Source organism: Knoellia sp. p5-6-4, assembly GCF_029222705.1.
Taxonomy (GTDB): Bacteria; Actinomycetota; Actinomycetes; order Actinomycetales; family Dermatophilaceae; genus Pedococcus_A.
The window spans coordinates 284,412-394,519 of sequence record NZ_JARGZF010000001.1; the positions used below are offsets into that span (position 1 = coordinate 284,412).

113 protein-coding genes and 1 riboswitch (2 of these 114 cut by a window edge) are annotated in these 110,108 nt (G+C 72.0%); of the genes, 55 read left to right on the forward strand and 58 right to left on the reverse strand.

The annotated features are described in order from the left end of the window. Positions 1 to 686, forward strand: the 3' portion of a protein-coding gene (locus tag P2F65_RS01370; RefSeq protein ID WP_275803402.1) for an HAD-IIA family hydrolase. It extends 115 nt beyond the left edge of the window; the window shows 686 of its 801 coding nt (coding positions 116–801); its start codon lies off the left edge, out of view; it ends in the stop codon at positions 684 to 686. Between the two features lie 48 nt (positions 687 to 734). Here the strand turns inward: P2F65_RS01370 and metF are convergent, their stop codons facing one another. Beyond that, positions 735 to 1,673, reverse strand: coding sequence for a methylenetetrahydrofolate reductase [NAD(P)H] (gene metF, locus P2F65_RS01375; protein ID WP_275803404.1), 939 nt, complete (start codon positions 1,671 to 1,673; stop codon positions 735 to 737). A 111-nt stretch (positions 1,674 to 1,784) separates the two neighbouring features. On the opposite strand from metF, the gene P2F65_RS01380 reads away from it, so the two are divergent. Further along, positions 1,785 to 2,870 (forward strand): polyprenyl synthetase family protein, encoded by a 1,086-nt coding sequence (locus P2F65_RS01380; RefSeq protein ID WP_275803406.1) that lies wholly within the window; start codon positions 1,785 to 1,787, stop codon positions 2,868 to 2,870. A gap of 88 nt (positions 2,871 to 2,958) precedes the next feature. On the opposite strand, the gene P2F65_RS01385 is transcribed toward P2F65_RS01380, so the two are convergent. Next, the gene (locus tag P2F65_RS01385) at positions 2,959 to 3,336 is read right to left on the reverse strand and encodes an Rv2175c family DNA-binding protein (RefSeq protein ID WP_275807198.1); all 378 of its coding nucleotides are present in this window, start codon (positions 3,334 to 3,336) and stop codon (positions 2,959 to 2,961) included. Positions 3,337 to 3,550: 214 nt separating this feature from the next. Here P2F65_RS01385 and P2F65_RS01390 point away from each other — a divergent pair, with 214 nt between their 5' ends. The 3 genes from P2F65_RS01390 to P2F65_RS01400 all read left to right on the forward strand — a co-directional run bounded on the left by P2F65_RS01390 (position 3,551) and on the right by P2F65_RS01400 (position 7,916). Next, entirely contained in the window at positions 3,551 to 4,906 is a 1,356-nt protein-coding gene (locus P2F65_RS01390; RefSeq protein WP_275803408.1) for a LysM peptidoglycan-binding domain-containing protein, read from the forward strand. A gap of 111 nt (positions 4,907 to 5,017) precedes the next feature. Beyond that, positions 5,018 to 6,943 (forward strand): Stk1 family PASTA domain-containing Ser/Thr kinase, encoded by a 1,926-nt coding sequence (gene pknB, locus P2F65_RS01395; protein WP_275803411.1) that lies wholly within the window; start codon positions 5,018 to 5,020, stop codon positions 6,941 to 6,943. 28 nt (positions 6,944 to 6,971) lie between these two features. Further along, positions 6,972 to 7,916, forward strand: a complete 945-nt coding sequence (locus tag P2F65_RS01400) for a DMT family transporter (protein ID WP_275803413.1) — start codon at positions 6,972 to 6,974, stop codon at positions 7,914 to 7,916. An 18-nt stretch (positions 7,917 to 7,934) separates the two neighbouring features. Here the strand turns inward: P2F65_RS01400 and P2F65_RS01405 are convergent, their stop codons facing one another. From P2F65_RS01405 to P2F65_RS01415, 3 genes are all read right to left on the reverse strand, one after another. Then, positions 7,935 to 8,939, reverse strand: a complete 1,005-nt coding sequence (locus tag P2F65_RS01405; RefSeq protein WP_275803415.1) for a serine hydrolase domain-containing protein — start codon at positions 8,937 to 8,939, stop codon at positions 7,935 to 7,937. 79 nt (positions 8,940 to 9,018) lie between these two features. Continuing rightward, positions 9,019 to 10,083, reverse strand: a complete 1,065-nt coding sequence (locus tag P2F65_RS01410; protein ID WP_345803688.1) for a GntG family PLP-dependent aldolase — start codon at positions 10,081 to 10,083, stop codon at positions 9,019 to 9,021. A gap of 21 nt (positions 10,084 to 10,104) precedes the next feature. Continuing rightward, the gene (locus P2F65_RS01415; RefSeq protein ID WP_275803417.1) at positions 10,105 to 11,457 is read right to left on the reverse strand and encodes a 3-deoxy-7-phosphoheptulonate synthase class II; all 1,353 of its coding nucleotides are present in this window, start codon (positions 11,455 to 11,457) and stop codon (positions 10,105 to 10,107) included. A gap of 100 nt (positions 11,458 to 11,557) precedes the next feature. On the opposite strand from P2F65_RS01415, the gene P2F65_RS01420 reads away from it, so the two are divergent. Continuing rightward, positions 11,558 to 11,953, forward strand: coding sequence for a hypothetical protein (locus P2F65_RS01420; protein WP_275803419.1), 396 nt, complete (start codon positions 11,558 to 11,560; stop codon positions 11,951 to 11,953). Then, entirely contained in the window at positions 11,950 to 12,288 is a 339-nt protein-coding gene (locus tag P2F65_RS01425) for a hypothetical protein (RefSeq protein WP_275803421.1), read from the forward strand. Before P2F65_RS01420 ends, P2F65_RS01425 begins: the two co-directional genes overlap by 4 nt. Before the next feature lie 27 nt (positions 12,289 to 12,315). Here P2F65_RS01425 and P2F65_RS01430 read toward each other — a convergent pair whose 3' ends face one another. From P2F65_RS01430 to P2F65_RS01440, 3 genes are read right to left on the reverse strand one after another with little or no spacing between them, the layout of a single operon-like run. Next, complete coding sequence (locus P2F65_RS01430; RefSeq protein WP_275803423.1) at positions 12,316 to 13,020, reverse strand: response regulator transcription factor; 705 nt, start codon at positions 13,018 to 13,020, stop codon at positions 12,316 to 12,318. Further along, entirely contained in the window at positions 13,017 to 14,216 is a 1,200-nt protein-coding gene (locus P2F65_RS01435; RefSeq protein ID WP_275803424.1) for a DUF5931 domain-containing protein, read from the reverse strand. The genes P2F65_RS01430 and P2F65_RS01435 overlap by 4 nt, the downstream gene beginning before the upstream one ends. 6 nt (positions 14,217 to 14,222) lie before the next feature. Next, positions 14,223 to 15,122: a lysophospholipid acyltransferase family protein gene (locus P2F65_RS01440; RefSeq protein ID WP_275803426.1), complete on the reverse strand. Its 900-nt coding sequence runs from the start codon at positions 15,120 to 15,122 to the stop codon at positions 14,223 to 14,225. Positions 15,123 to 15,258: 136 nt separating this feature from the next. Here P2F65_RS01440 and P2F65_RS01445 point away from each other — a divergent pair, with 136 nt between their 5' ends. Both P2F65_RS01445 and P2F65_RS01450 read left to right on the forward strand, forming a co-directional pair. Continuing rightward, complete coding sequence (locus tag P2F65_RS01445; RefSeq protein ID WP_275807204.1) at positions 15,259 to 15,996, forward strand: alpha/beta fold hydrolase; 738 nt, start codon at positions 15,259 to 15,261, stop codon at positions 15,994 to 15,996. A gap of 29 nt (positions 15,997 to 16,025) precedes the next feature. Further along, positions 16,026 to 16,679, forward strand: coding sequence for a hypothetical protein (locus tag P2F65_RS01450; protein ID WP_275803428.1), 654 nt, complete (start codon positions 16,026 to 16,028; stop codon positions 16,677 to 16,679). Between the two features lie 5 nt (positions 16,680 to 16,684). Here the strand turns inward: P2F65_RS01450 and P2F65_RS01455 are convergent, their stop codons facing one another. Genes P2F65_RS01455 through P2F65_RS01485 form a run of 7 tightly spaced genes read right to left on the reverse strand, consistent with a single transcriptional unit; the run spans position 16,685 to position 22,124 of the window. Then, positions 16,685 to 17,464: an endonuclease/exonuclease/phosphatase family protein gene (locus P2F65_RS01455; protein ID WP_275803429.1), complete on the reverse strand. Its 780-nt coding sequence runs from the start codon at positions 17,462 to 17,464 to the stop codon at positions 16,685 to 16,687. Between the two features lie 7 nt (positions 17,465 to 17,471). Further along, the gene (locus P2F65_RS01460) at positions 17,472 to 18,491 is read right to left on the reverse strand and encodes an ROK family glucokinase (RefSeq protein WP_275803431.1); all 1,020 of its coding nucleotides are present in this window, start codon (positions 18,489 to 18,491) and stop codon (positions 17,472 to 17,474) included. Beyond that, complete coding sequence (locus P2F65_RS01465) at positions 18,488 to 19,447, reverse strand: ROK family glucokinase (protein ID WP_275803433.1); 960 nt, start codon at positions 19,445 to 19,447, stop codon at positions 18,488 to 18,490. The genes P2F65_RS01460 and P2F65_RS01465 overlap by 4 nt, the downstream gene beginning before the upstream one ends. Next, positions 19,444 to 20,025 (reverse strand): hypothetical protein, encoded by a 582-nt coding sequence (locus P2F65_RS01470; protein ID WP_275803435.1) that lies wholly within the window; start codon positions 20,023 to 20,025, stop codon positions 19,444 to 19,446. Before P2F65_RS01470 ends, P2F65_RS01465 begins: the two co-directional genes overlap by 4 nt. Beyond that, positions 20,018 to 21,271 (reverse strand): ArsA family ATPase, encoded by a 1,254-nt coding sequence (locus tag P2F65_RS01475; RefSeq protein WP_275803437.1) that lies wholly within the window; start codon positions 21,269 to 21,271, stop codon positions 20,018 to 20,020. Before P2F65_RS01475 ends, P2F65_RS01470 begins: the two co-directional genes overlap by 8 nt. Before the next feature lie 39 nt (positions 21,272 to 21,310). Further along, positions 21,311 to 21,757 (reverse strand): SRPBCC family protein, encoded by a 447-nt coding sequence (locus P2F65_RS01480; RefSeq protein ID WP_275803439.1) that lies wholly within the window; start codon positions 21,755 to 21,757, stop codon positions 21,311 to 21,313. A gap of 10 nt (positions 21,758 to 21,767) precedes the next feature. Further along, positions 21,768 to 22,124, reverse strand: a complete 357-nt coding sequence (locus P2F65_RS01485; protein WP_275803441.1) for a hypothetical protein — start codon at positions 22,122 to 22,124, stop codon at positions 21,768 to 21,770. A gap of 132 nt (positions 22,125 to 22,256) precedes the next feature. Between P2F65_RS01485 and P2F65_RS01490 the strand changes: the two genes are divergently transcribed. Beyond that, entirely contained in the window at positions 22,257 to 24,044 is a 1,788-nt protein-coding gene (locus P2F65_RS01490) for an AMP-dependent synthetase/ligase (protein WP_275803444.1), read from the forward strand. A 48-nt stretch (positions 24,045 to 24,092) separates the two neighbouring features. Continuing rightward, positions 24,093 to 25,418 (forward strand): hypothetical protein, encoded by a 1,326-nt coding sequence (locus P2F65_RS01495; protein WP_275803446.1) that lies wholly within the window; start codon positions 24,093 to 24,095, stop codon positions 25,416 to 25,418. Here P2F65_RS01495 and P2F65_RS01500 read toward each other — a convergent pair. Together P2F65_RS01500 and P2F65_RS01505 are read right to left on the reverse strand one after the other, a co-directional pair. Continuing rightward, positions 25,372 to 26,772, reverse strand: coding sequence for a hypothetical protein (locus P2F65_RS01500; RefSeq protein WP_275803448.1), 1,401 nt, complete (start codon positions 26,770 to 26,772; stop codon positions 25,372 to 25,374). The two genes, P2F65_RS01495 and P2F65_RS01500, sit on opposite strands and share 47 nt — an antisense overlap. 43 nt (positions 26,773 to 26,815) lie before the next feature. Further along, entirely contained in the window at positions 26,816 to 27,043 is a 228-nt protein-coding gene (locus P2F65_RS01505) for a hypothetical protein (RefSeq protein ID WP_275803450.1), read from the reverse strand. Positions 27,044 to 27,224: 181 nt separating this feature from the next. Between P2F65_RS01505 and P2F65_RS01510 the strand changes: the two genes are divergently transcribed. Genes P2F65_RS01510 through P2F65_RS01520 form a run of 3 tightly spaced genes read left to right on the forward strand, consistent with a single transcriptional unit; the run spans position 27,225 to position 29,449 of the window. Next, positions 27,225 to 28,943, forward strand: a complete 1,719-nt coding sequence (locus P2F65_RS01510) for a DEDD exonuclease domain-containing protein (protein ID WP_275803452.1) — start codon at positions 27,225 to 27,227, stop codon at positions 28,941 to 28,943. 22 nt (positions 28,944 to 28,965) lie between these two features. Then, positions 28,966 to 29,250, forward strand: coding sequence for an Lrp/AsnC ligand binding domain-containing protein (locus P2F65_RS01515; RefSeq protein WP_275803454.1), 285 nt, complete (start codon positions 28,966 to 28,968; stop codon positions 29,248 to 29,250). A 34-nt stretch (positions 29,251 to 29,284) separates the two neighbouring features. Next, positions 29,285 to 29,449 (forward strand): hypothetical protein, encoded by a 165-nt coding sequence (locus tag P2F65_RS01520; protein ID WP_275803456.1) that lies wholly within the window; start codon positions 29,285 to 29,287, stop codon positions 29,447 to 29,449. A 14-nt stretch (positions 29,450 to 29,463) separates the two neighbouring features. On the opposite strand, the gene trpD is transcribed toward P2F65_RS01520, so the two are convergent. Together trpD and P2F65_RS01530 are read right to left on the reverse strand one after the other, a co-directional pair. Continuing rightward, entirely contained in the window at positions 29,464 to 30,531 is a 1,068-nt protein-coding gene (gene trpD / locus P2F65_RS01525; protein WP_275803458.1) for an anthranilate phosphoribosyltransferase, read from the reverse strand. A 5-nt stretch (positions 30,532 to 30,536) separates the two neighbouring features. After that, positions 30,537 to 30,989 carry a hypothetical protein gene (locus P2F65_RS01530; protein WP_275803460.1) on the reverse strand — a complete coding sequence of 151 codons (453 nt, stop codon included), beginning with the start codon at positions 30,987 to 30,989 and terminating at the stop codon, positions 30,537 to 30,539. 281 nt (positions 30,990 to 31,270) lie between these two features. On the opposite strand from P2F65_RS01530, the gene P2F65_RS01535 reads away from it, so the two are divergent. The 4 genes from P2F65_RS01535 (at position 31,271) to P2F65_RS01550 (ending at position 35,618) form a co-directional block, all read left to right on the forward strand. Continuing rightward, on the forward strand, positions 31,271 to 31,852 hold the full coding sequence (locus P2F65_RS01535; RefSeq protein ID WP_275807206.1) for a heme-copper oxidase subunit III: 582 nt from the start codon (positions 31,271 to 31,273) through the stop codon (positions 31,850 to 31,852). A gap of 64 nt (positions 31,853 to 31,916) precedes the next feature. After that, complete coding sequence (locus P2F65_RS01540) at positions 31,917 to 32,699, forward strand: cytochrome c (RefSeq protein WP_275803462.1); 783 nt, start codon at positions 31,917 to 31,919, stop codon at positions 32,697 to 32,699. Positions 32,700 to 32,745: 46 nt separating this feature from the next. Beyond that, positions 32,746 to 33,837, forward strand: a complete 1,092-nt coding sequence (locus P2F65_RS01545; protein WP_275803464.1) for a Rieske 2Fe-2S domain-containing protein — start codon at positions 32,746 to 32,748, stop codon at positions 33,835 to 33,837. Next, a complete protein-coding gene (locus P2F65_RS01550) occupies positions 33,834 to 35,618 on the forward strand; it encodes a ubiquinol-cytochrome c reductase cytochrome b subunit (protein WP_275803466.1) in 1,785 nt (594 codons plus the stop codon). Before P2F65_RS01545 ends, P2F65_RS01550 begins: the two co-directional genes overlap by 4 nt. A gap of 88 nt (positions 35,619 to 35,706) precedes the next feature. Here the strand turns inward: P2F65_RS01550 and P2F65_RS01555 are convergent, their stop codons facing one another. Then, complete coding sequence (locus P2F65_RS01555; RefSeq protein WP_275803468.1) at positions 35,707 to 35,997, reverse strand: DUF167 domain-containing protein; 291 nt, start codon at positions 35,995 to 35,997, stop codon at positions 35,707 to 35,709. A 35-nt stretch (positions 35,998 to 36,032) separates the two neighbouring features. Here P2F65_RS01555 and P2F65_RS01560 point away from each other — a divergent pair, with 35 nt between their 5' ends. Beyond that, a complete protein-coding gene (locus P2F65_RS01560; protein ID WP_275807208.1) occupies positions 36,033 to 36,377 on the forward strand; it encodes a metallopeptidase family protein in 345 nt (114 codons plus the stop codon). Between the two features lie 99 nt (positions 36,378 to 36,476). Here the strand turns inward: P2F65_RS01560 and P2F65_RS01565 are convergent, their stop codons facing one another. From P2F65_RS01565 to coxB, 3 genes are all read right to left on the reverse strand, one after another. Further along, positions 36,477 to 36,878: a cytochrome c oxidase subunit 4 gene (locus P2F65_RS01565; RefSeq protein WP_275803471.1), complete on the reverse strand. Its 402-nt coding sequence runs from the start codon at positions 36,876 to 36,878 to the stop codon at positions 36,477 to 36,479. Positions 36,879 to 36,883: 5 nt separating this feature from the next. Next, positions 36,884 to 38,587 (reverse strand): cytochrome c oxidase subunit I, encoded by a 1,704-nt coding sequence (ctaD, locus tag P2F65_RS01570; RefSeq protein ID WP_275807210.1) that lies wholly within the window; start codon positions 38,585 to 38,587, stop codon positions 36,884 to 36,886. Positions 38,588 to 38,679: 92 nt separating this feature from the next. After that, positions 38,680 to 39,546 carry a cytochrome c oxidase subunit II gene (gene coxB, locus P2F65_RS01575; protein ID WP_275803473.1) on the reverse strand — a complete coding sequence of 289 codons (867 nt, stop codon included), beginning with the start codon at positions 39,544 to 39,546 and terminating at the stop codon, positions 38,680 to 38,682. Between the two features lie 115 nt (positions 39,547 to 39,661). On the opposite strand from coxB, the gene P2F65_RS01580 reads away from it, so the two are divergent. Further along, positions 39,662 to 40,837 carry an aminotransferase class V-fold PLP-dependent enzyme gene (locus tag P2F65_RS01580; protein WP_275803475.1) on the forward strand — a complete coding sequence of 392 codons (1,176 nt, stop codon included), beginning with the start codon at positions 39,662 to 39,664 and terminating at the stop codon, positions 40,835 to 40,837. Between the two features lie 11 nt (positions 40,838 to 40,848). After that, on the forward strand, positions 40,849 to 41,139 hold the full coding sequence (locus P2F65_RS01585; protein ID WP_275803477.1) for a sulfurtransferase TusA family protein: 291 nt from the start codon (positions 40,849 to 40,851) through the stop codon (positions 41,137 to 41,139). On the opposite strand, the gene aat is transcribed toward P2F65_RS01585, so the two are convergent. Both aat and P2F65_RS01595 read right to left on the reverse strand, forming a co-directional pair. Continuing rightward, on the reverse strand, positions 41,136 to 41,828 hold the full coding sequence (aat, locus tag P2F65_RS01590; protein ID WP_275803479.1) for a leucyl/phenylalanyl-tRNA--protein transferase: 693 nt from the start codon (positions 41,826 to 41,828) through the stop codon (positions 41,136 to 41,138). The two genes, P2F65_RS01585 and aat, sit on opposite strands and share 4 nt — an antisense overlap. 10 nt (positions 41,829 to 41,838) lie before the next feature. After that, a complete protein-coding gene (locus P2F65_RS01595) occupies positions 41,839 to 42,825 on the reverse strand; it encodes a carbohydrate kinase family protein (protein WP_275803481.1) in 987 nt (328 codons plus the stop codon). 149 nt (positions 42,826 to 42,974) lie between these two features. Here P2F65_RS01595 and P2F65_RS01600 point away from each other — a divergent pair, with 149 nt between their 5' ends. Next, the gene (locus tag P2F65_RS01600; RefSeq protein WP_275803483.1) at positions 42,975 to 43,169 is read left to right on the forward strand and encodes a hypothetical protein; all 195 of its coding nucleotides are present in this window, start codon (positions 42,975 to 42,977) and stop codon (positions 43,167 to 43,169) included. A gap of 80 nt (positions 43,170 to 43,249) precedes the next feature. Here the strand turns inward: P2F65_RS01600 and P2F65_RS01605 are convergent, their stop codons facing one another. The 3 genes from P2F65_RS01605 to P2F65_RS01615 form a co-directional block, all read right to left on the reverse strand. Beyond that, the gene (locus tag P2F65_RS01605; RefSeq protein WP_275803485.1) at positions 43,250 to 43,630 is read right to left on the reverse strand and encodes an iron-sulfur cluster assembly accessory protein; all 381 of its coding nucleotides are present in this window, start codon (positions 43,628 to 43,630) and stop codon (positions 43,250 to 43,252) included. A gap of 97 nt (positions 43,631 to 43,727) precedes the next feature. After that, positions 43,728 to 44,897 (reverse strand): glycerate kinase, encoded by a 1,170-nt coding sequence (locus tag P2F65_RS01610; protein WP_275803487.1) that lies wholly within the window; start codon positions 44,895 to 44,897, stop codon positions 43,728 to 43,730. A 30-nt stretch (positions 44,898 to 44,927) separates the two neighbouring features. Further along, positions 44,928 to 46,481, reverse strand: coding sequence for a DEAD/DEAH box helicase (locus tag P2F65_RS01615; RefSeq protein ID WP_275803489.1), 1,554 nt, complete (start codon positions 46,479 to 46,481; stop codon positions 44,928 to 44,930). A gap of 234 nt (positions 46,482 to 46,715) precedes the next feature. Here P2F65_RS01615 and P2F65_RS01620 point away from each other — a divergent pair, with 234 nt between their 5' ends. Both P2F65_RS01620 and nadA read left to right on the forward strand, forming a co-directional pair. After that, entirely contained in the window at positions 46,716 to 46,940 is a 225-nt protein-coding gene (locus P2F65_RS01620) for a hypothetical protein (RefSeq protein WP_275803491.1), read from the forward strand. 73 nt (positions 46,941 to 47,013) lie between these two features. Continuing rightward, on the forward strand, positions 47,014 to 48,234 hold the full coding sequence (gene nadA / locus P2F65_RS01625; RefSeq protein WP_275803493.1) for a quinolinate synthase NadA: 1,221 nt from the start codon (positions 47,014 to 47,016) through the stop codon (positions 48,232 to 48,234). Here nadA and P2F65_RS01630 read toward each other — a convergent pair. From P2F65_RS01630 to P2F65_RS01640, 3 genes are read right to left on the reverse strand one after another with little or no spacing between them, the layout of a single operon-like run. Then, a complete protein-coding gene (locus P2F65_RS01630) occupies positions 48,231 to 49,496 on the reverse strand; it encodes a saccharopine dehydrogenase NADP-binding domain-containing protein (protein ID WP_275803495.1) in 1,266 nt (421 codons plus the stop codon). The two genes, nadA and P2F65_RS01630, sit on opposite strands and share 4 nt — an antisense overlap. Then, positions 49,493 to 50,539 carry a glutathione S-transferase C-terminal domain-containing protein gene (locus P2F65_RS01635; RefSeq protein WP_275803497.1) on the reverse strand — a complete coding sequence of 349 codons (1,047 nt, stop codon included), beginning with the start codon at positions 50,537 to 50,539 and terminating at the stop codon, positions 49,493 to 49,495. Before P2F65_RS01635 ends, P2F65_RS01630 begins: the two co-directional genes overlap by 4 nt. A 44-nt stretch (positions 50,540 to 50,583) precedes the next feature. Next, entirely contained in the window at positions 50,584 to 51,948 is a 1,365-nt protein-coding gene (locus P2F65_RS01640) for a dipeptidase (protein WP_275803499.1), read from the reverse strand. A gap of 70 nt (positions 51,949 to 52,018) precedes the next feature. Here P2F65_RS01640 and P2F65_RS01645 point away from each other — a divergent pair, with 70 nt between their 5' ends. After that, positions 52,019 to 52,600 carry a DUF3043 domain-containing protein gene (locus P2F65_RS01645; RefSeq protein ID WP_275803501.1) on the forward strand — a complete coding sequence of 194 codons (582 nt, stop codon included), beginning with the start codon at positions 52,019 to 52,021 and terminating at the stop codon, positions 52,598 to 52,600. Positions 52,601 to 52,653: 53 nt separating this feature from the next. On the opposite strand, the gene P2F65_RS01650 is transcribed toward P2F65_RS01645, so the two are convergent. Together P2F65_RS01650 and cobT are read right to left on the reverse strand one after the other, a co-directional pair. Further along, positions 52,654 to 52,869: a hypothetical protein gene (locus tag P2F65_RS01650; protein ID WP_275803503.1), complete on the reverse strand. Its 216-nt coding sequence runs from the start codon at positions 52,867 to 52,869 to the stop codon at positions 52,654 to 52,656. A gap of 35 nt (positions 52,870 to 52,904) precedes the next feature. Continuing rightward, entirely contained in the window at positions 52,905 to 53,954 is a 1,050-nt protein-coding gene (gene cobT / locus P2F65_RS01655) for a nicotinate-nucleotide--dimethylbenzimidazole phosphoribosyltransferase (protein ID WP_275803505.1), read from the reverse strand. Between the two features lie 82 nt (positions 53,955 to 54,036). Then, a riboswitch (cobalamin riboswitch) is annotated at positions 54,037 to 54,199 on the forward strand. Positions 54,200 to 54,286: 87 nt separating this feature from the next. Here cobT and P2F65_RS01660 point away from each other — a divergent pair. Genes P2F65_RS01660 through P2F65_RS01685 form a run of 6 tightly spaced genes read left to right on the forward strand, consistent with a single transcriptional unit; the run spans position 54,287 to position 59,930 of the window. Continuing rightward, entirely contained in the window at positions 54,287 to 55,006 is a 720-nt protein-coding gene (locus tag P2F65_RS01660; RefSeq protein ID WP_275803507.1) for an SCO2322 family protein, read from the forward strand. Between the two features lie 18 nt (positions 55,007 to 55,024). Continuing rightward, a complete protein-coding gene (locus P2F65_RS01665; protein ID WP_275803509.1) occupies positions 55,025 to 56,140 on the forward strand; it encodes an energy-coupling factor transporter transmembrane component T in 1,116 nt (371 codons plus the stop codon). Then, complete coding sequence (locus P2F65_RS01670) at positions 56,137 to 57,780, forward strand: ABC transporter ATP-binding protein (protein WP_275803511.1); 1,644 nt, start codon at positions 56,137 to 56,139, stop codon at positions 57,778 to 57,780. The genes P2F65_RS01665 and P2F65_RS01670 overlap by 4 nt, the downstream gene beginning before the upstream one ends. Beyond that, positions 57,777 to 58,574, forward strand: a complete 798-nt coding sequence (locus P2F65_RS01675) for an ECF transporter S component (RefSeq protein ID WP_275803513.1) — start codon at positions 57,777 to 57,779, stop codon at positions 58,572 to 58,574. Before P2F65_RS01670 ends, P2F65_RS01675 begins: the two co-directional genes overlap by 4 nt. After that, positions 58,571 to 59,122 carry a bifunctional adenosylcobinamide kinase/adenosylcobinamide-phosphate guanylyltransferase gene (locus P2F65_RS01680; RefSeq protein WP_275803515.1) on the forward strand — a complete coding sequence of 184 codons (552 nt, stop codon included), beginning with the start codon at positions 58,571 to 58,573 and terminating at the stop codon, positions 59,120 to 59,122. Before P2F65_RS01675 ends, P2F65_RS01680 begins: the two co-directional genes overlap by 4 nt. 28 nt (positions 59,123 to 59,150) lie before the next feature. Continuing rightward, complete coding sequence (locus P2F65_RS01685; RefSeq protein WP_275803517.1) at positions 59,151 to 59,930, forward strand: adenosylcobinamide-GDP ribazoletransferase; 780 nt, start codon at positions 59,151 to 59,153, stop codon at positions 59,928 to 59,930. On the opposite strand, the gene P2F65_RS01690 is transcribed toward P2F65_RS01685, so the two are convergent. Together P2F65_RS01690 and gcvT are read right to left on the reverse strand one after the other, a co-directional pair. Continuing rightward, complete coding sequence (locus P2F65_RS01690) at positions 59,931 to 60,785, reverse strand: LLM class flavin-dependent oxidoreductase (protein ID WP_275803519.1); 855 nt, start codon at positions 60,783 to 60,785, stop codon at positions 59,931 to 59,933. Positions 60,786 to 60,880: 95 nt separating this feature from the next. Continuing rightward, complete coding sequence (gene gcvT, locus P2F65_RS01695; RefSeq protein ID WP_275803521.1) at positions 60,881 to 61,990, reverse strand: glycine cleavage system aminomethyltransferase GcvT; 1,110 nt, start codon at positions 61,988 to 61,990, stop codon at positions 60,881 to 60,883. A gap of 96 nt (positions 61,991 to 62,086) precedes the next feature. Between gcvT and P2F65_RS01700 the strand changes: the two genes are divergently transcribed. Further along, positions 62,087 to 63,607, forward strand: a complete 1,521-nt coding sequence (locus P2F65_RS01700) for a leucyl aminopeptidase (protein ID WP_275803523.1) — start codon at positions 62,087 to 62,089, stop codon at positions 63,605 to 63,607. Between the two features lie 75 nt (positions 63,608 to 63,682). On the opposite strand, the gene P2F65_RS01705 is transcribed toward P2F65_RS01700, so the two are convergent. Continuing rightward, positions 63,683 to 63,883: a DUF5302 domain-containing protein gene (locus tag P2F65_RS01705; RefSeq protein ID WP_275803526.1), complete on the reverse strand. Its 201-nt coding sequence runs from the start codon at positions 63,881 to 63,883 to the stop codon at positions 63,683 to 63,685. Positions 63,884 to 63,969: 86 nt separating this feature from the next. After that, positions 63,970 to 64,308, reverse strand: a complete 339-nt coding sequence (locus tag P2F65_RS01710; RefSeq protein ID WP_275803528.1) for a hypothetical protein — start codon at positions 64,306 to 64,308, stop codon at positions 63,970 to 63,972. A gap of 224 nt (positions 64,309 to 64,532) precedes the next feature. Here P2F65_RS01710 and lpdA point away from each other — a divergent pair, with 224 nt between their 5' ends. Genes lpdA through P2F65_RS01725 form a run of 3 tightly spaced genes read left to right on the forward strand, consistent with a single transcriptional unit; the run spans position 64,533 to position 68,673 of the window. Next, positions 64,533 to 65,912, forward strand: coding sequence for a dihydrolipoyl dehydrogenase (gene lpdA / locus P2F65_RS01715; protein WP_275803530.1), 1,380 nt, complete (start codon positions 64,533 to 64,535; stop codon positions 65,910 to 65,912). 33 nt (positions 65,913 to 65,945) lie between these two features. After that, a complete protein-coding gene (gene sucB, locus P2F65_RS01720) occupies positions 65,946 to 67,757 on the forward strand; it encodes a 2-oxoglutarate dehydrogenase, E2 component, dihydrolipoamide succinyltransferase (protein ID WP_275803532.1) in 1,812 nt (603 codons plus the stop codon). Positions 67,758 to 67,770: 13 nt separating this feature from the next. Then, positions 67,771 to 68,673, forward strand: a complete 903-nt coding sequence (locus P2F65_RS01725) for a TIGR01777 family oxidoreductase (RefSeq protein WP_275803534.1) — start codon at positions 67,771 to 67,773, stop codon at positions 68,671 to 68,673. A gap of 44 nt (positions 68,674 to 68,717) precedes the next feature. Here the strand turns inward: P2F65_RS01725 and P2F65_RS01730 are convergent, their stop codons facing one another. Then, positions 68,718 to 70,160 carry a serine/threonine-protein kinase gene (locus tag P2F65_RS01730; RefSeq protein WP_275803536.1) on the reverse strand — a complete coding sequence of 481 codons (1,443 nt, stop codon included), beginning with the start codon at positions 70,158 to 70,160 and terminating at the stop codon, positions 68,718 to 68,720. Between the two features lie 95 nt (positions 70,161 to 70,255). Here P2F65_RS01730 and P2F65_RS01735 point away from each other — a divergent pair, with 95 nt between their 5' ends. Together P2F65_RS01735 and P2F65_RS01740 are read left to right on the forward strand one after the other, a co-directional pair. Next, on the forward strand, positions 70,256 to 70,981 hold the full coding sequence (locus P2F65_RS01735; RefSeq protein WP_275803538.1) for a peptidase E: 726 nt from the start codon (positions 70,256 to 70,258) through the stop codon (positions 70,979 to 70,981). A gap of 287 nt (positions 70,982 to 71,268) precedes the next feature. After that, complete coding sequence (locus P2F65_RS01740) at positions 71,269 to 72,204, forward strand: DUF1996 domain-containing protein (protein ID WP_275803540.1); 936 nt, start codon at positions 71,269 to 71,271, stop codon at positions 72,202 to 72,204. A 123-nt stretch (positions 72,205 to 72,327) separates the two neighbouring features. On the opposite strand, the gene P2F65_RS01745 is transcribed toward P2F65_RS01740, so the two are convergent. Beyond that, positions 72,328 to 73,368 (reverse strand): Gfo/Idh/MocA family oxidoreductase, encoded by a 1,041-nt coding sequence (locus tag P2F65_RS01745; RefSeq protein WP_275803542.1) that lies wholly within the window; start codon positions 73,366 to 73,368, stop codon positions 72,328 to 72,330. Then, positions 73,365 to 75,548: an MMPL family transporter gene (locus P2F65_RS01750; protein WP_275803544.1), complete on the reverse strand. Its 2,184-nt coding sequence runs from the start codon at positions 75,546 to 75,548 to the stop codon at positions 73,365 to 73,367. Before P2F65_RS01750 ends, P2F65_RS01745 begins: the two co-directional genes overlap by 4 nt. Before the next feature lie 129 nt (positions 75,549 to 75,677). On the opposite strand from P2F65_RS01750, the gene lipB reads away from it, so the two are divergent. Beyond that, the gene (lipB, locus tag P2F65_RS01755) at positions 75,678 to 76,313 is read left to right on the forward strand and encodes a lipoyl(octanoyl) transferase LipB (protein WP_275803546.1); all 636 of its coding nucleotides are present in this window, start codon (positions 75,678 to 75,680) and stop codon (positions 76,311 to 76,313) included. A gap of 36 nt (positions 76,314 to 76,349) precedes the next feature. Next, complete coding sequence (locus tag P2F65_RS01760) at positions 76,350 to 77,012, forward strand: hypothetical protein (protein ID WP_275803548.1); 663 nt, start codon at positions 76,350 to 76,352, stop codon at positions 77,010 to 77,012. Here the strand turns inward: P2F65_RS01760 and P2F65_RS01765 are convergent. After that, positions 76,963 to 77,316: a tetratricopeptide repeat protein gene (locus P2F65_RS01765; protein WP_275803550.1), complete on the reverse strand. Its 354-nt coding sequence runs from the start codon at positions 77,314 to 77,316 to the stop codon at positions 76,963 to 76,965. The genes P2F65_RS01760 and P2F65_RS01765 overlap by 50 nt on opposite strands. Before the next feature lie 181 nt (positions 77,317 to 77,497). On the opposite strand from P2F65_RS01765, the gene lipA reads away from it, so the two are divergent. Together lipA and P2F65_RS01775 are read left to right on the forward strand one after the other, a co-directional pair. Continuing rightward, positions 77,498 to 78,508: a lipoyl synthase gene (gene lipA / locus P2F65_RS01770; protein ID WP_275803552.1), complete on the forward strand. Its 1,011-nt coding sequence runs from the start codon at positions 77,498 to 77,500 to the stop codon at positions 78,506 to 78,508. A gap of 20 nt (positions 78,509 to 78,528) precedes the next feature. Further along, positions 78,529 to 79,263 (forward strand): DUF4191 domain-containing protein, encoded by a 735-nt coding sequence (locus P2F65_RS01775; RefSeq protein WP_275803554.1) that lies wholly within the window; start codon positions 78,529 to 78,531, stop codon positions 79,261 to 79,263. 10 nt (positions 79,264 to 79,273) lie between these two features. On the opposite strand, the gene P2F65_RS01780 is transcribed toward P2F65_RS01775, so the two are convergent. Next, entirely contained in the window at positions 79,274 to 80,104 is an 831-nt protein-coding gene (locus P2F65_RS01780) for a hypothetical protein (RefSeq protein WP_275803555.1), read from the reverse strand. A 179-nt stretch (positions 80,105 to 80,283) separates the two neighbouring features. Between P2F65_RS01780 and P2F65_RS01785 the strand changes: the two genes are divergently transcribed. Both P2F65_RS01785 and P2F65_RS01790 read left to right on the forward strand, forming a co-directional pair. Beyond that, the gene (locus P2F65_RS01785) at positions 80,284 to 81,159 is read left to right on the forward strand and encodes a DUF4097 family beta strand repeat-containing protein (RefSeq protein ID WP_275803558.1); all 876 of its coding nucleotides are present in this window, start codon (positions 80,284 to 80,286) and stop codon (positions 81,157 to 81,159) included. A 3-nt stretch (positions 81,160 to 81,162) separates the two neighbouring features. After that, complete coding sequence (locus P2F65_RS01790) at positions 81,163 to 81,759, forward strand: helix-turn-helix transcriptional regulator (RefSeq protein ID WP_275803560.1); 597 nt, start codon at positions 81,163 to 81,165, stop codon at positions 81,757 to 81,759. 63 nt (positions 81,760 to 81,822) lie between these two features. On the opposite strand, the gene P2F65_RS01795 is transcribed toward P2F65_RS01790, so the two are convergent. Beyond that, positions 81,823 to 82,296: an RDD family protein gene (locus P2F65_RS01795; protein ID WP_275803562.1), complete on the reverse strand. Its 474-nt coding sequence runs from the start codon at positions 82,294 to 82,296 to the stop codon at positions 81,823 to 81,825. Positions 82,297 to 82,521: 225 nt separating this feature from the next. On the opposite strand from P2F65_RS01795, the gene glnA reads away from it, so the two are divergent. Beyond that, positions 82,522 to 83,946 (forward strand): type I glutamate--ammonia ligase, encoded by a 1,425-nt coding sequence (glnA, locus tag P2F65_RS01800; RefSeq protein ID WP_275803564.1) that lies wholly within the window; start codon positions 82,522 to 82,524, stop codon positions 83,944 to 83,946. Positions 83,947 to 84,008: 62 nt separating this feature from the next. Here the strand turns inward: glnA and P2F65_RS01805 are convergent, their stop codons facing one another. After that, positions 84,009 to 84,599, reverse strand: a complete 591-nt coding sequence (locus tag P2F65_RS01805) for a hypothetical protein (RefSeq protein ID WP_275803566.1) — start codon at positions 84,597 to 84,599, stop codon at positions 84,009 to 84,011. 296 nt (positions 84,600 to 84,895) lie between these two features. On the opposite strand from P2F65_RS01805, the gene P2F65_RS01810 reads away from it, so the two are divergent. After that, positions 84,896 to 85,021 carry a hypothetical protein gene (locus P2F65_RS01810; protein ID WP_275803568.1) on the forward strand — a complete coding sequence of 42 codons (126 nt, stop codon included), beginning with the start codon at positions 84,896 to 84,898 and terminating at the stop codon, positions 85,019 to 85,021. A gap of 101 nt (positions 85,022 to 85,122) precedes the next feature. Beyond that, positions 85,123 to 85,251 (forward strand): hypothetical protein, encoded by a 129-nt coding sequence (locus tag P2F65_RS01815; RefSeq protein WP_275803570.1) that lies wholly within the window; start codon positions 85,123 to 85,125, stop codon positions 85,249 to 85,251. A 2-nt stretch (positions 85,252 to 85,253) separates the two neighbouring features. Here the strand turns inward: P2F65_RS01815 and P2F65_RS01820 are convergent, their stop codons facing one another. Continuing rightward, a complete protein-coding gene (locus tag P2F65_RS01820) occupies positions 85,254 to 86,000 on the reverse strand; it encodes a hypothetical protein (RefSeq protein ID WP_275803572.1) in 747 nt (248 codons plus the stop codon). A gap of 114 nt (positions 86,001 to 86,114) precedes the next feature. Between P2F65_RS01820 and P2F65_RS01825 the strand changes: the two genes are divergently transcribed. Further along, positions 86,115 to 87,482 (forward strand): AMP-binding protein, encoded by a 1,368-nt coding sequence (locus P2F65_RS01825; RefSeq protein ID WP_275803574.1) that lies wholly within the window; start codon positions 86,115 to 86,117, stop codon positions 87,480 to 87,482. Positions 87,483 to 87,588: 106 nt separating this feature from the next. Here the strand turns inward: P2F65_RS01825 and P2F65_RS01830 are convergent, their stop codons facing one another. Continuing rightward, a complete protein-coding gene (locus tag P2F65_RS01830) occupies positions 87,589 to 87,930 on the reverse strand; it encodes a DUF2200 domain-containing protein (protein WP_275803576.1) in 342 nt (113 codons plus the stop codon). A gap of 140 nt (positions 87,931 to 88,070) precedes the next feature. Here P2F65_RS01830 and P2F65_RS01835 point away from each other — a divergent pair, with 140 nt between their 5' ends. The 5 genes from P2F65_RS01835 (at position 88,071) to P2F65_RS01855 (ending at position 92,925) form a co-directional block, all read left to right on the forward strand. Continuing rightward, the gene (locus tag P2F65_RS01835) at positions 88,071 to 88,442 is read left to right on the forward strand and encodes an NYN domain-containing protein (RefSeq protein ID WP_275803578.1); all 372 of its coding nucleotides are present in this window, start codon (positions 88,071 to 88,073) and stop codon (positions 88,440 to 88,442) included. 119 nt (positions 88,443 to 88,561) lie between these two features. Then, positions 88,562 to 88,930 carry a bleomycin resistance protein gene (locus P2F65_RS01840; RefSeq protein ID WP_275803580.1) on the forward strand — a complete coding sequence of 123 codons (369 nt, stop codon included), beginning with the start codon at positions 88,562 to 88,564 and terminating at the stop codon, positions 88,928 to 88,930. Positions 88,931 to 89,048: 118 nt separating this feature from the next. Then, positions 89,049 to 89,405 carry a YciI family protein gene (locus P2F65_RS01845; protein WP_275803582.1) on the forward strand — a complete coding sequence of 119 codons (357 nt, stop codon included), beginning with the start codon at positions 89,049 to 89,051 and terminating at the stop codon, positions 89,403 to 89,405. Further along, entirely contained in the window at positions 89,402 to 90,688 is a 1,287-nt protein-coding gene (locus P2F65_RS01850; protein WP_275803584.1) for an RNA polymerase sigma factor, read from the forward strand. Before P2F65_RS01845 ends, P2F65_RS01850 begins: the two co-directional genes overlap by 4 nt. Before the next feature lie 119 nt (positions 90,689 to 90,807). Next, entirely contained in the window at positions 90,808 to 92,925 is a 2,118-nt protein-coding gene (locus P2F65_RS01855; RefSeq protein WP_275803586.1) for a SpoIIE family protein phosphatase, read from the forward strand. An 8-nt stretch (positions 92,926 to 92,933) separates the two neighbouring features. Here P2F65_RS01855 and P2F65_RS01860 read toward each other — a convergent pair whose 3' ends face one another. Next, positions 92,934 to 94,055, reverse strand: coding sequence for a PP2C family protein-serine/threonine phosphatase (locus P2F65_RS01860; protein WP_275803588.1), 1,122 nt, complete (start codon positions 94,053 to 94,055; stop codon positions 92,934 to 92,936). A 397-nt stretch (positions 94,056 to 94,452) separates the two neighbouring features. Here P2F65_RS01860 and raiA point away from each other — a divergent pair, with 397 nt between their 5' ends. The 3 genes from raiA (at position 94,453) to P2F65_RS01875 (ending at position 96,203) form a co-directional block, all read left to right on the forward strand. Next, positions 94,453 to 95,247 (forward strand): ribosome-associated translation inhibitor RaiA, encoded by a 795-nt coding sequence (gene raiA / locus P2F65_RS01865; protein WP_275803590.1) that lies wholly within the window; start codon positions 94,453 to 94,455, stop codon positions 95,245 to 95,247. A gap of 10 nt (positions 95,248 to 95,257) precedes the next feature. Next, entirely contained in the window at positions 95,258 to 95,704 is a 447-nt protein-coding gene (locus P2F65_RS01870; RefSeq protein WP_275803593.1) for a nitroreductase family deazaflavin-dependent oxidoreductase, read from the forward strand. A gap of 97 nt (positions 95,705 to 95,801) precedes the next feature. Further along, positions 95,802 to 96,203: a hypothetical protein gene (locus P2F65_RS01875; RefSeq protein WP_275803595.1), complete on the forward strand. Its 402-nt coding sequence runs from the start codon at positions 95,802 to 95,804 to the stop codon at positions 96,201 to 96,203. Between the two features lie 47 nt (positions 96,204 to 96,250). On the opposite strand, the gene P2F65_RS01880 is transcribed toward P2F65_RS01875, so the two are convergent. From P2F65_RS01880 to pgeF, 11 genes are all read right to left on the reverse strand, one after another. After that, on the reverse strand, positions 96,251 to 98,404 hold the full coding sequence (locus P2F65_RS01880; protein ID WP_275803598.1) for a SpoIIE family protein phosphatase: 2,154 nt from the start codon (positions 98,402 to 98,404) through the stop codon (positions 96,251 to 96,253). 129 nt (positions 98,405 to 98,533) lie between these two features. Beyond that, entirely contained in the window at positions 98,534 to 100,687 is a 2,154-nt protein-coding gene (locus P2F65_RS01885; protein ID WP_275803600.1) for a S9 family peptidase, read from the reverse strand. 65 nt (positions 100,688 to 100,752) lie between these two features. After that, positions 100,753 to 104,316, reverse strand: coding sequence for a DNA polymerase III subunit alpha (gene dnaE, locus P2F65_RS01890; RefSeq protein ID WP_275803602.1), 3,564 nt, complete (start codon positions 104,314 to 104,316; stop codon positions 100,753 to 100,755). 228 nt (positions 104,317 to 104,544) lie between these two features. Then, entirely contained in the window at positions 104,545 to 105,468 is a 924-nt protein-coding gene (locus tag P2F65_RS01895; protein WP_275803604.1) for an RluA family pseudouridine synthase, read from the reverse strand. Beyond that, complete coding sequence (gene lspA, locus P2F65_RS01900; RefSeq protein WP_275803606.1) at positions 105,461 to 106,072, reverse strand: signal peptidase II; 612 nt, start codon at positions 106,070 to 106,072, stop codon at positions 105,461 to 105,463. The genes P2F65_RS01895 and lspA overlap by 8 nt, the downstream gene beginning before the upstream one ends. Then, positions 106,045 to 107,142, reverse strand: a complete 1,098-nt coding sequence (locus P2F65_RS01905) for a TraR/DksA C4-type zinc finger protein (protein ID WP_275803608.1) — start codon at positions 107,140 to 107,142, stop codon at positions 106,045 to 106,047. Before P2F65_RS01905 ends, lspA begins: the two co-directional genes overlap by 28 nt. A 186-nt stretch (positions 107,143 to 107,328) precedes the next feature. Further along, positions 107,329 to 108,396: a DivIVA domain-containing protein gene (locus P2F65_RS01910; protein WP_275803610.1), complete on the reverse strand. Its 1,068-nt coding sequence runs from the start codon at positions 108,394 to 108,396 to the stop codon at positions 107,329 to 107,331. 86 nt (positions 108,397 to 108,482) lie between these two features. Then, positions 108,483 to 108,770 (reverse strand): YggT family protein, encoded by a 288-nt coding sequence (locus tag P2F65_RS01915; RefSeq protein ID WP_275803612.1) that lies wholly within the window; start codon positions 108,768 to 108,770, stop codon positions 108,483 to 108,485. Positions 108,771 to 108,813: 43 nt separating this feature from the next. After that, positions 108,814 to 109,299 (reverse strand): cell division protein SepF, encoded by a 486-nt coding sequence (gene sepF, locus P2F65_RS01920; RefSeq protein ID WP_275803614.1) that lies wholly within the window; start codon positions 109,297 to 109,299, stop codon positions 108,814 to 108,816. A 61-nt stretch (positions 109,300 to 109,360) separates the two neighbouring features. Then, positions 109,361 to 110,062, reverse strand: a complete 702-nt coding sequence (locus P2F65_RS01925) for a YggS family pyridoxal phosphate-dependent enzyme (protein WP_275803616.1) — start codon at positions 110,060 to 110,062, stop codon at positions 109,361 to 109,363. Next, positions 110,059 to 110,108, reverse strand: partial view of a peptidoglycan editing factor PgeF gene (pgeF, locus tag P2F65_RS01930; RefSeq protein WP_275803618.1) — the final stretch only. The gene runs 676 nt beyond the window's last position; 50 of the gene's 726 nt are visible here — the last part of the coding sequence; the start codon falls outside the window, past its right edge — the gene reads right to left on this strand; its stop codon occupies positions 110,059 to 110,061. The genes P2F65_RS01925 and pgeF overlap by 4 nt, the downstream gene beginning before the upstream one ends.

Below are 110,108 nucleotides of genomic sequence, written 5' to 3' on the forward strand. Positions count from 1 at the left end.
GGCGCCGCTTCCTGGTGCTGACCAACAACTCCATCTTCACCCCGCGCGACCTGCGGGCCCGGCTGCGCGCCGGCGGGATCGACGTGCCCGAGGAGTCGATCTGGACCTCCGCGCTCGCCACCGCCCAGTTCCTCGACGACCAGCGCCCCGGGGGCTCGGCCTACGTCGTCGGCGAGGCGGGTCTGACCACCGCGCTGCACGACATCGGCTACACGATGACCGAGCGCGACCCCGACTACGTGGTGCTCGGCGAGACGCGCACCTACTCGTTCGAGGCCATCACCAAGGCCATCAGGCTCATCGAGAACGGCGCGCGGTTCATCGCCACCAACCCCGATCCCTCGGGGCCGTCACCGGCGGGCACCCTGCCGGCCACCGGGTCGGTCGCCGCGCTCATCACCACCGCCACCGGGTCGCAGCCCTACTTCATCGGCAAGCCGAACCCGCTGATGATGCGCAGCGCCCTCAACCGCCTCGACGCCCACTCCGAGTCGACCGTGATGATCGGCGACCGCATGGACACCGACATCATCAGCGGCCTCGAGGCCGGCCTGCGCACCGTGCTGGTGCTCACCGGCTCGACCCGGCCCGACCAGGTGCACCGCTTCCCCTACCAGCCGACCCGGGTGCTCGAGTCGATCGCCGACGTGGTCCCGCTCGTGGAGCAGCTCCAGCCCGTGCCCTGAGCCGTATGCCGCGTGCGCGCCTTCAGCACGCGGGCGCCCTCGGCGACGTCAGCCGGTGGTCTCGACGCCTGCCACCGGGAGGCTGAGGTTGCCATAGACCTCGAGGGTGGCGGTGGACCGGTTCATGGTGATGAAGTGCAGGCCGGGCGCCCCCTCGGCCAACATCCGCCCCGCGAGCTCGGTGGCGATCTGCACGCCGACCTCGCGGATCGCCGCCGGGTCGTCGGCCACCGCCTCGAGCCGTGCGACTACGGCGGGCGGCAGCGGGGTGCCCATCAGCTCGGACATGCGCGCGATCTGCTTGAAGCTCGTCACCGGCATCAGGCCCGGCGTGATCGGCAGGTCGCAGCGGGCGGCGACCGCGTCGCGCAGCCGCAGGTAGGAGTCGGCGTCGAAGACCATCTGGGTCACCGCGAAGGAGGCCCCGGCAGCACGCTTGCGCACCAGCACCTCGACGTCGTGGGCGAGGTCGGGCGACTCCGGGTGCACGTCGGGGAACGCGGCGACGCCGACGGTGAAGTCGCCGAGCCCGCGCACCAGGGCGACGAGGTCCTCGGCGTGGTCCAGACCCTCCGGGTGCGCCACCCACCTTCCCCGCACGTTGCCGGGCGGGTCGCCGCGCAGCGCCAGGATGTTGCGGACGCCCGCGGCGGCATACTGCCCGACCACCTGGCGCAGCTGGGCGACCGAGGCGTTGACGCAGGTCAGGTGCGCCAGCGGGGTGAGCGTCGTCTCGCGGGCGATCCGATCGGTGACCCGCACCGTGCGGTCCTGGGTCGTGCCGCCCGCGCCGTAGGTCACCGAGACGAAGTCGGGCCGCACACGCTCGAGGCGACGGATGGCCTCCCACAGCACGGCCTCGGCCGCGTCGTCCTTGGGCGGGAAGAACTCGAAGCTGATCGACGGCCCCCGCGCGGCGAGCATGCGCGGGATCGACCGGGTGATGTTCTCCGGTCGACGCAGCCGGGAGGGCTGTCCGAGTGCCATGCGGCGAGAGTAGTTCAGCAGCCCTCACGTTAGGCTCGGGGCTACACATCCTGAGACCGCCGGCCGCAGCGACGACAGACGTGGCAGGCCCACCGCCGCCTAGGAGGCGCAGTGCGCAACCCGCTCGATGCCGCCGACCTGCGCTCCCGCGTGCAGGAGTGCGTCGACGCCGAGCTGGCCACGCAGGCAGCGGTCCTGGCCGAGGTCGGGCCCGACACCCAGGACCTGCTCGCAGCGGTGCGCTCCCTCCTCGCCGGCGGCAAGCGCCTGCGGGCGGCCTTCCTCTACTGGGGCTACCGCGCCGCCGGGCAGCCCGACTCCCCCGCCCTGGTCCGCCTCGCGACCGCGATGGAGTTCTTCCAGGCCGCCGCGCTCATCCACGACGACGTCATGGACGACAGCGACACCCGACGCGGCCTGCCCGCCGCCCACCGCGCGCTGGCCGCGCGGCACAGCGACGAGCACTGGTCCGGCGACGCCGACCGGTTCGGGGTGGCGGGCGCCATCCTGGCCGGGAACCTCTGCCTGAACTGGACCGAGGAGCTGTTCGCCACCTCCGGCCTGCCTGCCGAGCACCTGGCCCGGGGCCGGTCCGTCTTCGACCGCATGCGCACCCAGCTCATGGGCGGGCAGTTCCTCGACGTCGTCGAGTCGGTCCGCTCGTGGGAGGGCCTGAGCACGGCCGAGCGCATCGAGCGGGCGAGCCGCGTGATCCGCTACAAGAGCGCGAAGTACACGATCGAGCACCCGCTGCTCATCGGCGCCACCGCGGGCGGCGCCGGCGAGGCCGACCTCGCGGCGCTGTCGCGCTACGGCCTCGACCTCGGCCACGCCTTCCAGCTGCGCGACGACCTGCTCGGCGTCTTCGGCGACCCGGCCGCCACGGGCAAGCCCGCCGGCGACGACCTGCGCGAGGGCAAGCGCACCGTGCTCATCGCCCACACCCTCGAGGGGGCCGACGCACACGGCCGCGCGGTAGTCGAGGCGGGGCTCGGCCGACCCGACCTCGACGCCGCAGGGGTGGAGGCGATGCGCAGGGTCATCGTCGACTCCGGGGCCGTCGACGCCGTGGAGGCGGAGATCGCCGGGCTCGCCGACGCGGCCCGGCTCGCACTGAAGTCCACCTCCGGCCTCGCCGACGAGCCCCTCGACGTGCTCGACGCCCTCATCGACTTCTCCACGGCCCGCTCGGCCTGAGACCACCCCCGCTCGCCCCGCGCAGGGGGACGGCGCACAGGTGCGCGGCGGTCGGTGTGCCGGCCGGCCGGCACACCGGGCCCTCACCTCAGATGGCGGTCTCCATCGCGCGCCGACGCACCTCGGTCTTGAACCCGGAGGCCAGCGCGTCGATCGGGGCGCCCTCGACCGGCAGGGTCGCGTCCGGGGTGAAGAGCCAGCGCAGGATCTCGTCGTCGTGCATGCCGCCGTCCCCGAGCACGGTGAACGTGCCCTTCAGGTGCGGCAGGGCCCTCTCGTCGAGGAACCTCGCGGGCACGTGCACGATGCGGCGCTCACCGAGCCGGGCCGCGAGCAGCTCACGGTCATCGATCATCCGCCGCACCGTCGCCAGCGGGACGCCGAGGCGCTCGGCCACGTCGGGGACCGTCAGCCACTCGCCGACCAGCTCCTCGAGCGGGGTCTCGGTGGGCTCATCGGGGGTCATCGGCGCCTTCTCGCTCACGCGCACAGCCTGCCAGCCATCGGTGGCAAATCAAATTACATCGATGTAAGTCGATATGACTTGTGGCCATCTGGTGTACCTTCACACCAGTCCCACTGATCACATTGACCACATTCGACCACAGCCGACTACCTGAGCCTCACCAGCCCGCCGGGACACGACCGTCCCGCGGGGGGCGCGCTGAAAGGACTCCCTCATGCCTCCGGTCTTCGCCCACCTGCCGGCCACGCCGCCGGCGGCGCTGCCCCAGACGGCGATCGTCCAGAAGAGCAAGCCTGCGCCGCACGGCTGGACGACCCACGTGGTCCGCAGCGGTGACACCGTGGCCGAGATCGCGTTGCGCTACCGCACGTCGAACGCCGTGATCATCCAGAAGAACCGTCTGCGCGGCGGCGGCCACATGCTGCGCGTCGGGCAGCGACTCGCCGTGCCCCGCACCGCGCAGATGGCCGCCCAGGCCGCTGCCCGGGCCAAGGCCGCGCGGGTCGCGGCGGCGAAGCGGCGTGCCGCGGAGATCCGGCGCACCACCTACACCGTGCGCTCGGGCGACACCCTGAGCGGTATCGCGGCCAAGCGCGGCGTCTCCCTGGCCTCGCTGCTCAAGCGCAACCGGCTCAAGGCCACCTCGACCATCTACGCCGGGCAGAGGCTGCGGATCCCCGGCGGCTCGTCGGGCGCCGCCAACTCGACAGCGCCCCGCCGCCCGGCCTCCGCCTACGCCACCACCACCTACCGGGTGCGCTCGGGCGACACACTCGGCGCCATCGCGCAGCGCGCCAGGATGCCGCTGGGCACCCTGCTCAAGCTCAACCGCCTTTCCATGCGCAGCGTCATCCACCCCGGCCAGGTGATCCGGGTCAAGGCCTCGAGGGCGGCAGCCGCCAGGGCCGCGGCCGCGGGCCGGACGCGCTACACGGTGCGCTCGGGAGACACCCTCAGCGGCATCGCGGTGCGGCTCGGCACCACCCAGGCGGCCCTGGTCAAGGCCAACCGCCTGCGCAACCCCAACAGCCTCCAGGCTGGTCAGCGCCTGTGGGTGCCGGCCAGGGCGGCGAAGAAGACGGCTGCGTTCAGCAGCAACACCTTCGAGGGGCGGACCTACCCCAACGCGGTGGTGCGGGCCGCGGCCCGCAACCGCGCCCACCTCGACCGGGTCTCGGTGCCCAGCCGGGCCCAGACGCGCCAGATGATCATCAACACCGCACGCCGCCACGGCGTCGACCCCCGGCTTGCCCTCGCCGTCAGCTGGCAGGAGTCCGGCTGGAACCAGCGGCAGGTCTCGGTGGCCAACGCCATCGGCGCCATGCAGGTGATCCCCTCTTCGGGAGAGTGGGCCTCGCAGATGGTCGGCCGACGCCTCAACCTGCTCAGGACCCAGGACAACATCACCGCCGGTGTGGTGATCCTGCGCTCGCTCACCCGTTCGGCCAAGAACCTCGACCAGGCGATCGCCGGCTACTACCAGGGCCTGTACTCGGTGCAGAAGAACGGCATGTACGCCGACACCAAGCGCTACGTCGCCGCGATCAAGGCCCACCGGGCCCGGATGTGAGCAACCCCACGGCCGTCCTCGGGTAACAATCGCGCTGCAGAACCCCCGGCACGCGGCTCTCCCACGGGGCTGATGTCGGGGATCGACCCGATCTCTACGTAGACTCTCCGGGTGTCTTCTGGTGTGACCGAGTCCCTCGTCGGGCGTGTGCTCGACGGGCGATACCGCGTCCTGTCGCACATCGCCGACGGTGGCATGGCGACGGTGTACCTCGCCCTCGACACCCGCCTCGACCGCGAGGTGGCCCTGAAGGTCATGCGTCCCGGGCTCGCCGCCGACGAGACCTTCGTCAGCAGGTTCCGCCGTGAGGCCCGCTCGGCCGCCCGCCTGTCCCACCCCAACGTCGTCGCCGTCTTCGACCAGGGCGAGGACGAGGGCAGCATGTTCCTGGCCATGGAGTACGTCCCCGGCCAGACCCTGCGCGAGGTCATGCAGGCCGAGGGCCCCCTGACCCCGCGGGCCGCCCTCGACTTCCTGGACCCGATGCTGCAGGCCCTCGCCTCGGCGCACCGGGCCGGCATCATCCACCGCGACGTCAAGCCCGAGAACGTCATCCTGCGCGAGGACGGCACCGTCAAGGTGGCCGACTTCGGGCTCGCCCGTGCGGTGACCACCCAGACGACCGCGGCCCAGACCGGGATGCTGCTCGGCACCGTGGCCTACCTCTCCCCCGAGCAGGTCGAGCGCGGCATCGCCGACGCCCGCAGCGACGTGTATGCCGCCGGGCTCATCCTGTTCGAGATGCTCACCGGCACGAAGGCGTTCACCGGCGACACCCCCATCCACGTCGCCTACCAGCACGTGCACGGCTCCGTGCCCTCGCCGTCGTCGCGGGTGCCGGACGTGCCCGCCGAGCTGGACGCCCTCGTGGCCCTCGCCACCTCGCGCGACCCCGACCAGCGGCCGGCCGACGCCGACGCCTTCCTCGCCGAGGTGCGCAGGATCCGTGGGGCGCTCAGCCCGACCGAGCTCGACCACCGGCCCGAGGGGCCTGCCGCGGTGGCAGCCGGCGCCAACACGGTGCCCGTCGCCCGCACCACCGCGCTCCCGCTCGGTGCCGTCGGCGCCCGCCCGGCAGGAGCTGACGCCGCACCCACCGCGGTGGTCGCCCGGGGCGAGGACACGAAGGCCTCCACCCGGGACGGTGCAGCGGGCAAGGGCCCCTGGCGCTGGGCGCTGGCCGCCCTGCTGCTGCTCGCCGCCGTCTCCGCCGGCCTCTGGTACTTCACGATGGGACCGGGCTCGCCCACCGTCGTGCCCGTCGTGGCGGGCAAGACCTACGAGCAGGCGCAACGCGAGCTGACTGCGGCGCACCTGAACGCCGAGCGGGTCGACGCCTTCGACGAGAAGGTGGCCAAGGGCCGGGTGATCTCCGGCAACCCCGGCCCGGGCGCCGAGGTCGGCCGCAGCACCACCGTCACGCTCACGGTGTCCAAGGGACCGGAGCGGTACACCGTGCCCGAGCTCGTGGGCAGCACCCAGACCGAGGCCAAGGCCCGGCTGGCGGAGAACCGGCTCGCGCTCGGCGCCACCAGCGAGGCCTTCGACGAGAAGGTCCCCGCCGGCCAGATCATCTCCACGGCGCCGAAGGCCGGCACGGCGCTCAAGCGCGGCGCTGCCGTCAGCATCGTGGTGAGCAAGGGACGCCAGCCCATCGAGGTGCAGGACTTCACCGGCAAGCCGGCCGACCAGGCGGTGGCCACCCTGACCGACGCCGGCCTGCAGGTCGACGCCACGAAGCAGGAGTTCAGCACCGACGTGCCCAAGGGCAGCGTCATCTCGCAGTCGCCGGCCAGCGGCACCCTCTTCCGCGGCGGCACGGTGGTGCTCGTGGTGTCCAAGGGTCCCGAGATGGTCAAGGTCCCGAACGTGCAGGGCAAGCAGCTCGGCGAAGCGCGCACGATCCTCGAGGGCGCCGGGTTCCAGGTGAAGGTCGAGAGCTTCATGGGCGGCATCTTCGGCACCGTCCGCAGCCAGAGCCCGGCTGCCGACGCCGAGGCGCCGAAGGGCAGCGTCGTGACCCTCGTGGTCGTCTGACCGGCCCGTCCCGGCGCCACTCCACCCCATGACCGTCGCCGCGCCCACGCGCTTCTCCCTCGGCGCCGCCCGGCTCGCCACTCTGCTGCTCATCAGCGTGACGGCGGTCTGGGGGTCGACCTTCTTCCTCATCCGCGACCTCGTGGCCCACGTGCCCTCGGCGGACTTCCTCGCCGTGCGGTTCGCCATCGCGGCCGTCGTGATGTTCGCGGTGTTCCGGCGCCAGACCCTGGCCCTCTCGCGCGCCGACGTCCTGACCGGACTCGCTCTCGGCGGGCTCTACGGCGCGGCCCAGCTGCTGCAGACCACCGGGCTCGAGCACACCGACGCCTCGGTCTCGGGGTTCGTCACCGGCACCTACGTGGTGCTGACCCCCGTCTTCGGCGCCCTCCTGCTGCGCGACCGCATCACCGGGTCGACCTGGGTCGCCGTGGGGCTGGCCACGACCGGGCTCGCGGTCCTCTCGCTGCGCGGCCTGTCGATCGGCTACGGCGAGGCCCTGACGCTGGGCTCGGCGGCGCTGTACGCGCTGCACATCATCGGCCTCGGCCGGTTCAGCCGGTCCCACACCGCGACCGGGCTGGCCACCGTGCAGGCCTTCGTCATCGCCGTCCTCTGCTTCGGGGCGGCCGCCGTGAGCGGGGAGAGCGGGGTCGTCCTGCCTGACGGTGCCGGCCAGTGGACGTCGCTGCTCTACATGGCGCTCATCGCCGGCGCGGGCGCCCTGTGGGCCCAGACCTGGGCCCAGTCGCTCCTGCCGGCCACCCGGGCCGCGATCGTCATGACCCTGGAGCCGGTGTTCGCCGCGTTCTTCGCGGTGCTGGCCGGCGGCGAGCGCCTGACCGCCCGGATGCTCGGCGGTGGCGCGCTGGTGCTGACCGCCATGTACGTCGTCGAGCTGCTCGGCCGCCGCAAGCCGGAGGTCACCGCCGAGGAGGACCCGCCGGCCGAGCTGCTGCACCACGAGGTGTAGCCAGCCCGCCGCTGCCCCTCAGAGGCCGAGCCGTTCACCGAGCAGCCGGACGACCGGCCAGGCGCCCTCGGTCCAGTTCGAGATGACGGTGTAGGTGATGGACGACGAGGGCTGGTGCAGGCTGGTGAACGACACGCCCGCGTCGTACCCCTCCAGCCAGACTGCGTCGCCCGTCGCGTGCAGGTCGAACCCGAGACCGCAGCGCCTGGACTCCTGCGGCCAGTCGCTGTGCGGTCGCACCATCTCGGCGACTGTCTCGGGCGAGACGATCCGTCCGGCGAAGAGGGAGTCCCAGAAGGTGCTGAAGTCGGCAGCGGTCGAGTAGATGCCCCCGTCGCCGTTGCCGACCACGGGCAGGTGGAACACGTTCGTTCTCGGGCCGTCGACCGAGAGGTAGCCCAGGGCAGCGCGTCCCGGGAGCTCGTCGGAGCGAAGGAACGTGGTGTCGACCATGCCCGCGGGCTCGCAGACGAGCGTGCGAACCAGCTCGTGGAAGCCCACACCGCTCGCCCGTTCGGCCAACAGCGCCAGCACGACGTAGCCGCCGTTGTTGTACGCGAAGCGCTCGCCGGCGGGGAACACGGTCTCGTGCCCGTCCAGCACCGGCAGGAACTGCTCGGTCGTCACGAGCTCGTGCGGCGGCACCGGCAGCACATAGTCGGCGATGTCGTCGACAGCGTCCTCGTCGAAGTAGTCGCCGATCCCGGACCGATGGGCCAGCAGGTGCTCGACCGTCACGTCGTCGGCGATGAGGGGCAGGTCCTCGCCGAGCAGCGCACGGGCGGTCGTGCCGAGCTCGAGGGTCCCCCGCTCGACCAGGCTCATCACTGCCAGCGCCGTCAGGCCCTTGGTGCCACTCGCGGTCGCGAACAGGGTCTCGACCGTGTTCGGGAGCCCGTGCGCCCGGTCGGCCAAGCCGTAGGCCGCGGCGAACTCGGTCTCGCCCGAGCGGTCGAGGCGGACCACGCCGGAGAACCCGGTGCGCTCCGCCACGTCGTCCACGGCTTCCCGGGGTGGCTGCATCGCACTGAGCCTAACGAGGAGCCGGTCCGCGGAGCGCCGCCTCGAGAAGACCCGCCCGTCGGCGCGTCGGCGACCGGGACTACTGCGGGCCCTTCGCCAGCAGCGGCACCAGTTCGGAGATGGCCAGGTCGGTGCCGTCATCGTCGACGTCGAGGTGCCAGACCAGGCGCACCGCGGTGCCGGACACGGCGTACAGGCGCACGCCCCGCTCAGCGGCGGCGGTGACGAACTCGCCCGGCGCCCAACCGGCGGCGGAGACGTCGAGCACGACGATGTTGGTCTCGACCCGGGCGGGGTCGATGCTGGCGGGCACCGCCTCCGCCGCGGCCTGCGCGAATCGCCGCGCCCGGGCGTGGTCGTCGGCCAGGCGCTCGACGTGGTGGTCGAGCGCCCAGAGGCCACCGGCAGCGAGGATGCCGACCTGGCGCATCCCGCCGCCGAACCGCTTGCGCCAGATGCGCGCCTGCGCCATCTGCTCGGCCGAGCCGACGAGCACCGAGCCGACCGGTGCCCCGAGCCCCTTGCTGAGGCAGACGCTGACGGAGTCGAAGAGCCGGCCGTAGTCGGCGAGGGCGATACCGGTCGCGACGTGGGCGTTCCAGAGGCGGGCGCCGTCGAGGTGCATCGCCACGCCGCGCTCACGCGTCCCGGCCCGCAGCGCCTCGACCTGGTCGAGCGGCTGGATGGTGCCGCCACCGAAGTTGTGGGTGTTCTCGACGACCACGAGCCGGGTGTTGACCTGGTAGGCGCCCCCGTCGGGGATCATCAGCGCGAGCGGCTGCGCGGCATCGAGGAGACCGTGGGGCGCGACCCACGACCGCGAGCTGATGCCCGACAGCACGGCGGCGGCGCCCATCTCGGCGCGCAGCACGTGGGCGAGGGAGTCGGCGATGAGCTCCTCCCCCGGCTTGACGTGCAGCCGGATGCCGAGCTGGTTGGCCATCGACCCGGTGGGGGTGAACAGCCCGGCCTCGTGCCCGAGCAGTTCGGCGACCCGCTGCTCGAGCTCGCGGACCGTCGGGTCCTCACCGAAGACGTCGTCGCCGACGGCGGCCGCCGCCATGGCGGCGCGCATGCCCTCGGTCGGGCGGGTCAGGGTGTCGGAGAGCAGGTCGACGGCGGGCGTGCGGATGGTGTCCCCCAGGGGAGTCGGTGGTGTGACCGGTCAGTCGCGCGAGATCATCTCGGCGACGAGGAACGCCAGCTCCAGGCTCTGCTGGTGGTTCAGGCGCGGGTCGCAGACGCTCTCGTAGCGCAGGTTGAGGTCCTCGTCGAGGATGCGCTCGGACCCGCCGATGCACTCGGTGACGTCGTTGCCCGTGAGCTCGACGTGGATGCCGCCGGGCACCGTCCCCAGGCCCTGGTGCACCTCGAAGAAGCCACGGACCTCCTCGACGACGTCCTCGAAGTCGCGTGTCTTGTAGCCCGACGCCGACTCGAAGGTGTTGCCGTGCATGGGGTCGCAGATCCAGGTCACGAGCGCGCCGGACGCCGTGACCTTCTCCACCAGGTGCGGCAGGGCGTCGCGTACGGTCTGGGCACCCATCCGGGTGATGAACGTCAGCCGGCCCGGCTCGCGCTCGGGGTCGACCCTGTCGATCAGCCGCAGGACGTCGTCGGGGTGGGCCTTGTTCGACAGCTTGACGCCGATCGGGTTGCGCACCTTGGAGACGAAGTCGACGTGCGCGCCGTCGAGGTCGCGGGTGCGCTCACCGACCCAGATGAAGTGCCCGGAAGTGTCGTAGAGGTCTCCGGTGCGGCTGTCGACCCGGGTCAGCGGCCGCTCGTAGTCGAGCAGCAGGGCCTCGTGCGCCGAGAAGAACTCGGTGGTCTTCATGGCCTCGAAGTCGGCGCCGCAGGCCTGCATGAACTTCATGGCCTTGTCGATGTCGCGCGCCAGCCGCTCGTAGCGGGAGTTGGCGGCGTTGGCGACGAAGCCCCGGTTCCAGTCGTGCACGTGCCGCAGGTCGGCGAAGCCGCCCATGGTGAAGGCCCGCACGAGGTTCAGCGTCGCGCTGCTCGCGTGGTAGGCGCGGACGAGCCGCTGCGGGTCGGGCGTGCGCGCGGCCTCGGTGAACTCGAAGTCGTTGACCATGTCGCCGCGGTAGGCGGGCAGGGTCACGCCCTCGCGGGTCTCGTCGTTGCTCGAGCGCGGCTTGGCGTACTGCCCGGCCATCCGGCCGACCTTGACCACCGGCACGGACGCGCCGTAGGTGAGGACCGCCGCCATCTGCAGGATCGTCTTGACCCGGTCGCGGATGTTGTCGGCCGTGGCGCTGGCGAACGTCTCGGCGCAGTCGCCACCCTGCAGCACGAACGCCTCACCGCGCGCGGCGGCGGCCATGCGGGTGCGCAGCACGTCACACTCGCCGGCGAACACCAGCGGCGGATAGGTCGCCAGCGTCGCGATCGCGTCGGCGAGCTGCTCGGCGTCCGGCCAGACCGGCTGCTGCGCAGCGGGGAGGTCGGCGCCGGCCGCAAGGCTGGCGAGGGCGTCGGAGGCGTGGGTGGTGCTCACCCGTCAAGGATAGGTCGCGCTGCCCCGGGGCCCGTGACGGGCCCGTATGCCGGGATCGGGCCCCCGTGTGCGGGGGCCTTCGCCCCTTGTGAGTTCGCTGGTGCTCACGGTGCTCTACGTCGGCACGAACGTCTCGGACCAGATCGGCGCCCCGGGCGCCCTGCGCTTCGTCTCGCCGTTCCACTGCGTCAACGCCTCCCGCGCCCTGGTGCCCGAACTGGAGGCAGACCCTCTCGCACTCGTGACGCTCGCCGCGGCATCCCTCGCGCTCCTGGCCCTGGCCGCCTGGGCGTTCGAGCGCCGGGACTACGGCGCCGCGCTCTGGCACCGCCGGCCGGTGGCCGTGGCGACGACCCCGCCGCGGGTGCAGCGCCGTGCGCTGCACCCGCGCTGGAGCGCCGCCCCGCTGCGGGAGCGTGTCGGGCCTGTGGTGTGGGGGCAGGCTCTCGGTCTTCGGCGTCACTCCGCGCCGGCTGCGTCGTTGTCCCGGTCGTGAACAGCTCTGGGTCGCCCGTCGCGGCGACGTCGTCTCCCCGTCTCGCCGCCCGCGGCCCGTCCCGACTCGCGGCGGTCGCCGTGGCGCTCCTGTCGGGGTTCGTCGCCTTCGCCGCGCTCGGCCTCGCGGGCTGGGGCTTCGAGACGGACCCCGTGCGGCAGCTGGTGCGGGACGCGCCGCAGCTGGTGGTGTGCGGCGTCGCCGGGGCGGTGTGCGGGGCGTCGCTGGCCTGGGCGCTGCCCCGGCATCGTCGCGTCGTCGTCGTGCTCGGCGCAGTCCTCGGCACGATGCCCGCGGTGATCATGGCGACGGCATACTTCACCCACCGCTACTGAAACCACCGCCACCGAGGCTGCGACGACCTACAGCTCTGGCGTCTCGAGGCCGCGGGCGATCGCGAACCGGACGAGCTCGACCCGGTTGTGCAGCTGCAGCTTGCCGAGGGTGTTCTGCACGTGGTTCTGCACCGTGCGGTGGGAGATGAACAGCTCGGACGCGATCTCCTTGTACGACATGCCGGTCGCCACGAGCTTGAGCACCTCGGTCTCACGCGCGGTCAGCTCGGGGATCGGGCGCCCCGGGTCGACCTGCGGCTCGTTCGACATCCGGTGGAACTCCCCCAGGACGAGCCCTGCCAGCCCGGGGGTGAAGACCGCCTCACCACGCGCCGTGGCCCGCACCGCGTCGATGATCTCCGCGCTGGACGCCGACTTCACGAGGTAGCCGGTCGCCCCGGCCTTGACCGCGTCGAGGACGTCCTGGTGCTCGCCGCTGGCCGACAGGATCAGCACCCGGGTCTCGAGCCCACCGACGGCCCGGCACACCTCATGACCGGCCAGGCCGGGGAGGTTGAGGTCGAGCACCAGCACGTCCGGTCGCGTGGCCTTCGTCCGGTTCACCGCGCTCGGCCCGTCACTGGCCGTCGCGAGCACGCTCAGGCCCGCCTCGCTGAGGTCGCGCGCGACGGCGTCGCGCCACAACGGGTGGTCGTCGGCCACCACGACCGTGACCGGCGACCCGGCCCCACCGACCACCTCGGCCGACTCGTCCTGCTCCGCGTCCCTCATGCCTGGTCTCCCCCGCTCACCGTGTGCGGAGCCCGCTTGGGCGCCCGCATCCGCACCGTCACTCCCGACCCCTCGCGGCCGGACCACTGCGCGTCGCCACCAAGATCCCGCAGCCGGCCGCGGATGCTCGACGCCACGCCGAGACGGCCGGCCGCGGCGGCCTCGGCGAGCCGGCCCGACGGCATACCGGCGCCGTTGTCGCGCACCGTGATCGACACGTCCGCGCCCTCGTCCTCGACGAGCACCCAGGCCTGGGCGCCGTCGCCCGCGTGCTCGCGCACGTTGTCGAGCGCGGCGCCGACCGCCGCCTCGAGCTCGGCAGCCGCCGCCTCCGGCAGCAGCACCGGCTCGGCCGGGGCGACCAGGTGCACCCGCTCACCGCCGTACCGCGCCAGCATCGCCCGCAGGTCGACGTCCCCACCCGGTGGGGGCAGCTCCTCCGCGTCGGTCGCCGTCACCAGGGCCCGCAGACGGCGCTCCTGCTCGGCCGCCATCGCGCCCAGCTCGGCCGCCTCCCCGCCGAGCTGGCCGCCGCGACGGTTGACGAACGCCAGCGTCTGCAGCACGCCGTCGTGCACCGTGCGGGCCAGCCGCTCGCGCTCGCGCACGCGGGCCTCGAGCAGCAGCGCCGCGCGCAGCTTCGCGTGGCCCTCGCGGGCAAGGTCGACGGCATACCCGATCAGGGTGCCGATCAACAGCAGGAGGACGACGTTGTTGACGGTGTGGAAGGTGGGGTCCTGCACCTCGAGCAGGTCGACGACCCCGATGAACAGGGCGGCGAGGAACCCTCCCCGGCGGCCGAGGAGCACGGCGGCCGACACCACGGCCGCCGCCGGCCAGAACGTCGGGACGGTCGGGGCCCCCGAGTGGATGACGGCCTCACTGTCCACGAGGCGGGTGGCCAGGATGGCGCCGGCCGCGATCCCGAGCTCGGCGAGCACCAGGGTGAGCGTGCGGCGACGGTGCACCACGAGAAAGGCGGTCCAGGCACCGAGCACCGCCAACACGGCCCAGGCCACCGCGGGACGCACCATCTGCTCGTGGCGGTCCCACGCGGCATACACGGCGTAGGCGAGCGCCAGCGGGCGCAGGACGTCGATGCCCTTCCAGAAGGCCTCGACCACGCCGGGCTCGGAGCCCTCCGGCGGCACCGCCCGGGCGCGCCCGGCCGCCGCCGGCTCCCCCTGGGCGGTCACCGCGGCTCAGCTGGCCGCGCGCTGGCCCGGCGGGACGTCGCGGTCGTCCGACGTCTCGTCGCGCCCGCCGTCCGGGGTGGTCTCGTCGATGTCGGCCGCGGCGTCGTCGATCTCCGGCTCGTGCCGGTGGTGCCTGCCCTCGGCGGCGTCGAGCGCCTCCTCGAGCTCCTTGGCGGCGGTGCCGGGGCGGGCCGCCTCCTGCAGCTCGCGGGCCTTGGTCTTGGCGGCGGCGAGGATGCGGTCCTTCATCGAGGTGGCGTACATGTCGACGTACTCCTGCCCCGAGAGCAGCATCAGCTCGTACATGATCTCGTCGGTGATCGAGCGCAGGACGAAGCGGTCGTCCTCCATGCCCTCGTAGCGCGAGAAGTCCAGGGGCTTCCCGATGCGCACGCCGATCCGCATGATCTTCGGCACGACCTTGCCGGTCGGCTGTGCCTTGTCGGTGCCGATCATCGCCACCGGCAGCACCGGGCAGCCGGCCTCGAGGGCCATGCGGGCCACACCCGTGCGTCCGCGGTATAGCCGGCCGTCGGGTGAGCGCGTGCCCTCGGGGTAGATGCCGAGCACCTCGCCACGGCGCAGCACCTTCAGGCCCGAGCGCAGGGCTGCCTCACCGGCACGCCCGCCGCTGCGGTCGATGGGCAGCTGGCCGACGCCCTTGAAGAAGGCGGCCGTCATCCGGCCCTTGATGCCGCGACCGGTGAAGTAGTCGGACTTCGCGAGGAAGGTGACGCGGCGCTGCACCACGAGCGGCAGGAAGATCGAGTCCGAGAACGAGAGGTGGTTGCTCGCCAGGATCGCCGGACCGTCCTCGGGGACGTTCTCCTCCCCCTCGACCCACGGCCGGAACAGCAGCTTCAGGATCGGGCCGAGGACAACCGTCTTGAGAACCCAGTAGAACAACGTGGCACCTCCCGCCTGTGACGCGCTGAACTCTACGACACTATCGACGCCACCATGCCTCCATGCGAGGATGCGCGCGACCCCACCGAGCGTCCCCTTCGGGCGCCAGTCCCGACAGGAGTGCCTCGTGCCCGTCATGCCCGGCGCAGAGCCCTACGCCCACGAGGGCTCCGACACCGGCGTCCTGCTCGTCCACGGCTTCAGCAGCACCCCGCAGAGCATGCGGCCGTGGGGCGAGCACCTGGCCGCCAAGGGCTACACCGTGCGGGTGCCCCGGCTGCCCGGCCACGGCACCACCTGGCAGGAGATGAACCGCACCCGGTGGGAGGACTGGTATGCCGTGGCCGACCGTGAGTTCCGTGAGCTGCGCGAGCGCTGTGCCCACGTGTTCGTCGGCGGCCTGTCCATGGGCGGTGGCCTCGCCCTCGCGCTGGCACAGGAGCACGGCCCGCGGGTGAGCGGCCTGGTGCTGGTCAACCCCGCCGTGATGTTCAAGGACTGGCGCGTGCGCTTCGTGCCGCTGCTGAAGAACGTCGTCGGGGGCCTGGAGGCCATCGCCAACGACATCAAGAAGGAGGGGGTGACCGAGCTGGCCTACGACCACACGCCGCTGAAGGCGGGGCACTCCCAGCTGGTCGCCTGGAAGAACCTGACGCGCGACCTGCCCGAGGTCACGCAGCCGGTGCTGCTGCTCCGCTCCCCGGAGGACCACGTCATCCCGCCGGAGTCCTCGGCCATGGTCCTTTCTCGCATCTCCAGCGACGACGTCACCGAGATCCTGCTGCACGACAGCTACCACGTGGCTACCCTCGACAATGACGCGCCGCGCATTTTCGACGAGTCGGTGGCCTTCATCGAGCGCCTGAGCTCCTAGCCGACCTCGACCGGCCAGGACGGAGAACCATGAGCGACAGGGACGTGGACGCCCAGTTCGCGGACATCATCGCGCACTGGGACGACGTCGCGCCGCTCCCCGAACGCGGCCCCGACGCCCCGCAGACGAACGACTCGCCGACCGCGGCCGGCCTCGACGCCCTCGAGGGCGCCGACGACGACGCCCCCCGGTCGGCCTTCGAGGACGGTGCAAGCGGGCACCCCGGCTCAGGGGCCGACACCGACGGCACCAGCAGCACCGACGGCACCGGCCCGGGCGCACCGCACCGGCGGTTCAGTGCGATCAACCCCTCGCCCCTGAACCCGGCGGTGAACCCGCCCCCCACGCTGGGCGGCATCCCCGTGTGGCGGGGGGCGACCTCCGACGCCGGGGCCGCTGGCCCCGCCGCGGACCGCCCCCGGGGCGCGGGCGACGACGAGCACTTCGAGCCGGGGCCGACCGCGCCGCTCCCCCCGCAGGAGGACCTCCACTTCTGGGGCATCGTGGTGGGTCTCGTGGCGGGGCCGCTGATCCTGCTCTGGCTCGTGATCTTCCGCCCGGACGTCAGCGACTGGTGGGTGCTGGGCGCGCTGACCCTCACGGTCGGCGGGTTCGTGCTCCTGGTGCTGCGCCAGCCGCACAGCCGGGACGAGGACGACCCCGACAACGGCGCCCGCGTCTAGCCCGCTCAGCCGCGACGCTGCTCAGATTGCTGCTCGGCCTGCTGCTCGGCCTCCTCGACCGCCTCCCCGGCCACGGCCACGTCGGTCTCGGTCCGCGCCGTGGGGCGCGGCTGGGGGTCGAGGTCGAGGTCGACCCACACGGGCCGGTGGTCGGTGGCGGCCACCAGGTCTGCCTCGTCGAGCTCCACCGGGGTGTGCGGCAGCACGGCCAGCTCGGGTGAGGCGAACACGACGTCGAGCAGCCGCCGCGGGCTGCGGGCGGGGTAGGTGGGCGTCGTCGGCGAGACCAGCCGCAGCGGGGCGGCGAGCAGCTGCCACGCCCTGCCGGTGTCGCCCTCGTTGAGGTCGCCGGCCAGCACGACCGGGCCGCCGGCCGACAGCGTCCGCAGGATCTGGCCGGCGTGTCGTTCGCGTTCCTCGGCGTCGAGGCTCAGGTGCACGCTGGCGACCACGATCGGCTGGTGACCGGCCGGCGCGACGCGGATCACGGCATACCCGCGGGTGCGCTGCAGGCGCGCCACCCGCAGCCGGTGGTGGCGGGACTCGGCCACCTGCACGCGCAGCGAGGTGAAGATCGTGGTGCCGCCGCTCCCCCGGTGCCGACCGGACCAGTACAGGCCGCAGCGAGCCGCGAAGGCCGCGACACGGAAGGAGGAGAACAGCCGCCGTGGCACCTCTTGGAGGCACAGCACATCGGGGTCGACCGCCCGGATGACGCGGGCGGCCGCGGCCGGGTCGTCCTTGAAGTCGCGCAGGTTGTACGACGCCACCCGGATGCTGGTCATGACCGGCTCAGCCCTGCGGGACCGGGTCCGGGGCCACCCGGGGGTCGGCGCCGGCGCCGACCCGGGCGAGGTCCGCGGCCCCGATGAGCCCGGCCTCGTTGCCCAGCCTGGCAGCCACGATCTCGGCCTCCGGCCGGTAGCCGCGGCCGGTGAGGTGCTTGCGGAACGTCTCGCGCGCCGGGCCGAGGAGCAGGTCACCGGCCGCGCTGACGCCCCCGCCGATGACGAAGATGCCCGGGTCGAAGGCGGCCGCGAGGTTGGCTATGCCGACGCCGAGCCACTGCCCGATCTCGGCCAGGAGCTCGACGGCGGTCTGGTCGCCGGCCTGGGCCGCCTCGGTGATGAGGGGGCCGGTGAGGTTGGCCGGGTCGCCCCCGACCCGGTCGAGCAGGTCGCTGGCGATCGGGCTGTTGGCCGTCATCAGCGAGCGCGCCTCGCGCACGAGGGCGTTGCCCGAGGCGTACTGCTCCCAGCAGCCGCGGTTGCCGCACTCGCACCGCTGCCCGCCCGGCACCACCTGCATGTGGCCGAACTCGCCCGCGATGCCGAACCGGCCGCGCACCACCTGGCCGTTCATGAGCAGCGCCCCGCCGATCCCGGTGCCGAGCGTCACCATCATCACGTGCGTGTGCCCCTGGGCGGCACCGAAACGCCACTCTGCCCACGCCGCCGCGTTGGCGTCGTTGTCGACGAAGATCGGCACCGGCACCCGGCGCTGCAGCGCGTCGCGCAGCGGCTCGTGGCGCCAGGACAGGTGCGGGGCGAAGACGACCGTCGCGCGGTCGGCGGCCACGAAGCCCGCCGCCCCGATTCCCACGGCGACCACGGAGCCCGCACCGACGACGCCCAGGAGCTCGTCGACGACCTCCACGATGGTGTTCTCCACCACCCCCGGCTTCTTCGAGCGGTGCGGGGTGTCCCGCCGCGCGCGGTGGAGCACCACGCCCCGTGGGTCGACGACCCCGCCGGCGACCTTGGTGCCGCCGATGTCGATGCCGATGCTCAGCGCATCCGGCGGGCCGCTCACTCCAGCACCCCCTCGGCCGCGATCGCGGCGGCCCCGATGAGGCCGGCGTCGTTGCCCAGGGAGGCGGGCACGATGCCGGCCACCGGCCGGTGGCCCCGCCCGGTGAGCTGACGTCCGTAGGCCGCCCTGACCGGGTCGAGCAGCAGGTCCCCCGCCTCGGCGACGCCGCCGCCGATGACGATGAGCTCGGGGTCGAGGATCGCCGCCACCGAGGCCGCCCCCTCCCCGATCCAGGTGCCGAGGTCGGCGAGCAGCTCGACCGCGGCGGGGTCACCGCCCTGCGCCACCTCTGTCACGTCACGACCCCTCAGCGCAGCCGGGTCACCCCCGCAGGCGTCGGCGAGAGCTGCTCCGTGCGGCGTCCCTGACGCGACCAGCTCGCGCGCCTCGCGCAGCAGGGCGTTGCCCGACCCGTACTGCTCCCAGCAGCCGCGGTTGCCGCAGCCGCAGCGGATGCCGCCCGGGACGACCCGCATGTGCCCGAGCTCCCCGCCGATGCCGTAGGCGCCGCGCAGCAGCTTGGAGTCGCTGACGATGCCGCCTCCGACACCGGTGCCGATCGTGATGAGCACCATGTCGTCGGCCTCGCGGGCGGCGCCGAAGCGGAACTCCCCCCACGCCGCCGCGTTGGCGTCGTTCTCGATCGTGACCGGGTAGCGCACCAGCGCCTCGAGCCGCTGCTTCAGCGGCTCGTCACGCCAGGCCAGGTTGGGGGCGAAGAGCACGTGCGAGCCGGTGCGGTTGACGAAGCCGGCGCACGCCACGCCCACACCGACGACCTCCTGGTCGGTGTCCGCGGACAACGCGGCCACCAGCGCGGCGGCGTCGTGGGCGATGCGGTCCGGGTCGTGGGCCGGTGTGTCACACCGCGCCTCGGCGAGGATCCGCCCCTCCAGCGAGACCAGTCCCGCCGCGATCTTGGTGCCTCCGATGTCGAGTCCGATGGTGGCCGTCACGGTGCTGTGCTCTCCTGCGTGCGTCGGGGGCGGTCGGTGGTGGGTGCGGTGCCCGGCTCATCCTCGTCGTCGACGGCGATGTCCTGCACGCGTTGTCCACGAGGTGGTGCCGGTGGTGGGGGTGGAGGTTGCGGGCCGAACCGGTCGGCGGCGATGTCGCGCAGCGCGCCCGAGAGGGCGGCAGCCAGGTCGGCGAGCCGCTCGACCGTCTCGGGACGCACGGAGCGCAGCAGCGAAATGCCCTGGCAGACCGGGCACAGCTGGCAGGCGAGCGCCTCACCGGCACGGCTGGAGACGCCGCAGTGCTCGCACCGGGTGGTGGGCCGGGCGCCCGATGCGTGTCCGTCGGCACGGTGGGCACGCTGGTCAGGGTCGGCGCCGGGATCGGCCGCGGCCTCGTCGTCGTGGTCGGCGGTGTCGCGGTCACCGGCGTCGTGGTCGGCAGCCGGGGCCTCCCCTGCGGGGACGCCGAGCCCCTCGGCCCACCCGCCGAGCGCCTCGAGCAGCCGGGCGGTCTCCTCGGCCACCGAGCCGACGGGCTCGCGCCCCTGCCGCTGCCCTGTGCCCTGGTCAGCCACGTGGCCACACCTCCTCGTTGGGGACGAACCGCACTCGCAGCAGGCCCTCGCGGACCGAGGCGCTCTGGACGTCGCATCGTTGCAGGGCGGCCGGCAGTGTCAAGACCCGGCGGTGGTCGCCGACGGCCACGAGCAGCTCGTGGTCGCGCCGCTGGAGGCCGACGTCGGAGGCGGAGACCAGCGGCAGGGGCAGCGACAAGGTGAAGCCCTGCCGGGTCCGGGTGACGGTCAGGCCGCGGTGGGCGACCGGTTCGAGCAGCGCGGCCGTGCCGGAGCCGTCCGGGTCCTGGGCGACGGCGAGCTCGTCGAGCGCGTCGGGGCCGATGGGCTCGCGCGCGAGGTAGGGCGAGACCACGACGGGCAGTCCGGCGAAGGACTCGCGGACCTCCACCAGTCCCTCCTGCTGGGCCTCGTTCCAGGCGCTGCGCCACGGATCCGGCGGCGCATCCGCGCCGACCTCCTGCGCCGCATCGGGGAAGACCCGGTTGACCACCACCGCGTCGACGACGAAGCCGTAGAGGCTGAGCGAGGTCCAGGTGCGCCGCGACTCGGCGATGACCACGCGCTCCGGGGTGAGCACGAGACGCACCGAGGTGCCGTCGCCGGTGAGCAGCCGCTGCAGCTCGCGCAGGTGCCGGTGCCAGCCACTGACGATGTCGACGACCTCGGGGGCCGGCAGCGGCATACCGACCGCCGCGGCGGCTGCGGGCCGCAGCGATCGGATGAGCCCCCGCTGGCCCGGCAGCAGCCGGTCGAGGTGCCAGGCGAGCGCCTCGGGAAGGGCGAGCAGCCTCAGGGTCTCCGCCGTGGGGGCGCAGTCCACGACGACGAGGTCCCACGCGCCCGACTCCACCTGGGTGCGCAGCTCCAGCAGCGCGGCGATCTCCTCCGTCCCTGGCAGCGAGGTCAGCTCCTCGGCGACCACCGCGTCGATGCCGAGCGTCGCCAGCACGGAGAGCAGGTAGTCCTGCACGACCCGCCACGAGCTGTCGAACGCGTGCTGCGGGCCGATCTGCAGGGCCGACAGGCCGGGCTCGACCTGCACCGGCACGGGCCTGGCCTGCGAAGTGGCGCCCGACCCGCGGTGGTCCGTGAGGTCGACGTCGAGCGCGTCACCGAGGGAGTGCGCTGCGTCGGTCGACATGACCAGTGTCTTGATGCCGGACCGGGCCGCCCGCACGGCGGTGGCGGCGGCCGTCGTCGTCTTGCCGACCCCGCCCTTGCCGGTGAAGAGGATGACGCGCATACGCGGACGTGGAAGCAGGTGAGCGGGCCGGGTCCGGACTCAGCCCTCGACGCGCTTCTTGAGCTCCTTGAGCGCGGTGTCGATGATGACCTTCTCGGCCTTGCGCTTGAGCATGCCGAGCATCGGGACCTTGACGTCGACCGCGAGGCGGTAGGTCACCGTGGTGAGCTCCCGTGCCGTGGCCGTGAGGGTGTAGGAGCCGTTCATGGCCTTCAGGACGGTGCCCTGCACGAGCTGCCACGAGAGCACCCCGGTGCCGTTCTTCTGGATGTCCCACTCGTAGTCGAGGACGTAGGTGTCCTTGATGACCCCGGCGTCGAGGGTGAACTGCACCTGGTCGGCCCAGCCGTCACCCTCCTCGGACAGCACGACGACCTGCTTGACCTCTGCGGCCCAGCTCGGGTAGCTCTCGAAGTCGGCGATCACGTCGAGGACCTCGCCCGGTTTGGCGGCGATGTCGATGCTGGACTCTGTGCGGTCGGCCATGGCCGGAAGGCTACAGCGTGCCCTCTTCGAGCACGTCCTTGAGTGCGTGCACGGCGCGCTTCCACCGCAGCTGGTGACGCGCGGCGACGTCGGCGGGCGCTCCGCGGCCTCGCGAGCCGCGCACGTAGTGGTGCAGGATCACGCCGTCCCAGTACGGCTCGATCCAGACCTCCATCTCCCCCACCACGGCCCCGTCGACACACCACCGCAGCCCCTTGGGACCGCGGTCGCGCACGAGCGTGCGCCGCAGGTGGGGCCAGAGCCGGTCGAGCCGGTCGGCGTCGTCGAACCAGCCCCGGACCACCGCGGGAGCGGCGCGCAGGTAGGTCTCGTCGATGATGTCGACGCGCGAGGTGTTGTGGCTCATGACGCTCTCGGGACGGGCTCGTGTCGGCTCAGGTCTGCGGCGGGCGGGTGTGAGAAGGACCGCAGCCTCCCACCGGGAGGCTACCGGTCGGTACAGTGCGGGTCAGCACCAGAACGCGTCGAAGGAGACCCAGTGCAGGACCACGCCGTCCCCCCGCTCGTCGAGCCCACGACCGAGGGGAGCCTTGCCGACCTGCCGGCCCGCAACGCAACCCGTGCACCCCACCGGGTCGCCTTCGCCAAGAAGCTCGGCGACGAGTGGGTCGACGTGACGGCGGCGCAGTTCCACGACGAGGTGCGCGCGGTGGCCAAGGGCCTCGTCGCGAGCGGACTGCGCACCGGTGACCGGGTCGGCATCATGAGCAAGACGCGCTACGAGTGGACGGTCGCCGACTTCGCGATCTGGACCGCCGGCGGGGTGTCCGTCCCCATCTACGAGACCTCCTCCGCCGAGCAGGTGCTCTGGATCCTCAAGGACTCGGGCGCCCGCGGCGTCATCGTCGAGACGCCGGCCCACGAGGCGACCGTGGCCGAGGTGCGCGACGACCTTCCCGAGCTCGAGCACGTGTGGCAGATCGACGCGGGTGGACTCGAGTCGCTCGTCGAGCTCGGCTCGGGTGTCACCGACGCCGACCTCGACGCGGCCCGCGAGGGCGTCGACCGCACCTCGGTCGCGACCATCATCTACACGTCGGGTACGACCGGGCGGCCCAAGGGCTGCCAGCTGACCCACGGCAACTTCATGGCCCTGTCCGAGAACGCGGTGCGGCGCCTGGAGCAGGTGGTCCGCTCGGAGGGCGCCTCCACCCTGCTCTTCCTGCCGCTCGCCCACGTCTTCGCGCGCTTCATCCAGGTGCTGTGCGTCAGCGGGGAGGCGAAGATGGGGCACAGCGCCGACATCAAGAACCTGCTGGCGGACTTCGCGAACTTCAAGCCGACCTTCATCCTCTCGGTCCCCCGGGTGTTCGAGAAGATCTACAACTCGGCGGAGCAGAAGGCGACCGCCGAGGGCAAGGGCAAGATCTTCGCCACCGCCGCGGAGACCGCCATCGCGTGGTCGACGGCGCTCGACGCCGGCGGCGCCGGCCTGGGCCTGCGCCTGCGCCACGCGGTCTTCGACAGGCTCGTCTACGGCAAGCTGCGGGCCGCCATGGGCGGCCGGGTGCTGTATGCCGTGTCCGGCGGGGCCCCGCTCGGGACGCGCCTCGGTCACTTCTTCCGCGGCATCGGCGTCACCGTGCTCGAGGGCTACGGCCTGACCGAGACCACCGCGCCGGCCACCGTCAACATCCCCGAGCGCGTGAAGATCGGCACCGTCGGCCCGCCGCTGCCGGGTGTCGGGATCCGCATCGCCGAGGACGGCGAGGTGCTCATCCGGGGCAACAACGTCTTCTCCAGCTACCACAACAACGAGGAGGCCACCTCGGCCGCGGTGCGGGACGGCTGGTTCCACACCGGCGACATCGGCGAGCTCGACGACGACGGCTACCTCAAGATCACCGGTCGCAAGAAGGAGCTGCTCGTCACCGCCGGCGGCAAGAACGTCGCGCCGGCAGTGCTCGAGGACCGCCTGCGCGCCCACCCGCTGGTCTCGCAGTGCATCGTCGTCGGCGACCAGAAGCCGTTCATCGGCGCGCTGGTCACCCTCGACCCCGAGATGTACCCCACCTGGGCGAGGAACAACGGCATCGAGGGCGTCAGCCTCGAGCAGGCTCGCACGAACGAGGTGGTGCTCGCCGAGATCCAGCGGGCCGTCGACGAGGCCAACAAGGCGGTCTCCAAGGCGGAGTCGATCCGCAAGTTCACCATCCTCGAGGGCGACTTCACCGAGGAGAACGGCTACCTGACCCCGTCGATGAAGCTCAAGCGCAACATCGTGATGAAGGACTTCCACACCGACGTCGAGGCGCTCTACTCCTGAGCCGAGCCGGTGCGCCGTCCGCGGCGGCGGACCTCTACCGTTCTGGGCATGCCTCCTCGCACCACCTCGAGCCAGGCCACCGCTTTCGCGGTGGCCTGGCTCGCGTACTTCCTGGCCCTGCAGTGGAGCGTGGTGCGCTTTCGGGTCCCCATCGTGCTCGCCCTCACGGCGTGCGCGGGCGCCCTGGCCCTGTGGCAGTGGCGCCGGGCCCCGGTGACGCTCACCCCGCCCGCGGTGACCGGCATGCTCGCCGGCAGCGCGCTGGCGACGCTGGTGGTGCCGCTGTTCTCCTACCTCGACGCCACCGGCCTCGCGGTCGCGACGACCGCGCTGGTGGCCGGCCCGCTCGTCGCGGCGGCCCTCCTGTGGTCGGGTCGAGAGCGCGCGGCGCTGCCCGCCCTGGCGACGAGCATCGGTGCGTATGCCGTGGCGGGCACCACCGCGGTCGTCACCGACCCGGCGCCGAAGATCGACGTGTGGGTGACCCTCCAGCAGGCCAGCGACGCCCTCGCCCGCGGCGAGAGCTTCTACGAGGTGACCTGGTCCGGATCACCCGGCATCCAGGACGCCTTCACCTACCTGCCGTTCACCACCGTGCTGCTCGCCCCGGGTCGCTGGCTCGCCGGCGACGTCCGCTGGGCCCTGCTCGTGTGGACCCTGGTCGCGGCGGCCGGCGCCTGGGCCCTGGCCGCGCCAGGTCCCCGCTGGCGGGCCGCCGCGGTGGTCGCCCTGCTGCTCTTCGCACCGGGCACCCTCACCCAGGTCGACCAGGCCTGGACCGAGCCGCTGCTGCTCGCCGGCCTCGTGTGGTGGGCAGTGCTCGTCGACCGCGGCGGCCGGGCGGCCTGGTGGGCGGTGCTGCCGCTGGCCCTCGCGTGTGCGAGCAAGCAGCACCTGGCCGTGCTGCTGCCGGTGCTGCTGGTCTGGCGGCCCTTCGGGGTCCGTCGCACGCTCGCGACCGGCGTTCTCACCGGGCTGTTCATCGCGCCGTGGTTCCTCGCCGGGCCGTCCGACTTCCTGCACGACACGGTCACCCTGCTGGTGTCGTTCCCGCCCCTGAAGTTCGCCAACACCCTCTACCTGCTGGCACTGAACACCTTCGGGGTCACGCTGCCGTTCTGGGTGACCGGGCTGGTCGTCCTGGGCACGCTGGGCGGCGTCATCGTGGTGGTCCGGCGCCGCCAGCCGGCCCTGCCTGAGGTGCTGCGCTGGCTCGCCCTGGTGCTCCTGGTGGCCAACCTCGTCAACAAGCAGGCCTTCTACAACCAGTTCTGGCTGGCCGGGGCCCTCGTCGTCGTCTCGCTGGCGGTGGCCGCCCGGCCGGCGGTCAGGCCCGCGCCAGCCGCCCCAGGTAGGACAGCCACTGCCGTGTGAACGCCTCCTCGGTCGTGCCGAGCACGGCCGAGAACGCCTGGCGCGTGTTCTCCTCGGGGTCGCCGGGCGCCGCGGAGGGGCTGGGCCGGGTCGCCGCCCGCAGGTAGAACCGGACGAGCGCCTGCTCCCCGTGCTGGTCGACGATGGAGCAGGCGGCCAGCCAGGCGGCGTTGTAGCTCGGCGCGATGGTCGAGGTGGCAGGGTCGAAGTCACGCTCGGTCGGCAGGGCGTTCGGGCCGCTGCCGCTGCGCACTCGGTCCAGGAGCGCCTCGGCGATGGTGGTGCGCGGCAGGTCGACCCCGCGGTAGCCGACGTAGTCGGCCAGGCCTTCCGAGAGCCAGAGCGGCACCGCGCGCGTGGTCGAGGCCCGCACCGCGACGTGCGTGGTCTCGTGCGTGACGACCACCTCCTGCCCCGTGGGGTGCAGCCGGGCGAAGGCCTGGGGGTTGAGCACGATGCGGTCGGCCCCTGCCCTGCCGTCGGCCCCGAGGGCGCCGTCGGTGACGGCGGCGACCTGGTCGACCCCGGCCGCGTCCTGACCGAGCTGCTCAGCCATCTCGCCGGCCGTCGCGGGCACGACGAGCACCACCCGCGAGCCCCAGGGCTTGGTCCAGACCTGGCCGACCCGGGAGACGGCCCGGTCACCGAGGCGCCGGTAGAGGTCCGGGTCGCGCACCTTCCCGCTCGCGACGACCAGCGTGCTGCGGCCGGCGAGCACCCGCAGGTCCGGCAGGTCCCACAGCTGGGCCTGGGTGCCGCCGTCGGAGTCGTCGGCCAGCCTCCAGCCGTCGGCCCGGCGGACGGCGGTCAGGTGGGTCTCGTAGGTCCGCGGCCCGCGGTCGTAGCCCTTGAGCGCGTACCTGCCCTCGACGCGGGCGACCCAGGCCTCGGGGCCGACCTGCCCCGCCCGCTCGGGGCTCAGCGCCGGGGCGGGCTCGGGTGTGCCGTAGTCGAAGGTGCCGAGCGGCAGGCGCACCAGGTTGTCGAACGCCTCGAGCTGGCGGAGCCCGAAACCGGACCGGGGGCTGTCGAGGGTGGCCACGAAGCGGGCGCGGTCGCGTGCGAGGACGGCCGCGGCGCGCTCGTCGAGCAGGTCCTGCAGCGCCTCGACCCGGGCGACGGCAGGGTCGGTGGTGGGGCTCTGGGGCGTCGAGTCACCGGCGGAGGCGGAGGTGGTCGCCGGGCCCGCGGAGGCGGGGCGAGGCGGACCTTCGACGTGGGGCGCGCCGGAGCAGCCTGAGACGAGGACGACCAAGGACAGCAGGGCGACCAGGACCCTGTGGGCGGCGAGGCGCCGCCGGCCCACCTCGCCGTTCCGCCGGCCGTCGTCCCGGCCGCACGCCCGCATGCTCACGCGGGCCATCGTAGGCACGGGGCGCAGGAGCCGGCGGGGCTGTTCAGCCGACGGCGCGCGCCGCGTCCCACGGCTCGCGCCGCGCCCGCAGCCCGGTGGCCTCCTGCGGCGTGACGAGGCCAGAGGCGACGAACAGGGTCACCGCGGCGCGCTCAGCCGCGTCGAGCGGCAGGTCCGCGGTCGCCGGCGCCAGGAGCGCCGTCACCATGCAGTCACCGCAGTGGAGCTCACGGACCGGGCAGGACGTGCAGTCGATGATCACCGTGATCACCCCTTCCTCTTGGTTGCCCCCGACGGTAGGAGCGACCACCGACAGCGACCCCACAGCGGACCTCCCTCCGGACCCCGCAGCGGCCCGGAGGACGCCGACGACGGGCCGGCGGGGAACCGGCGCAGCCACCTGCAGGCGCGCCTTCGCCGGGCTGTCGGCGCCCCGGCATACCGTCTGGCGCATGCAGATGGTCCAAGGCACCTTCGACGACCTGGGCACCGCGCTGTCCGGGGTCACCTTCGTCGTCGTCGACCTCGAGACCACCGGCGGAAGCCCCGCCGAGTCGCAGATCACCGAGATCGGCGCCGTGCGGGTCCGCGGCGGCGAGGTGCTCGGTGAGTTCCAGACCCTGGTCAACCCCGGCGCCCCGATCCCGGCGTTCATCCAGGTGCTCACCGGCATCACCGACGCCATGGTCGCCACCGCGCCGCGCATCGATTCGGCGCTCCCCGCGTTCCTCGAGTTCGCCCGGGGGTCGGTGCTCGTGGCCCACAACGCCGGCTTCGACATCTCCTTCCTCAAGGCCGCCGCCGCTCGTACGGGCAACCGCTGGCCGGGCTTCGAGGTGCTCGACACCGTCACCCTGGCGCGCCAGCTGGTCCCGCGCGACGAGACCCGCAACCACAAGCTCTCCACTCTCGCGGCCCACTTCGGCTCCCCCACGACGCCCGACCACCGGGCGCTGCACGACGCGCGGGCCACCGTCGACGTCCTGCACGCGCTCATCGAGCGGGTCGGCAACCTCGGCGTGCACACCCTGGAGGAGCTCACCAGCTACACCTCGCGCGTGGCGCCGTCCACGCGGCGCAAGCGCTACCTCGCCCAGGACCTGCCGTCGGCCCCGGGCGTCTACCTGTTCAAGGACGGGCAGGGCCGGGTGCTCTACGTCGGCACCTCCGTCAACATCCGCACGCGCGTGCGCAGCTACTTCACCGCCTCGGAGCAGCGCACCCGCATGGCCGAGATGGTGCGCCTCGCCGAGAGCGTCACGCCCATTGTCTGCGCCACCACCCTCGAGGCCGAGGTGCGCGAGCTGCGCCTCCTCGCCGAGCACAAGCCGCGCTACAACCGGCGGTCCAAGGCCCCCGAGCGGGGGGTGTGGGTGAAGCTGACCGTCGAGGCCTTCCCGCGCCTGAGCATGGTGCGCGAGGTGCGTCGCGACGGGGCCCGCTACATCGGCCCGTTCTCCGGCCGCGCCGCCGCCGAGGCCGCGATCGCCGCGGTGCACGAGGTCATCCCGCTGCGCCAGTGCGTGCAGCGGCTCTCCCCCTCGAAGCCGGTGAGCGCCTGCGCGCTCGCCGACATGGGCCGGTGCGGCGCCCCCTGCACGGGGGCCCAGAGCGTGCAGGAGTATGCCGTCGTGGCCGGACGGGCGATGGCCGCCCTGGCCGGCGACAGCCGCGACGTCGTCACTGCCCTGCGGGCGCGCATGGTCACCCTCGCCGAGCAGGAGCGCTTCGAGGACGCCGGCACGCTGCGCGACCGCCTCCTCGCCCTGGTGCGCGGCATGGCCCGCAGCCAGCGCATCGCCCCGCTGGCAGCCAGCGCCGAGATCGTCGCGGCGAGGCCGGCCGCCCTCGGCGGCTGGGAGCTCGTGTGCATCCGCCACGGCAGGCTCGCCGGCAGCAGCGTCTCCCCTCGAGGCGCCGACCCGATGCCCTACGTGCAGGCCCTGCGGGCCAGCGCCGAAGCGGTCCTGCCCGCGCCGGCACCGGCACCGGCAGGCACGGCCGAGGAGTCGGAGAAGATCCTGCGCTGGCTCGAGTCGCCCGGGGTCAGGCTCGTCGACCTCGACGGGCAGTGGACCTGCCCGGTCGGCGGCGCCGGCGCCGCACGGGCCCAGCTCGAGCCCCAGTCCGTGTCGCGCCACGAGGCGGCCGGCTTCGTCGCCGCGTCCTGACCCGCCGCACTACTGTGGCCCCGTGATCTCTGCCATCGTCCTCATCAACGCCGAAGTCGACCGCATCCCCGAGGTGGCCCAGGCCATCGCCGAGCTCGACGGCGTGAGCGAGGTCTACTCGGTCGCCGGCGACGTCGACCTGATCGCCATGGTGCGGGTGCGGGCGCACGAGGAGCTCGCCGACGTCATCGCCGACCGGCTCAACAAGGTCGACGGTGTGACCGGTACCTCGACCCACATCGCCTTCCGCACCTACTCGCGGCACGACCTCGAGGCCGCCTTCAGCCTCGGCCTCGACGACGAGTAGCCGGGCCGCGCCACCGGCGCCGCGGTCCGGCCATGTGAGTGGCGCTGCTGCCGTCGGCGCGGTGTTGGCGCTCGGTGTCCGGCTGCGCTGGCTCACCCTCGGCCTGACGGGCGCAGCGCTGCTCGCTCTCGGCGCCCGTTACGAGAGGCGCCGCCGTGACGCGGTGCGGGCGGCACACTGGTTCGCCCACCTGCACTGACCTGTCGCGGGCGCTCAGAGGTCGTCGCGCTGGCTGGCCTGTGCCCAGGCGTCGAGCCGGCGCAGCGCCTCCCCGGAGTCCAGCGCCTGCTCGGCGCGGTCCATCCCGCGGCGCACGCCGGAGAGGAAGTCCTCAGCGGTGGGGCCGCCGTCGGGCTCGGTGAGCGCGAGCGCGATGCCGGCGTTGAGGACGACCGCGTCGCGCACCGGTGAACGCAGGCCCTCGAAGAGCTGTCGGGCCACGCTCGCGTTGTGCGCTGCGTCGGCTCCCCGCAGGCTCTCCAGGGGGTGCAGCTCCAGACCGAGGTCGCGCGGGTCGAGCCGGTGCTCGCGCACCTGGCCGTCCCGCACCCACCACACCCGCGAGGTCGTGCTGATGGTGAGCTCGTCGAGGCCGTCGTCGCCGCGGAACACCGCCGCGTCCTTGCCTCGCCCGGCGAACACACCGGCCATCAGCGGCGCCACGCGGGCGTCCGCGACGCCCACCGCGGCATACGTGGGGCGGGCCGGGTTGGTCAATGGGCCGAGGAGGTTGAACGCGGTGGCGATGCCCAGGTCGCGCCGGGCCTCGGCAGCGTGCCGCATCGAGGGGTGGAACGTCTGCGCGAAGCAGAAGGTGATGCCGGCGAGCTCGGCCACCCGGGCCACCTGACCGGGGCTCAAGGTGAGGTTGACCCCGAGGGCCTCCAGGACGTCTGCCGAGCCCGAGGACGACGACGCGGCCCGGTTGCCGTGCTTGACGACGCGGATCCCGCACGCCGAGATCACCACCGAGGACATCGTGGAGATGTTGACCGAGTGCGACCGGTCACCGCCCGTGCCCACGATGTCGAGGCTGGGTTCGGCGACCTCGATGGGGCGCGCGTGCTCGAGCATGACGTCGGCCAGCCCGCGCACCTCGTCGACGCTCTCGCCCTTGGCGCGCAGCGCCACCAGGAAGCCGGCCTGCTGCACCGGTGACGCCTCACCGGACATGATCTGGTCCATGGCCCAGGCGGCAGCCTCCGTGTTCAGGTCCTCGCCGGCGAGCAGGGAGGTGAACAGGTCCGGCCACGTGAACGCAGCCGGCGCCGACGAAGCCATCGGCGTCAGGCCGTTGCCTGGCGGCCGCGGCGCCCCAGCTCGGCCACCGCGGAGGCCAGGGCGATCGGGTCGAGGGGGTGCGGCACCGCGAGGTCGGCCTGCGACCACGTGGCCAGCCAGCCGTCCTGCGGGCGGCCCGTCAGCACCAGGACGGGCGGGCAGTTGTAGAGCTCGTTCTTCAGCTGCCGGCACAGGCCGAGACCGCCGGTGGGGGCCGCCTCGCCGTCCAGCACCAGCACGTCGAAGTGACCGTTCTCCACGGCCTCGATGACCGCGGGGGCGGTGGCGCACTCGCGCCACCGCGTGACCTCCACGTCGCGGGCCGGACGGCGGCCGACGTTGACACGAACGGCGTCGCGGGTGGTGATGTCGTCGCTGTAGAGCAGCACCGAGATCTGGCGGACGGCGGAGCCGCCGGTAGCCGGGTTCGAGGCTGCGGTCGCGTGCGGAGCGGTCATGGCGTGAATCCTAGCGGGGCCGCCCGGACCGGCAGGAGACACACCCGCCGGTCGAGGGCAGCAGGCCGCGGGCGCAGGCACCTGCCGACCCCGTCTGCGCGGTTCGGGCACACCGCGCGCGCCCGCCCCGCACACCGACGACACCCAAGGGGGGGTCGACGGTGTGCCGCGATGCGAATGTGGCAATAATGGCGCACGTGGCGACAGCATCCGCAGTGCAACCAGGTACCCCCGGCCCCGTAGGGTCCATCCCCGGACACGGTCCCGTGACCCGCCCGAACATGGTCTCGGTCGGGACGATCGTGTGGCTCGCCAGCGAGCTGATGTTCTTCGCGGGCCTGTTCGCGATGTACTTCACGATCCGCGGGGTCGAGCCGGAGCTGTGGGACGAGCGCACGAGCCAGCTCAACATCCCCTTCGCCACCATCAACACCCTGATCCTCGTGATCTCCTCGGTGTGGTGCCAGCTCGGCGTCCACGCCGCGGAGCACGGCAAGGCGCACCGGGGTGACGCGACGCTGTTCAACATCAGCGCCTGGGGCATGCGCGAGTGGTACGTGCTCACCTACATCTTCGGCGCGGTCTTCGTCTCCGGCCAGGTGCTCGAGTACGCCGAGCTCGTCCACGAGGGCGTCACCCTCGCGTCCGACGCCTACGGCTCGGTCTTCTACCTCACCACCGGCTTCCACGCCCTCCACGTGACCGGCGGTCTGCTCGCCTTCCTGCTGATCATCGGCCGCACCTTCACGACCCGGACCTACAGCCACAACCAGGCGGCCGGCGCTGTCGTGACCTCCTACTACTGGCACTTCGTCGACGTCGTGTGGATCGCGCTCTTCGCGACGATCTACCTGCTGCGGTGAGAGCCATCCGGAACAGCCCCCGTAACCGAACAACTCGACGACAGCACACGTTCAGGAGCGCACTGTGAACGCACTGGCCGCCCGCCGACGGCACCCGGCCGCCATCGCCCTCCTCATCCTGGTGGGCCTCCTGGTGACCGGCGCGGCCTATGCCGCCCTGGCGCCGAAGCCGGCCCAGGCCTCCACCACGAGCGCCGCCCAGGTCGAGGAGGGCAAGAAGCTCTTCCAGGCCAACTGCTCGACCTGCCACGGCCTCAACGGCGAGGGCACGCAGGACGGCCCGAGCCTCGCGGGCGTCGGCGCCGCCGCGGTCGACTTCCAGGTCGGCACCGGTCGCATGCCCATGACGCGCCCCGACGTGCAGGCCCCCCGCAAGGAGGTCCAGTTCAGCGACGAGGACATCGCCGCCATGGCCGCCTACGTCGCGTCGCTGGCGCCGGGCCCGGCCGTCCCCGAGGAGGAGTACGCCTCCGGAGAGGGCGGTGACGTCGCCAAGGGTGCCGAGCTGTTCCGCGTCAACTGCGCCATGTGCCACAACTTCGCCGGTTCCGGCGGAGCCCTGACCCGCGGCAAGTACGCCCCCTCGCTGCGCGACATCGAGGGCAAGCACATCTACGAGGCGATGGCCACCGGCCCGCAGTCGATGCCCGTCTTCAACGACACCAACATCAGCCCGGAGAGCAAGCGCGACATCATCGCGTTCCTGCACACCCTCGACGAGCAGGAGAACGTCGGCGGCATGGCGCTCGGCAACCTCGGCCCTGTCTCCGAGGGGCTGTTCATCTGGGTGTTCGGCCTCGGCATCATGATCGGCTTCGCCGTCTGGCTCGGACAGAAATCGGCCTGATGCCCACCGCACTCGACCACTGCGAACCGACAGGATCGACCACAGCATGAACGAACACGGCACTGAGCACGGCGGCCAGGTGGCCCAGCCGGGATCCGAGGGCTACGGCAGCTCCGCGGTGCGGCTCGACCAAGGGCACATCGAGGGCACCGGCGGCCTGCCGGCGCGCTTCGAGAACCCGGGCATGCCCCCGCACATCCACCGCGCCGCCGACCTCGACGAGCGCGCCGCCAAGCGCGCCGAGAAGCAGGTCGCCGCGATGTTCGGCCTCTCGATGCTCGGCACCTTCGTCTTCATCGTCGCCTACTTCGCGATCCCGATGGAGAACCAGGTCTTCATCCCGGGTATCGGCAAGGCCAACCTGTCCAACGTCGTCCTCGGCGTCTCGCTGGCCCTCGGCCTGCTCGGCATCGGCATCGGCGCGGTCCACTGGGCCAAGACCCTCATGCCCGACGAGGAAGTGGTCGAGGAGCGCCACCCGCTGCGCTCCCCCGACGAGGCCCGTGGCGGCTTCGTCAAGACGATGCTGACCGGTGGCACCGACGCCCAGCTCGACCGCCGTCCCCTCATCAAGTACAGCCTCGGTGGCGCCCTCGGCCTGTTCGCCCTGCCGATGGTGCTGCAGGTGGCCGGCAGCCTCGGCCCCCTGCCGAAGGACGAGCTCTCCAAGACCATGTGGAAGAAGGGCGACCGCCTCGTGCGCGACCCCGAGCACACCCCGATCAAGGCCACCGACGTGACCATCGGCTCGGTCTTCCACGTGCTGCCGGAGTCCATCAAGGAGTCCCACCACGTCCTCGAGGACAAGGCCAAGGCCGCCGTCCTCCTCATGCGCCTCGAGCCGGGCATCATCCAGGTCGCCAAGGCACGCGACTGGGGCTACGAGGGCATCGTCGCCTACTCCAAGATCTGCACGCACGTGGGCTGCCCCGTCGGTCTCTACGAGCAGCAGACGCACCACCTGCTGTGCCCGTGTCACCAGTCCACCTTCGACGTGACGCAGGACTGCAAGGTCATCTTCGGCCCGGCCAAGCGACCGCTGCCCCAGCTGAAGATCACCGTTGACGCCGAGGGTTACCTGGTGGCCGACGCCCCGTTCCAGGAAGCAGTCGGCCCGAGCTTCTGGGAGCGTGGATGAGCACCGCAGACAACGCATCTGGCGCAGACCGACTGCGCGCCAACGACGCCCGACCCGAGGCCCCCGTCGGTGGCGGCCTGAGGAAGGTCGGCGGCGTCGCCGGCTGGGTCGATGACCGCACCGGCGCCGCCAAGGGCGTCGGCTACCTCATGAAGAAGGTCTTCCCCGACCACTGGTCGTTCATGCTCGGGGAGGTGGCAATGTACTCGATGGTCATCTGCCTGCTCACCGGCGCCTTCCTCACCTTCTGGTTCGTCCCGAGCGCGGGGCAGGTCGTCTACGAGGGCTCCTACCTCCCGCTGCGCGGCGTGACGATGTCCGAGGCCTACCGCTCGACGCTGGACATCTCCTTCGACATCCGCGGCGGCCTGATCATCCGGCAGATCCACCACTGGGCGGCACTGCTGTTCATCGTGGCGATCAACGTGCACATGATGCGCGTGTTCTTCACCGGCGCCTTCCGCAAGCCGCGTGAGCTCAACTGGGTCCTCGGCGCGCAGCTGTCGATGCTGGCTCTCGTCGAGGGCTTCGCCGGCTACTCCCTCCCCGACGACCTGCTGTCGGGCACCGGCCTGCGGGCCGCCGAGGGCTTCATGCGCTCCATCCCCGTGATCGGCAGCTACGTCTCGTACTTCGTCTTCGGTGGAGCCTTCCCGGGCGAGGCGATCATCCCCCGCCTCTACTCGGTGCACGTGCTGCTGCTCCCGGCGATCCTCGTCGGTCTGTTCACCGCCCACATCGTGCTGGTTGCCGTGCAGAAGCACACCCAGTTCCCCGGGCCCGGCCGCACCAACGAGAACGTCGTCGGCTTCCCGGTCATGCCGGTGTATGCCGCCAAGGCCGGCGGGTTCTTCTTCATCGTCTTCGGCGTGGTCGCCCTGATCTCGGCCCTGGTGACGATCAACCCGATCTGGGCGTACGGTCCCTACGACCCGTCGCCGGTGACCGCGGGCTCGCAGCCCGACTGGTACATGGGCTTCGCCGACGGCGCCCTGCGACTGCTGCCGGGCTGGCTCGAGTTCGAGGCGTTCGGGTTCACGTTCAGCTTCAACGTCATGATCGGCGCCATCCTGCTGATCCCGGTGATGTACGGCCTGATCACCCTCTACCCGTTCCTCGAGGAGTGGGTGACCGGCGACAAGCGGGAGCACCACCTGCTCGACCGCCCGCGCAACAACCCGACGCGCACCGGTATCGGCATGGCCGGCATCGCCGCCTACGCCGTGCTGATGTTCGCCGCGGGCAACGACCTGATGGCGATCAAGCTGGGCCTGTCCATCAACGACATCACCATCGCGCTGCGGACGCTCTTCTTCGTCCTGCCCGTGGTCGCCTTCTGGGTCACCAAGCGGATCTGCCTGAGCCTGCAGCGCCGCGACCGCGACCTGGTGCTGCACGGCCGGGAGACCGGACGCATCATCCGCACCGCGGAGGGCCGCTTCTACGAGCGGCACGAGCCGCTCGACCCCTACACCCGCTGGAAGCTGGTGCAGCACGAGCAGCACCGGCCGCTGGAGCTCGAGTCGGGGGTCGACGAGAACGGTGTGGCTGCGCCCAACGCTCGCAGCCAGCGTCTTCGGGCGAAGGTGTCGCACTTCTTCTTCAAGGACCGCGTCGAGCCCGTCACCCCGGCAGAGCTCGAGGCCGCCCATCACGACGGCCACCACGCGGAGGAGATCGAGCACCAGGAGCCCGGTGGCGCCCCGCTCGTCGAGATGGCGTCGTCCAGCTCCGGTGACAACCCGGACACGGCGGAGCCCGGCCGACACCGCGGTCACTGAGCCTGCAGTACGGCTGTCGCGAGAGGTGCCGCACCCCTTCCCGGGGTGCGGCACCTCTCGCCTTTTCCGGCCTGGGTGGAGTCCCCGCTCAGCGCCGCTCGAGCAGCTCGCCCAGGCGCTGCTCGGCCCCAGCCGGGGCAGGGTCGATGTCGAGCACCTTCGTGCGGCTGTGCTCCCCCGTCACGAGCCGGACGTCACCACGAGGCACACCGAAGGCCGCCGCCACCGCGTCGAGGACCGCTGCCGTCGCAGCGCCCTCCACGGCCCGCTGGGCCACCCGCACCACCAGCGCAGGCGCCTGTCCCCCGGTCCCGTCGCCGTAGCGCCCTCCCACGGCCGTGCGGGACGCGCCGGGCCGGACCCTCACGGTGATGCGCACGCAGCCAGCATGGCAGGCTGGTGCGCGTGCAGGAGATGAGCCGTCAGGAGTTCGAGGACGCCGTCGGTGACGCCCTCGATGCCGTGCCCGCCGAGCTCATGGCCCTGCTCGACAACGTCGTCTTCTTCGTCGAGGACGAACCGCCACCCGAGGACCCGGACCTGCTGGGGGTCTACGACGGGGTGCCCCTCACCGAGCGGGGCGACGCCTGGGCGATGGGCGCACTTCCCGACCGCATCACGGTCTACCGCGGACCACTGCTGCGCATGTGCGTCGACCGCGACGAGCTGCTCGACGAGATCGCGATCACCGTCGTGCACGAGATCGCCCACCACTTCGGCATCGACGACCACCGCCTGCACGAGCTCGGCTGGGCCTGATGCCCCGTCACGAGGACACGAGTACCAAGCTGCCCCGCCCGGACAGCAGGACGCCCCGCCGGTCTCCCGGCGGGGCGTCCTGGTCGGCGTGCTCGGCGGTCAGACCGCCTCGTCGCCCGTGAAGTACTCGAAGGTCCAGCCGATGAGGGCGACGACCCCGAAGGCCGCACCGATGATGAACATCCACCAGCCGATGGCCAGGCCGAGGAAGCAGATCGAGGCTGCGGCGGCCAGCGGCAGCGGCCACCACGAGTGCGGGCTGAAGAACCCGTAGTCACCCTCGAGCTCGGCGATCTCCCCGCCCGGGTTGTCCTCGGGGCGCTCGGGCAGCCGTCGCCCGGTCGCCCAGAGGTAGAAGGCGATCATGCCGCCGAGGCCGGCGCTCAGCAGCAGCGCGACCGGTCCCACCGGCTCCGACCAGTCCGTGACGATGCCGTAGATGATCCCGACCGGGACGAAGAACGCCCCGACGATGAGGAAGAGCTTGTACTCGATCTTCACAGGGGTCAGCGCTCCTCGTGGAAACGGCCGTGCTTGTCCGTGCCGTCGAACTCGCCGGTCTGGTGGGGGTGGCGGCCCTGGCCGAGGTCGGCCGGACCGAGGACCTTGGCCAGCGTGTCGGCGTCCGGCTGCGGCCCGGCGACCGGGGCCGCCTCGGGGTGGTGCAGGTCGAAGGCCGGGCGCTCGGAACGGATCCGCGGGATGGTGTCGAAGTTGTGCCGCGGCGGCGGGCAGCTGGTGGCCCACTCGAGCGACGCGCCGTAGCCCCACGGGTCGTTGGTCTCGACCAGCGGCGCCGTGCGCCAGGTCTTCCAGACGTTGTAGAGGAACGGCAGGGTCGAGGCCGCCAGCAGGAAGGCGCCGGCGCTCGAGACGCGGTTCTCCCACGTGAAGCCGTCCTCGGGCAGGTAGTCGGCGTAGCGGCGAGGCATGCCGTCGACGCCGAGCACGTGCTGGATGAGGAAGGTCGTGTGGAAGCCGATGAACAGCAGCCAGAAGTGGATCTTGCCGAGCGTCTCGTCGAGCATGCGGCCGGTGAACTTGGGCCACCAGAAGTAGAAGCCGGCGAACATCGCGAAGACCACGGTGCCGAACACGACGTAGTGGAAGTGCGCCACCACGAAGTAGGTGTCGGACAGGTGGAAGTCCAGGGCGGGGCTCGAGAGGATGATGCCCGTCAGGCCTCCGAAGAGGAAGGTCACGAGGAAGCCGATGGTCCACAGCATCGGGGTCTCGAAGGTGACCTTGCCGCCCCACATGGTGCCGATCCAGTTGAAGAACTTCACACCGGTCGGCACGGCGATGAGCATCGTCATCACCGCGAAGAACGGCAGGAGCACTTGTCCCGTGGCGTACATGTGGTGCGCCCAGACCGTCACGGACAGGGCGGCGATCGCGATCGTCGCGAACACCAGCGTCTTGTAGCCGAAGATCGGCTTGCGGGAGAACACCGGCAGGATCTCGGTCACGATGCCGAAGAAGGGCAGCGCGATGATGTAGACCTCGGGGTGCCCGAAGAACCAGAACAGGTGCTGCCACAGCATCGGGCCGCCGTTGCCGGGGTCGAAGACGTGCGCGCCGAACTTGCGGTCGGCGCCCAGGGCCAGCAGCGCGGCGGCCAGCACCGGGAACGCCATCAGCACGAGGATCGAGGTCACCAAGATGTTCCAGGTGAAGATCGGCATCCGGAACATGGTCATGCCGGGGGCACGCATGCAGATGATCGTGGTGATGAAGTTGACGGCGCCGAGGATGGTGCCGAAGCCACCGAGGGCCAGACCGAAGACCCACAGGTCGCCGCCGAGGCCCGGGCTGTACGTCGCGTCGGACAGCGGCGCGTAGGCGAACCAGCCGAACGACGCAGCACCCGAGGGGGTGAGGAACCCGCCGGCCGCGATGAGCCCGCCGAACAGGTACAGCCAGTAGGCGAACATGTTCAGGCGCGGGAAGGCGACGTCGGGCGCGCCGATCTGGATCGGCATGAGGGCGTTGGCGAACCCGGCGAACAGCGGTGTCGCGAACAGCAGCAGCATGATCGTGCCGTGCATCGTGAACAGCTGGTTGAACTGCTCGGGGCTGTCCACCACCTGCAGTCCGGGGTTGATCAGCTCGGCCCGGATGACCAGCGCCATCAGGCCGCCCAGCATGAACCAGATGAACGCCGTGATGAAGTACAGGTTTCCGATGACCTTGTGGTCGGTCGTCGTCATCCACTTCACGACAGTGGCCCCGGGGGCAACCCGTCGGCGCGTGACGGTCTCAGCCGTCCGCAGGTAGGTCGACTCGCTCGTGGCGCTCATGCTCAGTTGCTCCCAGCGTTCTCAAGTTTGTCCGCGTCCTCGTCCATGATCTCCTCACGGTTGAGGCCGTTGTCGAGCTGTCCCTCGTTGCCCTTGGCCTTCAGCTCGGCGATGTGCCGGTCGTACTCCGCCTGCTCGACGACCTTGACGTTGAAGAGCATCTGCGAGTGGTAGGCGCCGCACAGCTCGGCGCACTTGCCCTGGAAGGTGCCGGTCTGGGTCGGCACGACCTGGAAGCGGTTGACCTTGCCCGGGATCATGTCCAGCTTCTGGAGGAAGGCCGGGATCCAGAACGAGTGGATGACGTCGCGCGCGGTGAGCTGGAACTCGACGCGCTTGTTGACCGGCAGGTACAGGGTCGGCAGCGTCTCCTCGACACCCGGCTCACCCGTCAGCTGGGCGTGGGTGCCGGTCTCGTAGACCTGCTCGTTGACGTAGTTGAAGTCCCAGCTCCACTGCTTGCCGACCGCGTTGACCACGACGTCGGGCTGCTTGGAGGTGTCGAGCAGCGCCGACTCGTCGCGCTGGGTGTAGAAGAAGAGCACCGCGATCATCAGGACCGGGACGACGGTGTAGAGGATCTCGAGCGGCACGTTGTAGCGCAGCTGGACGGGCAGCGTGCCGTCGTCGTCACGCCGACGCCGGTAGGCCACGGCGCACCACAGGATCAGGCCCCACACGAGGACGCCGACCGCCAGGGCCGCGATCCAGGACCCGACCCAGAGGTTGGTCACGCGCTCGGCACCCTCGGTCGCCCCCCGCGGGAGGAGTCCGTCCTCCACCCGTCCGGCGCACCCGGTCAGGGCCAGCGCGCTGAGGCCGGCGGTCGCCGCCGTGAACCAGGTCCGACGCCCTCGCGGGCGCGGCACAGAGTCGTCGTGCGGACGCAACGGTGCACCTTCTTCTGACGAGAGACCAACCACGCGGCAAACCCTACTCCAGCCCGTTCCGTGAGTCCGGTCAGGGTGGGACTAACGTCGGGGTGTGGCGAACACCCGTGGCGAGCGCGCGATCCTCGACGCCGCAAGCACCCCGATGCACCCCCTCGCGCGCGACACCCTCATGGCCGCACTCGACGCCGGCTGGGCCGATCCACGGCGCCTCCACGCGGAGGGTCGCGCTGCCCGCCGGCTGCTGGACCAGGCGACCGAGGTGCTGGCCTGGGGCCTTCGCGTCCGTCCCTCCGAGCTCTCCTTCGCCCCGTCCGGCTCGGCCGCCGTGCGGTTGGCCGTCGACGGGGTGCTGCACAGCGCGCGCCGCCGCGGCTCACGACTGGTCGCCACCGCGGTGGAGCACTCCGCCGTGCTGGCCCCCGCGCGCTACCGTGCCGCGCAGGCGCAGGACGAGACGCTCCTCGCCGAGGTGCCCGTCGACCACGCCGGCCGGGTCGACGTCGACGCGCTGGCCGCCGCCCTGGACGCGCCGGGCACGGTCGCCGCCGCGGTGCAGCACGCCAACGGCGAGGTCGGCACCCTTCAGCCGCTGGCCGCCGCGCTCGAGCGGTGCCGGGCCGCGGGCACACCGCTCGTCGTGGACGCCCAGTCGTCGCTGGGCCGGGTGCCGTCCCCGGACACCTTCGACGTGCTCGCCGGTGACGCGCAGTCGTGGGGTGGTCCAGGCGGCCTGGGCGTGCTGGCCGTGCCCGAGCGCACGCGCTGGGCACTGCCCGGTCCCTCCGGCGAGCCGGGATACGGCCGCAGCGGGCACGTGCCCTGGGTGCCTCTCGCGCTGGCTGCCGCGGAGGCCTGGCAGCAGACCGGTGCGGCCCTGGACGAGGAGACGACCCTGGCCCGAGCCCTGGTGGACCGGGTGCGCGCCACCGCCGCTGCCGTGCCCGACGTCGAGGTCGTGGGCGATCCCGATGAGCGGCTCCCGCACGTCGTCACGTTCAGCGCGCTGTACGTCGACGGGGAGGCCCTCGTGCACGAGTTCGACCGGCGGGGCTTCGCGATCGCCTCGGGGTCGGCCTGCACGGCGAGCACGTTGGAACCGAGCCACGTGCTGGCGGCGATGGGGGTGCTGACCCACGGCAACGTGCGGCTCACCCTGCCGCTCGCGTCGGTCTCCCCCGCTCGCGCCGAACACGTCGAGCGGTTCTGCGCAGCGCTTCCCGAGGTCATCGCCTCGGTGCGCGCCCAGCTCGGCGCGGAACACCTGTGAGGGATGACCCGGTGGACGGTGGCGCGGCCGAACCACCGGAGGCGGCCACCGTCGTCGACGCCCGGGGCCTGCGCTGCCCCCTGCCCGTGATCCGGCTGGCCCAGGCCGCCCGGGGACTGCCCGCGGGGTCGCTGCTGGAGCTGTGGGCCACCGACCCCGCCGCCCGGGCCGACGTCCCGGCGTGGTGCCGCATGCGCGGGCACGAGCTGGTGCAGGTCGCACAGGCGGCCGGCGCCGGGGCGCCGGGCGCAGAAGGCGGGCACACGGCATACCGGGTCCGCCTGGCGGACCCCCGGCACTAGTCCTCGTTGGCCCCGATGCGGACCTGCGGCACCTGCAGCGCGCGCTCGAGGCGACGCAGGTACTGCTCGCGCGGCATGTCCTCGATGCCCAGGGTGCGCAGGTGGTCGGTGGCCCACTGCACGTCGATGACGCGGTCGGGGTGGCCGTCGGCGAAGAAGAAGCCGGTCAGCGCCACCAGCGCCGCCTTGGAGGCGTCGGTGACGGAGTGGAACATCGACTCCCCCGCGAACAGGCCGCCGACGGCGACCCCGTACAGCCCTCCGACGAGCTGGTCGTCCTGCCAGGTCTCGACGCTGTGCGCCCACCCCATCCGGTGCAGCGTCCCGTAGGCGAGGCGGATCTCGCTGGTGATCCACCGGCCCTCCCGGCGCGGGTCGGCACAGCGCTCCACGACCTCGTCGAAGGCGCAGTCCACGCGGAACTCGAACCGCCGGCAGGACTTGCGCAGCGACCGGCTGACCGAGATGCGGCCCGGCAGCAGCACGCCGCGCGGGTCCGGCGACCACCACCCCATCGGCCGGGCGCCGTCCTCGCCGAGCCCCATGGGGAACACGCCGCTGCGGTAGGCGGCCAGGAGCGTCCCGGGTGCCAGGTCGCCGCCCACGCCCACGAGGTCCTCACCCGGGTCGACCTCGGTGAGGTCGAAGTCCCAGGGACTCGCGGCGGGTTCCTGCGGCGGCCAGGGCACGCTCAGCTGCCTACGGGGCGAGACAGGTGATGTGGGGCTCGATGGCGTCAGCCGAGTCCTGGCCGTAGGCGTCCGCGAGGCGCGCGAGGAAGCGCGCCTTCCCCAGGGTGTACTCCTGCGTGCCGACCGTCTCCAGGACGTAGGTCGCGAGCATCGACCCGAGCTCCGCGGCGTGCTGGTGGCTCAGGTCGGCGGCCAGGCCGGTGAGGAACCCGGCCCGGAAGGCGTCGCCCACCCCGGTGGGGTCGAGCCGGCGCACCTCGCGGGCCGCCTTGACCTCGATCGGCTCCTGACCGCGGGTGGCGATCACCGCGCCGTCCTTGCCCCTCGTGATGACGCGGGTCGTGACGCGGTCGGCGACCTCCTCCGGCGACCAGCCGGTCTTCTGCGAGGTCAGCGCCGCCTCGTACTCGTTGGTGAGCAGGTAGTCGGCCCCGTCGATGAGCTGGCGGATCGTCTCGCCGTCGGCGAACGCGAGCTGCTGGCTCGGGTCGGCGGCGAAGGGGATGCCCCGGGTGCGGCACTCCTGCGTGTGGCGCAGCATCGCCTCGGGGTCGTTGGCTCCGATGACGACCAGGTCGAGCCCGCCGACGCGGTCGGCCACCGGCTGCAGCTCGATCTGGCGCGCCTCGGACATCGCCCCGGCGTAGAAGGTGGCGATCTGGGCCATGTCGTCGTCGGTGGTGCAGACGAAGCGGGCCGTGTGCCGGGACTCAGAGACGTGCACCGACTCGCAGTCCACGCCGTGCCGCTCGAGCCAGCTGCGGTAGTCGGCGAAGTCCTCCCCCACGGCCCCGACGAGGACCGGTCGCTGGCCCAGGTTGGCCATACCGAAGGCGATGTTGGCGGCCACTCCCCCGCGCCTGACCTGCAGGTCCTCGGCGAGGAACGACAGCGAGACCTTGTCGAGCTGCTCGACGACGAGGGAGTCGGCGAAGCGTCCCTTGAACGTCATCAGGTGGTCGGTGGCAATGGATCCGGTGATGGCGACGCGCACACCCGCAACCTACCGCCAAAGCGCGCGGATGCCGCGGGCGCACCTTCCCGTGCCGGGTGGCGGCCAGGGCGACGCCGGGTTCGGCTACCGGCAGGTGTTACCTCGTGGTACCGGTGTGTCGACCCGGCCCCCCCACCTACGGTCGAGTCATGAGCACCCCCACCGAGTTCCCCACCCCTCGCGAGGGCCTGGACAACGGCAGCATCACGGAGCTGGCGATCGACGGCAGCGCGGTCGAGGTCGAGGTCGTACGGCCCCGCCCCCTCGGCGGCGCGCACCGCGACATCGAGGTGCCGGACGACGCGTCGGCCCTGGTCGAGGGGATGGAGGCCTACGGCGCCTGACCGCAGCACGTCGAAGGCCTCGCACCGGTGCCGGTGCGAGGCCTTCGACGTGATCGGGCGCCGGGTCGGCGCCGGCCGGCTCAGCTGAAGCTGTCGCCGCAGGCGCAGGAGCTGCCCGCGTTGGGGTTGTCGATCGTGAAGCCCTGCTTCTCGATGGTGTCGGCGAAGTCGATCGTCGCACCCTCGAGGTACGGCGAGCTCATCCGGTCGACGACGACCTCGACACCGCCGAAGTCGCGCACGAGGTCTCCGTCGAGGGTGCGCTCGTCGAAGTAGAGCTGGTAGATCAGGCCGGAGCAGCCGCCGGGCTGCACGCCCACGCGCAGGCGCAGGTCGTCGCGGCCCTCCTGCTCGAGGAGCGACTTCACCTTGTCGGCGGCGACGTCGGTCAGGATGACGCCGTGGGCAGGTGCCTCGGTCGTGGCGTCCGCGGCGACCGGGGTCTGGTCCTGAACACTCATCGGGTTGCGTCCTTCATGTCGTCGGCGTTGAGTCTGCGTGCATGCAAACCCGCGGTCTGCGGGAATTGTTCCCCGCGCTGCCTAGGGTACGTCGTCCTCAGCGCTGGGGTGACCAGGTGGCCGCCACCCGGGCTGCACGGGCCGCCAGGGTGCCCACCGGGTCTGCCACCGCCGCCTCGACCTCCTCGGGGGTCTCGGCCACGGCATACGTGCCGGAAAGGCCGAGCGTCATGGCCTCACGGCGCCCGACCAGGGTCTGTCCGGCGATGACGACCGCTGGAGTGGCCGCCTCGAGCGCGGCCCGGGCGACGCCGGCGACGACCTTGCCACGCAGGCTCTGCCAGTCGAAGCTGCCCTCCCCCGTCACGACGAGGTCGGCGGCGCCGATCACCTCCGGCAGGCCGACGGCACGGACCACCTCGTCGACGCCGCTGACCCGGCGCCCGCCGAGCAGCATCAGCCCGTAGCCCAGCCCTCCGGCAGCACCGGCCCCGGGCTCGCGGTCGAGGCGGCGCGCCTGGCCGGTGATCAGGTCCGGCACCTCCGGCAGCGTGCGGCGCACCACCTCGGTGAAGCGGCCGAGGGCTGCCTCGAGCGCCTGGGCGACCTGCGGCGAGGCGCCCTTCTGCGGGGCGTAGACGGCCGAGGCGCCGTGGAAGCCCAGCAGGGGCGAGTCCACGTCGGTGGCGACGAGCAGCTCGATGCCGGCGAAGCGCTGACGCACCACCTCGAGGCCGTGCAGCGCGCCGTCGTCGAGGTCGGCGAGCGCGAGTCCGCCACGGGCCAGCGCGCTGGCGCTGCCGGCCCCCAGGCTGGCGAGCATGCCCGCGCCGCCGTCGTTGGTGCCGCTGCCCCCGAGGCCCACGACGACACGTTCGGCGCCCTCGCGCAGGGCGGCGTCGAGCAGCTGTCCCACGCCCCAGGTGCTCGTGACGGCCGGGTTGCGCTCGTCCGCCTCCAGCAGGTGCAGCCCCGCCGCCTGGGCGGACTCGATGTAGGCGGTGGGCACGCCGTCGTCGGCCTCGCGGACGAGCAGGGCGGCCGGCACCTCGCGCCCGAGTGGGTCAGCGGCCGTCGTGAGCACGGTCCGGGACTCGCGAAGGGCGGTCGCGAGGACGTCGATGAAGCCCGGCCCGCCGTCGGAGAGGGGCATCAGCGTCAGCAGGTCGTGTGGCGCAGACCGCCGCCAGCCCTCGGCCATGGCCTCCGCCGCCTGCGTCGCGGTGAGGGTGCCGGTGAAGGAGTCCGGCGCGATGAGCACGTGCACGAATCGGACTGTACTCGCGGGGGGCCGCCGTCAGCGGCCGCCCCGGGAACCGGCGCGCGAGCGGGTCGAGAAGGCGGCGGCGCCACCGCCGCCGCCCCGGCTGCCGCCCGAGGGGCGTGCGCGCTCGCCGCCCCCCGACCCGGGGGTGGAGGTGCTGTATGCCGTGGTCGAGCCGCTGCGCGCGGCTCCCCCGCCGCTGCGGGCGCGCCCGGACCGGCCGGGCTGCTGGGCCTGGCCCTGCTTGGCGCGGCCCGTCTGGCTGGCCTGGCCCTGCTTGGCGCGGCCCGTCTGGCTGGCCTGGCCCTGCTTGGCGCGGCCCGTCTGGCTGGCCTGGCCCTGCTTGGCCCGGCCCTGCTTCGGCTGACCCTGCTTGGCCTGGCCGTCGCCCTGGTCGAAGACGATGCCCCCGGGGAAGCTGCGGTGGCCGGGTGCGACCTCGAGCAGCAACGGGTGCGAGGCGTCGAGGCGCGTGGTGGTGGGGCGGATCCCCGCCTTGCGGGTCAGGTCGCGCACGTCGGCGACCTGATCGGCCGTCATGAGGGTCACGACCGTGCCGGCCGCCCCGGCGCGGGCGGTGCGGCCCGAGCGGTGCAGGTAGGCCTTGTGCTCGACCGGCGGGTCCGCGTGCACGACGAGCCCAACGTCGTCGACGTGGATGCCGCGGGCGGCGATGTCCGTGGCGACGAGCGTGGTGGCCGTGCCCCCGTGGAAGGCGTCGAGGTTGCGCGTGCGGGCGTTCTGGCTCAGGTTGCCGTGCAGTTCGACCGCGGGCACGCCCGAGGAGTTGAGCTGCTTGGCCAGCTTCTTGGCACCGTGCTTGGTGCGGGTGAAGACCACGGTCCGGCCGGGAGCCGCGGCCAGGTCCAGCAGCACGGGGAGCCGGTCGTCCTTGTGCACGTGGAAGACGTGGTGCGCCATCGTCGCGACGGGCGACTGCGCCGAGTCCGCCTCGTGGGTCACCGGGTCGGTCAGGAAGCGCTTGACCAGGACGTTGACGCCCGCGTCGAGGGTGGCGGAGAACAGCATCCGCTGGCCGGTGCGCGGCGTGCGCTCCAGGATGCGGCGCACCCCGGGCAGGAAGCCGAGATCGGCCATGTGGTCAGCCTCGTCGAGCACGGTCACCTCGATGCTGTCGAGGCTGACATGCCCCTGCCCGATCAGGTCCTCGAGACGGCCGGGGCAGGCGACGACGACGTCGACACCCCGACGCAGCGCGCTGACCTGGGGGTTCTGGCCGACGCCGCCGAAGACGGTCTGGCTGGTGAGCCCGAGCGGGCGGGCCAGGGGGGCCAGGGCGGTGTCGATCTGGAGGGCCAGCTCGCGGGTGGGGGCGAGGACGAGCGCCCGGGGGCGCTGCGAGCGGCGCGGGGTGCCGCTCGCGGCCAGGCGGGCCAGCAGCGGCAGGAGGAAGGCGTAGGTCTTGCCCGAGCCGGTGCGCCCGCGGCCGAGCACGTCACGGCCGGACAGGGAGTCCGGCAGGGTGGCCGCCTGGATGGGGGTGGGCACGGTGATGCCTGAGGCCGCAAGCACGTCGGTCAGCGCGGCAGGCACGCCGAGGTGGGCAAAGGTGGTGTCAGCAGACACAGGGGTACTCCCGAGGTTGTGCTCTCGAACAGAGCTGCTCACCAACAGATGAGCGCGGGTCGTTCTGCCCGGCGCGAGCCGTCACGGGTCGCGGCGCATGAGCATCGACATGAGAAGGCGGCCCGAGGCAGAACGGAGCGGACCGCGTGCCACCCACCCTACCGCGGCGCCGACAGACGCGCTGACCACGGCACCGATCTATGAGAACCCGGGCGAATGGCGCACACTGGACTGATGCGCCCCCGACAGAAACAGCCCGACCGGCCCCGCCCCGCCAACAGCCCGTTCCGCTCCGAGGCGACACCCATCCACCCGGAGTACGCCGTCGACGACCGGGTCACCCACGACCGCCACGGACTCGGCCGCGTGGTGCGTGTCGACGGCGACCGGGTCAACGTGCGCTTCGGCTCCCAGACGGTGAGCGTGGCCGTCTCCAGCCCGCGCCTGCACCCGCTCTGAGCACGGGGCCGGAGGCGTCCACGGGTATCCCCGGGCGGCAGACCGGCGCCACGGGGTGTGACACGATTCCACCGTGAGCACCACCGCAGACCCCGCCGCCCGGGCAGGCGCCCCCCTCCCCCTGCTGGTCCTGGGCCACGGCCGCGACCTGGCCACCGAGCGGGGCGTCGAGTGCCCCGGCGACCTCCCGGCCCCCTCTGAGCCCGGCCTCGTCGAGCGCGCACGGGCCGCCCGAGCGGCCCTCGGTGAGAAGGTGTTCGTCCTCGGGCACCACTACCAGCGTGACGAGGTCATCGAGTTCGCCGACGTGACGGGCGACTCGTTCAAGCTCGCCAAGGAGGCGGCGGCGCGCCCCGAGGCACCGTGGATCGTCTTCTGCGGCGTGCACTTCATGGCGGAGTCGGCCGACATCCTCACCAGCGACGAGCAGACCGTGATCCTCCCGGACCTCGCCGCCGGCTGCTCGATGGCCGACATGGCCCAGATCCACCAGGTCGAGGACGCCTGGGACGACCTCGTCGAGGCCGGCGTCGCCGACGACACCGTCCCCGTGACCTACATGAACTCCTCCGCCGCGATCAAGGCCTTCACCGGCCGGCACGGCGGCACCATCTGCACCTCCTCCAACGCCAAGAGCGCTCTGTCGTGGGCCTTCTCGCAGGCCGGTGACGGCCGGGTCGAGGGAGGCACCGGCAAGGTGCTCTTCCTGCCGGACCAGCACCTCGGCCGCAACACCTGGGCCCGTGACCTCGGCGGCTCCCTCGAGGACTGCGTGGTCTTCGACCCGCACCGGCCCCTCGGTGGGCTCACGAAGCAGCAGCTGCAGGACGCCCGGATGATCCTGTGGCGCGGCCACTGCTCGGTGCACGGCCGGTTCACGCTCGAGGCCGTCGAGCAGGCGCGGCGGGAGATCCCCGGCGTCAAGGTCATCGTCCACCCGGAGTGCCGACACGAGGTCGTCGAGGCGGCCGACGCCGTGGGCTCCACGGAGAAGATCATCAAGACCATCGCCGCCGCTCCGGACGGCACCAAGTGGGTGGTCGGCACCGAGCTCAACCTCGTCAAGCGGCTCGCGGCCGAGTTCCCGCGCCAGCAGATCGCCTTCCTCGAGAAGAACGTCTGCTACTGCTCGACGATGAACCGCATCGACCTGCCCCACCTCGTGTGGGCGCTGGAGTCCCTCGTCGACGGCCGGGTGGTCAACCCCATCCGGGTCGACACCGAGGTGGCGCACTTCGCCCGCGTCGCCCTCGACCAGATGCTCGCCCTGCCGGGCGAGACCCACCGCGACTAACCGGTATGCCGTGGGCGCGCCGTGGGCGGGCCCGTCAGCTCCTCCACCGTGAGGGTGAAGCCGCGCGCCCGCAGCCGCTCGACGAGCACGTCGCCGAACGCGGTGGCGGGGGTGAGCACGCCGGCACGCGTAGGCAGGCGCGGCTCGTCCTCGGCCAGGCACAGCGCAGACTCCGCGAGCATGACGGCCGTGCCGGCATACCCGGGATCCGCCTGGGCCGCCACGACCGCGAGGTAGCGCCGCCCGGTGGAGGTCGCCGTGCGGACCTCCATGCGGAAGCTGCCGCGCCGGCGCACCTCCTCGCTCGGCCCCTCGCCGGGTGACGGGAGCAGGAAGCCGAGCAGCGGGCGGGTCAGCGGGTTGGCCATCCCCACGACCAGGGCGCCGAGTCCGGCTGAGACTGCGGCCGCCCGCAGCTGTCCGGCGCGTCCCCTGCCGCAGGCCATCCGTTCGCGGTAGCGGAACCGGCGCCCGTACGCGTGGGCCGCCAGCGCACTGCTGCGGCGCACGATCCGGGTGTTGAACGAGCCCATGACGAAGGGCGCCGTCCACTGGCCCGTCTCGCCGTCGCGCATCACGCCGCTGACATCGCTCTGGCGCCCCAGCTGCGGCTCGGCCTCCCGGTCCGGACTGAGGGCGTAGGGGTCGAGGACGACACGGCGAGCCGCGGCGTCGGAGGCGGCCGCCGCCACCATGGTGCGCATCGACTCGACCGTGCCGCCGCTCACGCCGCCACGCAGCTGCCGCACGAGCAGCGTGGTGTCGCCGAGGTCACCGGCGCCGTCGGCGGCGGCCCGCTCGTGGAGCATCAGCACGCCGAGGTCGGAGGGCACCGCGTCGAACCCGCAGGCCGTGACCAGGCGGGCGCCGGTCTCCTGCGCCGTGCCGTGGAGCCGGTCGACGAGCTGGCGCACGAAGAGCACCTCGCCGGTCAGGTCGGCGTAGTGGGTGGCCGCCTCGGCACAGGCCCGGGCCAGCCCGAAGCCGTGGCGGGCATAGGGGCCCACCGTCGTCGCGACCACGCGCGTCGAGCGGGCCAGCCGCTCCAGCGCTGCGTCGTCGCTGCTGTCGGCGACGACGAGCGGCCAGTCGCGGGCAGGCCCGGGAAGGGTGGCTCGCAGGTCCTCGAGCCGGGTCGCGCTGCGCCCGGCCAGCGCGATGCGCAGGTGCCGCGGCGCGTGGACGGCGAGGTCTGCGGCGAGCAGCCGCCCCACGAAGCCGGTGGCGCCGTGGACGACGAGGTCGTGCTCGCGCTCGCTCACCGGCGCCGCTCGCGCGGCTGGTGCCCCTCGGCCACCTGCTCCTCGGGTCGCGGGGGCCCAGGCGGGGTGCCGTCACCGAAGGGCCGTCCTCCGAGCGCCTCGCGGCCGTGGGGCAGCAGCCATCCCGACAGGTCCGGCCCCTGGGGGATGATGCCCGTGGGGTTGATGTCGTGGTGGACGACGTAGTAGTGCGCCTTGATGTGCTCGAAGTCGACCGTGTCGCCGAATCCCGGCGTCTGGTAGAGGTCGCGCGCGTACGCCCACAGCACCGGCATCTCGCTCAGCTTGTGCCGGTTGCACTTGAAGTGGCCGTGGTAGGCCGCGTCGAACCGGACGAGGGTGGTGAAGAGCCGCACGTCGGCCTCGGTCACGGTGTCGCCCACGAGGTAGCGCTCGTCGCGCAGCCGGTTGGTGAGCCAGTCGAGCGTGGTGAACAGCCGGTCGTAGGCCTCGTCGTAGGCCTGCTGCGTGCCGGCGAAGCCGCAGCGGTAGACGCCGTTGTTGACCTCGGAGTAGACCCTCCGGTTGACCTCGTCGATCTCCGGCCGCAGGTCCTCGGGGTACAGGTCCGGGGCCCCCTCGCGGTGGAGGTCCCGCCACTGCGTCGAGAAGTCGAGCGTCATCTGCGCGAAGTCGTTGGTGACGACCTTGCCCGAGGCGATGTCCACCATGGCCGGCACGGTGATGCCTCGTGGGTAGCCGGGCTGACGCGCCTCGAAGGCGTCCTTCAGGCGCGGGATGCCCAGCACCGGGTCGACGCCGCCGGGGTCGAGGTCGAAGGTCCAGCTGTCCTCGTCGTGGGTGGGTCCGCAGACCCCCATGGAGATGGCGTCCTCGAGGCCGAGCAGCCGGCGGACGATGATGGCCCGGCTGGCCCACGGGCAGGCCCGCGAGACGACCAGCCGGTAGCGACCCGGCTCGACCGGCCACGCGTTCTCGCCGGAGGCGTCGGCGGTGATGCGGTCGTGGATGTAGTGGGTGTCGCGCTCGAAGGTCGGCTCGACGTAGCCCTTGCGGGTCGTGCTGGTCGCTGTCTCGGCCATGGCCAGAACCTAACCCGGGCGCCCCGTCCGCGCCCGCCCGTCCGTCAGCGGGGCATGGCCCCCAGACGGGCCAGCAGGAGGGCCTCGGCCTCGCAGACCCGCTGGAACTCGCCGAGGTGCAGCGACTCGTTCGCGCCGTGCGCGCGCGCGTCGGGGTCCTCCACGCCGGTGACGAGGATCGCCGCGTCGGGGAACCGCTCGGCGAAGGCCGCCACGAACGGGATCGACCCTCCCACGCCGATGTCGACGGGCTCGACGCCCCAGGCGTCGGTGAAGGCGGCGCGGGCCTGGTCGTAGACCGCTCCCGTGGCGTCGGCGGCGAAGCCGGGGCCCTGGTCGTCGAGGCGCAGCTCGACCTTCGCACCCCAGGGCGTGTGCTTCTCGAGGTGGCGCTGCACCGCGGCATACGCCTCCTTCGGGTCCTCGTCGGGCGCGAGGCGGATCGAGATCTTGGCGCTCGCGCTCGGCACGAGGGTGTTGGAGCTCGTCGCGACCGACGGGGCGTCGATGCCGATGACGGTGGCGGTCGGCTTGTTCCAGATGCGGGTGAGCAGCGAGCCGGTGCCGATGACGTCGACGCCGTCGAGCAGGCCCGACTCCTCGCGCAGCCGCGCCTCGTCGTAGTCGAGGTCGGCGGCGACGCCGGAGCGCAGGCCCTCGATCGCCACGTCGCCGTTGTCGTCGTGCAGGCTGGCGAGCAGGCGCACCAGCGGCATCATCGCGTCGGGCACGGCCCCGCCGAACATGCCGGAGTGGACGCCGTGGTCGAGGGTCGTCACGGTGACGACCACCCGGATCAGGCCTCGCAGCGTCGTGGTGAGGGCCGGCTCGCCGATCGCCCAGTTCATCGAGTCGGCCAGCACGATGGCGTCGGCGCGCAGCTTCTCGCCGTGGCGCTCGAGGATGGCCGGCAGCGACTCGGAGCCGATCTCCTCCTCCCCCTCGACGAAGACCGTGACGCCGACGGGCAGGTCGCCGCGGTGGGCGCGCAGGGCCGCGAGGTGCGCCATGATGCCGGCCTTGTCGTCGGCGGCGCCGCGCCCGTAGAGACGGCCGTCGCGCTCGGTCGGCTCGAACGGCTTGCTGTCCCACAGCTCCTCGGCGCCGGTCGGCTGCACGTCGTGGTGCGCGTAGAGCATCACCGTCGGCGCTCCGGGCGGGCCGTTCACGTGGCCGATCACCGCGGGTCGGCCGCCCTCGCGCACGATCTCCACCTCGAGACCCTCGGCGCGCAGCAGCTCAGCGGTCGCCTCCGCGCTCGCCTCGACGTGCGCCTGGTCGAAGGCGTCGAGGGAGATGCTCGGGATGCGGGTCAGCGCCTCGAGGTCGGCCCGGATCCCGGGCATGAGCCCGGCCACGGCGGCCTTGAGGTCGGCGATCTGGTCAGCGGTGAGGACGTCGGCGGTCACGGCGGGGAGCCTAGTGGGTGCCGTCGGTGGCGATGCGGGAGAACCCGGCCGCACGGCATACAGTTGGCCCGTGTTTGGACGCAACAAGACGCTGAACGAGCAGCAGGCCGAAACCGTCGCCCGCCCCGAGCGGGAAGGCGCGAAGAACCGGCCCACGCCGAAGCGACGCGAGCAGGAGGCGGCGCGCAAGCGTCCCCTGGTGGTGGCCGACCGCAAGGCCGCCAAGCGTGACGAGCAGCGGGGGCGCCGCGAGGCGTCGGCGCGCATGCGCCAGGCCATGCTCACCGGCGACGAGGCGCACCTGCCGGCTCGCGACAAGGGCCCCGAGCGCCGGTTCATCCGCGACTACGTCGACGCCCGGTGGAACGTCGGCGAGTTCATGCTCCCGGTCATGCTGGTCGTGCTGGCGCTGTCGTTCGTGCGCCAGTCGTGGGCGCTGCTCATCGTCTTCGTGGCCGTCTACGGTGTCCTGCTGGTCGCGGTGGTCGACGCCGTGCTCATGTGGCGCAAGGTGAAGAAGCGCCTCGTGGCCAAGTTCGGCGCGGACCACCTCCCCCGCGGCGGCGCGATGTATGCCGTGATGCGCGCCTTCCAGATGCGCCGCTCCCGCATGCCGAAGCCCCAGGTGGCGCGCGGGCAGTACCCCTCCTGAGCCGCTGCGGGCGGCGCACGCCCCACCTCCGGCGGCCCGCCTGCTGCTCGCCCCTACTCGGCGGGCTGCAGCGCCATCGGGCCGTAGACGAGCTGCCCGTCGCGGTGGAGGCTGACGGCGTCGACGCCCTTGGCCGCGAGCTCGTGCCACGTCTCGCCGAACCAGTTCTCGGCGTCGGACTGCGACGGGAAGGCCGTGGTGGGCAGCCCCTCGCCGCTCATCTCGTTGGCCTCGGGGTCCAGGTAGGTCCAGGTCCACGCTTCGCTCATGTGCCCACTGTAGGCCGGTGGGGAGAGCCGGCGCCTCAGGTGCTGGCAACCCCCGCGGAGTCGAAGGTCGCGACCTCCGTGAGCAGGCGCGCCGCAGACTGGACGAGCGGCACCGCGAGCGCCGCGCCGGAGCCCTCGCCGAGCCGCAGGCCGAGGTCGAGCAGGGGCTCCATGCCCAGGTGGTCGAGGGCTGCCCGCGCGCCGGGCTCGACGGAGACGTGGCCGGCCACCCAGTAGCCGGCCGCGGCCGGGCTGACCGCGCTGGCGACCAGGGCCGCCGCGACCGCGATGACGCCGTCGAGCACGACGGGCACCCGGCGCGAGGCCGCCCCGAGCATGAAGCCGGCGAGGGCCGCGTGCTCGAGCCCGCCGACCTCGGCCAGGACGGCCAGAGGCTCGGAGCGGTCGAGCCGGGCGAGCGCGCGCTCCACCACGGCCGTCTTGCGCTCGAGCATCGCGTCGTCGATGCCCGTGCCACGCCCGGTGACCTCCCCCGGCTCGCTGCGGGTCAGTGCGGCGACCAGGGCCGCCGAGGCGGTGGTGTTGGCGATGCCCATGTCGCCGGTGACGAGAAGGTCGGCGCCGCCGTCGACGAGGTCGTGGGCCACGGCGATGCCGGCCTCCAGCGCCTGCCGCGCCTCGGCCCGGGTCATGGCAGGCCCCTCGGCCAGGTCCTGCGTGCCGTGGGCGACCTTGCGGTGCAGGAGGTTGGGTGCGGGGGGCAGGTCTCTGGCCACCCCGACGTCGACCACCGTGACGCTGGCCCCGGCCTGCCGCGCGAGGGCGTTGACGACGGCACCGCCGTGCGCGAGGTTGGCCACCATCTGCGCGGTGACCTCCTGCGGCCACGGCGTGACGCCCTGCGCGTGCACCCCGTGGTCGGCGGCGAACACGGCGATGGCCGGGCGCAGCGGCACCGGTGGCGGACAGGTCCGGGCGATCCCGGCGAGCTGCGCGCCGAGGTCCTCCAGGCGGCCCATCGACCCCGGGGGCTTGGTGAGCTGGCCCTGGCGCGCGTCGGCCTCGCCGACCGCCCGCCGGCAGATGGGCGAGATGGCCTCGAGGGTCTGGGACAGCAGCGACATGGCACTCCTTCGTCGATGGCGCGGGCCACCCTAGGCGCGGTGGTGCCTGCACGGCATACCCGGGTCGCGTGGGAGCGAGATCACTTTGACAGCACCGCGGGGCGGGTGGGACGGTTCGCACGTCGAACCAGCCCTTGGTGAGGGGAAGCCGGTCAGAGTCCGGCGCTGTCCCGCAACCGTAGGTCGTCCCTGGCATCCCACCGGGGCGACGAGCCGGAGCACCTGCCCTGGGCCTCGACTCCATCAACAAGTCCGTCGTGGAATGCGGACCGGAGTCAGGGACGTCGCCGGCAGGTCGGCCACGTCTCCTCGCCGGTCGCGAGGAGGAAACCATGTCTCGCACCACCCGGCCCGTCGTGGCCGTCCCGTCCCTGGTCGCCGCCGTGCTGCTCGCGCTGGTCGCGGCCGTCGTCGCCCCGGCTGCCCCCGCCAGTGCCGCGGCCTACCGCTACTGGGGCTACTTCCAGCTCCAGGACGCCACCTGGGCCTTCGCCAGCAAGGGCGCCGACCAGCTCACCCCCGCCGACGGCTCCGTCGAGGGCTGGCGCTTCGCCGTCGCCGGCGAGACCGACGCGCGTATGCCGCGTGCGACCGCCAGCTTCGACGACCTCTGCGGTGACGCCGCCGCCGAGGCCGGGAAGAAGCGCGTCGGCGTCGTCATCGACTACGGCCGCGCCGCCGACACCGAGGACGGCAAGCAGCCCCCGGCCCCGGTCGGCCGGTGCGCGGTCGTCGACACCAAGGCCACCGGCGCCGAGGTGCTCGCCGCCGTCGCGTCCGTGCGCGCCGAGGGCGCCATGATCTGCGGCATCGACAACCACCCCGCCACCGGCTGCGGCGGTGAGGTCAAGGTGGTCAGCCCCGAGGCCAAGGCCACCGACACCCCGGTGCAGCTCGCGGCCGCGACGCCGTCGGCCGACGCCGCGCAGGCCCCCGCCGACGACGCCGACCAGGGCGGCACCAGCGCACTGACCTACGCCGCCCTGGCGATCGTGCTCGCCGTTGTCGCGCTGCTCATCACCGCCGCCGCGCGCCGCCGGCGCGCCAACTGAGGCGGCTGGCACTCCACCGTGGCTCCCCGGCTCGGCCCCACTCCCCTCCCCAGGCTGCTGCACCCCGCGGCCTGGTGGGCCTGGGGTGTGGGGCTGGCCGTGGCCGCGTCGCAGACGACCAACCCGCTGCTGCTGGCACTCATCGTGGCCGTCGCGGCCTGGGTGGTCCTCGAGCGGCGTGAGGTGGGGGCCACCAACTCCCTGGTCCCCTTCCTGCTGGTCGGGCTCTTCGCCATCGCCCTCAGGGTGGTCATGGTCGGGCTCCTCGGTGGCGGGGTCACCGGCCGGGTCGTGCTCCTCCGGCTTCCCGAGGTGCCCCTGCCCGCCTGGACGAGCGGGGTCCGCATCGGCGGTGCGGTCACCCTCGAGGGCCTGCTGGCAGCGGTCTACGAGGGCCTTAGGCTGGCGGCCATCCTGGCCTGTCTGGGCGCCGTCAACGCCCTCGCGAGCCCACGTCGCCTGCTGCGCTACGTGCCGGCCACCCTCTACGAGGTGGGCACCGCCGTCGTCGTGGCGCTGACGTTCGCGCCGCAGATGGTGGACGACGCAGCCCGGGTCAGGGCCGCCCGCCGGCTGCGGGGCCACTCGGGGAGGGGCCTGCGCGAGCTCGGCCGCCTGGCCGTGCCGGTGCTCGTCGGTTCCCTCGAACGCTCCCTCAGCCTGGCCGCCTCCATGGAGTCGCGCGGCTACGGCCGGGTCGTGCGCCGCAGCGCCACCTCGAGCCGGCTGGCGGCGCTGTTCACCCTCGTCGGGCTGATCGGCGTGGTCGTCGGCCTGTACGGCCTGCTCGACGCGACCAGCCCTGCGGTGCTGGGCGTCCCGATGCTCGTCACCGGCGTGCTGTGCGCGGCCGCCGCCCTCGTGGTGGGGGCCCGGCGCGATCCCCGCACGCGCTACCGCCGCGACCCCTGGGCCGGGCCGGAGTGGCTGGTCTCGCTGAGCGGACTCGTGCCCGCCCTCGTGCTCACCGCAGGCGCCGTGCTGGCCTGGCGGGGCCTGGTGCCACAGCAGGTTCCGGCAGCCCTGCCACCGGTACCCCTCGGTATGGTTGCGGCGATCGCCGTGGCTGCCCTGCCGGCGGTCGCCGCCCCAGTCCCTCCCCTACTCGCCCGCGCACGTGAGGCAGCCACATGATCGAGTTCGATGCCGTCGGCGTGAGCTACGCGGACGAGGGCGGCACGGGCGCCGACGCGACGGACACCGCGACCACGGTCTTCACCGGGGCGAGCTTCCGCGTGCCGGAGGGTGAGCTGGTGCTGGTGGTCGGCCCGACCGGCTCGGGGAAGTCGTCGCTGCTGCGCTGCATCAACGGCCTGGTTCCCCACTTCTCCGGCGGCACCCTGCACGGCACCGTGCGGGTGGCCGGCCGCGACACCCGCACCCACCGCCCGCGCGACCTCGCCGACCTCGTCGGCTTCGTGGTGCAGGACCCGATGTCGTCGTTCGTGACGGAGACGGTCGAGGAGGAGATCGCCTACGGCATGGAGGCACTCGGGGTGGACGCCACCGCGATGCGCCGCCGTGTGGAGGAGACCCTCGACCTCCTCGGGCTGGCCGACGTCCGCGGCCGCCCGCTGCGCGACCTCTCCGGCGGACAGCAGCAGCGCGTGGCCATCGGTGCGGTCCTCGCTGCCGGCCCGCGCATCCTGGTGCTCGACGAGCCGACCTCGGCGCTCGACCCGGTGGCGGCCGAGGACGTGCTGGCCACCCTGCACCGCCTCGTGCACGACCTCGGCATCACGGTCGTGGTCGCCGAGCACCGGCTCGAGCGGGTGATCCACCACGCCGACCACGTGGTCCTCATCCGTGACGGCCGGGTCTCGGGCCTCCTCGACCCAGCCGAGGCCATGGTCACCTCCCCGATCTACCCGCCGATCATCGGCCTCGGGCGCGCCCTGCGGTGGTCGCCGCTCCCGCTGTCGATCCGTGACGCCCGGCGCCGCGCCGGCGACGTGCGGGACAGCCTGTCCGCCCTCGTGCCGACACCCGCCGAGGCGGCCTCCGCGGGCGGCGCGCCCCTGGCCGAGGTCGAGGGCCTGACGGTGCGCCGCGGGCCCGTCGTCGCCCTGCGGTCGGTGAGCCTGGCCGTCGGCGGCGGTGAGGTCGTGGCGGTCATGGGCCGCAACGGCGCCGGGAAGTCGACCCTCCTCGCCGCGCTGGTCGGCCAGGTCCGCCCCGTCACCGGGACGGCTCGGCTCGGCTCGCTCGACCCCGCCAGGGCGCAGCCTGCGCAGATCGTGCGCCGAGCGGGGATGGTGCCGCAGGACCCCTCGCTGATCCTGTACGCGGAGTCCGTCGGGGACGAGTGCGCAGCCGCCGACCGGGACTTCGCCCTGCCCGCGGGCACCACTGCTGCGGTGCTCGGCCGCATCGCCCCGGGCCTCGACCCCGCCCAACACCCGCGGGACCTCTCCGAGGGGCAGCGCGTCTCGCTGGCCCTGTCGGTGATCCTCGCCTCCGAGCCGGAGGTCGTGCTGCTCGACGAGCCCACCCGGGGGCTGGACTACGCCGCCAAGCGCCGCCTGGTGGAGGTGCTGCGCCAGCTGGCCGGCCGGGGGCACGCCGTCGTGCTGGCCACCCATGACGTCGAGCTGGCCGCAGAGGTGGCCTCGCGTGTGGTCGTCCTGGCCGAGGGCGAGGTCGTCGCCGACGGCAGTGCCCAGGCGGTGCTCTCGGGCTCCCCCGCCTTCGCGCCCCAGATCTCGAAGATCCTGCACCCCCTGCACTTCCTGACGGTCGACCAGGTGGTCGCCGCGACCGGGGCCGCCTCGTGACCGCACGGCGGTGGCAGCAGGGCGTCGTCATGGCGCTGGTCATGGCGGTCGGGGTCGTGGCCTTCGGCTGGCCGTTCCTCGTGACACCGGGCTCGGAGATCTCCCAGCTCGGCCACTCCGGCGACGCGTCCCTCCTCTTCGTGGCGCTGATGGCCCTGCTGGCCCTGGTCCTGCTGGCCGAGATGTCCTCCGGGCGGCTCGACGCCAAGGGCGTCGCCGTGCTCGGGGTCCTTGCCGCAGCCGGGGGCGCGCTGCGGGTGCTGTCGGCGGGCACCGCCGGTCTGGAGCCCATGTTCTTCCTCCTGGTCGTCGCCGGCCGGGTGCTCGGCGCGAGCAAGGGCTTCCTGCTGGGAGCGCTGGCCCTGCTGGCCTCCGCCTTCCTCACCGCGGGGATCGGCCCCTGGACGCCGTTCCAGATGCTCGCGTGCGCGTGGGTGGCCATGGGCGCGGGGTTGCTGCCGAGGGCGTCGGGCTGGACCGAGCGGGTGGTGCTTGCCGGCTACGGCCTGGCCTCGGGCATGGCATACGGTGCCGTCATGAACCTCTGGTTCTGGCCCTTCATGGGCGGTACCGCACCCGAGGGCGCCGGCTACGTGCCGGGCGCGGGTGCCGCCGCCAACCTCACCCACTACACCGTGTTCTACGTGCTGACCTCCCTGGCGTGGGACCTGCTGCGCGGCCTGCTCACCGCCGCCCTGACGCTGCTCGCCGCCGCGCCGGTGCTCCGTGTCCTGCGCCGGGCCCTGCGGCAGGCGCGCTTCGACGCCCCCGTGCGGTTCGCGACCCGGTCATGACGACGACGCTGGTCCTCGGCGGCGTCCGCAGCGGCAAGAGCCGGTATGCCGAGCAGCTCCTGCGCGAGCGCGAGAAGGTCACCTTCGTCGCGCCCGGCTACCCCGCGGACCCCTCCGATCCGGAGTGGGCGGCACGGGTCGAGAGCCACCAGGCCCGCCGGCCCGAGAGCTGGACGACCCACGAGACGCTCGACCTCGCCGGTGCCATCCGGGAGGCCACCACCCCGCTGCTCATCGACTGCCTGGGGCTGTGGCTGACCCGCTTCATCGACGGCATCGGCGGCTGGGACAACCCGCGCGAGTCCTCGATCGCGGTCGCCTGGGCCCTGCGAGACCTGACCGACGCGTGGTGCAACGCCCCGACCGACATCGTGGCCGTGACCAACGAGGTGGGGCTCGGGGTCGTGCCCTCCACCCCCGCCGGTGGCCTCTTCCGCGACGAGCTGGGTCGCCTCAACGCCGCGCTCTCGGCCCGCAGCGACCACGTCTTCCTGGTGGCCGCAGGACGGGTGCTCGACCTGAGCGACGCCCCCGTCGTCGGCGAGTGAGCGCCGGCCCGGCACGCGGAGGGCACCGGTGAACGCCCTGCGGCTGGTCTTCGGCCTTCTCACGGCGGTCCCCGTCGGGCGACTCCCCCGCGTCGACCGCCGGTCGGCGGGGCGGGCCGTTCTGCTGGCGCCCCTCACCACCGTCCCCCTGCTCCTGGCGGTCGTGGGAGCCCACTTCGCGGTGTCGGCCGGTGCTCCCCCGCTGCTGCTGGGGGGGCTCGTCGTCACGACCGGTGCACTGCTGAGCCGCGGCATGCACCTCGACGGGCTCGCCGACACCGCTGACGGCCTCTCCGCGGGCTACGACGCCGAGTCCTCCCTGCGGGCGATGAAGGCCTCCGACACCGGGCCCTCCGGCGTCGCGGCCGTGGTGCTGGCCCTGCTCCTGCAGGTGGCGTCCCTCGCCACGCTGCTCCCCTCGGCGGCCGGCACAGCGCTCGCGGCCGCGGCGTGGCTGGGTTCACGGCACGCGATCGCCTGGGCCTGCCGGGCCGGGGTACCGGCGGCACAGGAACGCGGGCTCGGGGCCCTCGTGGCGGGCACGGTGAGCCGGGGCTCCCTGGCCCTGGCGACCGCCCTGGTGCTGGCATCCGCCGTTGGCGTCAGCACCCTTGCCGCCCAGCGGGACCGGTCGTTCGTCCTGTGGGGGGTGCCTGCCGTGCTCGCGATCGGCCTCGGGGCGGCCGGCTGGCTCACCCGGCGCTGCCGGGTCAGGCTGGGTGGCGTCACCGGCGACGTGCTGGGGGCCGGTGTGGAGGTCTCGCTCACGGCCGCTCTGGTGACGGCGGCTCTGCTCGTCTCGACCTAGTCAGGCCGGCGGCCCCTGCTCGACCCGTCGTCGCACCTCGGCCAGGCCTTCGGCGCCCGCCGGGACACCCCACCAGCTCTCGACCCACCACGTGCCACCTGCCTGCGCCCAGTCGGAGGGCGTGCCCTCGAGCTGGGCGAACTCGCCGCTGGAGTCGGCTTCCACCACGACGTCGTAGCCCTCCCACGGCAGGCCCTGGCGCTGACGCTCGGCCCGCACCAGACCCACGACGTGGGCGAAGGAGTCGAGGTCGTAGTTCGAGCCCGGTCCGGCCTGGGACCGGTCGACGACATAGGGCAGCAGGCCGTCCCAGCGCGCCGCCCGCTCCAACGAGGGCTGCCGCTCGCGGCCCGGCACGTAGGCGCCCACCACCCACACCGGCGGCCGTGGCTGCTGCACCGGGGGCGGCGGGAGCATGAAGTCGGTGGGTCTGGCGCGGTAGTGCCTGCCCTCGAACGAGAACGGCTGGCCGCGCATCAGCCCGTCGTAGACGGCCAGGCCCTCGTCGAGCTTCTCGGCCCGCACCCGTCGGCCTTCGTCGGCCTCGAACGCGAGCCAGCCCTCGTGCAGCGCGCCCAGCCCGGCGCCGACCACGGCCCGGCCACCGCTGAGCCGGTCGACGGTGCCCACGCGCGAGGCGAGGTCCCACGGTCGCCAGCGCGGCACCGGGGTCAGCAGCGTGCCGAGCCGGATCCGCTCGGTGACCATTGCGGCCGCGCCCAGGGTCACCCAGGCGTCGACGCCGAAGACCGCCTCCCACGTGAAGATCCCGTCCCAGCCGTGCTGCTCCCCCAGGGCCGCCAGCTCGGTGAACTCACGGGTGTCGGCATACGGGACGACGAAACCGAAGCGCATGACTCCACGCTAGGCCTCCCCACCGACACACCGGGGGCGCAGGGCACTGACGTCGGGAACCCGCCCACGCGGCACACGGGCTCGCGCAGGGTCGCTCAGGACTCGCGGACCCCCACCTCGACGAACGGGGGACGTACCACGCGCGCCGGCACGTCGCGGCCGCGCACGTCGACGGCGACCTCGTCGCCCTCGGCCACGGTGGGCGCGAGCAGCGCGAGGGCGATGCCCTGCTTCAACGTCGGCGAGAAGGTGCCCGAGGTGACCTCGCCGATGGTCTCGCCGTCGGCGTTCCTCACGGCGCAGTGCGAGCGTGGGATGCCGCGGCCGGTGGCGAGCAGGCCCCAGGCGACGCGCGACGGGCCGGCCGCCTTCTCGGCCACGAGCGCGTCCTTGCCCCAGAACGTGTCCTTCTTCCAGCCGACGGCCCAGCCGACGCGTGCCTGCACCGGCGTGATGTCGGTGCTGAGCTCGTTGCCGTGCAGCGCGTAGCCCATCTCGGTGCGCAGGGTGTCGCGGGCGCCGAGGCCACAGGGCAGGCCGCCGTGCTCGCGAGCGGCTTCGATGAGGGCGTCCCACAGCTGCGCCGAGACGTCCCAGGCGGGGACGAGCTCGTAGCCCCGCTCGCCGGTGTAGCCGGTGCGGCAGACGATGACCGGCTGCCCCTGCCAAGTGGTCTCGACGAACGACATGTAGTCGTGGCCGGTGGGCAGGCCCAGCGCCTCGAGCACCTCGTCGCTCTTGGTGCCCTGCACCGCGATGACGCCGTGGCGGTCGTGGAGGTCCTCGACCTCGATGCCCTCGGGGGCGGCGGCCTTCAGCATCTCGACGACCTCCGCGGTGTTCGCGGCGTTCGGGATGAGGAAGACGTCGTCGTCGCTGCGCAGGTAGGCGATCAGGTCGTCGACGACACCACCGGAGTCGTTGCAGCACAACGTGTACTGCGCCTTGCCCGGCTCGATGCGGTTGAGGTCGTTGGCCAGGCAGGCGTTGACGAAGTCCTTGGCGCCGGGACCCCTGACGCTGGCCTTGCCGAGGTGCGAGACGTCGAAGACGCCGACGGCCGTGCGCACCGCGTTGTGCTCGGCGACGACGCCGCCACCGGGGTACTCGATGGGCATCTCCCAGCCACCGAAGTCGGCCATCTTGGCGCCGAGCGCCACGTGCTTCTCGTGCAGGGGGGACGTCTTCAGGGCACCGTTGCTCATGGGCCGAACCGTACCGTCACCGAGCCCGGGGTGATGGCCCGTGGCTATCCTGCGGGGGCAGGTGACCCTCCCCGACCCCGAAGGACCGCGCACCCCGTGACCACTGTGAACCTCTCCGACCGCTCCGCCCACGACGTCAAGGCCGACGCGCTCGTCCTCGCCACCGTCTCGTCCGACGGCTCGGCCGCCCTCGCCGAGGGCCACGGGCTGCCTCGCGAGGCCGAGAGCCACCTGACCTCCGCGCTGGGCACGCTTTCGGCGAAGGGCAAGGCCGACGAGGTGCTCAAGCTCGCCGCCGTGCCCGGCGTCAAGGCCCCGCTCGTGGTGCTGACCGGCCTCGGCGACGTCTCCGAGGGCCCCACCGCCGAGGCGCTGCGCCGCGCCGCCGGTGCCGCCACCCGCTCCCTGAGCGGTGCGGGCACCGTCGCCGTCGCGCTTCCCGCCTCGGGGGTCGAGGAGGTCGCCGCGGTGGCCGAGGGCGCCGCCCTCGGCTGCTACCGGTATGCCGGTGTGCGCGGTGAGAAGGCCGGCGCCGCGAAGGCGGGCAGGGGCAAGGAGAAGGACGCCGCCCCGTCGACCGTCACCGTCGTCACCGGCGAGGCCAAGGACAAGGCGGCCAAGGCCACAGCCAAGCGCGCCGGCATCCTCGCCGACGCCACGGCGTACGCCCGCGACCTGGTCAACACCCCGCCGAACCTGCTGTTCCCGCAGTCGTTCGCCGAGTCGGTCAAGGAGCGCGCCGGGGCCTCGTCCGCCAAGGTCAGCGTGAAGGTGCTCGACGAGAAGGCCCTCGCCAAGGGCGGCTTCGGCGGCATCGTCGGCGTCGGCCAGGGCTCGGCGAACCCGCCGCGCATCGTCGAGCTGTCCTGGAAGCCCACCCGCGCCAGGGCGTCGCTGGCCTTCGTCGGCAAGGGCATCACCTTCGACTCCGGCGGCCTGTGCATCAAGCCCCCGGCGAGCATGCTCACCATGAAATCCGACATGGCCGGTGCCGCCGCGGTCGCCGCGACGGTCTTCGCCGCCGCCGAGCTCGGCCTGCCGGTGGCCGTCACCGGGTACCTCTGCCTTGCCGAGAACATGCCGAGCGGCACCGCCCAGCGCCCGGGCGACGTGGTGACCATGCGCAACGGCACGACCGTCGAGCTCATCGACACCGACGCCGAGGGCCGCATGGTGCTCGGCGACGGCCTCTGCCTGGCCAGCGAGGGCAAGCCGGACGCCGTCATCGACATCGCCACCCTGACCGGCGCGCAGATGGTCGCCCTCGGGGCCCGGGTCGCCGGCATCATGGCCAACGACGACGCCTTCCGTGAGACCGTGCGCGACGCCGCCGGCCGCGCGGGTGAGGCTGCCTGGCCGATGCCGCTGCCCGACGACCTGCGCTCGCAGCTCGACTCGACCGTCGCCGACCTCGCCCACAAGGGCGAGCGGTGGGGCGGGATGCTCACCGCGGGCCTGTTCCTCAAGGAGTTCGTCGGTGAGGGCCTGCCCTGGGCGCACGTCGACATCGCGGGCCCGTCCTTCAACGAGGGCGGCGCGTGGGGCCACACACCCAAGGGCGGCACCGGCTACGGCGTCGCGACGCTGCTCTCCGTGGCCGAGGGCTACGCGGGCTGACCGCGTCCCGGCACACACCAGGGGCCCCGTTCCGCTGTGGAACGGGGCCCCTCGGCATACCGGCCTGCGCTGCTGTCAGCCGCCGCTCTTGCGGCGGAACATCTGCTGCGTGGCGCTCGTGGCCGCGCCCTGCTCGTGGTCGACCTTAGAGCCGCCGTGGCTGTCGGTGACGTCCTTGCCGCCGTGCGCGTGCTTGCGGTCGAGGGCCTCGCGGAACTTCTTCTTCAGGTCCTCGCTCGCGGCCGCACGGCCGGAACCCTTCGGCGTGTTCGACATTCGTCACTCCCGTTCGCTCGGTGGTCCTGACAGCCTCGCACCTCGAGCCTGCCAGCGCCCACACCATTTCTTCTCGGTGTGCTGCGTCACGCCTTGCGGCGCTGGCGCGAGTTCCACTCGCGCATGCGGTTGGGGTAGCCCGTCTGGTTCACGTCGTAGACCGGCACGCCGAGCCGCCGGGCGAGCTCGAAGGCGGCTTCACGGCTCCCGGCCGCACGCCTGGTCCACTCCCCGTCGTGAGCGATGAGGATGACGGTCGTCGCCGTGACGTTGGTGGGCGGCTCGATGTAGGCCTCCACCCCGCGCCGGCTGGCGGCGAACTCCGAGAGGTGTCGACGGACGGCCTCCCGGTCGACGGTCATGTCGGGGCCGTCGGAGCGACCCACGGTGCGCCGCCCCCCGCGGCCGCGTCTCCACCACGCCATGGCACCACCTTAGGTGGCCGTCCTGCTGCGACGGTGCGTTTCAGGGGGTGTCGCGGCCACGCCGGCCACCGCTGCCGGCACGCGGTGGCCACGGTGGGACCTGCTTGCGCCTGCGCGAGCAAAGAGTGACAAGATGCACCCAAGTCGGTTTTGCGCCGCGGCATCGACCTGCCGGGTGAGCTGCCGGCAGACCGTTCACGCGACACACGCTAGGAGCGAGACGTATGTCGGCTGATGCCGAGAAGACCTTCGACATCGTGGTTCTCGGAGGCGGCAGCGGCGGCTACGCATGCGCCCTCCGCGGCGCCGAGCTCGGGCTCAGCGTCGCGCTCGTCGAGAAGTCGAAGCTCGGGGGCACCTGCCTGCACCAGGGCTGCATCCCGACCAAGGCGCTGCTGCACGCGGCGGAGGTGGCCGACAGCGCCCGCGAGGGCGAGAAGTTCGGCGTGAAGACGACTTTCGAGTCCATCGACATGAGCGGCGTGAACCGCTACAAGGACGGCGTCGTGAGCCGGCTGCACAAGGGTCTCCAGGGCCTGGTGAAGTCGCGTTCCGTCGAGTACGTCGAGGGCGAGGGGCGTCTCGTCGACCCGAACACCGTGGAGGTCGACGGCCGCCGGCTGACCGGCAGGAACGTCGTGCTGGCCACCGGCTCCTACGCCAAGACCCTGCCCGGCCTGGAGATCTCCGGCCGGGTCATGACCAGCGAGCAGGCCCTCGTGCTCGACTTCGTGCCCCCGCGCGTCGTGGTGCTCGGTGGCGGCGTCATCGGCGTCGAGTTCGCCTCGGTCTTCAAGAGCTTCGGCTCCGAGGTCACCATCGTCGAGGCGCTCCCCCGCCTCGTCGCGGCCGAGGACGAGTCGGTCTCCAAGCAGCTCGAGCGCAGCTTCCGCAAGCGCAAGATCGCCTTGCGCACCGGCGTGAGGTTCGAGGGGGCCACGCAGAGCGGCGACACCGTCACCGTCTCCCTCGAGGGTGGTGAGAGCATCGAGGCCGACCTGCTGCTGGTGGCCGTCGGCCGTGGTCCCGTGACCGAGGGCCTCGGGTACGAGGAGGCGGGCGTGCGCCTCGACCGCGGCTACGTGGTGGCCGACGAGCGCTGCCGCACCGGTGTGCCCGGCGTCTACGCGGTCGGCGACATCGTGCCCGGCCTGCAGCTGGCGCACCGTGGGTTCGCCCAGGGCATCTTCGTGGCCGAGGAGATCGCCGGCCTCGCCCCCGCACGCATCGACGAGCTCGGCATCCCGCGGGTCACCTACTGCGACCCCGAGATCGCCTCGGTCGGCCTCACCGAGGCGCAGGCGCGCGAGAGGTACGGCGAGGTGGACGTCTTCGAGTACAACCTCGGCGGCAACGGCAAGTCCCAGATCCTGCAGACCCAGGGCTTCGTCAAGCTCGTGCGCGAGAAGGACGGCCCGGTGGTGGGCGTGCACATGATCGGCGCCCGCATGGGCGAGCAGGTCGGCGAGGCCCAGCTGATCTACAACTGGGAGGCACTGCCCTCCGACGTCGCCAGCCTGATCCACGCCCACCCGACCCAGAACGAAGCGCTGGGAGAGGCGCACCTGGCCCTGGCCGGCAAGCCCCTCCACGTGCACGCCTGAAGCCAGCGAAGAACAACAAGGAGATAAGAGCCCATGTCTGAACGCGTGACCATGCCGGCCCTGGGTGAGTCGGTCACCGAAGGCACTGTGACGCGCTGGCTGAAGAACGTCGGCGACACCGTGGAGGTCGACGAGCCGCTGCTCGAGGTCTCCACCGACAAGGTCGACACCGAGATCCCCTCCCCTGTTGCCGGTGTGCTGCAGGAGATCCTCGTGAACGAGGACGACACCGTGCCGGTCGGCGCAGACCTCGCGGTGATCGGCGACGGCGCCGCGCCCTCCGGCGACCAGGGTGGTCAGGGCGGCGAGGAGCAGCCGGCTGCCGAGCCGCAGGCGGAGCAGGCACCGTCCCCCGAGGCCCCCTCGACCGAGCAGCCCGAGCAGCCAGCCACCTCCGAGCCCGAGCGCGCGCAGGCCGAGGGTGGCCAGCAGGAGCAGGCACAGCAGCCGTCCGGCGGGACCCAGGGTGGCGGCGAGACCGTGAAGATGCCGGCACTCGGCGAGTCCGTCACCGAGGGCACCGTCACCCGCTGGCTCAAGGCCGAGGGCGACGAGGTCGCCGTCGACGAGCCGCTGCTCGAGGTCTCCACCGACAAGGTCGACACCGAGATCCCCTCGCCGGTCGCGGGCACGCTCACCAAGATCTTGGTCAGCGAGGACGACACCGTGCCGGTGGGTGCCGACCTCGCCATCATCGGCGGGTCCGCCGGTGGCGCCGCGCCGGCTCCGCAGGAGGAGCAGCCGGCTCCGCAGGAGGAGGCCACCGCGCCGCAGGCCCCCCAGCCCGAGCAGCGTGAGAAGCAGGCCGCGCCGGCCCAGGCCCCGCAGGCTCAGGCTGCCCCTGCGCCAACCCAGGCTCCCGCGCCTGCCCAGGCCCCGGCTCAGGCCGAGCGCGGCGGCGAGGACGCCTCCGCCTACGTGACCCCGCTGGTGCGCAAGCTCGCGGCGGAGAACAACGTCGACCTCGCCAGCCTCCAGGGCACCGGCATCGGCGGGCGCATCCGCAAGCAGGACGTCCTCGACGCCGCCAAGGCGGCGCAGCAGGCGGCCGAGCCCGCCGCGGCACCTGCCGCGGCGCCCGCCGCGCAGGCCCCGGCTCCGGCCGCCTCGGTTCCCGCCGCCTCGCCGAAGCGTGGCACCACCGAGAAGATGTCCCGCCTGCGCAAGGTCATCGCCACGCGCATGGTGGAGTCCCTCCAGGTGTCGGCCCAGCTGACGACGGTGGTCGAGGTGGACGTCACCAAGATCGCGCGGCTGCGGGCCCGGGCCAAGTCCGAGTTCGAGCGGCGTGAGGGCACCAAGCTGAGCTTCCTGCCGTTCTTCGCCCTCGCCGCCGTCGAGGCGCTCAAGGCGCACCCGAACGTGAACGCCAGCGTGGAGGGCGACCAGATCACCTACCACGGCCAGGAGAACCTCGGCATGGCGGTCGACACCGAGCGCGGCCTGCTGGTCCCGGTGATCAAGAACGCCGGCGACCTCAACATCGCCGGCCTGGCCCGTGCCATCGCCGACCTCGCCGACCGCACGCGCAACAACAAGATCACGCCGGACGAGCTGGCGGGCGGGACCTTCACGCTCACCAACACCGGCAGCCGCGGAGCGTTGTTCGACACGCCGATCATCAACCAGCCGCAGGTGGGCATCCTCGGGACCGGCGCGGTCGTCAAGCGGCCCGTCGTGGTCACCGACGCCGAGGGGGGCGAGACCATCGCGATCCGCTCGATGATGTACCTCGCGCTGTCCTACGACCACCGGATCGTCGACGGCGCCGACGCTGCCCGGTTCCTCACGACAATGAAGAACCGCCTGGAGGAGGGGGCCTTCGAGGCCTCGCTGGGCCTCTAGGTCAGGAGCAGGTATGCCGCAGCGCGTTGCCATCACCGGGGCCTCCGGACTGATCGGCAGCGCGCTGTCGGCTTTCCTGAGCGAGCGCGGTGACGAGGTCCTGCACATCGTGCGCCGGCCTGCCCGCACGTCCGCCGAGATCACGTGGGACCCCAGCAACCGGCAGCTGGAGGCGGCGGCCCTGGCCAACGTCGACGCCGTCGTGCACCTCGCCGGCGCCAACGTCGGCGAGAGGCGCTGGACGCCGAGCCGCAAGCAGGAGATCTTCGCCTCGCGGGTCGACGGCACGCACACCCTGGCTGCTGCGCTGGCCGAGGCCGACCACCCGATCCGGCTGGTCAGCCAGTCGGCGGTCGGCATCTACGGCAGCGACCGTGGCGACGAGGTCCTCACGGAGAAGTCCGAGAGCGGGCACGGGTTCCTCGCGGAGGTCGTGCGGGCCTGGGAGGCGGCCGCAGAGCCGGCCCGGGCCGCCGGGCTCGCCGTGGCGCACCCCCGCACCGGCATCGTCCTCGCTCCCGGCTCGGGCGCGATGGGGCCGCTGCTGCGGCTGGCCCAGCTCGGGCTCGCCGGGCCGCTGGGCTCCGGCCAGCAGTTCTGGCCGTGGATCACCCTGCGTGACACCGTGCGCGCACTGGCCTTCCTGGTCGACCGCCCGGAGATCACCGGACCGGTCAACGTGGTCGGTCCGGCACCCGCGCGGCAAAAGGACATCGCCGCCGAGCTCGCCCGGCAGCTGCACCGCCCCGCCCTGCTGCCGGCGCCGGGCATGGGGGTGCGGCTCTACCTCGGGGAGTTCGCCAACGACATCCTGGGCAGCCAGCGGGTGGTCCCCGAACGGCTCTGCGAGAGCGGCTTCGCGCACGAGCACGACTCCCTCCCCAAGGCCATCGGGTGGCTGCTGGCCCACCAGTGACCGAGCCGCCCGGAACGAAAGCGGCACCTGCTCCGGACCGCGGCTCAGGCCGGGGCGATGCTCTCGACCAGCCAGCCGCCCGGCGACAACCGCAGGCGCACGAGCAGCTCCCGGCCCGGCTCGGCGGGCCGGGCGGTGCGGGTGCTGCCCGGCCCCGTGACACGGTAGGCCTCGGTGTCGACTCGTGCCCTCAGCGTGGCCCGCTCGCCCTGCGCCGTCGCCAGCCGCGCTGAGCGCACGGTGAAGCGCAGGCCCTCGTAACGCTCCCCCCTGCCCGACATCTCGCGGAGCAGGCGGGCGTCGGCCTGCCAGGCGGGCGAGGCAGGGACGTCGAGCTGCGCGAGCATCGCCGGGTCGCCGGACGTCAGCACCGCAGCCCGCAGGTCGGCCAGGGCCTGCATGAGCTGCGCCGGGCTACGGTCGGGGGCCGCAGGGTCCGACCGTGCTGTCGCACGAGCAGCAGGGGCCGGGCCCCCGTCCCGGCTCGCGGCCCACGCCGTGCCGGCCAGGCCCGCGGTGAGCAGGAGCAGCGCGACGGCTGCGAGCCTGCCGGCGAGGACCGTCCGGGGCCACTGCAGTCGCTGCGACAGCCGAGGTCGCCGCGGCATGCCTCCCGCAGGCTCGGCGGCCGGCGGCTCGTCGCGAGGCGCGCTGCGGAGGCGATGGGTGATCAGGGAGACCTCGTCGTCCCCGGCGACCAGCCTGAGTGGCTCGCACGGCGCGGCGTCGAAGAGCCGCAGAGCCAGCTCGGCGGCACCCGGTCGCTCAGCGGGCAGCGGCGACAGGCACTTCAGGACCACCTCCACCCAGGCCGGTGGCAGGCCGGGAGCCAGCTCCGCCAGCGGGCGGCGCAACCCCAGGGGCGGCGGCGGCTCGCCGGTGACGCACGCCCACGCGAGGGCCCCCACGGCATACACGTCGGACGCCGGGGTGGGCTGCTGACCTGCCTCGACCTCAGGGGCGGTGAAACCCGGTGTGCCGTAGACCTCGGCGGGCGCCTCGACCGCCAGCCGGGAGACCCCGAGGTCGGCCAGCAGGGGGCGCCCGCTCCGCTCGAGCAGGACGTTGCCCGGCGCCAGGTCGGCGTGCACGACACCCGCCGCATGCACGCCCGCCAGCGCCCGGGCCACCGGGGCCACCACCGTCACCGCCTCCCCGGCGCTGAGGTGGCCTCGCGCGCGCAGCACCGCGGCGAGCGAGCCGCCCTCCACGAAGTCGAGGACCAGGGCCACTGCCTGGGGGTGATCGGGCAGCGAGAAGGCGTCATGGACCCGCACCAGCCCCTCGAACGGCAGCCGGCGGAGCAGGGCGGACTCCCGGACGGCCCGGTCCCCGTCGCCCCGGGCCACCACGACCTTCACCGCCACCACGGCGCCGTCGGCGACGCGCGTGGCGCGCCAGACGACACTGCTGCCGCCGGCTGCGACCCGCTCGTGCAGCTCGTAGCCGGGTACCCGGGGGCGGGCCGGCGCAGGCGTCGCGTCCATGGACCCCACCCTGCCCGAGCGGGCGACCGGCCCCGCCGCGCTGTCCACAGGCCCCGGCTCCCGGAAGGCGGACCACGCGGCCTACGCTCTCCCGCATGCCCGCACCCCAGCCGACCATCGTGGCGACGTCCGGAGGCTACCGCTACGGCGAGCGCATCCAGGTCGAGTTCAACGGCCTGCTGCACCACGCGATGGACCTCTCGGGCACCACGCGGCCCCGGCCCCGGCTCATCCACCTCGGGACGGCGTCGGGCGACCAGAGGTACTGGGCCGACCACATGCACGAGGCGGCCCGGCACGCCGGTTGGGACCTGACCAACCTCAACCTGTTCCCGATGCCGAACCTCGACGACATCGAGGGCCACCTGCTCGAGCAGGACGTCGTGTGGGTCAACGGCGGCTCGGTCGCCAACCTGCTGGCGGTCTGGGACGTGCACGACCTGCGGCCGGTGTTCCGGCGGGTCTGGGAGGCGGGCGTCGTGCTCGCCGGCGTGTCGGCCGGCTCGATCTGCTGGTTCCTGGGCGGTACGACCGACTCCTTCGGCCCGGAGCTGCGCGCGGTCACCAACGGTCTCGGCCTGCTGCCCTACGGCAACGGGGTGCACTACGACTCCGAGGAGCGCCGCCGCCCGCTGGTGCACCGCCTGGTCGCTGACGGCACCCTGCCGACGACGCACTGCACCGATGACGGCGTCGGCCTCGTCTACCACGGCACGGAGCTCATCGAAGCCGTCAGCGAGCAGGACGGCAAGGGCGCCTACGTCGTCACCCGGGAGGGAGACGGCGCGCGCGAGGAACGCATCGAGCCCCGCCGCCTCTGAGGAGCCCACGGCCACGCCCGCAATGTGGGCGAACTGCCGTTTTGTGACGCAGATCACACCTGGCACCGAAATGCGCAGGTCACATGCCTTTGGGCGATTCCGCCTGACCGCGCGGACTCACGCAAACATGCTCAAACGCAAGATTGCCCGCGGGGCCGTTACTTTCCCGTGACCCTTGTCTCCTTGTACCTTCGCGCAGGCCCCGGACGCTCCGGACCCCTGGCGACCCCCACCCCGGGGGGCACCCCGCGGCCTGTGACACCCACCCCCTGTTAGGAGCAGCACGCATGCCCTCTGTCCCCCAACGCCACGTCGGCCGTCACCGCGGCAGCAAGAAGAGGACGCTTGGCGTCATGGCCCTGGTGACGGCCCTACTGGGCGGATTCGGACTCGCCTTCGTCTCCTCGGTCGCCTCTGCCCCGCCGTCCCAGGCCAAGGCCAAGATCAAGTGCAAGGAGACCACGGGCACCGACGACGTCGACCCGATCGTGCACCACAACGAGCCCGCCCAGGGCTCCGCCCACATGCACCAGTTCTTCGGCAACAACAGCTTCCTCTCCCTCGCCAACCCCAACACGGCGAACTACGAGGACCTGCGCAACGGCGGGACGAACTGCGAGAACCCAGCCGACACCGCCGGGTACTGGACTCCCGTCCTGAGGTACAAGAGCACCGGCGCCATCGTCCCCACCCGCGCCTTCACCGCGTACTACCGCAGCTGGGACTTCAAGGACTTTGGTGAGGGCGTTCCCCTGCCCGACGACGTCCGCCTGATCGGCACGAAGTTCAACTGGACCTGCGGACAGTTCGAGAACGTCGCCCCGCAGCAGTCCGTCCCCGACTGCTCCATGGCCGACGGACGCCCCGGCTCGACCCTCACCGCCCACATCGACTTCCCGTCGTGCTGGGACGGGGTCAAGCCCTCGCACAGCCCTGACGAGGTCGGCGACACGCGTGACAACAAGCACTTCGCCTACCGGGTCGGCAAGTCCTGCCCCGCCGGCTTCCCGATCAAGACCGTCCAGCTCCGCGAGACGATCCAGTTCCAGTACACCGGCAAGGGCGACGACGTGGAGCTGTCGAGCGACCACGAGAAGGGCACGACCGACGGCCGCACGATGCACGCCGACTTCTGGAACGCCTGGGACCCGAAGGGCTTCGCCTCGATGGTCCGCAACTGCGTGAACCCGGGCGGGAACTTCACCACCGCCGAGTGCGGCTGAGCCGAACGTCCGCCCTGCCCGCGGAGGTGGAGGGATGCAGGGGATCCCACCACCCTGACGGCACCGGCGACTGACGACGGGCCCCGGCAGGGCGAACCTGCCGGGGCCCGTCGCGTTGCCGGTCTAGTCGATCCGCTCGCCAGGGGTGATGACGTCGACGACGCGGCGGCCCTCGGCGCTCACCCGGGCAGCGTCGATCACCGCCGCCGTGTGCACGGCGTCGCGCGGGTCGACAGGCATGTTGCCGACCGGGTCGTCACTGGTGAGCGCCCCCGCCACGGCGCGGTAGAAGTCGGCCTGGTGCGACTGCTGACGCACCACCGGCTCGCGTTCCTCGCCCCGGTAGATCCAACCCGCGTAGCCGTCGTCGTCGCGCAGCTCAGAGAAGATGTTCGGCTCGGACTCGAACTGGTTGAGCAGGAACGCACCCCGGCTGCCGAGCACGCGCACCCGGGGACCGGGCGCCCCTGCGACCGACGTGGCGCTCAGGTGCGTGAAGACCCCGGAGGTGTGCCGGCACGCCAGGAAGGCGTCGTCCTCGGCGTTGGTGGTGCGCGCGTGCACCTCGGCGTAGACCGTCTCGACCTCGCCGAACAGCTGCACTGCGGCGTCGACGAGGTGCGAGTGCAGGTCGAGCAGGATCCCGCCGCCGTGCTCCGGCTCCGCCTGCTCGCGCCACCGCTGCTTGGGCACGGGTCGCCACCGCTCCCAACGGAGCTCGGCGCGGTAGACCTCACCGATCGCACCGGAGCGCACCACCTCGGCCAGGGTGGCGTGCTCGGCGTCGTAGCGCCGGTTCTGGAAGACCGTCAACGGCACCCCTGCCTTCTGGGCCGCGTCGAGCACCTCGAGGGCCGCGTCGGAGCCGACGGCCAGTGGCTTGTCGACCACCACGGGGAGCCCCGCCTCGAGCACGGTGAGGGCATGTGCGGCGTGGTCGCCGCTGGGAGTGGCCAGGACCACGAGGTCGAGGCCCTCGACCGCCAGCAGGGCCTCGAGGTCGGGGACCACCTTGGCCCCCGGGTGGTCCTGCGCGACGGCGGCCTGCCGCTCGGGGTTGGCCGTCGAGACCGCCGCGACCTCCAGCCCCGCCTGCGCCAGGAGCGGCGCGTGGATGTCCCGCCCCGCCATGCCGTAGCCGGCCAGTCCCACTCGCAACGTCATGCAGTGACCCTAGTGCCCGCCTCGACCTCGTCCCGTGGGGCGCGCTGGCGGTCCTCACGGGCGAGACGGCTCGGCCACCAGATGCGCGCACCGATGTCGTAGGCCAGGGCAGGCACCAGCAGGGAGCGCACCACGAGGGTGTCGAGCAGCACGCCAAAGGCGACGATGAACGCGATCTGGGCGAGGAAGAGCAGCGGCAGGATGGCCAGTGCGGAGAAGGTCGCCGCCAGGACGATGCCGGCGCTGGTGATGACGCCGCCGGTGACCGCCAGCCCGACGAGGATCCCCCGCCGGGTGCCGACCTTGGTCGCCTCCTCGCGCACGCGCGTCATGAGGAAGATGGAGTAGTCGATGCCCAGCGCCACGAGGAAGACGAAGCCGTAGAGCGGCGTCGAGGGATCTGCACCGGGGAAGTCGAGCACGTGGTTGAACACCACCGCCGCGACGCCCATGGTCGCGGCGAAGGAGATGACGTTCGCGACCACCAGCAGCAGGGGTGCGCCGAGGGACCTCAGCAGCACGGTCAGCACGAGGAAGACCACGAGCAGGATCGCGGGGATGATGACGCGCAGGTCGCGGTCGCTGGCGTCGCGGACGTCGACGTTCATGGCCGTCTGGCCCCCCACGAGCACGTCTGTGCCCACGACGTCGAGGTCTGCCCGCAGGCGTCTCACCACGTCGTCCGCCTCGGGGCTGTCGGCGGCGGCGGTGAGGGTCGCCTGCACGAGGACGTTGCCGTCGACGACCTTGGGCGGCGCGCCCGGCGCGAGCCCGGCATACGGCTCGTTGACGCCCTCCTCCCCGGACAGGACCTCGATGACCTCCTGGGCCTTCGCCTCGGGGGCAATGACCTGGACGGGGCTGCCCGAGCCGGCAGGGAAGTGCTCGGCGAGCACCTCCTGCCCGGTCACCGACTCGACCTCGGTGAGGAAGGTCTCGGCCTGGGTGATGCCCTCGGCCTTGAAGGTGGGCACGAAGGCTGCGGCGGCCAGCAGGGCCGCCAGCGTGACCGCCCAGGTGCGGCGGGGATGGGTGCCCACCAGGGACGCGACCCGCCCCCACAGGCCCCTCGTGCCGATCTTGTCCTGCGAGTGGACGTGGTCGACGCGCGGGACGGCCGGCCAGAAGATGCGCCGGCCGAAGAGCAGCAGCACGGCGGGCAGGAAGGTCAGCGCCGCGACGAGGGCGCCGACGATGCCCAGCGCGCCGACCGGCCCGAGACCGGAGGTGCTGGCGAGGTCTGAGAGCAGCAGGCAGAGCAGGCCGAGCACCACGGTCGCGGCGCTGGCGGCGATGGGCTCCACGGAGCCTCGCCAGGCCCGCTTCATGGCCTCCCAGGTGCTCTCGCGGTCGTGCAGCTCCTCCTTGTAGCGGGAGACGAGCAGCAGCGCGTAGTCGGTGGCAGCGCCCACGACGAGGATGAACAGGATGCCCTGCGACTGGCCGGACAGGCCGATGACCTCGTTGTCGGCCAGGGGGTAGACCACCAGCACCGCGAGCGCGAGGCCGAAGACGGCGGTGACGAGCACCGCGAAGGGCAGGATCGGGCTGCGGTAGACGACCAGCAGGATCACGAAGACCACGCCGAGCGCGACCAGCAGGAGGATGCCGTCGATGCCGCCGAAGGCGTTGACGAGGTCGGCCGTGATGCCGCCGGGGCCGGTGACGTAGGCAGTGAGACCCGCAGGGGCCAAGGTGCCCTCGGCCTTCTTCCGGAGCTCCTCGGTGGCGGCGAAGAGGGCGTTGGTCTCCCCCACCGGCTCGGTGGCCCTCGTCTCGTCGACCGGCACGACGAGCAGCAGGGCCTCGCCGTCCTGGCTCGGGACGACGGCCCTCGGGGTCTCGGTGAGGTAGTCGCCGAGGGACGTGCCCTCACCCAGCTCGGGGAGCGCCAGCGCCGGCAGGGCCGCCACGTACTCGGCCGCGGCCTGCTGCTGCTCGGGCGTGACCTTCCCGTCGGCCTCCATGACGATGACGAAGGGCAGGGCTCGCGTCTCGCTGAACCGCGCCACCGCGCTCATGACCTCGGTCGACTCGGCGCTCTCGGGCAGGAACGAGGCGTTGTCGTTCTTCTGCACCTCGGAGAGCTGTCCCACGAGGGGACCCCCGACTCCACCGATCCCGAACCACACCAGCACCATGGCCAGTGCACCGAGGCGGACCACCCACGCAGGTTTCATCAGGCTCCCCAGCTCTGCCGACGCCACGGCCAGCCGGCTGCAGCCGTGTGCGAACCACCCTAGTGGGGCGGCTTCGAACGGCATTCGGCGGCCGACGGCCGGCGGATTGGCGGGGCGTAGGCTGACGCCATGCGTTTCGAGCACCTCGGCTTCGCCCCCGACTTCGTGGACTACCTGTCGGCCTGGGAGCGCCAGCGCGGTGTCCACGCCGACGTCGTGGCGGGCGCCGAGGACACCGTGCTGCTGCTCGAGCACGCGCCGGTCTACACCGCCGGCAAGCGCACCGAGCCCCACCAGCGCCCCTTCGACGGCACCCCCGTCGTGGACGTCGACCGCGGGGGCCTCATCACGTGGCACGGCCCGGGCCAGCTCGTCGGCTACCCCATCGTGCGGCTGCACGGGGTGCCGATCGACGTGGTCGCCCACGTCCGGCGCCTGGAGGAGGTCATGATCCGGGTCTGTCGCGAGTTCGGGGTCGAGACCGAGCGCGTCGAGGGCCGTTCGGGCGTGTGGGTGCTCGCCGACGACCGCGGGCCCGACCGCAAGCTCGGCGCCATCGGCGTGCGCGTCAGCCGGCAGGTGACGATGCACGGGTTCGCCCTCAACTGCGACGCCGACCTCTCGTGGGCCGACAACATCATCGCGTGCGGCATCGACGACGCCGGCGTCAGCTCGATCAGCCGGGAGGCCGGACGCACCGTCAGCGTGCAGGACGTCCTCCCCTACGCCGAGAAGCACCTCGCAGAGGTGCTCGACCCCTCCTGAGCCCAGCCCCCGTGGCTCGGGAAGACACCGTGGCCCGTGCCGGTTGAACCCCTCATGCGCTTCCGGGTCCTCCAGCTGGTGCTGTCGTGTGTCGTCCTCGGCGCCGGAGTGGCCCTGCTGCTCGACGCCGCGCTCGGTTCCGACGGCTACTCCTCCCTCGTCTCCGGGCTGTCCCTGGCCACCGGGGTCTCCTTCGCGCTGGTCAACATCGCGATCGGCGTCGCCCTCATCGCCCTGGCCTGGAGCCGCGGCACCCGCCCGGGTCTCGGCACGCTGGTCCAGCCGGTCGTCGTGGGCGTCGCCGTGGGCCTGATGCTCCCGGTGCTGCCCTCCCCCGAGGGCCTGGCCCTGCGCTTCGCCGAGCTCGCGGCCGCGTTCATCCTGCTGACGCTCGGCGTCGCCGGCTACCTGGCGACGCGCACCGGGGCGGGGCCGGCTGAGGCCGCAGCGCTGGCCTTCGACCCGCCCCTGGCCTTCCGCTGGAGCTACACCGTGCTCCAGGCCGGCGGAGCGCTGGGCGGCTGGGCGCTGGGCGCGGCAGTGGGACCGGGGACGGTCATCACCGCGTTGCTCGTCGGGCCGGCCGTCGACCTGACCACCCGCACGGTCTTTCGCGGGTGGGGTGCCCGGGCGAGGCCCTCCTCGTGGCCTACTGGCCCGGCTGACCTCTCTGCGGCAGGAGGTCGTCGTTCCCGGTGAGCGCGGCGGCCACGCGCAGGTAGACGAGGGCCTCGTCGTGACGGCTCTGCCGCTGCAGCGACCGGCCCAGGATGATGTGCGCGTACGCGTCGACGGGTGAGCGCTCGATGAGCAGCCGGGCCTGCTCCTCGGCGCTGCGGAGCATCGCGGCGTGGAAGTACGAGCGCGCGAGCAGTGTGCGCACCTCGGCGTTGCCCGGCACCTCCTCGATGATGCCCTCGAGGATCGCCACGGCCTGGCGGTAGTTGCGCTGCTCGAAGTTGAGCTCGGCCATGCCGAACTGCAGTCGCAGCGAGTCGGTCATGCCGTCAGAACACCACAGGCCCCGCCGGTGTTCCACCCGTATGCCGGCGGCGGAGACCGCGGGAATGCGACGGTTCCCGCAGGCGTACTCTTGAAGGACGCCCGGTGACCTCCGGGCACAGCCGTGCCCGACGGCATACCCGCTGTCGGGGCACCACCGAGGAGAAGGCAAGGGAGTCTTCGTGACTGTCGCACCCGAGGGCCGTCGGCTGCTGCGCGTCGAGGCGCGCAACGCCGAGACGCCGATCGAGAAGAAGCCGTCGTGGATCCGGACCACCGCCAAGATGGGCCCGGAGTACACGGCGCTGCACTCGATGGTCAAGCGCGAGGGCCTGCACACGGTGTGCCAGGAGGCCGGCTGCCCCAACATCTTCGAGTGCTGGGAGGACCGGGAGGCGACCTTCCTCATCGGCGGTGACATCTGCACCCGCCGCTGCGACTTCTGCGACATCGCCACCGGCCGGCCGCTCCCCCTCGACCGCGACGAGCCCCGCCGCGTCGCCGAGTCGATCGCACAGATGGACCTGCGCTACGCCACCGTCACCGGCGTCGCCCGCGACGACCAGCCCGACGGCGCCGCCTGGCTCTACGCCGAGACGATCCGCGAGATCCACCGGCAGAACCCGACGACCGGGGTCGAGATCCTCCCGCCCGACTTCGGCGCCAAGCCCGAGCTCGTCGGCCAGGTCTTCGACGCCCGTCCCGAGGTGTTCGCCCACAACCTCGAGACCGTGCCGCGCATCTTCAAGAAGATCCGTCCCGCCTTCACCTACGACAAGTCCCTGAAGGTGCTGAGCATGGCCCGTGAGGCCGAGCTGGTCACCAAGTCCAACCTCATCCTCGGCATGGGCGAGGAGGAGCACGAGATCGAGCAGGCCATGCGCGACCTGCACGACGCCGGCTGCGACATCCTCACCATCACCCAGTACCTGCGCCCCTCGAAGCTGCACCACCCGATCGACCGGTGGGTCAAGCCCGAGGAGTTCGTGCACTGGAGCGACCTCGCCGAGGAGATCGGCTTCAAGGGCGTCATGGCCGGACCGCTGGTGCGCTCGTCCTACCGCGCGGGCCGTCTCTACGCCCAGGCCATGACCCGGTGGGGCAGGCCCATCCCGGAGCACCTCCAGCACCTCGCGACCAAGGCCGACGGCCCGGCCCGCCAGGAGGCGGCCTCGTTGGTGGCGCGCGGCTGACGACCCGTATCCTGACCCTCATGGCCCGCAAGGAGAAGCAGCAGTCGACCGCGCCCAAGAAGCAGGGGCGCGCCGGACAGATCCGCCAGGTGTTCATGGCGGCCCGCCGGGTCGACCGGCTGATCGGCTGGTGGATGCTGCTCGCGTTCGTCGCCACCCTCGCGGTGGTCGTCGGCATCGGCGTCCTGGTGGGCCACTGGGTCTACGCGCTGATCCTCGGCCTGCCGCTGGCGGTGCTCGCGGCGACCATCACCATGAGCCGCCGCGCCGAGCGGGCCGCCTACAGCGCCATCGAGGGGCAGCCGGGTGCCGCCGGCGCCGCCCTCGGCGCGCTGCGCCGCGGCTGGTTCTTCGAACAGCAGCCGGTGGCCCTCGACGGCGCCCGCGGCACCCGGCCCGAGGACATGACCGGCGCGGCCTTCGTCTTCCGCGCCGTCGGCCGCCCGGGCATCGTGCTGGTCGGCGAGGGTCCGCAGGGCCGCGTCACCCGCCTGCTCGAGGCCGAGCGCAAGAAGACCGCCCGCGTGGCCCCCGGCGTGCCCGTCCACCTGCTGACCGTCGGAGACGGCGAGGGCCAGGTGCCGGTGCGCAAGCTGTCGGGCAAGGTCCAGCGCATGAAGCCGGTGCTCACCAAGCAGGAGGTCTCGGTCGTCAACAAGCGGCTGAAGTCCCTCGGCGGCGTCCGGCTCCCGGTGCCCGCCGGCATGGACCCGATGCGTGCCCGCGTCGACCGCAAGGCGATGCGCGGCCGCTGAGGCCGCTTCTCTAGCTGAGCTCGGCGAGCACCGCGTCGGCGAACCGGCCAAGCGCCCGGTCGTCGCGGCGGAGGAACAGGTCGGGCTCGATGACCTCGAGCTCCATGAGCGTCGGAACGCCGTCGACGTCGATGAGGTCGACGCGGGCGTACGTGAGGGGTCCCGGCGCGCACCCCATGGCACGGCGGGCGGTCTCGAGCTCGGCCGCGCTCGGCGCGTGCGGGTGCTCGGTGCCGCCGTGGTGGGCCTGCACCCGGTAGTCGCCCTCGGCCGGCACCTTGCGCACGGCGTGGGAGAACGCGCCGCCGAAGAAGAGCAGCGACGTCTCGCCGACCTCGATCTGCGGCGCGTAGGGCTGCACGACGACGTCACCCCCGGCGACGAGGCGCTCGACGTGAGCGGCGGCCCCCGGCGAGCACGGGTCGGCCCGCAGCGCCTGCCGCGCACCACCGTCGACGGCGGGCTTGACGACCACGTCGGCCCAGCCGCAGTCGGCGAGCCGCTCGGCCGCGTCGGTGGTGCCGCCGGCCAGCAGGATCGTGGGCAGCACCGGCACGCCCCGCTCCCCCATCTCGGCCAGGTAGCCCTTGTGCGAGTTCCACCGGATCACGCTGGCGGGGTTGACGATTCGTGTCGCGGCGGCGACCTCATCGACCCAGCGCAGGAACCGGTCGAGGTGGTCGAAGTAGTCCCAGGGCGAGCGGACGACCACGAGGGCGTAGCCGGTCCAGTCGACCGTCGCGTCCCACGCGTGGAGGTCGGCGCGAGCCCCCGCCTCGCGCAGGGCCTCGACGACCAGCGGGGCCTCCGGGTCGTGCTCGGCGTATGCGAGCGAGTTCACGACGGCGATCCTCGGCGCTTGTTGCGACATGCCCGCAGTCTCCCAGCGCGCCCGGGGGTACTGACCTCGGGGCCAGCGCGCTACAGCACTGCGCACCGCCAAGACCCTTGCATCAGCCGAGAACGCGATATAACGTGTCAGGAAACGCGATATAGCGCGATCGGAGACAGGAGCAGACCATGCCGGAGAAGTGGAGCGTGGAGGGCCCGCGGGTCCTCGACATCGGTGGGGACGGTGAGCAGGTCCGAGCCCTCAAGGTGGGCATCGTTGGCGGGCGGGTCGACGTCGTCACCCACGACGACTCCCCCACCGCCCGGGTCGAGGTCCTGGAGGTCGTGGGACAGCCGGTGCTGGTGCGCTGGGACGGCTCGATGCTGAGGATCACGCACGGGCCGGACAGCGACCTTGGCGTCGTCGACCGGGTGCGCCAGACCGTCGAGGGCATCGACCACAACCGGGTCGTCGTCAGCGTCTCCATACCGCAGGAGGCGACGGCGACCGTCAGCACGGTCAGCGCCGACGCCCTGGTCGCGGGCGTTCGGGCCGCGGTCAGGACCAACACGGTCTCCGGCTCGCTCACCCTCGACGACCTCACCGGCGCAGCCTCCGTCAACACCGTCAGCGGCGCCGTGGAGTGCAGCCGGCTGAAAGGTCCCCTGTCTGTGAACTCCGTCTCCGGCTCGGTGACGGCGCAGCGCAGCGACCTGCCCGACGTCAGCATCCACACGGTCAGCGGCGACGTCGCGCTCGACATGCTCAACGGGACGGCGAGCATCTCGTCGACGTCGGTGTCCGGCGACGTGACGGTGCGCTCCCCCATCGGCGGCTACGACGTGCGGGCCACCTCGCCCGGCGGCCAGGTCGTCGTCGACGGCCGTGAGCTGCGGCACGGTCCGTACGCCGCCGGTGGGCAGCTGACCGACGGCGACGGCGCGCTGCGCCTGAGGGCCAACGCGGTCACGGGCAACGTCGTGGTGCTCAGGGCAGCGCGCGGCCCGGCCACGGGTGGGAGCGGCCTGGGCGAGTTCGGCACCACCGGCGAGCAGGCGGTCTGACGAATGAGCCCGGTCTTCGCCCACGGCCAGCTACGGCTCTACCTGCTGGCCCTGCTCAACGAAGGGCCACGGCACGGCTACGAGGTCATCCAGGACCTCGAGCAGCGGTTCAACGGTCTCTACACGCCGAGCGCGGGCACGGTCTACCCGCGCCTCGCCAAGCTCGAGGAGGAAGGCCTGGTCGAGCGCTCCGACGAGGGCCGCAAGGCCGTCTACCGCATCACCGACGCCGGACGCGCCGAGGTCTCCGCGCGGGCCGAGGAGCTCGCCACGCTCGAGAGCGACCTCGACCACTCCGTCCACGAGCTCGCCGAGCAGGTCCGGTCGCGGGTGAGCAGCCAGAGCAGCGACCTGCGCACGGAGCTGAAGGAGGCCGCCCGCCACGCGCGGAGCACCGCCACCCCGGCCGGTGGCGCCGACGCGTGGCGCGGGTCGGCCCCGTCGGTGCGCCAGGAGGTCGAGGCGGCCGTTGCCGAGTTGCGCGAGGAGGCCCGGCGGGCCTGGCGGCAGTACGGGCTCACCTCCGAGCAGGGCCGGGAGGTCGTCGACATCCTGTCCGACGCGTCACGCCGCATCCAGGAGGTGGTGCGCCGGCACTGACGGTGCGCCGCCGAGGGGTGCCGAGCGATGCCGCCACGCGGCATACCCTCGGAGGGCGGTCGATCAGAGCCGCACGATGACGGTGCCGGCGGCCTTGTCGTGCAGCCCGCGTCCGTCGCGGTCCCAGAACATCGCCGGGAGGAAGAGGCACAGCAGCACGGTGCGGACGAGCACCTGCACGGGGCGCGCGGCGGCGCCGTTGATGCTGCGGACCTGCAGGCCGACCACGCGGTGGCCGATGGTGAAGCCGAGGGTGCCGACGAGGAGGAGGTTCTCGACGGCGAAGACCGCCAGCGTGATCCACGCGCCGCCGTCGGCAGTGTCCGTGAAGGGCAGCGGCACGTCGAACAGGCCGAACGCGATGAGGGTGCACAGGGTCCAGTCGATGAGGACCCCGAGCACGCGTCGCCCGACGCGGCCGATGGATCCGGCGCCCTCGCGCGCGAGACCGAGGCGCTCACCCGGGTACTCGGCGCTCTCCGGCGCCCGCGAGCCCGGGCCCTCGAGCCAGGAGCCGATGTCCTTGCGATCCACCACGTGGCCAGCCTAGTTCGTGACCCTGTGACGAGCCCCGGCCGGTATGCCGCGGGCGCGACCCTGTGCCGCGCTCAAGTCCGGTGAGTGAGCGCCGCCATCCAGATCGTGAGACGGTCTTTCCGTAACACCGGCGAAACATTTGGGTCATGGGTGGGAAACCCGCGGCCGTTACGGTGGGTCGCGACGCACCGGGTGGCTTCCCGCCGCCCCTTCACAGGAGGCTAGATGTTCAGCAACGCTGACGAGGTCCTCTCGTTCATCAAGGACGAGGACGTCAAGTTCGTCGATATCCGTTTCTGCGACCTGCCGGGCGTGATGCAGCACTTCAACGTGCCTGCCCACAGTGTCGACAAGGACTTCTTCACCAACGGCCAGATGTTCGACGGCTCCTCGATCCGCGGCTTCCAGGCGATCCACGAGTCCGACATGAAGCTCGTCCCCGACGTGCGCACCGGCTTTGTGGACCCGTTCCGCAAGGAGAAGACGCTCGTCATGAACTTCTCCATCGTCGACCCGTTCACCGGTGACTCCTACAGCCGCGACCCGCGCAACATCGCCGCCAAGGCGGAGGCCTACCTGAAGTCGACCGGCATCGCCGACACCGCGTACTTCGGCGCCGAGGCCGAGTTCTACGTCTTCGACGACGTCCGCTTCGAGACCAAGGCGAACGCCAGCTACTACTACATCGACTCCATCGAGGCCGCTTGGAACAGCGGTCGCGAGGAGGAGGGCGGCAACCGCGGCTACAAGACCCGCTTCAAGGGCGGCTACTTCCCCGTCCCGCCGGTTGACCACTTCGCCGACATCCGCGACAAGATGTGTCTCAACCTCGCCGAGGTCGGCCTCGAGGTCGAGCGCTCGCACCACGAGGTGGGCACCGCGGGCCAGCAGGAGATCAACTACAGGTTCAACACCCTGCTGCAGTCCGGCGACGACATCATGAAGTTCAAGTACGTCATCAAGAACACCGCCTGGGAGTTCGGCAAGACGGCGACCTTCATGCCGAAGCCGATCTTCGGTGACAACGGCTCGGGCATGCACACCCACCAGTCGCTCTGGAAGGACGGCGAGCCGCTGTTCTACGACGAGCGCGGCTACGGCGGCCTCTCGGACCTCGCCCGCTGGTACATCGGCGGCCTGCTGAAGCACGCCCCCGCCCTGCTGGCCTTCACCAACCCGACGGTCAACAGCTACCACCGCCTGGTGCCCGGCTACGAGGCGCCCGTCAACCTGGTGTACTCCGCCCGCAACCGGTCTGCCTGCGTGCGCATCCCGATCACGGGCAGTTCCCCCAAGGCCAAGCGCATCGAGTTCCGCGTGCCGGACCCGTCGTCCAACCCGTACCTGTGCTTCGCCGCGCAGCTCATGGCCGGCCTCGACGGCATCCGCAACCGCATCGAGCCGCCGGAGCCCGTGGACAAGGACCTCTACGAGCTGCCGCCGGAGGAGCACGCCGCCATCGAGCAAGTGCCCGGCTCGCTGCCCGAGGTGCTGAACGCGCTCGAGGCCGACCACGAGTTCCTGCTCCAGGGCGACGTGTTCACGGAGGACCTCATCGAGGCCTGGATCGAGTGGAAGCGCAAGAACGAGGTCGACCCGATCCGCTTCCGCCCGCACCCGCACGAGTTCGAGATGTACTTCGACATCTAGCCGAGCGTCAGCGAGGCAGAAACGGCGGCTGGCCTGCGAACGTCTACGGACGTCCCGCAGCGTCAGCCGCCGTTTCGCGTTGGCACGCGGGAGTCCTGCTCGTCCCAGCGCAGGTCCAGAGCATCGAGCCAGCCAAGGTCAGCCTCGGACGGTGCAGAGGCCACAACCCAGTGCGCCTGCTCGACTGCACAGATCATCAGGACCGTCCGATCCCGCACCCTGATCCGCTGCCTCGTGCCTGGCCAGCTCCACTCAGCGCAGGGCAGAGAGCTGGTGAGCTCCTCCAGACGCCGAACCGCGTCCGTGCCGAACTCCTGCGCGCTGCGATGGGCGGGCAAGGCCCACACCGCCTCGAAGCCGGCGTGATGCAGCCAGAACGCCTCACCGTCCTCCTCGATATCACGCCAGGACGCGTCGGGCTCGTTCTCCCGCTCGACGAATCTGCCATCCGGGCGACGCCCCCACAGCCACACCCCTTGGTTCTCGACCACCAGAACCTCGACTTCCCCATCTCTCCATGGTTCCGAGGGAACAGCATTGAAGGAGAGGAGAGGCTCGACCATCGCCCGCGGTTCCAAGCCCTCGTTCGAGGACCCGAACCACAGCGCGACGAACTCCGGCAGCGAACCTGACACCACGCCATCGTCGTGCATGTTGCCCCACGATGGTTCCGAACGCGCTCACAAGCCGCGAAGGCCAATCTCGGTCTCGTGACACGGCATGCTCCGATCAGAACCGCTCGGGAGCTCGGCTGCCACAGTGGCCGGTTCCGCGGCAGGCTGACGACGTGAACCCCGCGGAAGCTCGGATCGAACTGAAGCTCTTGGGCAAGGACCCCGAGCTGACGGCCGCTTGCTGACGATGGGCCTTGTCGACAGCCGCGACCTACCGCTCCTCGCTACCCACTGGATGGCGGCCGGGAACGAGGGGTCTCGCTCGTCGAGATGGCATGTCTGACGCCGGAGTCGACTTGTCGTCCGTGGCCGTGCAGACCTGCCGCGACTTGGGACTCGATGGGGTCGAGGCCTCGGCGGTGGCTCTTCCCTTCGACGACAACGCCTTCGACGCCGCCTAATCCATGAGCACGCTGATGCACCTGCCCGGAAACGGTTTCCCACTGGCGGTCCAAGAGCTTGCCCGGGTGGTCCGACCCGGTGGGACGGTCGCAATCGGCGTGTGGGCCACACGAGCAACCGCGAGTGGACCAGCTCGGACGGCCGTTACCTCAACCACCGCTCCGACGAGCAGCTCCAGCACGACCTTCAGCCTGTGGGAAGCATCGTGGCCTTCGACACCTGGGGCTGAGGTCACCTGCCGCTCCCACCGGAGACGAGGCTCCGCAGCCGCTCCCGACGGGCAAGGTAGCGGGCGCCGAACCGCTCCTCAGACTTCGCCCTCTTCCGCTCGGAGTAGAAGCGCCGGGCCCAGAAGGACTCCGGCTTGGCCAGACGCAGCGCACCGACGAGGGCGACCAGTGGCACCGGAAGACTGATGAGTCCGGTGGCCAGCTTTCCTTTCAGCAGACAGATGATCGTGTACGAGATGTGGATGACCACGCCGAGCGAGCTGATGACCAGGCCCTGAGCCTCCACAGAGCCCGGTTCTACGCCGAACGGCGACGTGCCCGCGAGAAGAGCCAGGCCCACCACCCCGGCCACCATGACCGCGTCGATGGACTTGCGCCCCTCCTCGGTCCAGTAGACGTCCTTGAGATACAGCCACAGAGCGAACTCGTCGAGGGCGAGTGCCGCGCCCGCGCCGAAGAGGACGCTGAGCACCTCGTGCCACGGAGAAGACGGACTGAACCGGAACTCCAGCATGCCCGTCACCAGCACCAGCAGGATTCCCCAGACCTGGTGGTGGACGTGGACACCGCCGATGTAGACGTCCTTGACTGCGGTGCCTTGCTGTCCGGACTCCCTCCCCGTCCGCGAACGGATCCGCAACGTGACCCACCGGGTGACGGCATACGTGAACACGAACCCTAAGAGGAGCCACAGCATGGCCGACCTGCCGGTGTCGACCAGATAGCGCTGGTACCAGTCGAACATCACGACAGACAAGGTGCGTCGGAGGTTGACCCCCGCACATCATCCGCGGGAAGTGAGAACTGCCCGACGAGCAGCAATGCCTTAGCGTGTGGGGGGAGGCCCTGCTTGGGGGTGGACATGCTCAAGACGCTGTGGGAGACCCTCCGAGCCGAACGCGGCGGGGAGACCACCGTTCGGCAACTGCAGGGCGAGCGCTTGCACCGGCTCGTCCATCACGCACGCACGGCCTCGCCGTACTACCGTTCGCTGTACGAGGGGCTGCCGGCGCGAGTCGCGGACCCGTATCTGTTGCCGCCGGTAACCAAGCGGGACCTCATGGCGCACTTCGACGCCTGGGTCACGGATCCCGAGGTCACCTTGGCGGGGCTGAGGCGGGACTTCCTTCCCGACCTCTCGCTGGTCGGCAGCCCCTATCTGGGCCGCTACCACGTCTTCACCACCTCAGGGACCACCGGGGAGCCCGCAGTGGTGCTGCACGACCGCGCATCGTGGCAGGTGCTGCAGGTCGTGGCCCGCCTCCGCGCCCGGCGCGCCCTGCAGACGTGGCGTCTCATGCCCGTCTTGGCCCGGCACGGCCTGCGCTCGACCGTCCTCTTCGCCACGGGCGGCCACTACGCCGGGGTCGTGCTCGCCGAAAGCGTCCGCCGGCGCAGCCCCATCCTTGCGCGACGGATTCGCGTGCTCTCGGTGCTCCGGCCAGTGGAGGAACTCGTCGCCGGGCTGAACGAGTACCAGCCGACGCTGATCAGTTCCTACCCAAGCGCGCTGGCCCTGTTGGCGGAGGAGCAGCTCGCGGGGCGCCTGAGCATCAGCCCGCTCTTGGCCATCACTGCGGGCGAAGCGATGACGGACGAGTACCGGCGTGAGATCAACAGCGCCTTCGAGGGCCTTCGGGTCGTGCAGGGCTATGCAGCCTCGGAGGCACCTGGTCTCGCCATCGGCTGCACCCACGGCTCGTTCCACGTCAACACCGACTGGTACCTCTTCGAGCCGGTCGACGAGCGCTACCAGCCGGTTCCTGCGGGCACGACCTCCCACACGGTTCTCGTCACCAACCTGGCGAACCTGGTGCAGCCCTTGATCCGTTACGACCTCGGCGACCGCGTCGAAGTCTCGACGACCCCCTGTCCCTGCGGCAGCGTACTGCCCGCGGTGAAAGTCGAGGGTCGGACGAACGACGTGCTGACCTTCCAGTCGCCGGACGGCCGCGCCGTCAGAATCCTGCCTCTCGCGCTGGGAGCAGTGGTGGAGGAGACGCCCGGGGTGCACCGCTTCCAGGCTCTCGGCACGGGCCCCAGAACGCTGACCGTGCGGCTCGACACCCGGCAGGACGCCGATTCGGACGAGGTGTGGCATGCCGTGGTGGCACGGTTGACGCAGTTTCTCGCGGCCCACGGGGCGTCCGGGGTCGCAGTCGAACGATCTCATGACCCTCCTGCCGTCGACGCTCGGAGCGGCAAGTTCCGGCAGGTATGGGCCCCCTGAACGGCCGCGGGGGCCAGGTTGTGCCCTGAGCTCACCCGGGCGGCGGCCGGGGCCACTACCTAGCGACGCGGGGCCATCACGGGGGACCTTGCCCCTCCGAAGACGCTCACGCCCTCAGGACCCTGTCCATCGGCCTGCCCTTGGCAAGCTCATCGACCAGCTTGTCCAGGTAGCGAATCTTCTGCATCAGAGGATCCTCGACGTCCTCGACGCGCACACCACACACCACCCCGGTGATCATCGACGCCTGCGGGTTGAGCCGTGCATCGGCGAAGAAGTCCTCGAAGGTCGTGCCCGCGGCCAGATGACCACTCAGTGCTGACTCGTCGAAACCAGTCAGCCACTCGATCACCTGATCCAGTTCCGCCTTCGTGCGCCCCTTCTTCTCGACCTTCGTCACGTAGTGGGGATACACCGACGCGAAGCTGGTGGTGAAGATCCGGCTCATGCGGTGAGCGTAGTGCCTCGCCGACAACAGGCTCAGGGGTGGAACCACGGAGCCCGCTTCGCCCCCGGGCGGTCACGTCTGACTGTCGCAATCCCGACGGCCAACCGCTCTGCGCGACGGCCGCTCAATACGCTTGGCAGGTGGAGGTTCTGATCGTCGACGGGGCCAATGTCGTGGGGAGTCGTCCCGACGGCTGGTGGCGTGACCGGGCCGGTGCAGCCCGTCGGCTGCATGAGCGCCTTTCGGCCACCGATCTGGCCCACGACGAGGTCGTGCTGGTCCTCGAGGGCGACGCAAGGCGTGGGCCGCGGGCGGGCCACGTCGGACACGTACGAACCGTTCACGCAGATGGCTCGGGCGACGACGCGATCGTTGACGAGGTGAAGAGGCAGCTGGCGCTCGGTGACGGGCGCGGCGTCACCGTGGTCACCGCCGACCGGGGGCTGCGCGACAGCGTCGAGGGGTGCGGCGCCAGCAGCAGGAGCCCGCGCTGGCTGCTCGACCAGTTGTGATCGGGGCAGCCTTCCGCGTTCATCGCGCGGTTCGGCGTCGATCCGGATGCTGCTCGACGCCATCCGCTGAGCGCTGCCCAGCGCTTGACCGCAAGAGTGCCCCTCCCTACGGTCCGACCATGGCCAACCGGGCGACACCGAACCTGCCGTCACGCGATCTGCGGGCAACGCTGGCCTTCTACACCCGGCTCGGATTCGTCGAGGAGTATGGCGACAACGGCTGGTTGATCCTCACCAGGGAGGGCGCAACCCTCGAGTTCTTCCCGTTCCCCGAGCTCGACCCGGCCACGAGCTCCTTCAGCTGCTGCCTGCGACTCGACGACGTCGACGCGTTCTACGAGACGTGTGCGGCAGCGGGCCTGCCCGTCACGACCCAGGGCTGGCCGCGACTGCATCCGCCCAGACTGGAGGAGTCGGGGTTGCGCATCGGAGCGCTCATCGACCTGGACGCCACCCTCCTGCGCCTGGTTGCGAACCCCGGCACGTGACTCCGGCACACCCCGCAGCCTCGGACCTCTGGACAGTGCAGGCGAGGGCTGTCGAAATCGTCGATCCCGTTCGACAAAGAGGTGCAAGGACGAGAGACAGACCGACAAGGAGAACACCATGGCTCAGTACGCCGTCCTCATCTATGCGGCGGACGCGGCGCACCGCGAGGAGCCGTCGCAGGAGGAGCTGGACCTCCACCAGAGCCACGCGCAGGAGCTCGAGGAGGCCGGCTGCATGACGGCCGCCTTCGCGCTGGAGTCGCGTGCCACCGCGACGTCGATCCGAGGCGACGCGATCACCGACGGCCCGTTCGTGGAGGCCAAGGAGGTGGTGGCCGGGTTCTACATCATCGAGGCACCCGACCTCGACGCGGCACTGGCGATCGCCGGTCGCAACCCCGTCACCCGCCAGGGCGGCGGGGTCGAGGTCCGACCTGTCGCAGGCAGCTTCGTGCGGGAACCGGTGGCCGGGTGAGCGGTGCCGACCCGGATGCCGTAGCGACAGCGGTCGCTGATGCGCACCGTCGCGGCTGGGCGCTGGTGCTCGCCGCGACGGTGCGCGTCACAGGCGACCTCGACGTCGCCGAGGAGTGCGTCCAGGAGGCGTATGCCGCGGCCCTGGCCGCGTGGCCGCGTGATGGCCCTCCCCAGAACCCGGTCGGCTGGCTGACCACCGCGGCGAAGCGGCGGGCGATCGACGTGGGACGCCGAGGCCACGTCCTGCGCTCGAAGCTCCCCCTGCTCGTGGTGCCGGAAGGCACCGCAGCAGCGGGTCCCGAGGAGCCGGCACCACGGCATACCGATGAACGGCACACGGACGAGCTGACCGCCCACGTGCCAGACGAACGGCTCCGGCTGGTCTTCCTCTGCTGCCACCCCGCGCTGGCGCAGGAGGCGCAGCTCGCGCTGACCCTGCGGCTGGTGTGCGGGATCTCGACGGCCGACATCGCCCGAGCGTTCCTGGTGTCCGAGCCGACGATGGGCGCGCGGCTCACCCGCGCCAAGAAGAAGATCGCGGCTGCGCGCATCCCCTACCGCGTGCCGAGCCCCGCGGAGCTGCCCCACCGTCTCCGCGCGGTGCTGGGCGTCATCCATGTGCTCTTCACCATCGGCCACACCGCACCGTCGGGCGCCTCCCTGGTGCGCACAGACCTCATGAACGAGGCCATCCACCTGGCGCGGATGCTCCGCGAGCTCGTGCCCGACGAGCGTGAGGTGCAGGGGCTGCTGGCCCTGCTGCTCGTCACCAACGCCCGACGAAGCACGCGGGTGGACGAGCAGGGACGGCTGGTGCGGCTCGCGGAGCAGGACCGTTCGCGGTGGGACCGGTCCGCGATCGCCGAGGCACATGACCTGATCGTCGACGGGCTCCGCGGTGGCCCGACGGGCCGGTTCGTGCTGCAGGCCGCCATCGCCTCCCTTCATGCGCAGGCCGAGTCCTTCGACGACACGGACTGGCCGCAGATCGTGCGCCTCTACGACGCGCTGCTGTCGGTGTGGCCGTCACCGGTCGTGGCGTTGAACCGCGCAGTCGCCGTCGCGGAGGTCGCGGGACCGGCCCGGGCGCTGGCCGAGATCGACGAGCTCGAACGGGACGGCGCGCTCGACTCCTACCAGTACCTCCACACCGTCAGGGCCGACCTCCTGCAACGCCAAGGGCGCTCGGAAGATGCGGCCGCGGCATACCGAAGGGCGTTCGAGCTCACGAGGAACGAGGCCGAGAAGGCGTTCCTGGCCGAGCGCCTGGACGAGCGCTGACCAGCGTCCGGCGGAGCGCCCAGCGCGACCTGGCTCCGGGTTCCCGATTCACCGAGTTCCCGTCGGGACGCGGTGTTACGGTCGGGCCACGGGACGACGGCCGCTGGACGGGAGGGCAGATGGAGCCGGTTCCAGCACGTCCGGAGGACCCGCCGCGCAGCGAGGACCACCCGGCACTCGGGGCCGAGGAGCGCTACCGCACGCTCTTCGAGACCATGTTGCAGGGCGTCGTCTACCAGGACGCCGAGGGCTCCATCATCACGGTCAACCCCGCCGCTGCGGAGATCCTCGGAGCACCTGCCGAGGCTCTCATGGGGCTGCGTTCGGACGACCCGTCGTGGGAGGCGGTCCACGAGGACGGTTCACCGTTCCCCGGCATCGAGCACCCCGCGATGGAGGCACTGCGCAGCGCAGACGTCGTGCGCGACGTCGTCATGGGCGTGCGGCACGGGCGGACGGGCGAACGGCGATGGCTCCTCGTCACCGCGGTGCCCGAGGCACGCGACGCCCACGGTGTGCCAGAGCGGGTCTACACGATGTTCACCGACGTGACCGAGCAGCGCCGTGCCGCCGCCGCCCTGCGCGAGTGGGACCGCTTCCTGGGGCGTCTGCGCGACACCAACGTCCTGGGCTTCGTGCTGGCCGACGAGCGGCGCGTCCTGGAGGCCAACGACGCGTTCCTGTCCATGGTCGGCCACGACCGCGCCGACCTCACCCACGGGCGGGTGGGCTGGCGGGCCATGACGCCGCCGGAGTGGAGCGGGCACGACGACGACGGCATCGCCCAGCTCCGCCAGCGAGGCGCGTGCTCGCCCTACGAGAAGGAGCTGGTGCACTCCTCGGGCCGCCGGGTGCCGGTGCTCGTCGGCGCGGCCGTGGTCGGCCGCGACCCGCTGCACTGGGTGACCTTCGTGGTCGACCTGTCCGAACGCCGGCACGCCGAGGAGGAACGCGCCGCGCTGCTCGCGAGCGCCCGCGCCGCACGGACCGACGCCGAGGAGGCGGAGGACCGGCTGCAGCTCCTGCTGCGGGCAGGAGCGCTCGTCGCCGCGACCGGCGACAGCGACGACCTGCTCCAGCACGCGACGCGTCTGGTGGTGCCCGCTCTCGCCGACTTCGCCGCCGTGTTCGTGCCCGGCAGCGACGGCGCCCTCCACCTGGCCGCCGGTGAGCGGCTCGGCGCGCCGGAGGAGCGGACCCCGTCGTCGTCGCCCGAGGGGCAGCTCACGACCGACGAGGTCACCGCGCTGCAGCACACGCTCCGCACCGGCCAGAGCCAGCTCCTCGACCGGCACGACAGCACCATCTCGGTCGCCCTCGACGTCTCAGGTCGCAGGCTCGGGGTGCTGCTCGTGGGCCGCACGCGCCCCGTGGCCGCGTTCACCGAGGCCGACGTGCGGGTCGTCGAGGAGCTGGGGCGCCGGCTCGCGGTCGGGCTCGCCAACGCGGAGGCCTTCGCGCGCGAGCACGGTGTCGCCGAGACACTCCAGCGCTCGGTGCTTCCCGAGCGGCTGCCGGCAACCCCGGGACTCGACCTGGCCGTCCGCTACCTCCCCGCCACCGAGGGCGTCGGTGTGGGCGGCGACTGGTACGACGCGTTCCCCCTGGGCGGCGAGAGGTTCGGCCTCGTGATCGGGGACGTCGTGGGCCACGACCTCGCGTCGGCCACTGCCATGAACCAGATCAGGAACACCCTGCGCGCCTACGCCGTGGACCACCCGGACCCGGCGCTCGTGCTGGAGCGCACGAACAACGCGCTGGTGCGGCTCCTCCCGGAAGCGCTGGCGACGGTGTTCTGCGCCATCCTGAACCGGGCCACCGGCGAGCTCACCTTCGCCAACGCCGGCCACCCGCCGCCACTCGTGACCACGGCCCACGGCACGGCATACCTCGACGAACCCGCCGGCCTCATGCTCGGCGTGGAGCAGGGAGCGACGTTCAGCAACGGCACGGTGCGCCTAGGCCCGGAGTGCGCCCTGCTGCTCTACAGTGACGGCCTCGTCGAGGACCGCACTCGCTCCATCGACGACGGACTCGCGGCGCTGGCCGACGTGTTCGCCGGGCACCGGCGGACCACCGCCGAAGCCGTCTGCCAGAAGGTGGAGGACGCCCTGCTGCGGGGGTCAGCCAGGGCGGACGACACCTGTCTGCTCGCCGCCGTGTGCGACAGGGATCCCCACCCGGTGAGTGGGGCCGATGACAGGGACGGCGTCACGGGGGCGCTGGTCCCCCACTGACCCGTCTCTCACCAGGTGGCCTCCAGGCGCCTCGCCGACGCCTCGAAGGCGAGGTGGTCACGCGCGTCCCTCCGGCGGGGCGGCTCCACGCCGGTGTTCTCGAGGAGGAGCACCGCCAGGTCGTCGGCGAGACGGCCGTCCGGAACGTGCTCCCGCACCTGGTCGAGCACCGCGTCCAGGGCGTCCTCGATGGCCCGCTCCCCCAGCACTGGCGTCAGCTCCGCCACCGGCAGGTACTCGTCGTGCCCGTCACGCGCCTCGCTCAGGCCGTCGGTGTAGAGCAGCAACCGGTCGCCGGGAGACCACGACACCGAGGTTGCCTCATAGGTCGTGCCGAGGCCCAGCGGCAGGCAGACCGGGGCTTCGACGAAGCCGGCCATCCCGCGGTGGGGCACGAGGAGCGGGGCGGGATGCCCGCAGTCGACGAGCGTCACCTGGCCGTTGGTGCCCACCTCGAGCAGGGCGGCCGTCGCGAACTCCTCGTCGTCGAAGAACGGCACGAGGTAGGCACTCATCTGTCCGGCGATCGTGGCCAGGTCCTCCCCAGCAGCTGCCGACTGGCGAAACGCCCGGATCACCCGGGCGGCCTGCTCGACAGCGCCCACGCCCTTCCCTCGGACGTCGCCGACCAAGAAGCAGGTGCGGCGCTCGGAGTGGAACCAGTCGTAGAAGTCGCCGCCGACGAGCGTGTCCTCGGCCGCGGACAGGTAGCGCGCCGCGGCCGAGACCGAGCCCACCCGCGCCGGGATGAGAGGCAGGATCGTCCGCTGCGCCACCTCTGCGATGCGCTCGACCCTCGCCAGTCGCGCCTCCCTGCGCACGCGCACCTCGGCGATCGCGACCGCCGCCGCACCCACCAGGGCGACGTCCAGGAGCCGGACCCACATCTGTGGCTCGCCCCACTGTTCGTTCCACGCGTGTGACGCGGCCGTCAGCCCCAGGGCTGCCGCCGCGAAGGTGGCAGTCATCGCCGCCGGCAGCACGGCGCAGGCGGACAACGGGGCCAGGGCGTAGAGCGGTGAGAAGTTCACCGACGGTGACCTGACGGCGAGGTCGACCAGGACCAGGACGACCAGCCACACACAGGCCACGAGCACTCCGGTCCTGGTGCCGCGGTCTGCGCTGTTCACGAGGTGTCACCCGTCTGGTCGGACCGACCCCCCGGTGGGGAGACCGGAGGGCGGACGAGCGCCCCCTCGAGCGGGCACCCGTTCCAACACCTCCATGCTCCCCCAAACTCACCCGGTCCGGAGAGCATCTGCGATCATCCGGTGCCCCTGAGCCTGGAACGCCGCTGCAGCACCACTCGCTGCCCGGGCGTGAGGTTAGAGGCGTCCGGCACGCCCGCGACGATATCCGGGCATCGGCCAAGCCGGGACCATCGGCCCGGGCTGCGCCGCGCGGGTGCTGCCTAGCGTGGAGGGAGCCTGCAAGACCAGCCACCCGGGGCCGGCCCCGTGCCGGGCCCAGCACCGATGGAGGTGAGCGAGGTGTTCCACACCGCAGCCACTCAGCACCGAGGCGACCATGTCAGCGCGTAGGACCACCGCGGACCCTGCGCCCGTCGAGGTCACGCAACGCGGCGATGTGCCCACCGGCGCGGCCGACTACGCCAGGGACAAGGTCGAACACGTCACCCGCTTGGCCCGTGAGCCGATCCTCGCAGCCCACGTGGTGCTGACGACGACCGCCGACCCAGCCGTGCAGCGAAAGTCCCGCGCCGAGGCGGTGTTCGATCTCAACGGCACCCGCGTCCGCGCGCACGCCGTGGCCGCCGACATGTTCGCGGCGGTCGACCAGCTCGAGGAGAAGCTCGAGCGCAACATCGTCCAGCACGCGGACCGTCTGCGGACGCGGCACCGCTGGATCGGCGAGTCCAGCGCCCACCAGTGGCGCCACGGCGACCTGCCCAGCCGCCGTGAGTCCTTCTTCCCCCGCCCGCCCGAAGAGCGAGAAGTCCTGCGCCGCAAGTCTTTTGCCCTCCAGGAGCTGACACCGGACGAGGCCGCCTTCGACATGGACCTGCTCGGGCACGACTTTTACATGTTCACCGACCTGCAGTCGGGCAAGGACGCCGTCGTCTACCGCAACGGCGACGGCCGGTTCGCCATCGTCGGCGACGTGGTGCCTCATGCCGAGCAGGACACCCTGGTGACCTTCGCCGGCGCCGCCCCCACGTTGTCCGAGGCCGAGGCGATCGGGCGGCTCAACGTCTCCGCCGAGCCGTTCCTGTTCTACCTCGACCCCGACACCGGGCGGGGGCGGTTGCTCTACCTGAGGTACGACGGCCACTACGGGCTCATCACGCCGGCTGAGATGTGAGGCGACGGCGGTGGACGCACGTGCCAGTCGGGTTCCGAGTCCCTCCACGCACCGGGTGCGGGACGCCATCAGGGCCTTCAACAAGCGGGTGCTGAACCCCGCCATGCTCACCATGGCAGGACGACGGCACTGGTATGCCGCGGTGCTGCGGCACGTGGGCCGGCGCAGCGGCCGGCGCTACGCCACCCCGGTCGTGGCCGTCCCGGTGCCGGAGGGTTTCGTCGTGCCCCTGCCCTACGGCGAGCAGGTGGACTGGCTGAGGAATGCCGTTGCCGCCGGTGGCGCGACGATCCAGTTCCAGGGCGAGACCTTCGAGGTGGGCGTGCCGGTCCTGCTCGACGCCGAGGAGGCGCTGCCCCTTCTCGACGCGCGCCACCGCCGTGCCTGGCAGCGGTTCCGGATCGACAGGTTCGCCCGGTTCCCGATCACGCAGGCTCGGCGGATGTCGGCCGCCTGAGCGGCAGGCGTGAACCCTCGGGACCTCTTCCCTTTTCTTTACTTTGTCTTTACTCTTTCTTGAATCGCAGCATACGGGGGCGGCAGCGGCCGTCAGCGTGTCGATCAAGCAGGGGGTCACGATGCGCGCGATCAGCCACAGGGTGTCCAGGATCACGTGGCGACGGGCACCACGCAGTGGTGACCACGTTTTCGGCGCCGAGGTGCTTCCCGCCGCCGAGGACCTGCGCCACGTCCCGACCACGGAACGACTCCCGCCTCCCGAGCGCCTCCTGGGCCTCGAGGGAGCCGAGGCCGATGGACTGCTGATCACGCGCCAGCGCGCGGGGCTCTACGTCCTCTCGGACGCCTCAGGCCAGGTCGTGGGCCGCATCAGCGGTGACTACGTCGTGGGCTTCACGGCCGAGTACCGGGGAGCCTCGGAGCTCTACGAGGACCTCGAGGAGGCGAAGGCGACCATCGCCGAGCTGCACGCACGCGAGGCCGGGCTGACCGGCTGAGCTGTCGCGGGGGCGGCACGGGTGCTGCACCGGCAGGGCGTGCTGCGTCACTCCCAGCGGTCACCCGGCGAGGTCGCCCCGACCTCCACCTCGAACCACACCGTGGCCCCATTGGCGGTGCGGTGCGAGCCGAAGGCGCTGCTGATGCTCTGCACCAGCCGCAGCCCCCTCCCTCGGGTGGCCGAACCGCCCTGGGACGCGGTTGTGGGCAGCCCGCGACTGCCCGTGTCGCTGACGCTGCAGGTCAGCCGGGACCCATCGAGCTCCAGGCTGACGTGCGCGTCGGTGCCGGCGTGCAGCACCACGTTCGTGACCAGCTCCGACAGGCCGGTGACCACGGCGAACTGCGCGTCCTCCTGGATTCCCCAGAGCATCAGCTGGCTTCGTGCCCAGTCGCGTGCGGGGCGCACGGCCTCCGGCAGCGGAGGCACCATCAGGGTCGCCCGACGGTGCTCGAGCGAGGTGCGCCCCACCGCGAGCAGGGCGCAGTCGTCCTCGAAGCCCCCTGAGGCGGCCATCGCCTCGAGGACCGCCTGGCAGACGCTGCGCGGGTTGTCCGAGGACACCGCGTCCAGCACCTCGAGCAGCCGGCGCTCACCGTCGCCGAGGGTGCTGGAGCGGCGCTCGAGCAGGCCGTCGGTGAAGGTGAGCAGCACCTCCCCCACGTCGAGCTTGATGGTCTGGACGGGGCGTGGGCCGCCCAGGCCGAGAGGCGGCCCGGTGACGAGGTCGACGATGTGCGGCCGCGGTCCGGGACCGGTCCCGGCCTGGCCTGGCCGCGCTGACGGCACCAGGGCCGGTGGGCAGTGCCCGGCGCTCGCCAGGGTGAGCTCTCCGGTGTGGGTGTCGAGCAGCCCATAGAGCATGGTGACGAACAGCTCGCCGCCGAAGCCTCCCCCGAAACCGCGCCCGGCCCGGTCGTGGGACTGCCCGGTCGACACCGCGTCGGGCCAGAGCTGGTCGAGTCCGGCCACCATCTCGTCGAGGGTCGACAGCACCGAGTCCGGCTCGGGGTCGGAGATCGCGGCGCCCCGGGCACCCGCGCGGATCTGCCCCATCACCGTCGCGGCCGCGACACCCCGGCCCATGACGTCTCCGATCACCAGCACGAGGCGGCCGTCCGGGATGGAGAACGCGTCGTAGAAGTCGCCGCCGGCGACCGCTCCGGTGGCGACGGGCTCGTAGCGCCCGGCGAGGGCGAAAGAGCGCGACTGCGGCAGGAGCTGCGGGAGCAGGGCCCGCTGGAGCAGCTCCGCCGTGCTGCGCTCGCGGTCGAGCAGCTGGGCACGGGCGATTGCCTGGCCCACGAGGGCGGCGGCGGAGGACAGCATGGTGCGGGCATCCGCAGCGAGCGGGTCATGGGGTCCGTCCAGCCTCTCCAGGCGCAGGACGACGGCTCCCATGTGGCCGTCGGTCGGCATGGGCACCACGACGAGGTCGTCGTGCTGGGCGACGCCGCCACCGGCCAGCGCCCGCTGCACGACCAGGCGCTCATCACCGCTCAGCGCCGTCCAGATGAGCGGCAGACGCTCCTCCAGCGGGGAGACCACGTCCTCAAGCCGGTGACGCGTGACGCGCAGCTCCCCCGGCGACTGACCGCCTCCGGACTCCTCCGGCAGGCAGATCAGGACCTCCACCACCGGCAGCGTGAGGGAGGCGTGCTGCAGGGCCACCTTGCAGACGTCGTCGACGGTGGCGGCCACGGACAGGGAACCCGCCAGGCCGGCGAGCTCACGGATCCGCTCGACGCCCTCGGTGGTCTCCAGCACCATGTGGAGCACACCGATCACCGCGCCCGTGTCGTCACGGACCGGGGAGGCCGCTCGCGTGTAGTAGCCGTCGTCCAGCCGGTAGGGCGTGGGTCGCCCACGGCGCAGTGTCAGGCGCACTCCGTGCTCGAGGAACGACTCGCCGGTCTCGAGCACCCGCAGGAAGGCCGCGCCGACGTTGGGCTGCTCCCACACCTCGGCGACCGCCTCCCGCGTGGGGAGGCCGAAGACGTCCGGGTGCTTGACGCCGAGGATGTGGGCAAACGCGTCGTTGTAGACCATGTCCAGCGTCGGGCCGTGCTGGTAGCACAGCGGCAGCGGCGACTCCATGACCGTGGCGACGACGTGCTCGACGGCGGCCGGCCAGCGCGAGCGCGGGCCGAGCCCGGTGGTCGACCAGTCCCGGGCGCGCAGCAGCTCCGCTGCGGTCATCGCGGCGCCTCGTTCCACGAAAAGCCCACCCCTTACAGGCCCCTGCTTCCCAGACGAGAGTAGACCCGCCGCGTCACCCGCGCGACGTTATGGACAGATCCGCCGGACTTGCCAGATCCGCCAGTTCCGTCACCTCCGCGGGGGGTGGCTACCTGCCGTCACCGGTGCTCGGCGCGCGGCCTCCGGGGCGACCTGGTCGATGAGGAAGGCCCACTCCCACGCGACCTGCCGCCAGGCGTCGTAGCGGCCGCTCTTTCCGCCGTGGCCGGCCACCATCTCGGTGCGCAGGAGGATGGGCCGCTGCGCCGGGTCGTTGGTGACCGTCTCCCGCAGGCGGGCCACCCACTTGGCCGGCTCGGTGAAGAAGACGCGTGTGTCGTTCAGGCTCGTCGTCGCGAGCACCGCGGGGTACCGCACCGGGCGGAGGTTCTCGTACGGCGTGTACTCCTTCATGTAGGCGTACACCTCCGGGTCCTCGAGCGGGTTGCCCCACTCCTCCCACTCCACCACCGTGAGCGGCAGGCTCGGGTCGAGGATGGTGGTGAGCGCATCGACGAAGGGCACCGAGGCGTGGACCGCCCGGAACGTGTCGGGGGCAAGGTTGACCGCAGCGCCGATGAGCAGCCCGCCGGCCGAGCCGCCCTCTGCCGCGAGGCGGTCCGGCGCGACCCAGCCGGAGTCCACCAGGTGCGCAGCGCAGTCGACGAAGTCGGTGAAGGTGTTCTTCTTGGCGAGCAGCTTTCCCTGGTCGTACCACGCCCGGCCCATCTCGCCGCCCCCGCGGACGTGCGCGATGGCGTAGACGAATCCGCGCTGCAGCAGGGACAGCCGCGCCACGGAGAAGTACGGGTCCGAGGACGCCTCGTAGGAGCCGTATGCCGTGAGCATGCCCGGGTGGGTGCCGTCCGGCTCGGTGCCCCGTCGGTAGACGAGCGACATCGGCACCTTGGTGCCGTCGCGGGCGGTCACCCACTCGCGGCGCTGCTCGAAGTCCTCGGGGTCGTAGCCGCCACGCACCTCCTGGCGCTTGAGCACGGTGAAGCCGCGGCTTGCGACGTCGTAGTCGGAGACCGTCTTCGGCGTGACCATCGACTCGAACACCACCTGGATGCTCGGCGTCGAGCTCTCCGGGTTGTCGCCGAGACCGACCTGGTAGACCGGCTGGTCGAACGGCAGGTCGTGGCCCGCGCCGAAGCCGGCCTCCGCCGTCTCGTCGCGCGGGAGCAGGCGAAGCGCCGTGAGCCCGTCGCGGCGCAGCGACAGCACGGCGAAGTCGTCGAAGGCGTCGACGCCCTGGAACCGCTCGCCCTTCTCGGCCTCCAGCAGCGGGCGCCACTGCTCGTGGCTGGTGCAGTCGAGCGGCGCCCAGGCGAGGTCCGAGTCGGGGTTGTCGGCGTTGTGCACGATCAGCAGCCGGTCACGGGCCGGCTCCACCTCGTACTCCACGCCCTCACGGCGAGGCGCGACGATGCGGAACTCAGCCGTCGGGTCGGCGGCGTCGAGCAGCCGCACCTCGGAGGTGGTCTTGGAGCCGATGCCGATCATCAGCCACCGGTCGTCGCGCGAGGTGCCGACACCCATCCAGAACCGCGGGTCGACCTCCTCGTAGACCAGCACGTCCTGCTCCGCCGGGGTGCCCACCTCGTGGCGCCAGACCTGATGGGGGCGCCACGACTCGTCGACCCGGGTGTAGAGGACGTGGTTCGCGTCGAGGGAGAACGCGCAGCCGTAGCCGATCTGCGTCACGGCCTCGTCGACCACGGAACCGGTGTCGAGGTCCTTGATGCGCAAGGCGAACCTCTCGTCGCCCTGGGTGTCCACGGCATACGCGAGCCACCGGTGGTCGGCGCTCACGGTGAGCGCCCCGAGCGAGAAGAAGTCGTGGCCCTGCGCCTCGACGTTGCCGTCGAGCAGGACCTGCTCGCCCTCGACCTCGCTGCCCGGCTCCGGCTCGGGACGGCTGGGGTGTGCGCTGACGGGCGCCCGGCAGTGGGCGGCGTACTGCGCTCCCTCGAACGTGCGTGTGTAGTACCACCAGCCGCCGCTGCGCACCGGCACGCTCAGGTCGGTCTCCAGCGTCCGGGACCGGATCTCCTCGAACAGCGCCTGCCGCAACGGCTCGAGGTGCGCCGTCATCTCCTCCGCATAGGCGTTCTCGGCCTCCAGGTGCGCGATGACCTCGGGGTCGGACTTGTCGCGGAGCCACTCGTAGTGGTCGATGACGCGGTCGCCGTGGTGCTCGCGGACGTGCTCGCGGCGGGGCGCGGAGGGCGGGGTCGGCATGGGAGCACTGTATGCCGCGGGGCTCGGCGGCCCGGCCATCGCTCCCTGCGTGGGCGGCGGGGCGGCTACCCGGAAAGGCAGCGCGAGCCGAGGATGACCTTCAGGTCGCCGAACAGCGCCTCGGTGGCGTTGACCCGGTAGCTGTCGTCGAGCTTCATCAGGACGGACCGGCCCGCCTGGCTGAGCCGGACGTGCACCTCCGTGGAGCCCGGGTGCGAGCTGAGCACGTTCTTGAGCTGCTCGATCTTGCCCGTGGTCGCCCGGGTCGTCTCCATGGTCACCACCACGGGACCGCGCGGGCCGTCGGTGATGTCGGGGAGGATCAGGTCGGAGGCGTAGATCGAGACCGAGTCGTCACGGCGGTTGACCCGGCCCTTGACCGCCACCACCTTGTCGTGGCCGAGCATCGTCGAGACGGTCATGTACGCCGAGGGGAAGAACAGGCACTCGATGGCGCCCTCGAGGTCCTCCACGGTGACGATCGCCCAGAGGTCGCCCTTCTTGGTGCGCTTGACCTGCAGGCCGGTGATGAGCCCGGCGATCTGGACGGTCGACCCCTCGGGCTTGCCGTCCTCGCCCATGAGCGAGGCGATCGAGGTGTCGGCGTGCTGGCTCAGCACGTGCTCGATGCCGAAGAGGGGGTGGTCGGAGACGTAGAGGCCGAGCATCTCGCGCTCGAAGCCGAGCAGGGTCTGCTTGTCCCACTCGGTCGTGGGGATCGGGGGCAGCACCGACACGTCGAAGGCGTCCCCACCGGCGTCGTCGTCGCCGAACCCGCCGAACAGCGAGTCCTGCCCGATGGCCTCCTGGCGCTTGATGTCGATGAAGTGGTCGATGTAGTCCTCGTGCACCCGGGCGAGGCCCTGGCGGGTCTCGCTCATCCCGTCGAAGGCGCCGCCGCGGATCAGCGACTCGACCGTGCGCTTGTTGCACACCACCGCAGGACACTTGGAGAGGAAGTCCTTGAATGAGGTGAAGCGGCCCTTCTCCTCGCGGGCGGCGACGATGGCGTCGACGACGTTGCGGCCGACGTTGCGGATGGCCTCGAGGCCGAAGCGGATGTCGGTGCCGACCGCGGCGAAGTTGGCGACCGACTCGTTGACGTCGGGCGGGAGCACCTTGATGCCCATGCGGCGGCACTCACCGAGGTACAGCGCCGACTTGTCCTTGTCGTCGCGGACGCTGGTGAGCAGAGCGGCCATGTACTCGGCCGGGTAGTTGGCCTTGAGGTAACCGGTCCAGTAGGAGACCAGGCCGTAGGCGGCGGTGTGCGCCTTGTTGAACGCGTAGTCCGAGAACGGCAGGAGGATGCCCCACAGCGTCTTGATCGACTCCCTGGAGTACCCGTTGTCGAGCATCCCCCTCTCGAAGTTGACGTACTCGGCGTCGAGCACCTCCTTCTTCTTCTTGCCCATCGCGCGCCGGAGCAGGTCCGCGTTGCCGAGGGTGTAGCCCGCGAGCTTCTGCGCGATCTCCATGACCTGCTCCTGATAGATGATCAGGCCGTAGGTCATGCCCAGGATGGGCTCGAGCGCCTCGGTGAGCTCGGGGTGGATGTAGTCGATGTCCTGCTTGCCGTTCTTGCGCAGCGCGAAGTTGGTGTGCGCGTTGGCGCCCATCGGGCCGGGGCGGTAGAGCGCGAGCGCCGCCGAGATGTCCTCGAAGTTGTCGGGCTGCATGAGTCGCAGGAGCGAGCGCATGCCGCCGCCGTCGAGCTGGAAGACGCCGAGGGTGTCACCGCGGCCGAGCAGGTCGAAGGTGGCGCGGTCGGTCATGTCCTTGGACAGCGCGTCGAGGTCGATCTCCTCGCCGCGGTTGGCGCGGATGTTCTCGATGGCGTCGTCGAGGATCGTGAGGTTGCGCAGGCCCAGGAAGTCCATCTTGACCAGCCCGAGCGTCTCGCAGCTCGGGTAGTCGAACTGGGTGATGATCTGGCCGTCCTGCTCGCGGCGCATGATCGGGATCACGTCGATGAGCGGCTCGCTCGACATGATGACACCGGCCGCGTGCACGCCCCACTGCCGCTTCAGGCCCTCGAGGCCCAACGCGGTCTCGACGACCTCCTTCGCATGGGGCTCGGCCTCGACGAGCTGGCGGAACTCCAGGCCCTCGCCGTAGCGGGGGTGCTCGGGGTTGTAGATCCCCGAGAGGGGCACGCCCTTGCCCATGACGTCCGGCGGCATGGCCTTGGTGAGCTTCTCGCCCATGGAGAAGGGGTGTCCCATGACGCGCGAGGCGTCCTTGACGGCCTGCTTGGCCTTGATGGTGCCGTAGGTGACGATCTGGGCGACGCGCTCCTCGCCGTACTTCTCCGTCACGTACCTGATGACCTCGCCCCGCCGGCGCTCGTCGAAGTCGACGTCGAAGTCGGGCATCGACATGCGCTCGGGGTTGAGGAAGCGCTCGAAGATCAGGCCGTGCGGGATCGGGTCGAGGTCGGTGATCTTCATGGCGTACGCGCACATGGAGCCCGCGCCCGAGCCACGGCCCGGGCCCACCCGGATGCCGTTGTTCTTCGCCCACTGGATGAAGTCGGCGACGACGAGGAAGTACCCGGCATACCCCTTGCTGACGATGACGTCGATCTCGAACTTCGCCTGGTTGCGCGCGTAGTCGGGCACGCCCTCGGGGAAGCGCTCGTGAAGGCCCTTCTCGACCTCCTTGACGAACCACGACTCCTCGTTCTCCCCCGGCGGGCAGGGGAAGCGCGGCATGTAGCGGCCCTCGCCCTCGGTGAACGAGACCTCGCACATCTCGGCGATGAGCAGGGTGTTGTCACAGGCCTCCGGCAGCTCGCGCCAGACGTGGCGCATCTCCGCGGGGCTCTTGAGGTAGAAGTCGTCGGCGTCGAACTTGAACCGGTTGGGGTCCATCAGCGTCGAGCCGGACTGCACGCACAGCAGCGCCGCGTGGGCCTTGGCGTCCTCGGCCCTGGTGTAGTGCAGGTCGTTGGTGGCCACCAGCGGCAGGTTCAGCTCGCGGGCAAGGCGGATGAGGTCCTTCTGCACCTGGCGCTCGATGCCGAGGCCGTGGTCCATCAGCTCGCAGAAGAAGTTCTCGGCGCCGAAGATGTCACGGAAGTCCGAGGCCGCCTGCACGGCCTCCTTCCACTGGCCCAGGCGCAGGCGGGTCTGGATCTCGCCGGACGGGCAGCCCGTGGTGGCGACCAGGCCCTGCCCGTAGGTCTGGAGCAGCTCCTTGTCCATGCGGGGCTTGAAGTAGTAGCCCTCGAGGCTGGCCAGGCTCGACATGCGGAAGAGGTTGTGCATGCCGTTGTTGTTCTTCGCCAGCAGCGTCATGTGGGTGTAGGCACCCGAGCCGGAGACGTCGTCGCGGCCGCCGTCGCCGTACTTGACCCGCGTCTTGTCGGTGCGGTGCGTGCCCGGCGTCAGGTAGGCCTCCACGCCGATGATCGGCTTCACGCCGTACTTGCGCGCCTTGGACCAGAACTCGTAGGCCCCGAAGACGTACCCGTGGTCGGTGGTGGCCACTGCGGGCATGCCCATCTCGGCCGCCGTCGTGAACAGGTCGTCGATCCTCGCCGCCCCGTCGAGCATCGAGTACTCGGTGTGGACGTGCAGGTGGACGAAGCTGTCCTTGGACGAGGGCGAGGCGGGCTGTGCTGACATCGTCGACGATCATAAGCCGCCGCGCCGACACCCTTCGGCGTGTCGCCTCGAGTGTCGCCCAGGTCTCGCAGAGAGCGCCCCTGCAGGTCGCCGGGACCTTTATCGGGTCACCCGATAGAGGTGCGCCTCACCCGAGGTGCCACCGGAGGGCAAGTGCCTGTTCATCGGGTCACCCGATAGAGGCACAGGTATGCCGCGCGGCTGGGCCACGCGGCACACCCGCGCCTCTCAGAGCAGGTCGAGCGCCTTCTGCAGGTCTGCCGGGTAGGGGCTGGTGAAGCTGACGTACTCCCCCGTGCCCGGGTGCTCGAACCCGAGGCCCACTGCGTGCAGCCACTGCCGCTCCAGGCCGAGCCGGGCCGCGAGCTTCGGGTCCGCCCCGTAGGTCAGGTCGCCCACGCACGGGTGGTGCAGCGCCGCGAAGTGCACCCGGATCTGGTGGGTGCGGCCCGTCTCGAGGTGGATGTCGATGAGGGACGCCGCCCGGAACGCCTCCATGACCTCGTAGTGCGTCACGCTCGGCTTGCCGGACTCCATCACGGCGAACTTGTAGTCGTGGTTCGGGTGGCGGCCGATCGGCGCGTCGATGGTGCCCACGACTGGGTCGGGCAGGCCCTGCACGAGGGCGTGGTAGGTCTTGTCGACCGTGCGGGACCGGAAGGCCTGCTTGAGGCGGCTGTAGGCGTACTCGCTCTTGGCGACCACCATCAGGCCGCTGGTGCCCACGTCGAGGCGCGAGACGACGCCCTGCCGCTCGCTGGCGCCCGACGTGGCGATCCGGTAGCCGGCGGCTGCCAGCCCGCCCACCACGGTGGGACCGGTCCAGCCGACGCTCGGGTGGGCGGCGACGCCGACGGGCTTGTCGACCACCACGATGTCGTCGTCGTCGTGGATGATCGTCATGCCCGGCACGGGCTCGGCGATGACCTTCAAGGTGGGGCTCGCGTCGACCGCCGGGAGGGTGACCTCGAGCAGGTCGCCGGCCGCGACGCGGTCGGACTTGCCGGCCGGCTGGTGGTTGAGCTGCACGTCACCGGACTTGGCGAGGTCGGCCGCGCGGGTTCGCGAGACCCCGAACAGGCGCGCCAGCGCGGCGTCGACCCGCTCCCCCTCGAGCCCGTCGGGGACGAACAGGGTGCGGGTGTCACTCATGGTCGGCCTCGTGCCTGCCTGCCTCGTGCCTGCCGTGCTCGGGCCGTGCGCCGTCGACGCCGATGCCCATCGTCGCCAGCACCGCGATGACACCGGCGGCGCCCACGATCGCGATGTCGGCGACGTTGCCGATGAACCAGCCGAAGTAGTCGATGAAGTCCACCACGTGGCCGCGGCCGGGACCGGGCTCGCGGAAGACGCGGTCGGCCAGGTTGCCCAGCGACCCACCGAGCAGGAGGCCGAGCGCCCACGCCCAAGCGGTGCTGCCGAGGCGCCGCGCGGTGACGAGGATGAAGACGAGCACGCCACAGGCGATGAGCGTCAGGACCCACGTCGCCCCGGTGCCGATGGAGAAGGCGGCCCCGGGGTTGCGGATCAGGTTGAGCCGGATCAGCGAGCCGACGAGGTCGACCGGGTCACCGGGGGTCAGGGAGCGCAGCGCCCACAGCTTGCTCAGCTGGTCCAGCAGCAGCACCACGGCGGCGGTGCCTCCGAGGACGGCGAAGAGCCGGCTGCGCTGAAGGGCGGAGGTGTCGGTTGTCTGCTCGGGCGGGGTGGTCTCGTCGTGCGCAGCGATCAGCGGCGCTCCTGCTTCATCTTGCATGGCATGCATAGGGTCGCACGAGGAGCGGCCTGAAGGCGAAGTTTGCCGATCGGGTTGCCGCAGGACTCGCAGATCCCGTACGTGCCGTTGTCGAGGCGCTCGAGCGCGTGGAGGTTCTGGATGAGCATCTCGCGGGCGTTGTTGGCCACGGAGATCTCGTGCTCGCGCTCGAACGTCATGGCTCCGGCGTCGGCCTGGTCGTCACCCGCCCCGTCACCTCCGTCCCGCATGAGCCCTACGAGGTCGGCCTCCGCCACCTTGATCTCCTCGCGCAGGTGCGCCACGTCGGCCTCGATGGAGGCCCGCACCTCGGCGAGCTCCTTGGCGGTCCACGGCGTCTCGTCCTCGCGCACCCGGAGCGTCGCCGCTGCGGCGGGCTGCTTGGACCGGCCGGCGGCTGCGCTCTTCCTTGCCGCAGTGGCCTTCTTGACGGGTGCGGCCGGGGCGGCCTTCTTGGCGGGCGTCGTCTTCTTCATGGGAGCGGCTTTCTTTCCAGGAGGAGCCTGGGTGGCTGCGGCCTTGGTAGCGGTAGTGGTACCGGCCCGACCCGTTGTGGGGGTAGGGGCCTTGGTACCGGGTTTCGCGGCCGGGGCGGTCTTCTTGGCCGCGGCCGCCTTCTTGGTCGCCGCGGTCTTCTTGACCGGGGCCGCCTTCTTGGTCGCCGCGGTCTTCTTGGCCGGGGCCGCCTTCTTGGTCGCCGCGGTCTTCTTGGCCGGGGCCGCCTTCTTGGTCGCCGCGGTCTTCTTGGTCGCCGCGGTCTTCTTGGCCGGGGCCGCCTTCTTGGCCGCCGCGGTCTTCTTGGCCGGGGCCGCCTTCTTGGTCGCCGCGGTCTTCTTGGCCGTGGCCTTCTTGGCCGTGGTCTTCGTCGTGGCCTTCTTGGCCGTGGTCTTCGTGGCGGCGAGTGTCGCAGCCGTCGAAGCGTTGGCCCCTGGGCGTGACGACGTTGCCTTCTTCACCGCGGCCTTGACCGCAGAGCGCGCCTTCTTCGCCACGGCACTGGCCGGCGAGACCTTCTTCGACGCGTTCGTGCCACTCCTCGTCCCGGCGGCGTCAGCCGTCCGTGCAGCCATAGCAGGCCCCTTGGGTCGCAGTGCGCCCGTCCCCACGAGCGCGGTCAGGTCCCGCGAGGATAGATCCTGGGGCGCCGGTACTCAACGGCAAAACGCGTTGGGTTCTGCGCAAAAACGCCGAAGGCGCCGACCGCGCACATCCGTGCCGGTCGGCGCCTTCTGGCGACTGCTTGCGTGGGAGGCTGCTCAGCCCTGCTGCTCGTCCTGCCCCTCGCGCTTGGGCTCGAGGTCGACCCCCGTGTGGTCGAGCTGCTCGAGCTGGCCCTCGATGTAGGACTTCAGGCGCGCCCGGTAGTCGCGCTCGAAGCCGCGCAGCTCCTCGATCTTCTTCTCGAGCAGCCCGCGCTCGCGGTTGAGCTGCTCGAGAATCTGGGCCTTCTTCTGCTGCGCCTCGTGCACCATGCCGGTGGAGCGCTCCCGAGCCTCGGTGATCATCTGCTCGTGGCGCGTCGTGGCGTCCTTGATCAGCTCGTCGTGGCGTGTCTGCGCCGTGACCAGCAGCTCGTCGTGGCGCGCCTGTCCCGACTCCACGAGCTCGTCGTGGCGGGCCTGGCCTTCGGAGATCAGCCGGTCACGGGTGGCCTCGCCCTCACCGACGTGCTCGTCGTGCAGGCGCTGCGCCAGCGCGATGAGGCTGGCGGCGCTCGCGCCGCCGCCGGCGGCGGCCGCACCGAGCTCGGAGGCAGTCTCGACCGGTGCGGACTGGGCCTGCTGGGCCCGAGCCTGCTGCTGGGCCTCGGCCTGCTGGGCCAGCTGCTGAGCGTGCTGCTGGGCGTGCTGCTGGGCCTGCTGCTGGGCCTGGGCGGCCTCGGCAGCGCGCTGCTCGGCAGCAGCCTGCTGCTCCGCCGCCACGCGCATCCGCTCCTGCGCTGCCTTCTCGGCCTCCTCCGCGCGGCGCGTGGCGGCCGCGATGCGCTCCTGGGCGGCCTTGTCGGCCTCCTCGGCACGCGCCTGCAGGGTCGCGATGCGCTCCTGGGCCTGGGCGGCAGCCTTCTCCTGGGCCGCCTCGGCCTCCTTCGCGGCGGCGGCCTTGCGGGCCTCGGCCTGCGCGTCGGGCTTGGCGACCGGAGCCATGCCCTTGCTCTGGCGGCACTCGTTCAGCTGCTCGCGGAGGTCGTCGTTGTCCTTGATGAGACGACGCATCTCCGCCACGACCTCGTCGAGGAAGTCGTCGACCTCGCGTTCGTCATAGCCCCGGCGGAACTGGGTCGGCGTGAAGTTCTTGTTGAGGACATCCTCGGGCGTGAGCGCCATGTAGTCACCTCGGTTGGCAGGTCAGAAGCAGTGCAGTCGCAAGCATCCCAGAGACTGGGGCGCCCTTCACCCTATTGGATGGCCGCTCAGCTCTGGATGACCCCCATGAGGATGGAGACCCCGAGCATCAGGATGAGGAAGGCGAGGTCGATGCGGACCGACCCCAGGCTCAGGGGCGGCACGACCCTGCGAATCGCCTTCAGCGGCGGGTCGGTCACCGAGTAGATCAGCTCGGCGATGACCAGCATGATGCCGCGTGGCCGCCACTCGCGGGCGAACACCTGCACCCAGTCGAGGATCAGCCGGCCGATGAGCAGCACGAAGAAGATGTACAGCAGGAAGTCGAGGATGCTGCCGACGACGCCGAGTCTCATGGCGGTCAGCGTGCCACGTCAGTCGGGGGCCCGGGTGGGCGGGTCAGCTCTGGTTGAACAGGCCGCGAGCAGGGACGGCGCTCGAGCCCTCCTCGGCGGAGACCTCGACGTGCGACGGCGAGAGCAGGAACACCTTGGAGGTCACGCGCTCGATGGACCCGTGCAGGCCGAAGACGAGACCGGCGGCGAAGTCGACGAGGCGCTTGGCGTCGGCGTCGTCCATGTCGGAGAGGTTCATGATCACCGGCGTCCCGTCGCGGAAGCTCTCACCGATGTTCTTGGCCTCGTTGTAGGTGCGCGGGTGGATCGTCGTGATCCGGTTCAGCCCGCCGACCTCGACGTCGCGCACGACTGCAGCCACCGGCGTGCGCTGGGGCAGCGGCGTGACGGCAGCTGAGCGCTCCTGCTGCGGCTCGCGGTGCGCCTCGCGGTGGGGCTCGTCGTAGTCGTACTCGTCGTAGCCCTCGTAGCGCTCGTCGTCCTCAGCGAGCCCGAGGTACACCATCGTCTTGCGCAGCGCCCCTGCCATGAGAGCTCCCTTTGGTCTGTCGTGCGGTCGTTCACGAGAACGATCGGGTTCGCGCCTGAAGTTACCGAAGTGACGGACGAGATCCGAGGATTGCGCTGCCGACACGCAGGTGTGTCGCCCCGTGGGCGATGGCGGCCTCGAGATCGGCGCTCATCCCCGCCGAGACCCACGTGGCCCGCGGGTGCGTCGCCCGTATGCCGTCGGCCACCTCTCGCAGCCGGCCGAACGCGGGTGCCGGGTCGGCGCCGAGCGGCGCGACCGCCATCACGCCGAGGAGCTCGAGGTCCGGCGCCTGCGCGACCGCGTCCGCCACCAGCGGGGCGTCCTCGGGCCGAGCGCCGGCGCGCCCCTCGTGGTCGCCCTCGTCGAGCGAGACCTGCACCAGCACGCCGAGGCGCCTGCCCGCGCGGTGGGCTCCCTTCTGCAGTGCCTCGACGAGGCGCAGCCGGTCCACGGACTGGACGACGTCGGCATACTCCGCGACCGCCGCCGCCTTGTTGGTCTGGAGCTGACCGATGAAGTGCACCGTGAGCAGGTCGCGGTGCCGCAGCCGCGCCACCTTCTCCACCGCCTCCTGGTGGCGGTTCTCCCCCACGTGCCGCACGCCGAGCTCGGCGAGCAGGTCGGCATCAGTGGCCGGGAAGAACTTCGTCACCGCGACGAGCTCGACGTCGTCAGGGCTGCGGTCCGCGGCGGCGCAGGCCCGCTCGATGCGTCCGCGGACCCCTGCCAGTCCGGCCGCCAGCTCGTCGCGCCGCGTCACGCCGCCACCAGCTGCACCACGCCGGCGAACCTGCCGGTCTGGCGGT

What these genes read in the sequence shown, in the direction of transcription:
- metF (WP_275803404.1), bottom strand. Translation starts at nt 1,673, where the DNA reads ATGGCACTCGGACAGCCCTCCCGGCTGCGTCGACCGGAGAACATCACC.
- P2F65_RS01385 (WP_275807198.1), bottom strand. Translation starts at nt 3,336, where the DNA reads ATGACCCCCGATGAGCCCACCGAGACCCCGCTCGAGGAGCTGGTCGGC.
- P2F65_RS01390 (WP_275803408.1), top strand. Translation starts at nt 3,551, where the DNA reads ATGCCTCCGGTCTTCGCCCACCTGCCGGCCACGCCGCCGGCGGCGCTG.
- P2F65_RS01400 (WP_275803413.1), top strand. Translation starts at nt 6,972, where the DNA reads ATGACCGTCGCCGCGCCCACGCGCTTCTCCCTCGGCGCCGCCCGGCTC.
- P2F65_RS01405 (WP_275803415.1), bottom strand. Translation starts at nt 8,939, where the DNA reads ATGCAGCCACCCCGGGAAGCCGTGGACGACGTGGCGGAGCGCACCGGG.
- P2F65_RS01430 (WP_275803423.1), bottom strand. Translation starts at nt 13,020, where the DNA reads ATGAGGGACGCGGAGCAGGACGAGTCGGCCGAGGTGGTCGGTGGGGCC.
- P2F65_RS01445 (WP_275807204.1), top strand. Translation starts at nt 15,259, where the DNA reads ATGCCCGGCGCAGAGCCCTACGCCCACGAGGGCTCCGACACCGGCGTC.
- P2F65_RS01450 (WP_275803428.1), top strand. Translation starts at nt 16,026, where the DNA reads ATGAGCGACAGGGACGTGGACGCCCAGTTCGCGGACATCATCGCGCAC.
- P2F65_RS01455 (WP_275803429.1), bottom strand. Translation starts at nt 17,464, where the DNA reads ATGACCAGCATCCGGGTGGCGTCGTACAACCTGCGCGACTTCAAGGAC.
- P2F65_RS01475 (WP_275803437.1), bottom strand. Translation starts at nt 21,271, where the DNA reads ATGCGCGTCATCCTCTTCACCGGCAAGGGCGGGGTCGGCAAGACGACG.
- P2F65_RS01480 (WP_275803439.1), bottom strand. Translation starts at nt 21,757, where the DNA reads ATGGCCGACCGCACAGAGTCCAGCATCGACATCGCCGCCAAACCGGGC.
- P2F65_RS01485 (WP_275803441.1), bottom strand. Translation starts at nt 22,124, where the DNA reads ATGAGCCACAACACCTCGCGCGTCGACATCATCGACGAGACCTACCTG.
- P2F65_RS01495 (WP_275803446.1), top strand. Translation starts at nt 24,093, where the DNA reads ATGCCTCCTCGCACCACCTCGAGCCAGGCCACCGCTTTCGCGGTGGCC.
- P2F65_RS01510 (WP_275803452.1), top strand. Translation starts at nt 27,225, where the DNA reads ATGCAGATGGTCCAAGGCACCTTCGACGACCTGGGCACCGCGCTGTCC.
- trpD (WP_275803458.1), bottom strand. Translation starts at nt 30,531, where the DNA reads ATGGCTTCGTCGGCGCCGGCTGCGTTCACGTGGCCGGACCTGTTCACC.
- P2F65_RS01530 (WP_275803460.1), bottom strand. Translation starts at nt 30,989, where the DNA reads ATGACCGCTCCGCACGCGACCGCAGCCTCGAACCCGGCTACCGGCGGC.
- P2F65_RS01535 (WP_275807206.1), top strand. Translation starts at nt 31,271, where the DNA reads ATGGTCTCGGTCGGGACGATCGTGTGGCTCGCCAGCGAGCTGATGTTC.
- P2F65_RS01545 (WP_275803464.1), top strand. Translation starts at nt 32,746, where the DNA reads ATGAACGAACACGGCACTGAGCACGGCGGCCAGGTGGCCCAGCCGGGA.
- P2F65_RS01550 (WP_275803466.1), top strand. Translation starts at nt 33,834, where the DNA reads ATGAGCACCGCAGACAACGCATCTGGCGCAGACCGACTGCGCGCCAAC.
- P2F65_RS01560 (WP_275807208.1), top strand. Translation starts at nt 36,033, where the DNA reads ATGAGCCGTCAGGAGTTCGAGGACGCCGTCGGTGACGCCCTCGATGCC.
- ctaD (WP_275807210.1), bottom strand. Translation starts at nt 38,587, where the DNA reads ATGACGACGACCGACCACAAGGTCATCGGAAACCTGTACTTCATCACG.
- P2F65_RS01600 (WP_275803483.1), top strand. Translation starts at nt 42,975, where the DNA reads ATGAGCACCCCCACCGAGTTCCCCACCCCTCGCGAGGGCCTGGACAAC.
- P2F65_RS01605 (WP_275803485.1), bottom strand. Translation starts at nt 43,630, where the DNA reads ATGAGTGTTCAGGACCAGACCCCGGTCGCCGCGGACGCCACGACCGAG.
- P2F65_RS01620 (WP_275803491.1), top strand. Translation starts at nt 46,716, where the DNA reads ATGCGCCCCCGACAGAAACAGCCCGACCGGCCCCGCCCCGCCAACAGC.
- P2F65_RS01635 (WP_275803497.1), bottom strand. Translation starts at nt 50,539, where the DNA reads ATGGCCGAGACAGCGACCAGCACGACCCGCAAGGGCTACGTCGAGCCG.
- P2F65_RS01650 (WP_275803503.1), bottom strand. Translation starts at nt 52,869, where the DNA reads ATGAGCGAAGCGTGGACCTGGACCTACCTGGACCCCGAGGCCAACGAG.
- cobT (WP_275803505.1), bottom strand. Translation starts at nt 53,954, where the DNA reads ATGTCGCTGCTGTCCCAGACCCTCGAGGCCATCTCGCCCATCTGCCGG.
- P2F65_RS01660 (WP_275803507.1), top strand. Translation starts at nt 54,287, where the DNA reads ATGTCTCGCACCACCCGGCCCGTCGTGGCCGTCCCGTCCCTGGTCGCC.
- P2F65_RS01670 (WP_275803511.1), top strand. Translation starts at nt 56,137, where the DNA reads ATGATCGAGTTCGATGCCGTCGGCGTGAGCTACGCGGACGAGGGCGGC.
- P2F65_RS01680 (WP_275803515.1), top strand. Translation starts at nt 58,571, where the DNA reads ATGACGACGACGCTGGTCCTCGGCGGCGTCCGCAGCGGCAAGAGCCGG.
- P2F65_RS01690 (WP_275803519.1), bottom strand. Translation starts at nt 60,785, where the DNA reads ATGCGCTTCGGTTTCGTCGTCCCGTATGCCGACACCCGTGAGTTCACC.
- gcvT (WP_275803521.1), bottom strand. Translation starts at nt 61,990, where the DNA reads ATGAGCAACGGTGCCCTGAAGACGTCCCCCCTGCACGAGAAGCACGTG.
- P2F65_RS01705 (WP_275803526.1), bottom strand. Translation starts at nt 63,883, where the DNA reads ATGTCGAACACGCCGAAGGGTTCCGGCCGTGCGGCCGCGAGCGAGGAC.
- P2F65_RS01710 (WP_275803528.1), bottom strand. Translation starts at nt 64,308, where the DNA reads ATGGCGTGGTGGAGACGCGGCCGCGGGGGGCGGCGCACCGTGGGTCGC.
- lpdA (WP_275803530.1), top strand. Translation starts at nt 64,533, where the DNA reads ATGTCGGCTGATGCCGAGAAGACCTTCGACATCGTGGTTCTCGGAGGC.
- sucB (WP_275803532.1), top strand. Translation starts at nt 65,946, where the DNA reads ATGTCTGAACGCGTGACCATGCCGGCCCTGGGTGAGTCGGTCACCGAA.
- P2F65_RS01725 (WP_275803534.1), top strand. Translation starts at nt 67,771, where the DNA reads ATGCCGCAGCGCGTTGCCATCACCGGGGCCTCCGGACTGATCGGCAGC.
- P2F65_RS01730 (WP_275803536.1), bottom strand. Translation starts at nt 70,160, where the DNA reads ATGGACGCGACGCCTGCGCCGGCCCGCCCCCGGGTACCCGGCTACGAG.
- P2F65_RS01735 (WP_275803538.1), top strand. Translation starts at nt 70,256, where the DNA reads ATGCCCGCACCCCAGCCGACCATCGTGGCGACGTCCGGAGGCTACCGC.
- P2F65_RS01740 (WP_275803540.1), top strand. Translation starts at nt 71,269, where the DNA reads ATGCCCTCTGTCCCCCAACGCCACGTCGGCCGTCACCGCGGCAGCAAG.
- P2F65_RS01745 (WP_275803542.1), bottom strand. Translation starts at nt 73,368, where the DNA reads ATGACGTTGCGAGTGGGACTGGCCGGCTACGGCATGGCGGGGCGGGAC.
- P2F65_RS01750 (WP_275803544.1), bottom strand. Translation starts at nt 75,548, where the DNA reads ATGAAACCTGCGTGGGTGGTCCGCCTCGGTGCACTGGCCATGGTGCTG.
- lipB (WP_275803546.1), top strand. Translation starts at nt 75,678, where the DNA reads ATGCGTTTCGAGCACCTCGGCTTCGCCCCCGACTTCGTGGACTACCTG.
- P2F65_RS01765 (WP_275803550.1), bottom strand. Translation starts at nt 77,316, where the DNA reads ATGACCGACTCGCTGCGACTGCAGTTCGGCATGGCCGAGCTCAACTTC.
- P2F65_RS01775 (WP_275803554.1), top strand. Translation starts at nt 78,529, where the DNA reads ATGGCCCGCAAGGAGAAGCAGCAGTCGACCGCGCCCAAGAAGCAGGGG.
- P2F65_RS01785 (WP_275803558.1), top strand. Translation starts at nt 80,284, where the DNA reads ATGCCGGAGAAGTGGAGCGTGGAGGGCCCGCGGGTCCTCGACATCGGT.
- P2F65_RS01790 (WP_275803560.1), top strand. Translation starts at nt 81,163, where the DNA reads ATGAGCCCGGTCTTCGCCCACGGCCAGCTACGGCTCTACCTGCTGGCC.
- glnA (WP_275803564.1), top strand. Translation starts at nt 82,522, where the DNA reads ATGTTCAGCAACGCTGACGAGGTCCTCTCGTTCATCAAGGACGAGGAC.
- P2F65_RS01805 (WP_275803566.1), bottom strand. Translation starts at nt 84,599, where the DNA reads ATGCACGACGATGGCGTGGTGTCAGGTTCGCTGCCGGAGTTCGTCGCG.
- P2F65_RS01810 (WP_275803568.1), top strand. Translation starts at nt 84,896, where the DNA reads ATGTCTGACGCCGGAGTCGACTTGTCGTCCGTGGCCGTGCAGACCTGC.
- P2F65_RS01825 (WP_275803574.1), top strand. Translation starts at nt 86,115, where the DNA reads ATGCTCAAGACGCTGTGGGAGACCCTCCGAGCCGAACGCGGCGGGGAG.
- P2F65_RS01830 (WP_275803576.1), bottom strand. Translation starts at nt 87,930, where the DNA reads ATGAGCCGGATCTTCACCACCAGCTTCGCGTCGGTGTATCCCCACTAC.
- P2F65_RS01840 (WP_275803580.1), top strand. Translation starts at nt 88,562, where the DNA reads ATGGCCAACCGGGCGACACCGAACCTGCCGTCACGCGATCTGCGGGCA.
- P2F65_RS01845 (WP_275803582.1), top strand. Translation starts at nt 89,049, where the DNA reads ATGGCTCAGTACGCCGTCCTCATCTATGCGGCGGACGCGGCGCACCGC.
- P2F65_RS01855 (WP_275803586.1), top strand. Translation starts at nt 90,808, where the DNA reads ATGGAGCCGGTTCCAGCACGTCCGGAGGACCCGCCGCGCAGCGAGGAC.
- raiA (WP_275803590.1), top strand. Translation starts at nt 94,453, where the DNA reads ATGTCAGCGCGTAGGACCACCGCGGACCCTGCGCCCGTCGAGGTCACG.
- P2F65_RS01880 (WP_275803598.1), bottom strand. Translation starts at nt 98,404, where the DNA reads ATGACCGCAGCGGAGCTGCTGCGCGCCCGGGACTGGTCGACCACCGGG.
- P2F65_RS01885 (WP_275803600.1), bottom strand. Translation starts at nt 100,687, where the DNA reads ATGCCGACCCCGCCCTCCGCGCCCCGCCGCGAGCACGTCCGCGAGCAC.
- dnaE (WP_275803602.1), bottom strand. Translation starts at nt 104,316, where the DNA reads ATGTCAGCACAGCCCGCCTCGCCCTCGTCCAAGGACAGCTTCGTCCAC.
- P2F65_RS01895 (WP_275803604.1), bottom strand. Translation starts at nt 105,468, where the DNA reads ATGAGTGACACCCGCACCCTGTTCGTCCCCGACGGGCTCGAGGGGGAG.
- lspA (WP_275803606.1), bottom strand. Translation starts at nt 106,072, where the DNA reads ATGCAAGATGAAGCAGGAGCGCCGCTGATCGCTGCGCACGACGAGACC.
- P2F65_RS01905 (WP_275803608.1), bottom strand. Translation starts at nt 107,142, where the DNA reads ATGGCTGCACGGACGGCTGACGCCGCCGGGACGAGGAGTGGCACGAAC.
- P2F65_RS01910 (WP_275803610.1), bottom strand. Translation starts at nt 108,396, where the DNA reads ATGGCGCTCACGCCCGAGGATGTCCTCAACAAGAACTTCACGCCGACC.
- P2F65_RS01915 (WP_275803612.1), bottom strand. Translation starts at nt 108,770, where the DNA reads ATGAGACTCGGCGTCGTCGGCAGCATCCTCGACTTCCTGCTGTACATC.
- sepF (WP_275803614.1), bottom strand. Translation starts at nt 109,299, where the DNA reads ATGGCAGGGGCGCTGCGCAAGACGATGGTGTACCTCGGGCTCGCTGAG.